71 protein-coding genes and 1 tRNA gene are annotated in these 83,223 nt (G+C 68.1%); 39 read left to right on the forward strand and 33 right to left on the reverse strand.

The window, feature by feature from the left end; genetic code table 11:
• Window positions 1-242: 242 nt before the first annotated feature.
• The 4 genes from ACM14_RS16255 (at window position 243) to nadB (ending at window position 5,747) form a co-directional block, all read left to right on the forward strand.
• Window positions 243-1,190 carry a delta(1)-pyrroline-2-carboxylate reductase family protein gene (locus ACM14_RS16255; protein WP_065346726.1) on the forward strand — a complete coding sequence of 316 codons (948 nt, stop codon included), beginning with the start codon at window positions 243-245 and terminating at the stop codon, window positions 1,188-1,190.
• 15 nt (window positions 1,191-1,205) lie between these two features.
• The gene (locus ACM14_RS16260; RefSeq protein WP_065346727.1) at window positions 1,206-2,957 is read left to right on the forward strand and encodes a sensor domain-containing diguanylate cyclase; all 1,752 of its coding nucleotides are present in this window, start codon (window positions 1,206-1,208) and stop codon (window positions 2,955-2,957) included.
• A 143-nt stretch (window positions 2,958-3,100) separates the two neighbouring features.
• A complete protein-coding gene (gene nadA / locus ACM14_RS16265; protein WP_065346728.1) occupies window positions 3,101-4,234 on the forward strand; it encodes a quinolinate synthase NadA in 1,134 nt (377 codons plus the stop codon).
• A gap of 10 nt (window positions 4,235-4,244) precedes the next feature.
• Window positions 4,245-5,747 carry an L-aspartate oxidase gene (gene nadB, locus ACM14_RS16270; RefSeq protein WP_065346765.1) on the forward strand — a complete coding sequence of 501 codons (1,503 nt, stop codon included), beginning with the start codon at window positions 4,245-4,247 and terminating at the stop codon, window positions 5,745-5,747.
• Window positions 5,748-5,968: 221 nt separating this feature from the next.
• Here the strand turns inward: nadB and dcd are convergent, their stop codons facing one another.
• The 3 genes from dcd to ACM14_RS16285 form a co-directional block, all read right to left on the reverse strand.
• Window positions 5,969-6,541 (reverse strand): dCTP deaminase, encoded by a 573-nt coding sequence (gene dcd, locus ACM14_RS16275; RefSeq protein ID WP_013803686.1) that lies wholly within the window; start codon window positions 6,539-6,541, stop codon window positions 5,969-5,971.
• 68 nt (window positions 6,542-6,609) lie between these two features.
• The gene (gene guaD / locus ACM14_RS16280) at window positions 6,610-7,902 is read right to left on the reverse strand and encodes a guanine deaminase (RefSeq protein WP_065346729.1); all 1,293 of its coding nucleotides are present in this window, start codon (window positions 7,900-7,902) and stop codon (window positions 6,610-6,612) included.
• Window positions 7,903-8,014: 112 nt separating this feature from the next.
• Window positions 8,015-9,121 (reverse strand): BMP family ABC transporter substrate-binding protein, encoded by a 1,107-nt coding sequence (locus tag ACM14_RS16285; protein WP_065346730.1) that lies wholly within the window; start codon window positions 9,119-9,121, stop codon window positions 8,015-8,017.
• Window positions 9,122-9,582: 461 nt separating this feature from the next.
• Between ACM14_RS16285 and ACM14_RS16290 the strand changes: the two genes are divergently transcribed.
• On the forward strand, window positions 9,583-10,023 hold the full coding sequence (locus ACM14_RS16290) for an HIT family protein (protein ID WP_012204068.1): 441 nt from the start codon (window positions 9,583-9,585) through the stop codon (window positions 10,021-10,023).
• A 6-nt stretch (window positions 10,024-10,029) separates the two neighbouring features.
• Here ACM14_RS16290 and ACM14_RS16295 read toward each other — a convergent pair whose 3' ends face one another.
• The 4 genes from ACM14_RS16295 to ACM14_RS16310 all read right to left on the reverse strand — a co-directional run bounded on the left by ACM14_RS16295 (window position 10,030) and on the right by ACM14_RS16310 (window position 15,104).
• Window positions 10,030-11,079: an adenosine deaminase gene (locus ACM14_RS16295; protein ID WP_065346731.1), complete on the reverse strand. Its 1,050-nt coding sequence runs from the start codon at window positions 11,077-11,079 to the stop codon at window positions 10,030-10,032.
• Window positions 11,079-12,086, reverse strand: a complete 1,008-nt coding sequence (locus ACM14_RS16300; protein WP_065346732.1) for an aromatic ring-hydroxylating dioxygenase subunit alpha — start codon at window positions 12,084-12,086, stop codon at window positions 11,079-11,081. The genes ACM14_RS16295 and ACM14_RS16300 overlap by 1 nt, the downstream gene beginning before the upstream one ends.
• 198 nt (window positions 12,087-12,284) lie before the next feature.
• Window positions 12,285-13,442, reverse strand: coding sequence for a BMP family ABC transporter substrate-binding protein (locus ACM14_RS16305; RefSeq protein ID WP_012204065.1), 1,158 nt, complete (start codon window positions 13,440-13,442; stop codon window positions 12,285-12,287).
• A 192-nt stretch (window positions 13,443-13,634) separates the two neighbouring features.
• Complete coding sequence (locus ACM14_RS16310) at window positions 13,635-15,104, reverse strand: S41 family peptidase (protein WP_065346733.1); 1,470 nt, start codon at window positions 15,102-15,104, stop codon at window positions 13,635-13,637.
• 141 nt (window positions 15,105-15,245) lie between these two features.
• On the opposite strand from ACM14_RS16310, the gene ACM14_RS16315 reads away from it, so the two are divergent.
• Entirely contained in the window at window positions 15,246-15,926 is a 681-nt protein-coding gene (locus ACM14_RS16315) for a response regulator (protein WP_012204063.1), read from the forward strand.
• On the forward strand, window positions 15,923-17,353 hold the full coding sequence (locus ACM14_RS16320) for a cell wall metabolism sensor histidine kinase WalK (protein WP_065346734.1): 1,431 nt from the start codon (window positions 15,923-15,925) through the stop codon (window positions 17,351-17,353). The genes ACM14_RS16315 and ACM14_RS16320 overlap by 4 nt, the downstream gene beginning before the upstream one ends.
• Window positions 17,354-17,382: 29 nt before the next feature.
• On the opposite strand, the gene ACM14_RS16325 is transcribed toward ACM14_RS16320, so the two are convergent.
• From ACM14_RS16325 to ACM14_RS16345, 5 genes are all read right to left on the reverse strand, one after another.
• A complete protein-coding gene (locus ACM14_RS16325; protein WP_012204061.1) occupies window positions 17,383-18,555 on the reverse strand; it encodes a BMP family ABC transporter substrate-binding protein in 1,173 nt (390 codons plus the stop codon).
• A gap of 46 nt (window positions 18,556-18,601) precedes the next feature.
• The gene (locus tag ACM14_RS16330) at window positions 18,602-19,522 is read right to left on the reverse strand and encodes an ABC transporter permease (protein WP_013803692.1); all 921 of its coding nucleotides are present in this window, start codon (window positions 19,520-19,522) and stop codon (window positions 18,602-18,604) included.
• Window positions 19,522-20,628 carry an ABC transporter permease gene (locus tag ACM14_RS16335; RefSeq protein WP_012204059.1) on the reverse strand — a complete coding sequence of 369 codons (1,107 nt, stop codon included), beginning with the start codon at window positions 20,626-20,628 and terminating at the stop codon, window positions 19,522-19,524. Before ACM14_RS16335 ends, ACM14_RS16330 begins: the two co-directional genes overlap by 1 nt.
• On the reverse strand, window positions 20,615-22,204 hold the full coding sequence (locus tag ACM14_RS16340; RefSeq protein WP_065346735.1) for an ABC transporter ATP-binding protein: 1,590 nt from the start codon (window positions 22,202-22,204) through the stop codon (window positions 20,615-20,617). Before ACM14_RS16340 ends, ACM14_RS16335 begins: the two co-directional genes overlap by 14 nt.
• A 120-nt stretch (window positions 22,205-22,324) precedes the next feature.
• The gene (locus ACM14_RS16345; protein ID WP_012204057.1) at window positions 22,325-23,257 is read right to left on the reverse strand and encodes a LysR family transcriptional regulator; all 933 of its coding nucleotides are present in this window, start codon (window positions 23,255-23,257) and stop codon (window positions 22,325-22,327) included.
• A 276-nt stretch (window positions 23,258-23,533) separates the two neighbouring features.
• On the opposite strand from ACM14_RS16345, the gene ACM14_RS16350 reads away from it, so the two are divergent.
• Together ACM14_RS16350 and ACM14_RS16355 are read left to right on the forward strand one after the other, a co-directional pair.
• A complete protein-coding gene (locus ACM14_RS16350; protein WP_065346736.1) occupies window positions 23,534-25,858 on the forward strand; it encodes a DUF6351 family protein in 2,325 nt (774 codons plus the stop codon).
• 113 nt (window positions 25,859-25,971) lie between these two features.
• Window positions 25,972-26,664 (forward strand): Crp/Fnr family transcriptional regulator, encoded by a 693-nt coding sequence (locus ACM14_RS16355; RefSeq protein WP_065346737.1) that lies wholly within the window; start codon window positions 25,972-25,974, stop codon window positions 26,662-26,664.
• A gap of 16 nt (window positions 26,665-26,680) precedes the next feature.
• Here ACM14_RS16355 and ACM14_RS16360 read toward each other — a convergent pair whose 3' ends face one another.
• Window positions 26,681-28,960 carry a diguanylate cyclase gene (locus ACM14_RS16360; RefSeq protein ID WP_065346738.1) on the reverse strand — a complete coding sequence of 760 codons (2,280 nt, stop codon included), beginning with the start codon at window positions 28,958-28,960 and terminating at the stop codon, window positions 26,681-26,683.
• A 120-nt stretch (window positions 28,961-29,080) separates the two neighbouring features.
• Window positions 29,081-29,716 (reverse strand): Crp/Fnr family transcriptional regulator, encoded by a 636-nt coding sequence (locus ACM14_RS16365; RefSeq protein WP_013803698.1) that lies wholly within the window; start codon window positions 29,714-29,716, stop codon window positions 29,081-29,083.
• 140 nt (window positions 29,717-29,856) lie between these two features.
• Here ACM14_RS16365 and ACM14_RS16370 point away from each other — a divergent pair, with 140 nt between their 5' ends.
• Window positions 29,857-31,740: a phosphodiesterase gene (locus tag ACM14_RS16370; RefSeq protein WP_065346739.1), complete on the forward strand. Its 1,884-nt coding sequence runs from the start codon at window positions 29,857-29,859 to the stop codon at window positions 31,738-31,740.
• An 84-nt stretch (window positions 31,741-31,824) separates the two neighbouring features.
• On the opposite strand, the gene ACM14_RS16375 is transcribed toward ACM14_RS16370, so the two are convergent.
• Window positions 31,825-33,156 (reverse strand): urate hydroxylase PuuD, encoded by a 1,332-nt coding sequence (locus ACM14_RS16375; protein ID WP_065346740.1) that lies wholly within the window; start codon window positions 33,154-33,156, stop codon window positions 31,825-31,827.
• A 186-nt stretch (window positions 33,157-33,342) separates the two neighbouring features.
• Window positions 33,343-34,227 carry a xanthine dehydrogenase accessory protein XdhC gene (xdhC, locus tag ACM14_RS16380; protein ID WP_034391120.1) on the reverse strand — a complete coding sequence of 295 codons (885 nt, stop codon included), beginning with the start codon at window positions 34,225-34,227 and terminating at the stop codon, window positions 33,343-33,345.
• Window positions 34,228-34,357: 130 nt separating this feature from the next.
• Here xdhC and ACM14_RS16385 point away from each other — a divergent pair, with 130 nt between their 5' ends.
• On the forward strand, window positions 34,358-34,846 hold the full coding sequence (locus ACM14_RS16385) for a hypothetical protein (RefSeq protein WP_065346741.1): 489 nt from the start codon (window positions 34,358-34,360) through the stop codon (window positions 34,844-34,846).
• Between the two features lie 13 nt (window positions 34,847-34,859).
• Here ACM14_RS16385 and ACM14_RS16390 read toward each other — a convergent pair whose 3' ends face one another.
• Window positions 34,860-35,249, reverse strand: a complete 390-nt coding sequence (locus ACM14_RS16390; protein WP_065346742.1) for a hypothetical protein — start codon at window positions 35,247-35,249, stop codon at window positions 34,860-34,862.
• Window positions 35,250-35,342: 93 nt separating this feature from the next.
• On the opposite strand from ACM14_RS16390, the gene ACM14_RS16395 reads away from it, so the two are divergent.
• Complete coding sequence (locus ACM14_RS16395) at window positions 35,343-35,672, forward strand: Arc family DNA-binding protein (protein ID WP_065346743.1); 330 nt, start codon at window positions 35,343-35,345, stop codon at window positions 35,670-35,672.
• 65 nt (window positions 35,673-35,737) lie between these two features.
• Here ACM14_RS16395 and ACM14_RS16400 read toward each other — a convergent pair whose 3' ends face one another.
• Window positions 35,738-36,322, reverse strand: coding sequence for a YSC84-related protein (locus ACM14_RS16400; RefSeq protein ID WP_013803704.1), 585 nt, complete (start codon window positions 36,320-36,322; stop codon window positions 35,738-35,740).
• Window positions 36,323-36,640: 318 nt separating this feature from the next.
• Here ACM14_RS16400 and ACM14_RS16405 point away from each other — a divergent pair, with 318 nt between their 5' ends.
• On the forward strand, window positions 36,641-37,030 hold the full coding sequence (locus ACM14_RS16405; RefSeq protein ID WP_034391114.1) for a DoxX family protein: 390 nt from the start codon (window positions 36,641-36,643) through the stop codon (window positions 37,028-37,030).
• A gap of 110 nt (window positions 37,031-37,140) precedes the next feature.
• Here ACM14_RS16405 and uraH read toward each other — a convergent pair whose 3' ends face one another.
• Window positions 37,141-37,491, reverse strand: a complete 351-nt coding sequence (gene uraH, locus ACM14_RS16410; RefSeq protein WP_012204044.1) for a hydroxyisourate hydrolase — start codon at window positions 37,489-37,491, stop codon at window positions 37,141-37,143.
• A gap of 339 nt (window positions 37,492-37,830) precedes the next feature.
• On the opposite strand from uraH, the gene ggt reads away from it, so the two are divergent.
• The gene (ggt, locus tag ACM14_RS16415; protein WP_012204043.1) at window positions 37,831-39,651 is read left to right on the forward strand and encodes a gamma-glutamyltransferase; all 1,821 of its coding nucleotides are present in this window, start codon (window positions 37,831-37,833) and stop codon (window positions 39,649-39,651) included.
• Between the two features lie 96 nt (window positions 39,652-39,747).
• Here ggt and glxR read toward each other — a convergent pair whose 3' ends face one another.
• From glxR to gcl, 3 genes are all read right to left on the reverse strand, one after another.
• Window positions 39,748-40,662: a 2-hydroxy-3-oxopropionate reductase gene (glxR, locus tag ACM14_RS16420; RefSeq protein ID WP_043824000.1), complete on the reverse strand. Its 915-nt coding sequence runs from the start codon at window positions 40,660-40,662 to the stop codon at window positions 39,748-39,750.
• Between the two features lie 60 nt (window positions 40,663-40,722).
• Window positions 40,723-41,511, reverse strand: coding sequence for a hydroxypyruvate isomerase (gene hyi, locus ACM14_RS16425; RefSeq protein WP_065346744.1), 789 nt, complete (start codon window positions 41,509-41,511; stop codon window positions 40,723-40,725).
• Window positions 41,512-41,626: 115 nt separating this feature from the next.
• Window positions 41,627-43,417 (reverse strand): glyoxylate carboligase, encoded by a 1,791-nt coding sequence (gcl, locus tag ACM14_RS16430; RefSeq protein WP_012204040.1) that lies wholly within the window; start codon window positions 43,415-43,417, stop codon window positions 41,627-41,629.
• Window positions 43,418-43,538: 121 nt separating this feature from the next.
• Between gcl and ACM14_RS16435 the strand changes: the two genes are divergently transcribed.
• The 3 genes from ACM14_RS16435 (at window position 43,539) to ACM14_RS16445 (ending at window position 45,803) form a co-directional block, all read left to right on the forward strand.
• Window positions 43,539-44,456 (forward strand): LysR family transcriptional regulator, encoded by a 918-nt coding sequence (locus ACM14_RS16435; RefSeq protein WP_065346745.1) that lies wholly within the window; start codon window positions 43,539-43,541, stop codon window positions 44,454-44,456.
• A 95-nt stretch (window positions 44,457-44,551) separates the two neighbouring features.
• Window positions 44,552-44,890: an antitoxin VbhA family protein gene (locus tag ACM14_RS16440; protein ID WP_227740815.1), complete on the forward strand. Its 339-nt coding sequence runs from the start codon at window positions 44,552-44,554 to the stop codon at window positions 44,888-44,890.
• Window positions 44,880-45,803, forward strand: a complete 924-nt coding sequence (locus ACM14_RS16445; RefSeq protein ID WP_065346746.1) for a Fic family protein — start codon at window positions 44,880-44,882, stop codon at window positions 45,801-45,803. The genes ACM14_RS16440 and ACM14_RS16445 overlap by 11 nt, the downstream gene beginning before the upstream one ends.
• Window positions 45,804-45,845: 42 nt before the next feature.
• Here ACM14_RS16445 and ACM14_RS16450 read toward each other — a convergent pair whose 3' ends face one another.
• The 3 genes from ACM14_RS16450 to ACM14_RS16460 form a co-directional block, all read right to left on the reverse strand.
• The gene (locus tag ACM14_RS16450; RefSeq protein WP_046240325.1) at window positions 45,846-47,168 is read right to left on the reverse strand and encodes a glycerate kinase; all 1,323 of its coding nucleotides are present in this window, start codon (window positions 47,166-47,168) and stop codon (window positions 45,846-45,848) included.
• A gap of 104 nt (window positions 47,169-47,272) precedes the next feature.
• On the reverse strand, window positions 47,273-48,253 hold the full coding sequence (locus ACM14_RS16455; protein ID WP_013803711.1) for a tripartite tricarboxylate transporter substrate binding protein: 981 nt from the start codon (window positions 48,251-48,253) through the stop codon (window positions 47,273-47,275).
• A gap of 52 nt (window positions 48,254-48,305) precedes the next feature.
• Entirely contained in the window at window positions 48,306-49,412 is a 1,107-nt protein-coding gene (locus ACM14_RS16460) for a tartrate dehydrogenase (protein ID WP_065346747.1), read from the reverse strand.
• Window positions 49,413-49,536: 124 nt separating this feature from the next.
• On the opposite strand from ACM14_RS16460, the gene ACM14_RS16465 reads away from it, so the two are divergent.
• The 8 genes from ACM14_RS16465 to ACM14_RS16500 all read left to right on the forward strand — a co-directional run bounded on the left by ACM14_RS16465 (window position 49,537) and on the right by ACM14_RS16500 (window position 59,811).
• Window positions 49,537-50,460: a LysR family transcriptional regulator gene (locus tag ACM14_RS16465; protein ID WP_065346748.1), complete on the forward strand. Its 924-nt coding sequence runs from the start codon at window positions 49,537-49,539 to the stop codon at window positions 50,458-50,460.
• An 86-nt stretch (window positions 50,461-50,546) separates the two neighbouring features.
• Window positions 50,547-51,224 carry a GntR family transcriptional regulator gene (locus ACM14_RS16470; protein ID WP_012204034.1) on the forward strand — a complete coding sequence of 226 codons (678 nt, stop codon included), beginning with the start codon at window positions 50,547-50,549 and terminating at the stop codon, window positions 51,222-51,224.
• Window positions 51,221-52,177 (forward strand): allantoinase PuuE, encoded by a 957-nt coding sequence (puuE, locus tag ACM14_RS16475; protein WP_065346749.1) that lies wholly within the window; start codon window positions 51,221-51,223, stop codon window positions 52,175-52,177. The genes ACM14_RS16470 and puuE overlap by 4 nt, the downstream gene beginning before the upstream one ends.
• 6 nt (window positions 52,178-52,183) lie before the next feature.
• On the forward strand, window positions 52,184-53,959 hold the full coding sequence (gene uraD / locus ACM14_RS16480) for a 2-oxo-4-hydroxy-4-carboxy-5-ureidoimidazoline decarboxylase (RefSeq protein ID WP_065346750.1): 1,776 nt from the start codon (window positions 52,184-52,186) through the stop codon (window positions 53,957-53,959).
• Entirely contained in the window at window positions 53,956-55,248 is a 1,293-nt protein-coding gene (locus ACM14_RS16485) for a M20/M25/M40 family metallo-hydrolase (RefSeq protein WP_012204031.1), read from the forward strand. The genes uraD and ACM14_RS16485 overlap by 4 nt, the downstream gene beginning before the upstream one ends.
• 403 nt (window positions 55,249-55,651) lie before the next feature.
• A complete protein-coding gene (locus ACM14_RS16490) occupies window positions 55,652-57,139 on the forward strand; it encodes a nucleobase:cation symporter-2 family protein (protein WP_013803717.1) in 1,488 nt (495 codons plus the stop codon).
• A 185-nt stretch (window positions 57,140-57,324) separates the two neighbouring features.
• Window positions 57,325-59,622, forward strand: a complete 2,298-nt coding sequence (locus tag ACM14_RS16495; protein ID WP_012204029.1) for an NADP-dependent malic enzyme — start codon at window positions 57,325-57,327, stop codon at window positions 59,620-59,622.
• Between the two features lie 101 nt (window positions 59,623-59,723).
• Window positions 59,724-59,811, forward strand: a tRNA-Ser gene (locus ACM14_RS16500).
• 107 nt (window positions 59,812-59,918) lie between these two features.
• On the opposite strand, the gene ACM14_RS16505 is transcribed toward ACM14_RS16500, so the two are convergent.
• From ACM14_RS16505 to ACM14_RS16525, 5 genes are all read right to left on the reverse strand, one after another.
• On the reverse strand, window positions 59,919-60,896 hold the full coding sequence (locus ACM14_RS16505; protein ID WP_065346751.1) for a VOC family protein: 978 nt from the start codon (window positions 60,894-60,896) through the stop codon (window positions 59,919-59,921).
• Between the two features lie 76 nt (window positions 60,897-60,972).
• Window positions 60,973-61,809, reverse strand: a complete 837-nt coding sequence (locus tag ACM14_RS16510) for a fumarylacetoacetate hydrolase family protein (RefSeq protein WP_017405613.1) — start codon at window positions 61,807-61,809, stop codon at window positions 60,973-60,975.
• A 90-nt stretch (window positions 61,810-61,899) separates the two neighbouring features.
• Window positions 61,900-63,015, reverse strand: coding sequence for a porin (locus ACM14_RS16515; protein ID WP_084027394.1), 1,116 nt, complete (start codon window positions 63,013-63,015; stop codon window positions 61,900-61,902).
• Window positions 63,016-63,160: 145 nt separating this feature from the next.
• The gene (locus tag ACM14_RS16520; RefSeq protein WP_065346752.1) at window positions 63,161-64,840 is read right to left on the reverse strand and encodes an FAD-dependent monooxygenase; all 1,680 of its coding nucleotides are present in this window, start codon (window positions 64,838-64,840) and stop codon (window positions 63,161-63,163) included.
• 16 nt (window positions 64,841-64,856) lie between these two features.
• Entirely contained in the window at window positions 64,857-65,825 is a 969-nt protein-coding gene (locus ACM14_RS16525) for a tripartite tricarboxylate transporter substrate binding protein (RefSeq protein ID WP_065346753.1), read from the reverse strand.
• A 227-nt stretch (window positions 65,826-66,052) separates the two neighbouring features.
• On the opposite strand from ACM14_RS16525, the gene ACM14_RS16530 reads away from it, so the two are divergent.
• Both ACM14_RS16530 and ACM14_RS16535 read left to right on the forward strand, forming a co-directional pair.
• The gene (locus ACM14_RS16530; RefSeq protein ID WP_065346754.1) at window positions 66,053-66,970 is read left to right on the forward strand and encodes a LysR substrate-binding domain-containing protein; all 918 of its coding nucleotides are present in this window, start codon (window positions 66,053-66,055) and stop codon (window positions 66,968-66,970) included.
• 251 nt (window positions 66,971-67,221) lie between these two features.
• On the forward strand, window positions 67,222-68,694 hold the full coding sequence (locus ACM14_RS16535; protein ID WP_065346755.1) for a glycosyltransferase family 39 protein: 1,473 nt from the start codon (window positions 67,222-67,224) through the stop codon (window positions 68,692-68,694).
• Between the two features lie 24 nt (window positions 68,695-68,718).
• On the opposite strand, the gene ACM14_RS16540 is transcribed toward ACM14_RS16535, so the two are convergent.
• Complete coding sequence (locus ACM14_RS16540; RefSeq protein WP_065346756.1) at window positions 68,719-69,237, reverse strand: hypothetical protein; 519 nt, start codon at window positions 69,235-69,237, stop codon at window positions 68,719-68,721.
• A gap of 197 nt (window positions 69,238-69,434) precedes the next feature.
• Window positions 69,435-70,094 carry a TetR/AcrR family transcriptional regulator gene (locus ACM14_RS16545; protein ID WP_013803729.1) on the reverse strand — a complete coding sequence of 220 codons (660 nt, stop codon included), beginning with the start codon at window positions 70,092-70,094 and terminating at the stop codon, window positions 69,435-69,437.
• Window positions 70,095-70,154: 60 nt separating this feature from the next.
• Here ACM14_RS16545 and ACM14_RS16550 point away from each other — a divergent pair, with 60 nt between their 5' ends.
• The 12 genes from ACM14_RS16550 (at window position 70,155) to ACM14_RS16605 (ending at window position 81,912) form a co-directional block, all read left to right on the forward strand.
• The gene (locus ACM14_RS16550) at window positions 70,155-71,363 is read left to right on the forward strand and encodes an arabinose transporter (RefSeq protein ID WP_065346757.1); all 1,209 of its coding nucleotides are present in this window, start codon (window positions 70,155-70,157) and stop codon (window positions 71,361-71,363) included.
• Window positions 71,356-72,129, forward strand: a complete 774-nt coding sequence (locus ACM14_RS16555; RefSeq protein ID WP_065346758.1) for a siderophore-interacting protein — start codon at window positions 71,356-71,358, stop codon at window positions 72,127-72,129. The genes ACM14_RS16550 and ACM14_RS16555 overlap by 8 nt, the downstream gene beginning before the upstream one ends.
• A 132-nt stretch (window positions 72,130-72,261) precedes the next feature.
• The gene (locus ACM14_RS16560) at window positions 72,262-73,695 is read left to right on the forward strand and encodes an amidase (protein WP_065346759.1); all 1,434 of its coding nucleotides are present in this window, start codon (window positions 72,262-72,264) and stop codon (window positions 73,693-73,695) included.
• 1 nt (window position 73,696) lies between these two features.
• Window positions 73,697-74,572, forward strand: coding sequence for a polysaccharide deacetylase (locus ACM14_RS16565; protein ID WP_013803733.1), 876 nt, complete (start codon window positions 73,697-73,699; stop codon window positions 74,570-74,572).
• A gap of 28 nt (window positions 74,573-74,600) precedes the next feature.
• Window positions 74,601-76,046 (forward strand): MFS transporter, encoded by a 1,446-nt coding sequence (locus ACM14_RS16570; RefSeq protein WP_043823934.1) that lies wholly within the window; start codon window positions 74,601-74,603, stop codon window positions 76,044-76,046.
• Window positions 76,047-76,053: 7 nt separating this feature from the next.
• Entirely contained in the window at window positions 76,054-76,830 is a 777-nt protein-coding gene (locus ACM14_RS16575) for an SDR family NAD(P)-dependent oxidoreductase (RefSeq protein WP_065346760.1), read from the forward strand.
• An 11-nt stretch (window positions 76,831-76,841) separates the two neighbouring features.
• Window positions 76,842-77,600 (forward strand): SDR family NAD(P)-dependent oxidoreductase, encoded by a 759-nt coding sequence (locus tag ACM14_RS16580; protein ID WP_065346761.1) that lies wholly within the window; start codon window positions 76,842-76,844, stop codon window positions 77,598-77,600.
• Between the two features lie 13 nt (window positions 77,601-77,613).
• Complete coding sequence (locus tag ACM14_RS16585; RefSeq protein WP_065346762.1) at window positions 77,614-77,943, forward strand: hypothetical protein; 330 nt, start codon at window positions 77,614-77,616, stop codon at window positions 77,941-77,943.
• Window positions 77,940-79,040 (forward strand): GTP-binding protein, encoded by a 1,101-nt coding sequence (locus ACM14_RS16590; protein ID WP_065346763.1) that lies wholly within the window; start codon window positions 77,940-77,942, stop codon window positions 79,038-79,040. Before ACM14_RS16585 ends, ACM14_RS16590 begins: the two co-directional genes overlap by 4 nt.
• A 23-nt stretch (window positions 79,041-79,063) precedes the next feature.
• Window positions 79,064-80,254, forward strand: a complete 1,191-nt coding sequence (locus tag ACM14_RS16595) for a PotD/PotF family extracellular solute-binding protein (RefSeq protein ID WP_065346768.1) — start codon at window positions 79,064-79,066, stop codon at window positions 80,252-80,254.
• Window positions 80,255-80,317: 63 nt separating this feature from the next.
• Window positions 80,318-81,394: a GntR family transcriptional regulator gene (locus tag ACM14_RS16600; protein WP_065346764.1), complete on the forward strand. Its 1,077-nt coding sequence runs from the start codon at window positions 80,318-80,320 to the stop codon at window positions 81,392-81,394.
• A 128-nt stretch (window positions 81,395-81,522) separates the two neighbouring features.
• Window positions 81,523-81,912, forward strand: coding sequence for a hypothetical protein (locus ACM14_RS16605; RefSeq protein WP_013803741.1), 390 nt, complete (start codon window positions 81,523-81,525; stop codon window positions 81,910-81,912).
• Window positions 81,913-81,973: 61 nt separating this feature from the next.
• Here the strand turns inward: ACM14_RS16605 and ACM14_RS16610 are convergent.
• Window positions 81,974-83,223, reverse strand: a 1,250-nt coding sequence (locus tag ACM14_RS16610) for a murein L,D-transpeptidase family protein (RefSeq protein WP_065346769.1), incomplete at its 5' end; no start/stop codon positions are given.

Consider the following 83,223-nt stretch of genomic DNA (forward strand, 5'->3'; position numbering starts at 1 on the left):
CTGCTCGCGCTGCCACGGCTCGGGCGCGGGTCCGCGCCGCTGCTGCTCATAGCGCGGGGCCGATTCCTTGCGCGGAGCTTCGGGCCGCGCCGAACCGTCCCAGCGGGGCTCTTCGCGCGGATAAGAAGGCTTTTGTGACATAGGCGACATCGTAGTGCCTGCGCAGGCCCTCACGGGCCTGTGCGCAGCACTGGACACATCGCGAATTGGTCGATCCAAGCCTACTGTGTACAGTCGCGGCCATGAGCCATTCCAGCATGCCCTCCTCCACCGCCCTTGACGCACAGGCCACGGCCGGGCTGTTGCCCTGGAACGAACTGGCCGAAGAGATCGCCGCCCTGCTGCTGCAGCCCCAGGCAGCGCAGGTGCCGGCGCGCATCGTGATGCCCCTGCCGGCCGGTGGCAGCCTGTTTTGCATGCCCGCCACCGACGGCCAGGTGGCCATGACCAAGCTGATCAGCTTCACGCCCGGCAACGCCGGCACGCCGCGCGCCACCATCCAGGGGGATGTGGTGGTCTTCGACGTGGCCACGGGCGAGCGCCGCCTGATCCTGGACGGCCCGACGGTCACGGCGCGGCGCACGGCCGCCGTATCGCTGCTGGCCGCGCAAAGGCTGGCGCCGAATCCGCAGGGTCCGTTGCTGATCGTGGGCGCCGGCGTGCAGGGCCTGGCCCATTTGCAGGCCTTTGCCGCAGGCCTGGGCGTGCGCGAGGTTCAGGTGGCATCGCGCAGCGCGCAGAGCGCCCAGGCGCTGGTCGACCAGGCCCGGGCCATGGGACTGCAGGCCACCGCCGTGGAGGATGTGGAGGCGGCGGCGCGCCACTGCCCGCTGATCGTGACCTGCACGCCCGCCCGGGCCGTGGTGCTGCGCGAGGCGCCGCGCAGCGATGCCTTCATCTCGGCCGTGGGCGCCTTCACGCCGCAGATGGTGGAGCTGGCACCCGGCCTGTGCCAGGGCTTGCTGCAGTCGGGCCGCGTGGTGGTCGATACCGGGGATGCGCTGCATGAGGCCGGTGACCTGCTGCAGGCCGGCATCGATGTCGCCGCCCTGCCCACGCTGGAGCAGGTGGTGCGCGAGCAATGGCCGCGCTCGGATTCGCCCGTGCTGTTCAAATGCTGCGGCTGGGGTGGCTGGGATCTTGCAGCCACCCGCCTGGCCATGCGCCGGGCCGCACTCCAGAACAGTTGAAAGCGGATTTCTGCGTTGAACGAGCTTTTCCCCCCGGATTCCCCCGCCCCGGCTTCCAGCGCCGCGCCCAGTCGCTGGCAGCGCCTGGGCCTGCGCACGCAACTGGCCCTGGTCTTCGGCTCGCTGCTGGTGGGCGTGACGGTGCTGATGTCGCTGGCATTCGGCGAGCTGCTGCGCTGGCGCATGGAGCGCGAGGTCAGCGCCTCGCTGCATGCCATGGCCTCCAACGCCGCCCGGCAGCTGTCCGATGGCCTGTTCAGCCGCGCCCATACCGTGGAAGTGCTGGCCGCCTCGCCGGAGCTCTGGATCCAGGGGCTGGAGGCCCCGGGCGTGGGCGCACTGCTCAACCGCGCCCGTTCGCTGACGCCCACCAGCCTCTGGATCGGCGTGGCCGACGCCGAGGGCACGGTGCGCAGCGCGACCGACCAGGTGCTGGTGGGCCTCGATGTCAGCGACCGGCCCTGGTTCGAGCCGGGCCTGCAGCGCGTCCATGTGGGCGATGTGCGCGCCTCCTCGCCTGTGATGTCCGCCTTGCTGCCGCCTGCGGCCGACGGCGCGCCGCGCCGGTTCATGGACTTCGCGGCGCCCATTCGCGTGGGCGATCTCACCCAGGGCGTGCTGTGCATGCACAGCAGCTGGGAATGGGTGCGCGAAACCATGCAGACCCTGCAGCAGGCCGACAGCGCCGACCGGCAGATCGGCCTGTTCATCTTCGACCGGCGTGGACGGCTCATCCACGCGCCGGGCGACAGCCTGGAGCCGTTGCTGGCCCTGGACCAGCGCCTGCCGGTGGCCCATACCGTGTCTGCCGATACGGCCGATGCCACGCTGCAGCCCGTACAGGTGGCGCGCTGGCAGGACAGCCCGCAGAGCTTTCTGACGGCCACCGTGCCGCTGCAGGCCCACAACCGGGCAACGGCCATGGGCTGGCACATCGTGGCCCGCCAGCCGCATGACAGCGCCTACGCGCCCGCGCGCCAGGCCATGCACCAGGTGCTGGCCGGCGGCCTGGCGGCCGCGCTGGTGGCCGCCGTCATCGCCTGGCTGGTGGCGCGCAGGCTGAGCCAGGATCTCAAGCGCCTGGCCCGTGCCGCCAATGGCATCGACGGCAGCGGTGCGGCCTCCGACATCCCGCAGTTGCACAGCAGCCGCGAAGTGCATCGCCTTTCGCAGGCGCTGCGCGGCAGCATTGCCCAGTTGCGCTCGGCCAACGAGGCCATGGAGCGCCAGGTGCGCGAGCGCACGCTGCAGCTGCAGCAGGCCAATGCCGAACTGGAGCACCAGGCGCGCAGCGATCCGCTCACGGGCCTGCTCAACCGCCGGGGCTTCGACTTCCAGCTGGACTTCGCCATGGCGCTGGCGCGCCGCAGCGGCCGCCCCTTGAGCGTTCTCGTCATCGACGTGGACTACTTCAAGCGCATCAACGACCAGCACGGCCACGACATGGGCGACGCCGTGCTACGCACCCTGGCGCGCGCCTTCCGCATGCGGCTGCGCGAGTCCGACGTGCTGGCCCGCATGGGGGGCGAGGAATTCCTGGCGCTGCTGCCCGACACCACGGCCGATGCCGCCGTGGTCATTGCCGAGCAACTGCGCGAACTGCTGGCGGCCACGCCGATGGCCCACGGCGAGCCAGTCACCGCCAGCGTGGGCGTGGCCACGCTGCGCGGCACCACGGACACTGCCACCGCCATGCTGCGCCGTGGCGACGAAGCGCTGTACGAGGCCAAGGGCGCAGGCCGCAACAACGTGCAGCTGCAGCGCTGAGGCGGCCCCGCGCCGCTTTTCCCGCCCTCGATTTCCTGACTGCCGCAAAACACCTGTGCGGCAAAAAACACCACACTAATACTCAAATTGAGCATATTATTCGCAGCCACTATCAGCCCTTTCCACAGTCCCGGACGGCCACCATGCAGCTCAAATCCGTGCAGTACGACAAGCCCCATTTCTCCCTCGCCGGCCAGTGCGGCATCGGCGAGGCCTGGGCCCGCATTCCTCCCGAACTTGACCGCGCCCAGCGCCTTCGGACCGCCGAGCGCATACGCGCCCTGCTGCACGAGCGCGATGCCGTGCTCGTGGCCCATTACTACGTGGACGGCGAACTGCAGGACCTGGCGCGCGAGACCGGCGGCTGCGTGGGCGATTCGCTGGAGATGGCGCGCTTCGGCGCCCAGCACCAGGCCAGCACCCTGGTCGTGGCCGGCGTGCGCTTCATGGGAGAGACCGCCAAGATCCTCAGCCCGGAAAAGCGGGTGCTCATGCCCGACGACGACGCCAGCTGCTCGCTGGACCTGGGCTGCCCGGCAGACGAGTTCAGCGCCTTTTGCGACGCCCACCCGGACCGTACGGTCGTGGTCTACGCCAACACCAGCGCGGCGGTGAAGGCGCGCGCCGACTGGGTGGTCACATCGTCGGTGGGACAGGACATCGTGGCCCACCTGCACGCCTGCGGCGAGAAAATCCTCTGGGCTCCCGACCGCCACCTGGGCGCCCACATCCAGCGCCAGACCGGCGCCGACATGCTGCTGTGGCATGGCTCCTGCCTGGTCCATGACGAGTTCAAGGCTGACGAACTGGCCGCCATGGCGCTGGAGCACCCGCAGGCCACCATCCTCGTTCACCCCGAGTCGCCGGCCGCCGTGGCCGCCCAGGCCGACGTGGTGGGCTCCACCACCCAGCTCATCAACGCGGCTGGCCGGCTGCCCACCGACACCTTCATCGTCGCCACCGACCAGGGCATCCTGCACGACATGCGCATGCGCTACCCGGGCAAGACCTTCCTGCCCGCGCCCACGGCCGGCCAGGGCGCCACCTGCAAGAGCTGCGCAATGTGTCCCTGGATGGCGATGAACAGCCTGCAGGGCGTGGAGCTGGCCCTGGAGCAGGGCCTGTGCGCCATCGAGGTGGACCCCGCCATTGCCCAGGCCGCGCGCCGCCCCATCGAACGCATGCTGGCTTTCGCGGCCGGCCACCGCCAGCCCGTGCGCGCCAGCGGAGACCTTGCGCGCGATGGAGCGCTTTTCCAGCATTTCGGTCCCGCCTGAGGACAGCGCCATGACACAGCCTTGCACAGACGTACTCATCATCGGCGCCGGCCTGGCCGGCATGGCCGCCGCCCTGTCGCTGCCGCCGCATCTGCGCGTGGCCCTGCTCAGCAAGGGCGCGGCCGAGGAATGCGCCAGCGCCTGGGCCCAGGGCGGCATTGCCGCCGTGCTGGATGCACAGGACAGCATCGACGAACACGCGGCAGACACCCTGGTCGCGGGCGCAGGCCAGTGCGATACGCAGGCCGTGCGCGCCATCCTCGAGCAGGCGCCTGCCGCCATCGATTGGCTGGTGGCCCACGGCGTGCCTTTCACGCGCGACGACAGCGGTGGCCTGCACCTCACGCGCGAGGGCGGCCATGGCCGCCGCCGCATCGTGCATGCCGCCGACTGCACCGGCCAGGCCGTGCACGCCGCCCTGCTGCGCGCCTGCCGGGAGCGCGCGAACATCGATTTGCATGAGCACACCAGCGCGCTGGACCTGCTGACGGAAGGACAGCCTGCGCACTGCACAGGCGCGCTGGTGTGCCTGCCCGATGGCCGCCTGCAGCGCTGGCATGCCGCGCATACCGTGCTGGCCACGGGCGGGCTGGGGCAGGTCTATCCCGCCACCACCAACCCGGCCACCGCCACGGGCGACGGCGTGGCCATGGCCTGGCGCGCAGGCTGCCGCGTGGGCGACCTGGAGTTCATGCAGTTCCATCCCACGGCCCTGCAGGTGGGCGGCCGTGCGGCCGGCCTGGTCTCCGAGGCATTGCGCGGCGAAGGCGCCCTGCTGCGCCTGCCGGACGGCACGCGCTTCATGCCTGCCCATGACGAGCGGGCCGAACTGGCGCCGCGCGACATCGTGGCCCGGGCCATCCGGCACGAGATGGACCGCCATGGCCTGGCCTTCGTGCACCTGGACATCACCCACCGGCCACGTGCCTGGCTGCAGTCGCATTTCCCCGGCGTGATGGCCCTGTGCGCCAGCCATGGCATCGACATTGCCACGCAGCCGATTCCCGTCGCCCCTTGCGCCCACTACGCCTGCGGCGGCGTGCTGGCCGGCATCGACGGGCGCACGGATGTCGATGGCCTGCACGCCATTGGCGAGGTGGCGCGCACCGGCCTGCACGGCGCCAACCGGCTGGCCAGCAATTCGCTGCTCGAATGCGTGGTGATGGGGCGCGCGGCCGCCCGGGCCATCGCGCAGCAACCGGCTGCCGCCCCTGCGCCGGCCCGGCCGACCGAAACCCTGCAGGCCGGCGCACAGGAGCAGGACACGGCCGCCATCGCGCAGGAGTTGCGCCAGCTCATGCAGGACTGCGTGGGCATACAGCGCAGCGACCAGGGCCTGGCGCAGGCCGTGCAGCGCATTGCGGCATGGCGTGAAAGGCTGGCACCTGCCGCAGGCCATGCGCTGTGCAATCAGCTCGATGTCTGCTGGCTCATGGCCACGGCCGCCGCCGCACGGCGCGAGAGCTGCGGCGCACATTCGCGCATCGACGCCGCCCTGGCGCTGGTGGAATGAAAAATGGCCCCCACGCTCCCCTTGCTGCGCAAGGTCCGCTGCCCCCCGAGGGGGCTGCTTTTCATCTTGGGGCGGCCCGGCGATGAAAAATGGCCCCCACGCTTCCCTTGCTGCGCAAGGTCCGCTGCCCCCCGAGGGGGCTGCTTTTCATCTTGGGGCGGCCCGGCGATGAAAAAGGCCCGCAGCTTTCGCTGCGGGCCTTGTCTTCCGGGCCAAAGCCGTCAGGCCTTGGGAAGCGTCACGCCCACCTGGCCCTGGTACTTGCCGCCACGGTCGCGGTAGCTCACCTCGCAGACATCGTCGGGATCGCTCTCGAAGAACAGCACCTGGGCGCAGCCCTCGCCGGCATAGATGCGGGCGGGCAGCGGCGTGGTGTTGGAGAACTCCAGCGTCACATAGCCTTCCCATTCGGGCTCGAAGGGCGTGACGTTGACGATGATGCCGCAGCGCGCGTAGGTGCTCTTGCCCAGGCAGATGGTCAGCACGTTGCGCGGGATGCGGAAGTACTCGACCGTGCGCGCCAGCGCGAAGCTGTTGGGCGGGATGATGCAGCTGTCGCCCTCGAAATCGACGAAGCTTTTCTCATCGAAGTTCTTGGGGTCCACCACGGTGCTGTGGATGTTGGTGAACACCTTGAATTCGGGTGCGCAGCGGATGTCGTAGCCATAGCTGCTGGTGCCGTAGCTGATGATCTTGCGGCCATCGACGTTGCGAACCTGGGCCGGCTCGAAAGGCTCGATCATGCCGTGATCCTCGGCCATGCGACGGATCCACTTGTCGCTCTTGATGCTCATGGCAATTCCTCGTTCCCTAGCTGCACTTGTCAGGCGCCAGCACCCGGCCGGGCACTGGCGCAAAAGCGCTATTTTGCTTGAGAAACGACGGTGCGCTCGATCAGGCGGTCATCGCCCAGGATGATCATGGCGAACAGCAGCTCGTCCAGGCTCTCGGCCTGGCGGGTCTTGCGCTCGAGCAGCGGCGTGCAGGCCGGGTTGATGACCACGAAGTCGGCCTCGCAGCCCGGCTGCAGGTTGCCCACCTGCCCCGCCAGGCCCAGGGCGCGCGCCGCGCCCGCCGTGTGCTGCCACCACAGGTTGCCCGGCGACAGGCTCAGGCCCTGCTTGGTCTGGCCCTCGCGGCCCGCCACATAGGCGGCCTGCATGGTGCGGAAGGGGCTGAAGCTCATGCCGCCGCCCACGTCGCTGGCCAGGCCGTAGAGGAACTGCGCGGCATCGGCCCGCGCAAAGTCGAAGAAGCCGCTGCCCAGGAACAGGTTGCTGGTGGGGCTGACGGCCGCAGCGGTGCTGCGTTCACGCATCAGTGCGCGGTCCTCGTCGTCCAGGTGGATGCAGTGCGCGTAGACAGCACGCTCGCGCATCAGGCCGAAGTCGTCGTAGACCGACAGATAGCTGCGGGCCTTCGGAAAGAGTTCGGCAACCCAGCGCACTTCGTCCAGGTTCTCGGCCACGTGCGACTGGATCCAGACATCGGCGTAGCGTGCGGCCAGCTCGCCTGCGCCGCGCAGTTGCTCGTGCGTGCTGGTGGGCGCAAAGCGCGGCGTGATCGCGTAGCCCAGGCGGTCCACGCCATGCCAGCGCTGGATCAGGGTTTCGGTATCGATCAGGCTTTGCTCGGTCTGGTCGCGCACGCCGTCGGGGCTGTGGCGGTCCTGCAGCACCTTGCCCGTGATCATGCGCATGCCGCGGGCCTGCGACGCGCCCATGAGCGCATCGACCGACCCGGGGTGCGAGGTGGCAAAGGCCAGCGCCGTGGTCACGCCGTTGCGCTGCAGCTCGTCCAGGAAGAACTCGGCCACGCTGTCGGCATGGGCGCGTTCGCAAAAGGCCGACTCGTGCGGAAAGGTGTATTTCTCCAGCCAGGGCAGCAGGCCGGCGGCGGGCGCGCCGATCACATCGGTCTGCGGGTAGTGGATGTGCAGGTCGATGAAGCCTGGCGCCAGGATGCGGCCCGGCAGATCGGTGACTTCGGCGCCCGGCTGTCTGGTGAACTGCGCCTGCAGCGCCTGCCAGCTGCCGGCGGCGACGACGCGCTGCTGCCCCCTGTCATCCGGGGCGACGGCCAGCAGGCCGTCTTCGTCGTAGAGCGCCTGGCCATCGTCGGCAAAACGCAGCAATGAGGAACGGTAGATTTGCATGCCGCCAAGCTTAGCGGGCGGACAGGCAGATGCCATATCCGCAGCGCTATAGGCGCCATCGGCAGGCGCCATCCTAGGGTTTACGCCAGGACCGGACGCCCCGCAGGCCGCATCACTTGGGCAGGGTGGCCTGCACGCCTTCCACCAGCCAGTTCATCTGCAGGATCTGCGCATCGTCCAGCTGCTTGCCGGCAGGAATGCGCACCTGGCCCTGGTTGTCGCGCACCGGCTGGTCGCCGGCCTTGAAGGGCTGCAGGCGGCCCTGGGCCATGTCCTTTTGGCGCTTCAGCACTTCCTCGCGCACGGCGGGCGGCAGCTTGGGGCCGAAGCCCTCCACGCGGATCATGCCCTCGCGCACGCCGCCCCAGGTGTCCTGGCTCTTCCAGCTGCCGTCCAGCACCGCTTTGGCGCGCGCCGTGTAGTAGTCGCCCCACTGGTGGGTGACGGCCAGCAACTGGGCGTCGGGCCCGTCCTTGCGCATGTCGGAGTGGTAGGCAATCGCCATGCGGCCGCGCTCCTGGGCTGCCTGCATCACGGCGGTGGATGCGACCTGGAAGGACACCACGTCCACGCCGCCGTTGAACAGCGCCATGGCCGCATCGCGCTCGCGCGGCGGGTCAAACCAGGTATCCAGCCAGACCACCTTGACCGTGGCCTTGGGATTGACCGAACGCATGCCCAGCGTGAAGGCGTTGATGCCCTGCAGCACCTCGGGAATCGGAAAGCCGACCACGAAGCCGGCCACGCCCGTCTTGCTGGCACGGCCTGCGGCAATGCCCGACAGATAGCGGCCCTCGTAGTAGCGAGCGTTCGAGGTGGCCACGTTGTCGGCGCGCTTGAAGCCCGTGACCGACTCGAACTTCACCTGCGGGAAGTCGCGCGCCACGCGCATCACGGACTCGGTGTAGCCGAAGCTGGTGGTGAAGATCAGCTGGTTGCCGGAGGCGGCCAGGTCGCGCAGCACGCGCTCGGCGTCGGGGCCCTCGGGCACGCTGTCCACCGCACGCGTCTGCACGCGCGGGCCCAGCGCCGCCTGCAAGGCGCGCCGGCCCTCGTCGTGCTGGCGCGTCCAGCCGGCGTCGAGCACGGGCGTCAGATAGACGAAGGCGGCCTTGAGGGGCGCGGAACCTGCGGGGGATGAAGGGGCGGGATGGCCTTGGGACAAGGCCGTGGATACAAGACTTGCGGCCGCGACTGCGGCTGCGAGGTTTTTGTACATGGTGTTCCTCTACATGGCCCGGAAATGAAAACGCACCTGCCGTGGGCAGCGGCCGGTGCGGGGCGCGATTATAGGCAGCGGCCCCGAGGGCTGCCGGGGCCTGCGCTTATGGCCTCCATAAGGGACGGCAGATACCGTCCACTAGAGCGTGTTATGCACTTTTAAGTGCCCGCGAAAGCCGGGAAATGGGCCCGGAACGAGGCGCAGCGCGCGCCGCGGTTGCCATACCGCAAGTGTGCTGCAACGAAGGGCCGGGCCCATTTCCCGGCTTTCCCCATGGGTTGGCTCTGCGCGCAGGCGCTCGCGGCGTTGCAGCGCTTGCCAAGGCTCCAGCCTTGGCGGCGCACTGCGCCTTGCGATCACCAGCGCGCAGAACCAACGCGGGTACTTAAAAGTGCATAACACGCTCTAAGATCGTCGGCAAATTCCAACCCCAAGCAACCACCAAGGAGCACAAGACCATGCCGATGTTCGTCGATACCTCGCCCCCGGGGCAGTGCCTTTTTTGCCGCCTCGTGGCGGGCGAGATCCCGTCCGCCAAGGTGTTCGAGGACGAGCAGACCATCGCCTTCATGGACATCGGCCAGGTCAATCCCGGCCATGTGCTGGTGGCCAGCAAGCGCCATGCCGTGACCCTGCTGGACCTCACGCCCGACGAGGCCGGCGCCGTGATGCGCACGGCCCAGCGCGTGGCGCAGGCCGTGCAGGCAGCGTTCGACCCCGATGGCATCAGCCTGTTCCAGGCCAATGGCGCGGCGGGCGGGCAGACCGTCTTCCACTTCCACCTGCATGTGCTGCCGCGCCACGAGGGCGACGGCGTGGGCCTGGGCTGGCCGCGCAAGGAGCCCGGCATGCAGGCGCTGCAGGACTATGCCGAGCGCCTCAGGCAGGCGCTGGCCTGAACGGACTCAGGCCAGGGCGGCGTAGCGGGCGAACACGGCCTCCAGCTGGCGCATCCAGTGGGCGCGCTGCTGGGGCGTGACGAAGCTGGCGTCAAAACTGTTGACCGCCAGTTGCCAGGCCTGCTGCGAGTTCATGCCCGTGGCGGCGAACAGCTGCAGGTAGTTCTCGTTCACATAGCCGCCAAAATAGGCCGGATCATCGGAGTTGACCGTGACCTTGAGCCCTGCCTCCAAAAGCTGGGGCAGGTTGTGCTGGGCCAGGTCGGACACCACGCACAGCTTGAGGTTGGACAGCGGGCACACGGTCAACGGCACGCCGTCGCGCACCAGGCGCTGCATCAGGGCCTCGTCGCGCGCGGCCTGCACGCCGTGGTCTATGCGCTCGGAATGCAGCACGTCCAGCGCGCCCCAGATGTAGGCGGGAGGTCCCTCCTCGCCCGCATGCGCGACCAGGTGCAGGCCCAGCTCGCGGCAGCGCGCGAACACGCGGGCGAACTTCTCGGGTGGGTTGCCGACCTCGCTGCTGTCCAGCCCCACGCCGATGAAGCGGTCGCGCAGCGGCAGCGCGGCCTCCAGCGTGGCGAAGGCGTCCTCTTCGCTGAGGTGGCGCAGAAAGCTCAGGATCAGCGCCGACGAGATGCCCTGCTCTATCTCCGCATCGCGGCAGGCGCGGTACAGGCCGTTGATCACGGTCTCCATGCCCACGCCGCGCTGGGTGTGGGTCTGGGGGTCGAAGAAGATCTCGGCATGGACCACGTTGTCCTGCGCGGCGCGCGTCAGGTAGGCGCGGCCCATGTCGTAGAAATCCTGCTCGTACAGCAGCACGCTGGCGCCGGCGTAGTAGATGTCCAGAAAGCTTTGCAGGTCGGTGAAGGCATAGGCGCGGCGCAGGTCTTCCACGCTGGCGTAAGGCAGCTTCACGCCGTTGCGCTGGGCCAGCGCGAAGATCAGCTCGGGCTCCAGCGAGCCTTCGATGTGCATGTGCAACTCGGCCTTGGGCATGGCCTTGAGCAATTGGGGCAGATGCGCGGCATCCACGGCGGCTACGGTGTGCATCAGCAGACTCCGAAGGTGATGCCGCTGGCCCGGAGGTAGCGGCGGTAGGCGGACGACATGCGGTCGGCCGCAGAGTGCATTTCGGCGCGCGGGTCCAGCGGCAGGCACTTGGGCTGCTGCGACTCCAGCACAGGCTGGTCCTGGCAGAAGATGGTGTGCTGGAATTCCTGCAGCTGGGCGTCGGGCGAATCGAAGTCTGCCACGGCAAGGCGGAACCAGACGCGGCTGGTCTCGGGCGTGACGGGGCAGATGAACAGGGCGATGGACTCGCGCCAGCCTGCCTTGGTGGTGCCGGACTCGGGCAGCTTGGTCAGCACGGCGGCATAGGGCGCCGTGACTTCGTAGGTGTATTCGACCTCGGCCGCGCTGGTGGAGTGCAGGTTGGACTGCGGCTGCACGGCCTTGCAGCCCGTGGCCAGCACGCCCGTGGCCGTGGTCTCCACGGCATAGGCTTCGATGGCCGTGGCATCGCGGCTGCCCAGCCAGCCTTCGTGGACAAAGCCGAAGTGCGACATGTCCAGGAAGTTCTCGATGATGCGCGGCGCGCTGGCGGCCACGTCGTAGGGGCCGCAGTTGAGCTTGCGCAGGTGCGCGTCCGCCTCGGCTTCAAAGGCTGGAAGTGCCGCCAGGGCCGCCAGGGCCGGAGCCGCCGAGAGCTCCTCGCCCGTGGCCAGCCGCACCCAGACCAGGCCGTAGGCTTCCTGTGCCTCGAAGGCCTTCACGCATTGCGAGGGCGGGGGCGTGAAGCTGGGCAGGGCCGGCACCTTGACGCACTGGCCGCTGTCGGCGAACTGCCAGCCGTGGTAGGGGCATTCAAGGTGGCCGTTTTCGACACGGCCCATGGACAGGCGTGCGCCACGGTGCGGGCAGCGGTCCACGAAGACGCGGACCAGGCCTTGCGGATCGCGCCACAGCACCAGGGGCTGGTCCAGCAGTTGCACGCCCAGCGGCGCATCGACAACTTCGTGGGCCTGGGCCACGGGATGCCATAGGGAGTTTTCGATCATGGGGGGAATCTCTTGCTGTCTGTCTGTGCCGCGGCGGCGGGCAGGCCGCGGCTGGGAGCGAGCATAAACCCACTCGATGCGCAGCACAGGTACGGCACCTGTTCAGCACCTGTGCGGCGCATGAACGCCAAGGCCGCCCGAAGGCGGCCCTGGCGGCAGCCGGCAGCCCGGCCTGCGCCGGGCGGCCTGGCGTCTGTCTTACTTGCTGTCCTGGCCCGGCACCTTGCCTTCCACGCCCTTGACGTAGAAGTTGATGCCCGTGAGGAACTTGTCCTCGGCCACGGCGTCGGCGGCCAGCAGTTCCTTGCCGTCCTGGCCTGCGATCGGGCCCTTCCAGATGTGGAAGGTGCCGTCCTTCAGGCCCTTCTTGACCTCTTCGATCTTCGCCTTGGCTTCGGCGGGCACGTCATCGGCCAGCGAGACGATGTCGATCGCGCCTTCCTTCACGCCCCACCAGGTCTGCTGGCTGCTCCACTTGCCGTCCAGCATCTCGCGCACGGTCTTGGTGTAGTAGGGCGTCCAGTTGATGATGGCCGAGCCCAGGTGGGCTTTGGGGCCGTAGGCCGTCATGTCGGAGTCCCAGCCGAAGGCGCGCTTGCCCTTTTCCTCGGCCGTCTTGAGCACGGCGGCGGAGTCGGTGTTCTGGAACAGGATGTCGGCGCCGCCGTTGATCAGCGAAGTCGCAGCCTCGGTTTCCTTCGGGGGTGCGAACCACTCGTTGACCCAGACCACCTTGGTCTTGATCTTGGGGTTCATGGACTGCGCGCCCAGCGTGAAGCTGTTGATGTTGCGCAGCACTTCGGGAATCGGCACGGAGCCGACCACGCCCAGCACATTGGACTTGGTCATGGAGCCCGCGATGATGCCGGCCAGGTAGGCGCCTTCGTAGGTGCGGCTGTCGTAGGTGCTGACGTTGGCGGCGGTCTTGTAGCCGGTGGCGTGCTCGAACTTCACATCGGGGAAGTCGGGAGCGATCTTCTGGATGGGCTCCATGTAGCCGAAGGTGGTGCCGAAGACCAGCTTGTTGCCGTTGGCGGCCATGTCGCGCAGCACGCGCTCGGCGTCGGCGCCCTCGGGCACGCTCTCCACATAGGAGGTCTTGATCTTGTCGCCGAATTCCTTCTCCAGCGCCAGGCGGCCCTGGTCGTGGGCAAAGGTGTAGCCGCCGTCACCGACGGGGCCCACGTAGGCGAAGGCGATCTTCAAAGGCTCGGTTGCAGCGGCAGCAGGGGCCTCGGCAACGGGAGCGGGCGCAGGCGCGGCCTCCTCCTTCTTGCCACAGCCGGCCAGCGCGGCGGCGGCCACGGCCGACAGCGCTGCCACCTTGATCAGGGAGCGTTTGTGAAGATCAGTCATCGAAGTTTCCTCAAGTGGTCCTGCGGCAGGCAGGAAGAAGGCAGGTCTGCAGGGCGCAGGCCCGCCGCGATGGGTCCAGAGAATAAAGCAAGAATGACGCCAGCCGGCCTGTTCATGGGCTGCGTGCTCCTGGAAAACGACATTTTCCGGGGTGCGCACGGAATCGGTGCATGAACAGGACGGCGCCAGCCCTCAGGAACTGCCCAGCATCGCCACCAGGCGTTCCACCGCACGGCGGTGCCCGGTCTGCAGCGCGGCAGGATCGGCGGGATCGAACACCGCGAGGCCGATGCGCGGGGGAATGCCGGTGACCTCGAAGGCCACGCCGGCACCATCGCGGTAGATCTCGTTGGACAGGGACACGAAGAAGTTGCCCGGCAAGGGCTTGACCAGGGAGTTGGACAGTGAGCCTGCCGTTGGCTGGCCCACCTGGGTCACCTGGGGCAGCGCCCGCATCATCAGCGTGAAGGTCTCGGCGGCGCTGACGGTCAGATCGCTGGTCAGCACATGCACGGGCCTGGCATAGGTCTGGCTGCCCCTGGGCTCGACATACCAGCTTTGTTCGCTGCGGCCCTGCGGGCGATGCGCCTGCTTGGTGAAGCCCAGCACGCGCTGCCGCGTAAAACTGCCCGCCATCTCGGCGCTGACCTGGTCGAGTCCGCCCAGGGTGTTGAGCGACACATCGACGATCAGCGCGCGCGTGTCCGCCAGCGCGGCCAGCGCGCGGTCCATCTCTGCCCGCGCCGCGGCCATGTCCTTGTGCGCATCGAAGGGGCTGGAAAACTCGCCCATGCTGCCGATCTCGATGTAGCCCACATTGCCCGGCAACCGGCCCCAGACCATGGTTCCTCCCAGCACGGGGCCGCTGCCACCCTGCAGGCGGGATGCCAGGTCCTCACGGACCCGCGCCTTCCACAGCTCCTGGAAAACCAGGAAGTCCTTGACCTCGGTCTGCGCCTCGAAGGCCTGGCGCAGGCGCTTCGTGGTGGGCTTGTTGCCCCCCAGGAAGGCATAGCTCAGCGCGCCGTCGCGCGAGCGGATCAGGGCGGTATGCACGTCGTTGAAGTCCTTCAGCGCCTCGCTCATCACGGCCTGCAGGGCATCGTCGTTGGCGGCGGCCGCCGCCCGGGGCGCCAGGCGGCTGGTGATCTGCGGCCAGTCGATGTTGCGTTCCTTGAGAAAGGCGTAGTCCAGGGCAATCACATCGCTCAGGGCCTTGAAGGTGGTGGAAGGGTCGGTCGCCGGCGCATTGCGGCAGGCCGAAGGCACGCTGCCCAGGCGCTCCAGGGAGTAGGTGGCAGGAAAGCCCGGCAGCTCGAACAGCTCGGCGCGGATGCCATGCAGATTGGCCGTGGTGCGGTAGCTGTATCCCTTGAACTGCTCCACCGTGCCGCCTGCAGCGCCGGCCTGGGGGTAGCACAGGGCTCCGGCCTCCTGGTAGCGCGCCACGGAATTCGACTTGAACTCCATCAGCGTGCCTTCTCCCAGGATGCGCCATACGCCCTCCAGATCGCCGGACGTGCGGCCATCCACCACGACCTGGCCGCTGCGCTCCGACAGAATCTTGGAGTCGCCGCCGCCGCAGGCCGCCAGCAGCAGGGATGACAGGGCCGCGGCAAGCAGCCAGCGGGGTTGGGTGGGAGCGGGAACTCGAACGTGCATGAAACGCCTCCGTGCAATGAATGAAGAGGTCCGCACTGTCGGCGGCGGGCCTGAAGAAAACCGGACGGCCGCCTGAAGGAATCCTGAAGACCCTGTCTGGGAAAATCCGGCATTGCCCCCACCGGCCCTGCGCCCTGCCCCATGAAGCTATTGCTGGTTGAAGACGATCTGGACCTTGGCAACGGGGTGCGCCTGGCGCTGCAGGACCAGCGCTTCGATGTCACCTGGGTGCGCCGCATCGCCGAGGCCCGCCCCCTGCTGGACCAGGGCGCCTGCGACCTGCTGGTGCTGGATCTGGGCCTTCCCGATGGCGACGGACTGTCGCTGCTGGCACGCGTGCGGCGTGAACGCAAGGACCTGCCCATCCTGATCCTCACGGCCCGGGACGGGCTGGACGACCGCCTGCGCGGGCTCGACGGCGGAGCCGATGACTACGTGGTCAAGCCCTTTGCGCTGGCCGAACTGCTGTCGCGCATCCGCGCGCTCAGGCGCCGCAGCCTGGGCACGGAAGAGCAGGTCTTCGACGTGCGCGGACTGGTGCTGAACGAACGAAGCCGGCGTGTCAGCGTCTTCGGCCGCGAGATCGATCTGTCGCCCAGCGAATTCGCCCTGCTGGCCGCCCTGATCCGCCGCCCCGACCAGGTGTTCAGCCGCCACATGCTCGAAGAGGAGGTGCTGCCGGGCAGCGGGCGCTATGCGAGCAACAGCCTGGAGGTGCACATCTCCAGCCTGCGGCGGCAGATCGGCGAAGGCTATGTGCGCACGGTGCGCGGCGTCGGCTATGTGCTGGACCGCCAGCCCTATGAAGGCAGGCGGCGATGAAGGCGGCAGCCTGCCTGCGCCGCGCCTGGCGCGCCGGGGCCGAACCCAGCCTGATCCGGCGCCTGGTGCTTGCCCAGGCCGTGGTGCTGGTCGTGGTGTGGATCGCCCTCGGCGCGCTGCTGATGGTGGAGTTCCAGAGCGATGCCTCGGAGCTGGACCCGTTGCGCCACGACGCGGTACTGGCGGTTGCCGGCCCCCTGCTGGACCGCCCTGCCGCGCTGCAGGAAGCCCTCGCCCGCATCGATCTGGCCCGCAGAACCGAAGGGCAGTTGCCCGATCAGCCGCGCTGGCGCGTGAACATGATGGTGTGGCACGGACCGCAGCTGCTGTTTGCCTCGCCCGGCCTTTCCGCCCCCATCGTGCAGACCGTCACGGATCGCATCGAGACAGTCACGGCGGCAGGGGAACGCTGGCGCGCCATGACGCGCTCGGAGGCCTCGGGCCAGTTGCGCGTAACGCTGGCCATCTCCAATGAGCCCGGGCGCGGCATGCTCACGCTGGCCTCCAGCAGCCTGCTGGTGCTGCCCCTGCTGATCAGCGCGCCGCTGCTGGTTTTTCCGGCATGGGCCGCCGTGTGGCTTGCGCTCAGGCCCTGGCGGCGCCTCAGTGCCGAAATCGCGCGCCGTGGCATGGGCGACCTTGCGCCGCTGGGTTTTCAGCCGCGCCACCGCGAGCTCAAGCCCCTGGCCCACTCTGTCAACCGCCTGCTTCAGAGTGTCAGGGACGGGCTGGCCAGGGAGCGCAGCTTCATCGCCGATGCTGCCCATGAACTGCGCACACCCGTGGCGGCCATCCGCGTGCATGCGGAAACCCTGAACAACCTGCCTTTGCCGGCAGGGCTGGCCGACCGCCTGGGCGCACGCCTGGATGCGCTGGTCGGCTGCAGCGCACGCGCGTCCCGCCTGGTGGACCAGATGCTGGCACTGATGCGGGCCGACGCCAGCCCCTCCGCGCCGGGCATGCAATCGCTGGAGATCGACAGGCTGCTGCAGCAGCGCCTGGGTTGTCTGGCGGGCCTGGCCCGCGAGCGAGGCGTGGAACTTGATCTGGACGCCGAAGGCCCGCTGCCGCTGTGGGCCGAACGCCAGGCAATGGAATCCCTGATCGACAACCTGGTGGACAACGCCATCAAGTACAGCCCGCCAGGCGGCCTGGTGCGCGTGCGCGCGCGCCGGGATGCGGCCACGCAGGCAACGGTGCTCGAAGTCATGGATGAGGGACCGGGCATTGCGCCGGCCTGGCGCAGCCGTGTCTTCGACCGCTTTTTCCGCGCGCCCGACCAGGCGGTGGCAGGCAGCGGGCTGGGCTTGGCCATCGTGGCGGCCGTGGTGCGCCAGCATGGGGGGGCCATCGTCTGCGATGACGCGGACGATGGCCCCGGACTGTGCATGCGCGTCAGCTTCCCTGGCGGGGCTGCCCCGCACTAGACAAGCAGCCGCGCATGCGGCGCCTGGGCTTACTTGGCGCCCGGCACCTTGCCTTCGACGCCGTTGACGAAGAAGTTGATGCTGGTCATGAAGCCCAGATCGCCGACCTGGCCTGCCGTCAGCACTTCCTTGCCGGTGTTGTCCTTGATGGGGCCGGTCCAGACGGCGAAGCTGCCGTCCTTCAAGCCGTCGCGTGCCTTGGCGACCTTGTCCTTGATGTCCTGGGGCACGTCGTCGGCGATCTTCACGAGGTCGATGGCGCCTTCCTTCACGCCCCACCAGAACGAGCCGCCCTGCCACTTGCCGTCCAGCGTGTCCTGGGTGACCTTGCTGTAGTAAGGCGTCCAGTCGATCACGGCCGAGCCCAGGTGGGCCTTGGGCGCGAAGGCGCTCATGTCGCCGTCCTTGCCGAAGGCGCGCGCACCGCGTTCCTCGGCCGTCTTGAGCACGGCCGGGGAGTTGGTGTTCTGGTAGAGCACGTCCACGCCGCCGTTGATCAGCGAAGTGGCAGCCTCGGACTCCTTGGGCGGGGCGAACCATTCGTTCACCCAGACCACCTTGGCCTTGATCGAGGGATCGACGCTTTGCGCGCCCAGCACGAAGCTGTTGATGTTGCGCACCACTTCAGGAATCGGCACCGAGGCCACGACGCCGACGGTCTTGGTCTTGGTCATGCCGCCGGCCACGATGCCGGCAAGGTACGCGCCCTCGAAGGTCTTGGTGTCGTAGGTGGCCACGTTGTCGGCGTTCTTGTAGCCGGTGGCGTGCTCGAACTTCACGTCCTTGAGGTCGGCCGCGACCTTCTGCACGAACTCCTGGTAGCCGAAGCTGGTCGCGAAGATCAGCTTGTTGCCCTGGCCGGCCATGTCGCGCATCACGCGCTCGGCATCGGCGCTCTCGGGCACGCTTTCGACAAAGGAGGTTTCCACCTTGTCGCCGAACTTCTCCTGGATGGCCTTGCGGCCCAGCTCGTGCTGGAAGGTCCAGCCGCCATCGCCGATGGGGCTGACGTACATGAAGCCGATCTTGAGCTTCTCGGCCGGCGCCTGGGCGGCAGGCGCGGCAGCGGGAGCGGGCGCTGCGGCCTCTTCCTTCTTGCCGCAGGCGGTCAGGGCCGCCACCGAGATGGCCGACAGGCCGATCATCTTCACAAGCGTGCTTTTCAGGCCAGGTTTCAGGGTGCGTTCGCGCAAAGCGGGCATGCGTTTGTCCTTTTGTGGTTCTGGAGGGAGAGAAAAAATGAAAGCGTCAGGAGCCCGGGTAGAAGGGCTTGCCCAGCGAGGCCGGCATGTTGGCACGGATCCAGGCCGGATTGCGCGAGATCAGCACCAGCACGACGATGGTCGCCAGGTAGGGCAGCATGGACAGCAGCTGGCTGGCCACCTGCACGCCCGTGGCCTGCAGGTGGAACTGCAGCATGGTCACGCCGCCGAACAGGTAGGCGCCCAGCAGCACGCGCGCAGGGCGCCAGGTGGCAAAGGTGGTCAGCGCCAGCGCGATCCAGCCCCGGCCCGACACCATGCCCTCCACCCACAGCGGCGTGTAGACGGTAGAGATGTAGGCACCGGCCAGCCCGCACATGGCGCCGCCGAACACCACGGCCGCCAGGCGGATGCGGCGCACCGGGTAGCCCAGCGCGTGGGCCGACTGGGGCGACTCACCCACGGCGCGCAGCACCAGGCCGGCCCGCGTGCGGTAGAGGAACCAGACCAGGGCCGCCGCAATGACTACGGCCCCATAGACCAGCGGGTGCAGGCGGAACAGCGCCGTGCCGACCACGGGCAGGTCGGACAGCCAGGGCACGGCGAACTTGGGCAGCTCGGGCAGGCGCGCCTGCACATAGCCCAGGCCCAGGAAGGCCGAGAAGCCCGTGCCGAACAGCGACAGGGCCAGCCCCGTCGCGTACTGGTTGGTGTTCAGCCAGATCACCAGCACGCCGAAGATGGCGGCCAGCAGCGCGCCCGCGCCCATGCCGGCCAGAAAGCCCACGGTGGTGCTGCCCGTGTGGACCACGGCGGCAAAGCCCGCAATGGCGGCGCACAACATCATCCCCTCGGCACCCAGGTTGACGATGCCGGCCTTTTCATTGATCAGCAGGCCCAGCGCGGCCAGCGCCAGCACGGTGCCGGCGCTGAGCGTGGAGCCCAGCAGCAGTGCATAGGATTCCATCAGCGGGCCTCCTTGACGGCAGGCGCCGCTGCGGGCGGAACCACGGGCGTGCGGGACACCCAGCGCACGCGGTAGGCCACCAGCGTGTCGCAGGCCAGCAGCGTGAACAGCAGCAGGCCCTGGAACACGCCGGTCAGCGCCTTGGGCAGGCCCAGGCGCGACTGGGCGAGTTCGCCCCCGATATAGAACATGCTCATGAGAATCGCGGAAAAGATCATGCCCACGGGATGCAGGCGGCCGACGAAGGCCACGATGATGGCGGCAAAGCCGTAGCCGGCCGGGACATAGGGCGTGAGCTGGCCCAGCGGGCCGGCCACTTCCAGCGCACCGGCCAGGCCGGCGGCGGCGCCCGAGATCAGCAGCGCCGTCCACAGCGCGCGGCGCGAGGAAAAGCCCGCGTAGCGCGCAGCAGCCGGGGCCAGGCCACCGACCTGCAGCGCAAAGCCGGCGCGGGTGCGGAACAGGAAGACCCACAGCATGGCTGCCGCAGCCAGCGCCAGCAGCAGCCCGATGTTGGTGCGCATGCCCTGCATGAGCTTGGGGATCTGCGTGACGCGCTCGAAGGTCTTGGTCTGCGGGAAGTTGTAGCCCATGGGGTCCTTCCACGGACCGTAGACCAGAAAGCCCAGCACCAGGGTGGCCACGTAGACCAGCATCAGGCTGACCAGGATTTCATTGGCGTTGAAGCGGTCGCGCAGCAGGGCCACGATGCCGGCCCAGACCATGCCGCCCAGCATGCCGGCCACCAGGATGGCGGGCACGATCCACGGGCCCGTGGTCTTGTCCGCCAGCAGCGCCACGCCGCCTGCGGCCACGGCGCCGATCACGAACTGGCCTTCGGCACCGATGTTCCAGACATTGGAGCGAAAGCACACGGCCAGTCCCAGCGCGATCAGCAGCAGCGGCGTGGCCTTGACGGCCAGCTCGCCCAGCGCATAGGTGGACTTGACGGGGTCCCAGAAGAAGGCCTGCAGGCCGCGCACCGGGTCCTTGCCCAGCATCACGAACAGGCACACGCCGATCAGCACGGTGATGGCCAGCGCCAGCACGGGCGAACCGTAGGTCCACAGCTTCGAGGCCTGGGGGCGTTGCTCAAGCTTGAACATGGGCGCCTCCCCTGGCGGCATTCTGGGCGGCGTTAGGGGCGGCAGCACCGTCCCACAGGCCGCTCATCCACTCGCCGATCTGCTGCACGGTGGCATCGGCCCGCGCCACCGAGGGCGACAGCCGGCCCTTGGCCACCACATGCAGGCGGTCACATATTTCGAACAATTCGTCCAACTCCTCGCTGAGCACCAGCACGGCGCAGCCTTCGTCACGCAATTGCAGGATGGCGCCGCGGATCTGCGCGGCCGCCCCCACGTCCACCCCCCAGGTAGGCTGGGAGATGATGAGCAGCTTGGGCCTGGCATCGATCTCGCGGCCCACGATGAATTTCTGCAGGTTGCCGCCCGACAGCGACTGCGCCGCCGCGTTGGGGCCACCGGCCTTGACGTTGAAGCGCGCGATGATGGCGCGCGCCTGCTCCTGCAACTGGCCCATGCGGATCCAGCCGCCCGCGCCCAGCGCGGTCTTGCGCGTCAGCAGCAGGTTGTGCGCCAGGCCCATGCTGGGCACGGCACCGCGGCCAAGACGCTCCTCCGGCACGAAGTGCAGGCCCAGCGCACGGCGCCGGCCGGGGCCCAGGCGCCCCGCCTCCCGGCCGGCAATCTGCACCATTTCGGGCGCTGCGCGCGTGTCCTCGCCGGACAGGGCGTACAGCAATTCCTTCTGGCCATTGCCCGAGACACCGGCGATGCCCACGACTTCGCCCGCGCGCACATCGAGCTGGATGCCATGCAGGTCCACGCCGAAGGGCTCCGAGCGCGCCAGCGCCAGGCCCTGCACGCGCAGCACGCTGGCGCCGACCTGGGATTCGCGGTGCGTGAGCTCGGGCGGCTCCGAGCCGATCATCAGCCGCGACAGCGAGGCATTGCTCTCCACGGCCGGGTTGCACACGCCGGTCACCTGCCCGCCGCGCAGCACGGTACAGGCCGTGCACAGCGAACGGATCTCGTGCAGCTTGTGGCTGATGTAGAGGATGGAGCAGCCCTCGGACGCCAGGCGGCGCAGCACGACGAAGAGCTTCTCCACCGCCTGCGGCGTGAGCACCGAGGTGGGCTCGTCAAGAATGAGCACGCGCGGGTGCGTGAGCAGGGCGCGGATGATTTCCACGCGCTGCATCTCGCCCACGCTCAGCGTGTGCACGGGGCGGTGGGGATCGACCTCCAGCCCGTAGTCATGCGCCGTGGACTCGATGCGCTTCACCACCTCGGCCAGCGGCAGGCTCTTGTCCAGGCCCAGCCAGACGTTCTCGGCCACGGACAGCGTGTCGAACAGGCTGAAATGCTGGAACACCATGGCGATGCCCAGCTGGCGCGCCTCCTGCGGGTTGCGGATGTGGACCGGCTTGCCATCGACCTCGATGCGGCCCTCGTCAGGCTTGACGGCGCCGTAGATGATCTTCATCAGCGTGGACTTGCCGGCACCGTTCTCACCCAGGATGGCATGCACTTCGCCGGCGCCCACGGTCAGCGAAATACCGTTGTTGGCCACCACCGCCGGATAGCGCTTGGTGATGCCTGTCAGCTGCAGCCGGGGCGGTGCGGCGGCTGGCAGGGGGACTGTATCGGGGGGATTCATGGCTGGGATTGTCTTTCAATTTCTGCAACAAACTGGAACACAAGTCCTTGAAACCGCCTCGGCGGCCCTCATATCGACCACCACTTTGTTCACCAAAAAGGCGGTTCCTGCCGCCATCGCCTAGCGGGCACGGGACATCAGGGCCACATGCCGCACGGCGTCGCGCAGCCAGCGCGTGGAGGCGCCCATGTGCGTGCGGGCGTGCCACAACTGGTAGTACACCAGCGGCGCGAACTCCACCGGGCAGGGCAGGATCACCAGGGGCAGGCGCTGGCTGAAGCGCTCGCAGAACAGCCGCCCCGTGGTCAGCACCAGCAAGCTGGTGGCAACGATGTCGGGGATCAGGCTGAAATGCGCGCAGCGCGCCGCCACCTGGCGCTGCAGGCCCATGCGGGACAGCTGGTCGTCGATCACGCCGCGCGCACCCGGGTAGGTGGGCGTGGGCGCGATGTGCTCGGCCTCCAGCCACTGGGCCACGTCCCAGCCGCGGCGCACGGCCGGGTGCTGGGGGCTGACCAGGCAGACCACCTCGTCCTCGAACAGGCTGGCCATGTGCAGGCCCTGCGGCGGCTCGGGCCAGTTGCCGATCACCACGTCCACATCGCCCTGGGCCAGCTGCACCTCGTAGTGCGCGTCGCCGTTGAGGGCCAGGATGTCCACGGGGCAGCCGGGCGCCTCGGTCTTGAGATGGGCCACCAGGCGCGGCAGGAACAGCGGGTCCAGGTAGTCACTGGCGGCGATGCGGAAGGTGCGCGTGGAGGTGCGGGGATCGAAATGGCGCGCATCGCTGAACAGACCCTCGGCCGCGCGCAGGATGTCGGCGGCCGGCTGCACCATGCGCAGCCCGGCCTCGGTGGGCTGCATGTGCGCGCCCGAGCGCACCAGCAGCGAATCGCCGGCCAGGTCACGCAGGCGCTTGAGCGCAGCGGACACCGCCGGCTGGTGCATGCCCAGGCGCAATGCGGCACGCGAGACGCTGCGCTCGGTCAGCACCGTGTGCAGCACCCGTATCAGGTGCAGATCAATCTTGTCGAACAGGGCCTGGTCGCGCATGTAGCGAAGCAATCAGCGAAAAAAAGAGCGGTCGCGCCGGGGACGCGCCGCAGGTCATGGGGAGCCCGCAGCGTAACCCAGCCATGACCCCCGCCAGCTAGATACAAGCACCAAGAATGCCCTGGGCAGGGGCGGTTAAACACTTGTGCACGCAGCGCATGCAATATGCGAGCCAGTCGCCGGCAAACCATTGTCCAAACCTATACAGACTTGCAGACTGTTAGCGTGATTCAATGAAATCGCTTCAAAAGGAAGTGGATTGCAGGAGACAAGACGATGAAACAGCCAACCCCTTTTTCGGGCATGGTGGCCGCAGCCACGCTCGCCAGTGTGCTGACCGCCTGCGGCGGCAGCGGTGACTCAGGCCTGGGTGTCATCGAGATACGCAGCCTGTCCAACCGGGCCGACATGATCAGCGACGGCAATGCCTATATTGAAATTGTGCTGCCCAAGGGCAGCCCGCCCGGTGCACTGAAGGTGGCGCTCAATGGCACGGATGTCACCGCCCGGTTCGCCCAGCGCGCCAGTGGCCGGATTCTGGGCCGGGTCGAGGGATTGAAGGTGGGCGCCAACACCCTCACCGCCACGGCGGCCGGCAGCGCGAGGGCACGGCTGGACATCACCAACCATGGCCGGGGCGATCCCATCTTCGCCGGGCCGCAGACCGCGCCGTGGATCTGCGCCACGCGCAATGGCGCGCAAGCCACCGTTTCCGTGCCCGGCACGGCACTTTCGGCGACCGTGACCACGCGCGTCAGCGGTCTCGATACCGATCCGGTGGATGTCCAGTGCAATACCAGGACCCAGTACACCTACTACTACATGCCCAAGGCCAGGCAAGGCAGTGCCTGCACGATGGGTCCGGCAGGCGCCATGCCCTGCCATGTGGCCTACGACCCATCGCAGCGCCCGGCCGACAGCGAGATCGCCGACTTCACCAACGACCGCGGAGATACGGTCAAGCACCTGCTGCGCATGGAAACTGGCGTCATGGGCCGCGGCACCTTCCAGATCCTGGCCTACCATGACCCCGCGCAGGCCTGGACGCCCTGGGAGCCGCAAAAGGGATGGAACGGCAAGGTGCTGTGGCGATTCGGCGCAGCCGCTTCCGGCAATCGCTTCCAGGAGCCGGCGGTCAACCTCCTCGACCAGTTCAGCGGCAGCCTGCCGTTCGACCCCAACGCGCTCGCGGCAGGACACATGGTCGTGAAAGCCATGCTGACCAACCACCTGCACAACAACAACGAGTTGCTGGCCGCCGAGAACATGATGCGCATCAAGGAGCATCTGATCGAGAACTACGGCGAAGTGCGCTACACCATGGGCGACGGCGACTCGGGTGGCTCCATGATGCAGACAGTGATCGCCTCCGCCATGCCGGGTCTGCTGCAGGGCATACAGACGGGGCTGAGCTATCCCGATGCTGTGTCCACCTGGATGGAAACACGCGACTGCGGCCTGCTGTCCAGCTACTACAGGACGGCCGCAGGACAGGCATTGAGCGACACCGCGAAGGCCGCCATCAATGGCCATCCGGCCAGCTACTGCGACAAATGGGTAGGGAGCTTCATCGCCCCGCAGAACCCCCGGCTGCCCGACAACTGCGGCGTGGGCTTTCCCGCCTCCATCGTCTACGACCCGCGCACACGCGGCCAGGGCGTGCGCTGCTCGATCCACGACATGCTGGTCCCGGTGTTCGGGACGTTCAAGGACACCGACGGCCACACCAAGCCGCAGCTGCCGTATGACAACACGGGCCTGCAGTACGGACTCAAGGCGCTGCAGTCGGGCGCCATCGACGCGGAGGCTTTCGTGCAGCTCAACGAAGGCATCGGCAGCTACACCAACGACATGGACTGGACCGGCGGCACTGCGTCCCGGCCGGCAGCCCGCGAGCGGGCCGTGGCCAGCCTGCTGCCCAGGCTCTACAGCAGTGGCCTCACCAGCAACGGCAGGAACCTGTCCCAGGTGGCCATCATTGACCTGCGGCCCGAGGGCGGCAGCGACATCCACATGACCTGGCGCAGCCTGCAGCAACGCGCGCGGCTGGATGCCGCCAACGGCCACCATGACAACCATGTGATCCGTGCCAGCAAGGGTATGGCCCCGCTGCTGATCGCCCCGGCCATGCGACGCGAGGCCTTTGTCATGATGGACCGCTGGCTGACCGCCGTGGAGCGCGACACCACCGGCGCTGCGCTGGCACAGAAAGTGGTGCGCAACAGGCCTTCGGATGTCAGGGATGGATGCATCGCCGCAACGGGAGCCGCCCCTTCGGATCTCGACAAAGTCCTGGCCCTGGACGACCCAGCCTGTCCCCTCAAGCCGACCCTGTCGCCACGCCAGGTGGCCGGAGGTCCGCTCGCGGAGGACATCTACCAGTGCCAGCTCAAGCCCCTTTCGTTCTCCAGCCCGGAGTACGCCGGCATCACCTTCAGCCCGGCCCAGCAAAAGCGCCTTGCCGCAGTGTTTGCGGCGGGAGTGTGCGACTGGAGCCAGGCCGGAACGGGCCAGAGCCAGGAGGCGGCCTTCCTGACCGATTTCAGTGCCGGCCCGGCGGGCACCAAGGCCGGGCCTGCGCCGGTCTCGCGCAACGATTGAGTTGCACCCTGCGCGAAGTCCCGCAGGCGTCCGGGGCCGGTGATCAGGGTTTGCAGCGTGCCAATTCATGCAATGAAGCAGCAGACTTTCATTGAAGATTTGCATCAAGCACCATGCAGCCGCCCACGATCAACGCCGTCCTCAAGTCCGCGCCCTTTGCGCCCCACCTGAGCAGGGCCCACCTGCTCAGGTTGCGGCGGGAGGTGCTGTTGCGGCACATACCGGCCGGCACCCCGCTTTGCCACAAGACGCACCGGGCCGGCCACTGGGCCGGTGTCGTCCAGGGAGCGGTCAAGATCCATGCGCTGTCGCCTACCGGGCGCAGCACCACGCTGGCCACCTTTACCCCGGGTTGCTGGTTCGGCGAGGGCACACTGCTCAAGCACGAATGCTGGCCGTTCGACGCGACGGCGATCGAGGATACGCTGGTGGCGCTGATGCCGGCCAGCACCTTTCACTGGCTGCTGGAGCGCAGCCTCGGCTTCAACCGTTTCCTGCTGGACCAGCTCAATGCGCGCCTGGGCCAGTTCATCGGCCGCTGCGAGCATGCGCGGCTGCACCATTCCAGCCGCCATGTGGCGCACTGCATCTCGGAGCTGACCGACTCGAGGCTGTATCCAGACAACGGCAACCGGCACCTGGGCATGTCGCAGGAGGAGTTGGCCAGCCTGGCCGGCGTGTCGCGCCAGATCGTCAATCGCACCCTGGGCGAGCTGGAGGACATCGGAGCGGTCCGCGTCTCCTATGGCGCATTGACACTGATCGAACCCGAAGGACTGCGGCGCTTCAGCGAATCCTTCGAGTGAGGCACGGCCCCGGCGCTCAGGCGGCCTCCAGCACCTCGACGCGGTTACGGCCCTTGCGCTTGGCCGCATAGCAGGCCATGTCGGCCGAGCGCAGCGCGCTGCTGACCGTGTGCTGGCGGGCATCGAGCACCACCATGCCGACGCTGGCGCCCATCAGGTAGCGCTGGCCCTCGTGCGCGCCTTCCCAGTCCTGCACGGCCATGCACAGGCTTTGCGCCAGCAGCATGCCCTGCTCCGCCGAGGTGCCCGCCAGCAGCACGGCGAATTCATCACCGCCCAGGCGCGCCACCCAGCCCAGCGGCCGGACCACGCTGTCGATCAGCCGGGCCATGTGGCACAGCACCTCGTCGCCGGCCGCATGGCCGCCCTGCTGGTTGACGTGGGCAAAGTGGTCCAGGTCCAGGAACAGGATCACGCCATGCTGCTGCAGGCCGACGGTCTCCTCCTCCGCCTCTTGCGCCTCTTGCGCCTCCTCGATCGTGGCGACGGCGGTGTTGTCGCTCTGCTGCAAGGCGGATTCACCCTGCTGCAGCGCCTCGGCCGGCAGGCGCTGGGCGGCACTGCATTCCTGCAGCCATTCATGCAGGCGCATGGCAAAGGCCTCGCGGTTGGGCAGCAGGGTCAGCGGATCGTGCATGGCCTTCCAGCCCGGCTGCTCGCGCACCAGTCGCTGCATGGTCACGTCCTCGACCACCCAGACCAGGGTGGGGTCTGCCGGCACCACGGCGCGCGGCTCCAGGCCGCGCTGCAGGCGCTGCAGGCTCTGGCCGTGCAGGCGCACCCAGATGGGGCGGCCGTCCTTGCGGACAAAGCACTGCTCGCTGTCGAACTGGCCGTACATGTCCAGGTCCTTGCGCACGCGCTCCAGCAATTGGATGTGCGCCGCGTCGGAGGCGCACAGCTGGCGTATCGCCTGCCCCTGCAGCTCGCGCGGCGGGTAGCCGAGCATGCGCGCGGCCTGCAGGCCCACCAGCTCCAGATGCGCCGACCGCGTGACCACCAGGCCCACGGGCGCGTAGTCCATCAGCGTCTGCAGCTGCAATTGCAACCGGCCGACCTCGTGCCCCTGCTCCTGCCCCAGCTGCCCCAGGCGATGCAGGGCCTGCCACAGCGTGGAGGCTTCGCCCCAGGCATGGGTCCAGGGCATGCGCCAGCCGCCTTCCTCGGCATGGCCCGGCTCGGGTTCGGGCGCGGGATCGGGCTCCTCGGCCATCAGCCTTCCCTGGCTCGCCAGCCATTGGCGTGCAGTGCGGTGCAGGGCCGCCATGGGTTCGGTGACCAGGATCAGCAGCAGGACCAGCAGGCCAGCGACACCGGCCACGGCGGCCAGCAGCCACCACAGCACGCGCGGCGCCAGGCTGGGTGCGATGGCTTCCTCGGGGGTGATCCTGACCACCAGCCACTGCGGCAGCGGCATGCCTGCCGTCGTCACTAGGTAGCCCGCGCGCCGCTGGGTGTCGGGGCCCACCTGCACTGCGCCGGCCGCGGGGTCCTGCAGCCAGTCCGCGCCCAGGCCGGGCTCGGCCTCGGCGCGCGCCGACCAGCGCGAGGGGTCGGAATGGGCCAGGATCTGCCCGTCGCGCTGCATGACCAGCAGGCGCCCGCCGGAGCGCGAGGGATCGATGCTGGGCGGCAGCAGGGCCTGGGCGGACATGCGCACGCCGGCCGACAGCACGCCGCTGACCGTGCCGTTGCCGGTGCGCAGCGGCACGGCGTACAGCAACTCCATCATTCCGGGATCAGCCCCCTTGCGCACCATGGTGGAGACCACGGGCCGGCCATCGGCCAGACTGCGCCGCATCACGTCGCGCACGCCTTCGTCCAGATCGACCAGGGGCTCTGAACGGCCGCCGCGCAGGCTGAGCTGCAACTGGCCACGCGCGTCGGCCAGTTGCAGGGTGTCGAACAGCCGCACGGATGCGTCTCCGCGCAGCATCTCGCCCATCAGCCGGCTCGGGTCGCTGCCCTGGTCGGCTATGCCCTGGGCCAGCACCCACAGCAGGCGCTGCTGCTGCTCCAGCCGCGCGGCCAGCATGCGCGCCACGGTATCGACCTCGTCGGCCTGCCGGGCCATGGCGCGCTCCAGTGTCTGCTGGCGCATGTTGTGCGAGACCCACCAGGCACTGCCAAGGCCCGCCAGCAGCACGGCCGCAGCGGCCAGCGCCAGCACCGTGCAGCGCATGGCGCCCCAGCCTGTGGCCGCGCGCGGCCGCGAGGGTGAATCCGGCAGCTGCGGAGCATCCTGGGATGCCAGCAGTGCCTGGAAAAAGGGAGATCGGCGGGCGTCCAGTGACATGACGCCATCAATATATGCAGGCCCGAAAGCCGTCCCACTGGGTGGAACCCGCGAACCAGTGGATACCCCGCCCCGCAAGGACCGGCGCTTGCAGGCCGGCACCCGTCAGCGGCGTGGGAATCAGCCTACTGCGAGCACTTCGAGGGCCGCCGGCTTGGGCAGATCGATGACATTGCCCCGGCCCGCGATGAGCCCGTGCTCACGCAACTGGCGCAGCACGCGCGAGAAGGTCTCGGGCGCAATGCCGAGCTGGGCGGCGATCAGCCGCTTGCGCAGGTGCAGCGTCACGCGCAGGCCGCCAGCTTCGTGCGGCATGGCATGGCGCAGCAGCCACTGGGCGCAGCGCGCCTCGGCGTCCTTGGACAGACGGCTCACCGCCAGCTCGGTCTGCGCGCAGTAGGCCTGGGCCATGTCCTGCAGCAGTTGCTGGGCGGGCGAAGGCAGCTGCGAGACGGCCTTCAGGAAGTCGGCCTGGGGAAGTTGCTGCACGCGGACATCGCTGTCGGCCAGCATGTCCAGGCTGCTGCCGCGCCGCTGCAGCACAAAGGCCGCATCCAGCCAGGCTGGCCCCTCCACGACACCGAGCTGGTGGCGCATCTGCCCACCCTGGCCTATGCCCAGGAGCACGCGACCGCGCTCCAGATACATCACCGTATCCGGCGACTGCCGACGCAGCCTGAGCCAGGTACCCGCGGCCAACACCTGGGCGGAACCCGGCGCGAAGGCGAAAGCTTGCAAGGAAGACAGGGCGAACATGCATGCAACTTTGCCGGCTTTGCTCCCGCCGCGTTTTGAGCCATGTCAATCCGCCGCCAGCACACCGGTCCGCAGGCGGCATACTTGTCACAAGAATGTCATCAGTGAAACGTAATGTATCCAACTGAAAAGTTGAGCCCATGATCGATCCCCAGATGCTCGCCAGCCTGCCCGCTGCCGCGGCCGTGCTCTCCGCCGCCGTGCGGTCCGGCGCAGGCCCCGTGGCGCAGCTCATGCGTGCGGGCGGCCTGTACTGCGTCTTCCAGCCGCTGGCCGATCTGCGCAGCGCCAGCATCTACGCGCACGAGGCGCTGATCCGCGGCCCCCATGGAACGCCGCTGCACACGCCCGACGCCCTGCTCAAGGGGGCGGCGGCCGAGGGCATTCTTCGGGAATTCGAGCTGCTGGCGGTCTGCGTGGCACTGCAGGACTGGGGCCGGCAGAGTGCGCCGGGCCGGCTGTTCGTCAACCTCAGCGCCCAGGCGCTGGTGCAGGCCGTGGGGGTCTGCGGCCCCGGCATGGTCGGGGACACGGTGCGCAGCTTCGGCGTGCAAGCCCGCTCCCTGGTGGTGGAGATCACCGAACACGACCATGTGACCGACATGCCCGCCGTCTGCGCCGCCGTGAAGGCCGTGCATGCCACGGGCGCGCGCCTGGCGCTGGATGACTTTGGCGACGGCCGCTCCAGCCTGCGCCTGTGGTCCGAGGCCAAGCCCGACTTCGTCAAGATCGACAAATACTTCATCCACCAGATCGAGCAGCGCCCGGCCACGCTGCAGCTGCTGCAGGCCATCAAGGGCATTGCGGAGGTCTTCGGCACCACGCTGATCGCCGAAGGCATAGAGACCGAGGACGAGCTGCGCACCCTGCGCGACCTGGGCATTCCGTATGGCCAGGGCTGGCTGCTGGGCCGCCCTGCCGAAACCGCCCAGCCCCAGATCAGCACGCAGGCGCGCAGCGTGGCCCAGGACCCGCGCGTGGCCGTGCTGCCCCACCAGGGCCACAGCGCGCGCCCGGGGGTGTTGCGCAATCTGATGGTGATGCAGGCGCCCTGTGTGGTGCCCGCGGCCAGCAACGACGAGGTGGCCGAGCTGTTCCAGGCCGGCCAGCAGCTGCATGCCATTGCCGTCGTGGAGGCCGGCCGGCCGCTGGCGCTCATCAACCGCCAGCAGTTCATGAACCACTACGCCACGCTGTACTTCCGCGAAGTGCACGGGCGCAAGCCCTGCCTGGCCTTTGCCAACGTGCAGCCGCGCATCGTGGAGCTCGATTGCGATGTGGACCAGCTCGTGGGCATCCTGACCTCGCAGGACCAGCGCTACCTGAGCGACGGCTTCATCGTCACCGACAACGGCCGCTATGTGGGCCTGGGCACGGGCGAGCAGCTGGTGCGCCGCGTGACCGAGGCCCGCATCGAGGCCGCGCGCCATGCCAACCCGCTGACCTTCCTGCCCGGCAACATCCCCATCAGCCTGCACATGCAGCGACTGCTGGACAGCGGCGCCGGCTTCGTGGCCTGCTACGCCGACCTCAACCACTTCAAGCCCTTCAACGACCACTACGGCTACTGGCGCGGCGACCAGATGATCCGCCTGGTGGCGCGGCTGGCCGTGGCGCACTGCGATGCGCGGCGCGACTTCGTGGGCCATGTGGGCGGGGACGACTTCATGCTGCTGCTGCAAAGCGAGGACTGGCAGCGGCGCTGCGAAGGCATTGTGGGCGCCTTCGCAGGCGAGGCGCGCCAGCTGTTCGACGACCAGGCGCGCGAGGCCGGAGGCATCTGGGCCGAGGACCGCCACGGCATCCGGCGATTCTTTGCCTGCACCACGCTGTCCATCGGCGTGGTGCGCGTCGCGCCGGGCAGCGTGCTGGCACCCGAGGACATCGCCAACCTCGCGGCCCTGGCCAAGCAGCAGGCCAAGGCGCAAAGCCTGCCGGGGCGCGGCGCCATCGCGCTGCACACGCCGCACGATGAAGCGCGGCGCCCGGCACTGCATGGCACCGCAGCAGCCTGGCCTGCCTGAAACAGAAAGCCCGCAGGCTCTTGCGAGGCTGCGGGCTGGTGGCTGGCCGCCAGACGCTGACAGCGTTTGGGCGCGGCCCAGCGATCAGTTCACCGATGCACCAGACTCGTACCAGCGCTTGACCATGCTGCGCTCGTCATCGTTCAGGGCACCCGGATTGCCAAAGGGCATCTTGCGCAGTTGCACCACCTGCTGGTAGATCTGCTGGGCGTGGGCCTTGACCTGCTCGGGCGAGTCCAGGCGCACATTCTTTTGCTGCAGGGCGGCACCGTGGCAGACCACGCAATGCTGCTGGAAGAAGGGCGCCATCTGGGCGTAGCCCACGGCGCCGTCGGCGGCGGGAGCAGCGGCCGCAACGGGTGCAGCAGCTTCGGCACCGGGCGCCGCCGTCGCAGCGGGCTCGGCACCAGCAGGCGCCTGCACGGCGGCGGGAGCCGCTGCAGGGGCTGCGGCAGGCGCAGACACAGGGGCGGCGGCAGGCGCCGGTGCAGGCTTGAGCCAGACGGCCGTGCCGATCAGCACCAGCACGCCGACCAGGGCGTAGGGCCAGGGATGGGCATTGCGGCCCAGCTTGAAGCCGTGGCGCATCACGAAGAACTGGCGGATGGCAGCGCCCGCGAACATCATCAGGATCAGCACCAGCCAGTTCAGCTCATGGCTGTACAGCCAGCCGTAGTGGTTGGACAGCATGGCGAACAGTACCGGCAGCGTGAAGTACGTGTTGTGCACGCTGCGCTGCTTGCCGCGCTTGCCGTGGATGGGGTCCACGGGCTGGCCTTCCTTCAGGGCCTTCACCACCGTGCGCTGGCCGGGGATGATCCAGAAGAACACGTTGGCGCTCATCGAGGTCGCCAGCATGGCGCCCATCAGCAGGAAGGCGGCCTGGCCCGGGAAGATGTGGCAGGCCAGGAAGGCCGCAATGCACACCAGCACCAGCACCATGGCGCCCACCGTGGCGTCGCCGTTCTTCTTCTGGCCGAAGACGCGGCAGATGCCGTCGTACAGCAGCCAGAACACGACCAGGAAGGCCAGGGCCGAGGCAATGGCCGCAGCCGAGCCCATGGCGTTGGGATCGGCCGGATTGACGAGGTAGATCTTGGCGTTCCACAGATACGACACCGTCAGCAGCGCAAAGCCGCTGAGCCAGGTGGTGTAGCTTTCCCAGTAGAACCAGTGCAGGTGGTCCGGCAGCTTGGGCGGGGAGACATTGAACTTGACGGGGTGGTAGAACCCACCGCCGTGCACGGCCCAGAGTTCGCCGCTGACGCCCTGCTTCTTGAGGTCGTCATCGACAGGCGGCGTCAGGCTGCTGTCGAGGAAGACGAAATAGAAGGAGGAACCGACCCAGGCGATGGCCGTAATGACGTGGAGCCACCGCAACAGCAGGTTGGCCCAGTCGAGAATGTAGCTTTCCATAGCTCTCAACCTTGGCAGCGTGGGGGCCGCCGGTGTTCAACCTGCTCACCACTGCGGGCGCTCTGAGCAGAAGAAAAAGGCCGCGCACCCGGTAGATATACCGCCGGTGCACCGCTGCGACCATTTCGTAGACACAAAGTGTATGCAATTTTTCGACAGCCAGCCGGCTTGCGCGACATCAATTCACTAGAGATTTCCCTGATTCTGCGCGGGCGCGGCGCTGCGCCGCTGCAGCAACTGCGCCGCCACGGCCACCGCGATCACCTCAGGCTCCTTGCCCTTGATGCCGGGCACGCCGATGGGGCAGGTCACATGGTCCAGCTCCGCATCGCTGAAGCCGCGCTCGCGCAGCCTGCGCCGGAAGGTGGCCCATTTGGTGGCGCTGCCGATCAGGCCCACATAGGGCAGGTCGCCGTGCTGGCGCTGGCGGCTCAGGCATTGGGCGACCACCTCCAGGTCCTCGGCATGGCTGAAGCTCATGATCAGCACCTGGGAGCCGGTGGGCAGGTCGGCCACGGCGGACTGCACGGGATCGGAGTATTCACACTGCACGAGCTCGTGCTCCTCCTCGGGGAAGACCGAATCGCGGCTGTCCACCCACATCACGCGGTAGGGAAGATTGCACAGCAGGCGCACCAGCGCATGGCCGACGTGGCCTGCACCGAACAGGGCCACGCAGTCGCGCGGCGGCTGCAGCCGCTCGCGCAGCATGTCCATGCGGCCCTGGGGCACCAGCACGAACCTCAGCATCACCACGCCGCCGCAGCACTGGCCCAGGCTGGGTCCCAGCGGATAGCGGTGCTGGTGCTCGGCAAGGGCGGGACCGGCCTGCCCAGGCTGTCCGGGCAATCCGGCCTGAAGGGCAGCGTCGCGCAGCAGGCTGCGCGCGCGGTCGATGGCGTCGAACTCCAGGTGCCCGCCGCCAATGGTGCCGGCCACGCGGTCGGCAAACACGGCCATCCAGGCGCCGCGCTCGCGCGGCACCGAGCCGCGCGACTCCATCACCTCGACCCAGCACAGCGGCCCCTGCGCAAGGCCCTGCTCGACTTTCTTGAACGTGTCACTCCACATGGGCGCACCTGACAGCCCGTCGTGGCGCCTGCGGGCTTCGTTGGAATTTGTTGCGGGATTTTCCGCTGCGGCACTTGAGTTTTGCGCTCCGACTGCCGGTGCCGCAGCGTTTCAGGATACGCTCGCAATCATGCCCGATTCCCCCGATTCCTCTCAGCACAGTTCCGTGCAAAAACCACGTTCCGGCCGTCCCTGGCTGTGGGCGGGACTGATGGCCGCCATTGCCTCCCTGGTCACGGCCTGCAAGTCGCCACCCGGCCCCGGCCCGCGCCCCGACGAAGCCACCTCCAGCGCACAGCTGCAATACCGCAAGGTGGCGGCCAACCATCTGTACGCGCGCAATGCCGAGCGCATCTACAAGGGCCAGCTGCCGCCCATGCTCTACGCGATCGGCGTGCTGCAGGTGCAGATCGACCGCAACGGCCAGGTCCAGCGCCTGCACTGGATGCGCGCGCCCAGCCATGCCCCCGAAGTGGTGAGCGAGATCGAGCGCCTGGTGCGCGCCGCCGCGCCCTTCCCCGCCCCGGCCGGCGCCGCCCGCATCACCTATACCGATACCTGGCTCTGGGACAAGTCCGGCCGCTTCCAGCTCGACACGCTGACCGAAGGCCAGCTCTGAGCCTCAGCACGGTTCAGGCAGATTCACGCGGCCGGCCGTCGGCAAAGCTCCTGGCGCTTCTGAGCAGGCAGGTCACGGCATAGAGCACCAGGTCGTCCGGTGCATCGTCGTTCACGCGGTCGATGACCTCGATGGCATAGCCCAGGTCCTGCGACAACTGCGGCAGCACGCCTGCCGCACGGTCGCCGGCCTGCAGGCTGGCCACCGCCTGGTCAGCGCTGGCGTGGTAGCCGCGCAGCAAATCACGCGCGGCACACACCATGGCCGAGCCGGCGCGCTCTGCATGCAGCTCCAGCACGCCCAGGGCCGCGCCCATGTGGCACAGCGCATCGACCGCCAGCACCTCCTGGTGCTGTGGTGAGGATTTTTGGTGACTGCGGCCCGATGGGTTGACTGTCTTCATGGCTCCCCTTGCGCGGGACCGTGCTGGTCCCGAAGCAACAATACCTTTCAGGTCCCTTGCAGTCAATACCTTTCCGGTCCATGATTGCCGGCGATGAAACAGACCGATCCTCAGTACAAGCTGCGCCTGCCGCAGGAACTCAAGGACCTCGTCGAGGAGGCAGCCAAGCGCACCGGCCGTTCCATGAACGCCGAAGTCGTGGCCCGGCTGCAGACCACGTTCGAGGCCCCTCTGCTCGGCCGCCTGTCGGCCGCGACGGACCCTTCGCTGGAATGCGAGGAGCCCGTGAGCATCTACGACATCAAGATGAGCGCCGAAGCCGTGGAGCGCATCGAAAAGCGCCTCGAACGCATAGAGCAGGCCGTGCTCCCGCCCGCTGCGCCGGGCAGCGCCAATGAAGACGGCGCCGCTGGCGCCGACTGAGACGACCGCACAAAGAAAAACCGGCCCGCAGGCCGGTTTCGTTCAAAGGCCCCTCAGGGCCGGGATCACTCGACCACCTTGGTGATCTTCGAGCCCTGCAGCGACACACCGGCTTCCAGGCCCGCATTGGTGAGCACATAGCTGGTCACGGGGCCCTGGGCGGTCGTGGTGTCCACGCTGCCATTGGCGCCCACCTTGCCTGCGGCCACCGTGGCATCGGCGCCCACGGACCAGCCCTCGCTGGCCAGGAACTTGTCGAGCGCTTCCTGGGTGTTGAACACATAGATCACAGCCTTGGACTGGCCACCGGCCTGCCAGCCCACCGAGGCGCCGGTCGTGCTGTAGTAGCCCTTGTTCTGGCCGCCGACGCGCAGCACGCCGCGGCCATGCTCGACACCGATGACGAAGCTGCCGCCGATCACCGAGGGGAAGATCAGCACGCCCTTGGAGCGGGCCACCATTTCCTTGGAGCCTGGCGCCGTCTGGTACAGCCGCTCCAGCGCGGCGTTGGCGCGCGCATTGACGGTGGTGGCATCAGCGCGCGGCGCGGACTGGGTTTCCGGCTTGGTGGTGGTGCAGCCGACCATGGCAATGCTGCCGGCCGCCAGTGCAGTGGCCATCACGACGGTACGCAAAGAAAACTGACGCATGGGAAAACCTGCCTTTCTTGATTGGACGTTTTGGGGAGACCCCATCGGTTCATTGGATTGATCACCTTGCCTCCCGGTCCCGGGCACCCCTTCCAGTGCTCGCAAACCGTTTCCGAGACAGGCTGGGGATGATGCTAGGCGGCTTTGCGGTACTTGTGATGAGACATGTCACAAGTTGCGCCATAGGACTACAGGCCCGCAGGAAATGTCTGAAAATCCCGTGCCGGGCTGCCACAGCCGACACCGAAAGCGCGCTGATGCCAGAATGCACGCACAGCAACACCCGGCCCACCGGGCCTATCCACACCGAGGGAGTTCATGAAGTTCTGGAGCCACTTTCACCATCCCCAGGCAGCCATGGTGCTGCTGCGCGTCACGCTCGCGGTCCTGTTGCTTTTTCACGGCTGGGCCAAGCTGCGCTACGGCATAGGCAGCATCGAGCGCATGGTGGAGTCCACGGGCGCACCGGGCTGGCTGGCCTATGCGGTCTATCTGGGTGAGGTGGTGGCGCCGCTGCTGCTGCTGGTCGGCCTGTGGGTGGTGCCTGCGGCGCTGGTGATTGCGATCAACATGGTCGTGGCCTTTGCGCTGGTGCACACGGGCCAGGTGATGCAGCTGCACAGCTCGGGAGGCTGGGCGCTGGAGCTGCAGGCCTTCTTCTTCATCACGGCCCTGGTCGTGGCCATGGGGCACGCCAAGGGCAAGTAGCCCGCACGCTTGCTGGAGCCCCAAAAGCAACGGCCCGCAATGCGGGCCGTTCGTCGTTTCAGGTTTCACTCCAGGCCATCCCCCGACAGCCTGCGCTTGAAGTCCAGGGCTCAGGAGCCCCGGTACGTGGAATAGCTCCAGGGGCTGACCAGCAGGGGCACGTGGTAGTGCTGGTCGGCATGGGCCACGCCGAAGTCCAGGCTCACCTTGTTGAGGAAGTTGGGCTCGGGCAGTTGCACGCCACGGGCCTTGAAGTAGGCCGCCACGTCGAAGGTCAGGCGGTAGGTGCCGGTCCTGAGGCTGTTGTTGTCGAACAGCGGCGCATCGGTGCGGCCGTCGTGGTTGAGCACCAGGCTCTTGATCAGCGTGGCCTGGTCGCCATCGGTGGAATACAGCGCGACAGCCATGCCGGCTGCGGGGCAGCCGTTCATGGTGTCGAGGACGTGGGTGCTCAGGCCCATGGAAATCTCCTGTGCGGCGGGAGCTGGCCCGCCCGGTTGTCATTGGTTGGTCAATGCACGGAGCGCGGCGCGCGACAGCACTCGCGGCCCTGCCCTGCATTCGCAAAGTGTATACAGTTTTTGTACGCCCTTGAAGGGCGTTGCACGGCCGACGCCTAGGCAGATACCCGCACTTTCGGCGCCCGGGCCGGCGCGCGGGAAGGCTGCCGACGCCATGCTTCTACACTGTGGTCCGCCACCGCCCTGGCCGCAGGACCATTCGGCCGGCGCACACAGGGCGGCACAGGACTCGCGCTCTTTTTCCACTGTTCCACTGTTTCATCTGCCAAGGAGATACCGATGCAACTTCGCTCCCCCTTGCTTGCAACCAGCCTGGCGCTGGCCATTGCCAGCCTGGCCGCCTGCAGCAGCACGCAGCCGCCCGCGGCTTCGGCGGCGCCAGCACCCGTGGCCGCAGCGCCTGCCCCGGCAGCGGCGCCCATCACGCAGAGCAGCGCGGCCCAGGCCGCCAGCGCCGCCTATGACTTCGACATGGATGTGTTCCATCCCGTCGTGGGCAGGAGCGGCATGGTGGCCAGCGAGCAGGAGCTGGCCTCGCGCATCGGCCTGCAGATCCTGAAGTCCGGCGGCAATGCGGTGGACGCCGCCGTGGCCATGGGCTTTGCGCTGGCCGTGGCCCTGCCCAACGCAGGCAACATCGGCGGCGGCGGCTTCATGGTGGTGCATGACGCCAAGAGCGGCAAGAACATTGCGCTGGACTTCCGCGAGGTTGCGCCCTCCAAGGCCACGCGCGACATGTACGTGGGTGCGGATGGCAAGGTCATCGACGGCAAATCGCTCTACACCCACTACGCCGTGGGCGTGCCCGGCACCGTGGCCGGCATGGAGCATGCGCTGAAGAAATGGGGATCGCTGCCCTTGTCCACGGTGATTGCGCCGGCCGCAAAGCTGGCCGACAAGGGCTTTACGGTCAGCGAGACCCTGGCCAAGATCCTGGAACAGGAAAAGAAGAACATGGGCCAGTGGCCCGCCACCCAGGCCATCTTCTGGCGCAACGGCGAGCCCCTCAAGCGCGGCGACCGCCTGGTGCAAAAGGACCTGGCGCAGTCGCTGCGCCTGATCGGCCAGCAGGGCTCCAAGGTGTTCTACGAAGGCTCCATCGCCCGCAAGATCGCGGCCGAGATGGCGCCGCATGCAGGCGCCCTCTCGCTGCAGGACCTCAAGAGCTACAAGGTCGCCGAGCGCGAGCCGCTGCGCGGCACCTACCGCGGCTACGAGATCGTGACCATGCCGCCTCCGTCCTCCGGCGGCGCCCACCTGATCCAGATCCTCAACATGATGGAACGCTGGCCCATGAACCAGTGGGGCGTCAACAGCGCGCAGAGCATCCACTACATGGCGGAAAGCATGAAGCTGGCCTATGCCGACCGTGCCGAATACCTGGGTGATCCCGACTTCGTGACCGTGCCGCTCAAGGGCCTGACCTCCAAGCGCTATGCCGAGGCACTGGCCGCCGGCATCGACCCCTACCAGGCGCGCGCCGGCAAGGACATCCGCCCCGGCAAGCCCCAGCCCTACGAGAGCGACCAGACCACGCACTACTCGGTGGTGGACAAGGCGGGCAACGCCGTGGCCGTGACCTATACGCTGAACACCAACTTCGGCAGCGGCATCGTGGCCAAGGGTACGGGCATCCTGCTCAACAACGAGATGGACGATTTCTCGGCCAAGCCCGGCGTGGCCAACGCGTATGGACTGGTCGGCGGCGATGCCAATGCGGTGGCAGCAGGCAAGCGCCCGCTGTCGTCGATGACGCCGACCATGGTGCTCAAGGGCGGCAAGCCTGTGCTGGTCACCGGCAGCCCCGGCGGCGCACGCATCATCACCACCGTGCTGCAGACCGTGGTCAACACCATCGACTTCGGCATGAACCCGGCCGAGGCCGCCGCCACGCCGCGCTTTCACCACCAGTGGACGCCCGATGAGCTGCGCGTGGAAAAGGGCATCAGCCCCGACACCGTGGCCCTGCTCAAGTCGCGCGGCCACAACGTTGCCGTGAAGGCGTCGATGGGCCGCACGCAGACCATCGAGCTGCGCGACGGCATGCTCTACGGCGCCTCCGACCCGCGCAACCCCGACGGGCAGACACTGGGCTATTGAAGCAAGAAAAAGCCGCGCCCGTTGCCGAGCGCGGCTTTTCACAACAGGGCGGCGCAAGGCCGCCCTCCCACCAATCGTTGTCTCAAAGGCCGGCCATCAGTCCTGGACCTTCTGGCCCACTTCGAAGTTGGCCTGGATCTCCAGCGCACGCACCATGCCCGAGTGATCCCAGTTCGCGCCGCCGTGGGCCACGCAGCTGTTGAACAGCTCCTGCGCCTGGGCAGTGTTGGGCAGGGACACGCCGAGCTGGCGCGCGCTGCTCAGGGCCAGGTTCAGGTCCTTTTGGTGCAGCGAGATGCGGAAGCCCGGATCGAACGTGCGCTTGATCATGCGCTCGGCATGCACTTCCAGGATCTTGGACGAGGCAAAGCCGCCCAGCAGCGCCTCGCGCACGCGGGCCGGGTCGGCACCGGCGCGCGACGCGAACAGCAGGGCCTCGGCCACGGCCTCGATGTTCAGCGCCACGATGATCTGGTTGGCCACCTTGGCGGTCTGGCCGTCGCCGTTGCCGCCCACCAGGGTGATGTTCTTGCCCATGCGCTCGAACAGCGGCTTGACGCGCGCGAACACGTCCTCCGGGCCGCCGACCATGATGGACAGGGTGGCGTTCTTGGCGCCCACCTCGCCGCCGGAGACCGGCGCATCCAGGTACTGGGCGCCGATGGCCTCGATGCGGCGAGCGAAGTCCTTGGTGGCCACGGGCGAGATGGAGCTCATGTCCACCACCACCTTGCCGCTGCTGCCCTTGAGGCCGGCGGCCACGCCGTCCTCGCCGAACAGCACCTTCTCGACATCGGGCGTGTCGGGCAGCATCAGGAAGATGATGTCGGCCCGCTCGGCCACGCCGCGCGCGGTGGTGCACTGGGTGGCGCTGCTCTCGGCGATCTGCGCGGGGATCTTGCCCAGGGTGTTCACGAACAGCTGGTGGCCGGCCGTGAGCAGGTGGCCCGCCATGGGCGCGCCCATGATGCCCAGGCCCACGAAACCAAGCTTGAGAGAGGATGCATTCATGCTGTGTACTCCTTGTCGTTTTTGGGAAATTCGGTAAATCCGAAGATGTTCTGCGGCCACTCAGGCCGCCACGGCGGCGTGGGCCTCGAGCCAGCCCAGGCCCGATTCGGTATCGCGCGCAGGCTTGTACTCGCAGCCCACCCAGCCCTGGTAGCCAATGCGGTCCAGGTGCGCGAACAGGAAGGGGTAGTTGATCTCGCCCGTGCCCGGCTCGTTGCGGCCCGGGTTGTCGGCCAGCTGCACGTGGCCGATGCGCGCCAGGTGCTTTTGCAGCGTGGCCGCCAGTTCGCCCTCGGTGCGCTGGGCGTGGTAGATGTCGTACTGCACGAAGGCGTTGGGCGCACCCACCTCATCGAGGATGGACAGGGCCTCGTCAGTGCGGTTCAGGTAGAAGCCGGGAATGTCGAAGGGGTTGATGGGCTCGATCAGCAGGCGCAGATTGGCCGCGCTCAGCGCCGAAGCGGCAAAGCGCAGGTTGTCCACGAAGGTGCGGCGCAGCAGCGCGGCATCGGCACCGGCAGGCGCCTTGCCGGCCAGGCAGTTGAGCTGGGGCACGCCCAGCGCATGGCCATAGGTCACGGCCTTGGCCACGCCGGCGCGGAACTCGTCCACGCGGTCGGGGTGGCAGGCAATGCCGCGCTCGCCCGCATCCCAGTCGCCGGCCGGCAGGTTGTGCAGCACGATCTGCAGGCCGTGGGCGTCCACGCGCTCCTTGATCTCTTCGACCGTATGGGCGTAGGGAAACAGGAATTCCACGGCCTCGAAGCCAGCGCGCGCCGCGCGCTCGAAGCGGTCGAGGAAGGGCACCTCGGTGAACAGCATGCTGAGGTTGGCAGCAAAACGGGGCATGTCAGAAGTCTCCGGTAGTCGTTTGGTGGGTTGGGAGCGGCAGGGCACGCAGGGTGCCCCGCCGATAGAAAAAGCAGTGCAGTGCAATGCCGTGCGATGTGCCGTGGCGGGCCGGTCAATCCAGCAGTGCAAGCGCGCTGGGCACGTCGGCCGGCGCTGCGGCCAGGTCCTCGAACTCGATCACGTTGTCGATCTCGGCGCCCATGGAGATGTTGGTCACGCGCTCCAGGATGACCTCGACGACGACCGGCGTGCGGTGCTCTGCCATCCAGGCCTCGGCCTGTTGCATGGCGGGCGCGAAGTCCTCGGGACGGTGCACGCGGATGGCCTTGCAGCCCAGGCCCTCGACCACCTTGACGTGGTCCACGCCATAGCCCTTGGACTCTTCCTTGTCGTCGACATTGATGTTGTCGAAGGCCAGTTGCACGCAGTAGTCGATGGAGAAGGCGCGCTGCGCCTGGCGGATCAGGCCCAGGTAGCTGTTGTTGACCAGCACATGGATGTAGGGCAGCTTGAACTGCGCGCCCACGGCCAGCTCCTCGATCATGAACTGGAAGTCATAGTCGCCCGACAGCGCCACGATCTTGCGGGCCGGGTCGGCCACGCGCACGCCCAGGGCGGCCGGCACGGTCCAGCCCAGCGGGCCGGCCTGGCCGCAGTTGATCCAGTTGCGCGGCTTGTAGACATGCAGGAACTGCGCGCCGGCAATCTGCGACAGGCCGATGGTGGAGACATAGCAGGTGTCCTTGTCCAGGCTGCGGTTCATGCACTGGTAGACGCGCTGCGGCTTCATGGGCACGTTGTCGAAATTGGTCTTGCGCAGGTACTCCACATTGTTCTTGCGGGCCTGGCATTCGGCCACCCAGCCGCTGCGGTCCTTCAGGCGGCCGGCCGCCTTCCACTCGCGCGCCACCTCGACGAAAAGCTTGAGCGCAGCGCCCGCGTCCGAGACGATGCCGTAGTCGGGCGCGAACACGCGGCCGATCTGCGTGGGCTCGATGTCCACGTGCACGAACTTGCGGCCCTTGGTGTAGACCTCGACCGAGCCCGTGTGGCGGTTGGCCCAGCGGTTGCCGATGCCCAGCACGAAGTCGGAGGCCAGCATGGTGGCATTGCCGTAGCGGTGGCTGGTCTGCAGGCCGCACATGCCGGCCATCAGGCGGTGGTCATCGGGAATGGTGCCCCAGCCCATCAGGGTGGGAATCACGGGCACGTCCAGCAGCTCGGCAAACTCCACCAGCAGCTCGGAGGCATCGGCATTGATCACGCCGCCGCCCGAGACCAGCAGCGGACGCTCGGACTCGTTGAGCATGGCGATGGCCTTTTCCACCTGCTTGCGCGTGGCAGCCGGCTTGTAGACCGGCAGGGGCTCGTAGGTGTCGATGTCGAACTCGATCTCGGCCAGCTGCACGTCGATGGGCAGGTCGATCAGCACGGGGCCGGGGCGGCCCGAGCGCATCAGGTGGAAGGCCTGCTGGAAGGCGCGCGGCACCTGGGCCGGCTCCAGCACCGTGGTGGCCCACTTGGTCACGGTCTTGGCGATGGAGGCAATGTCCACGGCCTGGAAATCTTCCTTGTGCAGACGCGAGCGCGGCGCCTGGCCCGTGATGCAGAGAATCGGAATCGAATCCGCGCTGGCCGAGTACAGGCCCGTGATCATGTCCGTGCCGGCCGGGCCGCTGGTGCCGATGCACACGCCGATGTTGCCGGCCACGGCGCGGGTGTAGCCCTCGGCCATGTGGCTTGCGCCTTCGACGTGGCGCGCCAGGATATGGCCGATGCCGCCATGGTCCTTGAGCGCTGCATACAGCGGGTTGATGGCGGCACCGGGAACGCCGAATGCGACGGTCACGCCTTCTTTTTCCAGCACGCGGACTGCGGCTTCGATTGCTTTCATTTTTGCCATGGGAGGTCTCCTTCAAATTGGAGTCAACTCTAGGCAGACAGGCCGATTGGCGGAACGCCTGCGCAGACCATAAAATTTATTCCGTGCAGGAATAACTACCAATGAAAAAGGAGACAGCGCCATGGACAGACTCGATGCCATGCACATGTTCGTGCGCGTGGTGGAGACCAGCAGCTTCACCAAGGTCGCGCACGAATTCGCCACCACCCAGCCCACGGTCACCAAGCAGATCGCAGCCATGGAAGCGCGCCTGAAAGTGCGCCTGCTCAACCGCAACACGCGCGGCGTGAGCCTGACCGAAGCGGGCGCGCTGTACTACGAGAAATGCAAGGCCATCGTCAACGACGTGGCCGAGGCCGACAAGGTGGTCCAGGTGCGCCAGACCCAGGTGCAGGGCCAGCTGCGCATCGGCAGCTCGGTGGCCTTTGGCCGGCGCGTGCTGATACCGCTGGCGCTGGAATTCATGGCGCACAACCCCCAGGTGCAGATCGACCTGAGCTTCGAGGACCGCTACACCGACCTGGTGGCCAACGGCATTGACGTGGCCCTGCGCCTGGGCAAGCTGGCCGACTCCAGCCTGGGCGCACGCACGCTGGGCGTGAACCCCTGGGTGCTGGTGGCCTCGCCCACCTACCTGCGCAAGCGCGGCACGCCGCGCCGCCCCTCCGACCTCAAGGAACATGCCACGCTGATCTACAGCAGCGTGCAGGGCAACGACATCTGGCGTCTGCGCAACGCCAGCGGAGAACCGGTCTCGGTGGCGGTCACGGGCCGGCTGCGCTCCAACAACCTCTCGGCCCTGCTGGCGGCCTCACGCTCGCACATGGGCATCGCCGCCCTGCCCCGCTACGTGGCCCATGACTCCCTGGAAGCCGGCCGCGTGGTCGAAGTCCTCAAGACCTGCCGCCTGCCCGAGCAGGAAATCCACGCCGTCTACCCCTCGCCGCGCCTGGTGCCGCAGAAGGTGCAGTCCTTCATCGCCTTCCTGCAGGGGCGGTTCGATGCCGAATGGTGGGAGACGCTGCCGCGCGGGGCGTGAGGCCAGGCGCTGCGCATTGGCAATGCAATGTATGTACATTGAGAAGAATGCCGCCCGAACGGCATGTCTGATTTCCGTCTTGCGAGGTGACCGCCATGTCCAAAGAAGTGCAAATGACATTTCGTGTCGAGCCCGAACTGCGCTCGGAGTTTGCCGACGCGGCCTTGCTGGAAAACCGCCCCGCAGCACAGGTGCTGCGCGAGTTGATGCGCGCCTATGTCAACCAGTCGCGTGAGCGCGTCAGCGGCCCTGTGAACGCCGCCATTTCCGCAACGGAGAAACGTCGGCGCGAAGCAGCCGTCAACTTCGCCCGCGCGTCGATCGGACTGGAAGGCTTCACGCCTTCCGAAGCTGCTGAGACCGGCGCACGCCAATTCATCCGGGGTGATATCCAGCTTGCCGATTTCGTCCAGGTGAAGGTCAATGCGCGATGAGTTCCCGCCTGCATCCGCGAGCACGTTGACTGCAGCGCAGCGTCAGCAACTCGAAGCCGATCACACATTCAAACGGCTTGTCGAGCTGGAGCTGGAGCCTGTGCGCGGCAGCTTCGACGCCGCGCACCTGAAGGCAGTCCACCATCGCATCTTCCAGGACTTGCCGGACGCCGGCTTCCACGAGGTCACGCCTGGCGAATTCAGAACACAGGTGCCCCATGGCCAGGACTGGATGAAGCAGCGCGGCCTATCGACCATGGGAGGCACTTTCCATGTCGTCTATTCACGCATGGACGACGCGGCCATGGCCAGACTCGACAAGGCCCTCGAAGAAGCCAGCCCCGACGAGCTGCGCGGCTTGAAGACCGCTGAATTCACGGCACGGCTTGCCAGGATATACATCGAGTTGGACTATGCCCATCCATTCAGCGATGGCAACAGCCGAACGCTTCGCACCTTCACCAGGCAGCTCGCCAGGGAAGCTGGATATGAGGTCGATTGGGCACGATTCGGACACATTGAGACCGGGCGTGATCTTCTCTATATCGCCCGCGACCGCAGCGTGAACGAGCTGGCGAAGCCACACGTGCAGCACGAAAACACCATGCGAAAAATCCTGCGCACGCAGGACAGGCTGAAAGCCCATCCGACCCTGCCCGACTTGCTGCGCGACGCAGTACGTCCGAGCCGCGCAGTGGCCTTTGAGCAACTGAACGAGCGGGAAGCGTTGAGCGAGCATCCCGAGCTGGAAGCGGCATACAAGACCGTGCATGCAGCAGCGACCCACCTGGCCTCGCAGATGCCGGGCCATCCCGAGGCGCAGAAAGTCGGCATTCAGTCAGTCATGAACCATGTTCAGAACTGCCTGAACGCCGGGGAGACCGCCGACTTCGGCCATAGCCAGAAAAGGTAAAAGCGAACGCCAACGCCCCTAATGGCTACGACCCGGACCTTCTCAGAGAACCAGAATCGCCCGGAAGTCATTCACGTTGGTATGCGTGGGCCCGGTCACCACCAGATCCCCCAGCGCATCAAAGAACCCATACGCATCATTGCGATCCAGGTACTCGGCAATCCGCATTCCCTGGGCCTGGGCCCGCGCCAACGTATCCGGTGACACGCGCGCGCCCGCGTTGTCCTCCACGCCATCGATGCCATCGGTATCGGCCGCCAGCGCCCAGACCTTGTCCTGCCCCTGCAGGGCCTGGGCAAGACCCATGCAGAACTCGCCCGCGCGCCCGCCGCGCCCCTTGGGCGTGCCGGCCGGGCGCTGCCGGATGGTGACCGTGGTCTCGCCGCCGGACAGGATCACGCAGGGCTTTGCAAACGGCTGGCCGTGGCGGGCCACGGCGCGCGCCAGGGCGGCGTGGACCTTGGCGACTTCGCGCGATTCGCCCTCGATCTCGTCGGACAGCACATGGGTGCGCAGGCCTGCGGCCTCGGCCACGCGTGCGGCTGCCTCCAGCGAGTGCTGGGGCGTGGCGATCATGTGTACCTCATGGCCGTCGAAGCGCGCGTCGCCGGGCTTGGGTGTTTCCAGCTCGCCCGCCTCCAGCGCGCGGCGCACGGATTCGGGCACGTCGATGCGGTAGCGCGCGAGGATGGCCAGCGCGTCGGCGCAGCTGCTGGCATCGGGCACGGTGGGGCCGCTGGCGATGATGGAGGGATCGTCGCCCGGCACATCGCTGATGGTCAGCGTGACCACGCGCGCAGGCGCGCAGGCCGCGCCCAGGCGCCCGCCCTTGATGCGCGACAGGTGCTTGCGCACGCAGTTCATCTCGCCGATGGCGGCGCCGCTTTCCAGCAGGGCGCGGTTGATGCGCTGCTTTTCCTCCAGGTCGATGCCTTCGGCCGGCAGGGTCAGCAGGGCCGAGCCGCCGCCCGAGATCAGGCACAGCACGAGGTCGTCCTCGGTCAGCCCTTCGGTCAGCGCGAGGATGCGCTCGGCGGCGGCCAGGCCTGCCGCATCGGGCACGGGGTGGGCGGCCTCGACCACCTCGATGCGCTGCGCCAGGCCTTCGGGGCGCGGCGGGATGTGGTGGTAGCGCGTGACCACGAGGCCGGACAGCGGCGCGTCCGCCGGCCACAGCGCCTCCAGCGCCTGGGCCATGGAGCCGCCGGCCTTGCCCGCGCCCAGCACCAGGGTGCGGCCCTTGGGAGGCTTTGGCAGGCATTGGGCCATGCTGTACAAGGGCTGCGCATCCTTGACCGCAGCGCGGTAGAGGTCGAGCAGAAAGGCTTGGGGATCGGTGAGGTGCAGGTCCGTGGTGCTGGTCATGGTGTGTTGTCTCCGCCGGGCATTATGGAATTTCCTGCACCGGCGGTGGCATGCGGTCAAGTCACAACTGATTCGCCCGGCCTCGTTCCTCGTGCCAATTCAACTCAATCCAGGGCCACCTTGGCATCCTTCACCAGCCTGGCGAAGCGGTCGGTGTCGTCGCGGATCTGGCGCGCCATCTGCTCGGGCGATCCGCCGATGGGCTCGGCGCCTATCTCTTCCATCTTTCTGCGGAACTGCGGGGACTCGATGATGCGGTTCATGTCCGCGCCCAGCCGCGCCAGTACCTCGCGGGGCGTGGCGGCCGGTGCCAGCACGCCGAACCAGGTGCCCATGTCGAAGCCCTTGAGGCCGGCCTCGTCCAGCGTGGGCACATCGGGCAGGGCTACCGAGCGCCTGGCCGTGGTCACGGCCAGCGCGCGCAGCTTGCCGGCCTTGATGTGGGGCAGCACGGGCGTGACGGTATCGAAGGACATGGCGATCTGCCCACCCAGCAGATCGGTGGTCAGCGGCCCGCTGCCCTTGTAGGGCACGTGCAGCAGCTCCACGCCGCCCATGGACTCGAACTGCGCGCCGATCAGGTGCTGGCCCGTGCCCGCGCCATTGGAGCCATAGGCCAGCTTGCCGGGCTGGGCCCGGGCCTGGGCCAGCAGCTCCTGCACGGTTTTGGCGGGCACCTGCGGATTGACCACCAGCACATTGGGGACCACGGCCACCACGGTGATGGGCGCCAGGTCCTTCTGGAAGTCATAGCCCAGCCTGCGGTAGACGCTGGTGGCAATGGTGTGGTGCACAGCGCCCATGAGCAGGGTGTAGCCGTCAGGTTTCGCCTTGGCCACATGGTCGGCGCCCAGGGTGGCGCCCGCGCCGGGACGGTTTTCCACGACCACGGGCTGGCCCAGACTCTTGGACAGCTCCTGGCCCAGCGCACGTGCCAGCACATCGGTGGTGCCGCCTGCGGGAAACGGCACGATGAGGTTGACGGGGCGCGCCGGCCAGGCCTGGGCCCAGGCCGAAGACATGGCGGCTGCAATGGTGGCGGCGGCCAGCGCGCACGCGGCGGCAACCCTGGTGATGCGGTTCATGGCTTGTCTCCTGTCTGTTCTTTTGTGGGTTATCGGACCATGCAGCGCACGCTCAGGCAGGCACGGGCTCGGCCTGGGCCTCGGCGGTCTGCGCGCGCAGCCGTGCGCAGATCGCGTCGGTGACCTGGCGCGTGGTGGCCTTGCCGCCCAGGTCGCGCGTGTGCAGCGCGGCATCGGCCGTCACCTGCTCCACGGCCTGCATCAGCCGCTGCGCGGCGCGGTGCTCGCCCAGGTGCTCCAGCAGCATCACGCAGCTCCAGAAGGTGCCCACGGGGTTGGCCAGGCCCTGGCCCATGATGTCGAAGGCCGATCCGTGGATGGGCTCGAACATGCTGGGATAGCGGCGCTCCGGGTCGATGTTGCCCGTGGGCGCAATGCCCAGGCTGCCGGCCAGCGCGGCCGCCAGGTCGCTGAGGATGTCGGCATGCAGGTTGGTGGCGGCCAGGGTGTCCAGCGAGGCGGGGCGGTTGACCATGCGCGCCGTGGCCGCGTCCACCAGCTCCTTGTCCCAGCGCACGTCGGGGAACTCGGCGGCCACCTGCACCGCGATCTCGTCCCACATCACCATGGCGTGGCGCTGGGCGTTGGACTTGGTGATCACCGTCAGCAGCTTGCGCGGCCGCGACTGCGCCAGGCGGAAGGCGAAGCGCATGATGCGCTCCACGCCCGCGCGGGTCATCATGCTCACGTCGGTGGCCACCTCGATGGGATGGCCCTGGTGGGCGCGGCCGCCCACGCCCGCGTATTCGCCTTCGGAGTTCTCGCGCACGATGACCCAGTCCAGATCCTCTCGCGCGCAGCGCTTGAGCGGCGCATCGATGCCGGGCAGGATGCGCGTGGGCCGCACATTGGCGTACTGATCGAACCCCTGGCAGATCTTCAGGCGCAGGCCCCACAGCGTGACATGGTCGGGAATGTGCGGGTCGCCGGCCGAGCCGAACAGGATGGCGTCCTGGCCGCGCAGCGCGTCCAGCCCGTCGGCCGGCATCATCTCGCCGTGCGCGCGGTACCAGTCGCCGCCCCAGCCGAAACTGGTGAAGGCAAAGCCCAGGCCGGGCTGGGTTTCGGCCAGCGCCTGCAGCACCTCCTGCCCTGCCGGCACCACTTCCTTGCCGATGCCATCGCCGGGAATGCAGGCGATGCGGTATGTCATTGTCATGAGGACTCCTTGGATTGCGGTGGATGAAGCGCCATGCGGATGCATGGCCTTGTCCGTGAATCTATCGATGGAACAACGCCGCGCGCGCCTCTAGAGTGATGGCATCGTTCACTTTGATTCAACAATGAGCACACCCGTCTCAGCGCCATCGGAGATGGCCTTCTTCTGCCTGCTGGCCCGCAGCGCCAGCCTGTCGGCCACGGCCCGCGAGCTGGGCATCACCACGCCGGCGGCCAGCAAGCGCCTGTCCCAGATGGAGGCGCGGCTGGGCGTGCAACTGGTCAGCCGCACGACGCGGCGCCTGGGCCTGACCGATGAGGGCCAGACCTACCTGGCCCTTGCGCGGCGCATCCTGGACGACATTGCCGCCATGGAGCAGGCCGTGGCCGGCATGCCCGGGCAGCCGCAGGGCCTGCTGCGCATCAATGCCACGCTGGGATTCGGGCGCAGCCATATCGCGCCGCTGATCGCCAGCTTCGTGCGCAGGCACCCGCAGATCCAGGTGCAGCTGCAGCTGTCGGCCTCGCCGCCGCCCCTGGTCGATGACAGCTTCGACCTGTGCATACGCTTTGGCGAGCCGCCGGACGCGCGCGTCATCGCGCGGCGCCTGGCGCCCAACCGGCGGCTGCTGTGCGCGTCTGCCGCCTACCTGGCGCGGCGCGGCACGCCGGCCACCCCGCGCGAGCTGATGCAGCACGACTGCATCGACATCCGCCAGGGCGACGACACCCACGGCGTCTGGCGCTTCACCCACAACGGCCCCGGCCGCAAGACCGAGGCCATCCGCCTGCGCGACAGCCTGAGCACCAACGATGGCGAGATCGCCGTGGGCTGGGCCCTGGCCGGCCTGGGCATCGTCATGCGCGCCGAATGGGATATCGCCCGCTACCTGCGCAGCGGCCGCCTGGTGCAGGTGCTGGCCGACCATGCCACGGCGCCGGCCGACATCCATGTGGTCTATCCGCAGCGGCATGCGGCAACCCAGCGCGTGCAGCGCTTTGTCGAGCACCTGGCACGGCACTTCGATACGGCCGCGCCCGGTTTCTGAAAAGGGATGCCGTATACGGGGAAACGCCAATAAGCAGTAGACAGAAACTGTATACAACTCTTGTGACCAGCCGCTATGATGGCTGAATGGAGACTTCCACCACCAGTTTCATTGTCGAGAGCCTGACCCGGGCCATCGTCGAACACCGTCTTCTGCCCGGCACCAAGCTGGCCGAGCAGAAATTGGCAGACCATTTCGGCGTCTCGCGCACCCTGGTGCGCCAGGCGCTGTTCCAGCTGTCGCAAAACCGCCTGATCCGGCTCGAACCCGCGCGCGGGGCCTTCGTGGCCACGCCCTCGGTGGACGAGGCGCGCCAGGTCTTCGCCGTGCGCCGCATGCTCGAAGCCGAGATGGTGCGCGCCTTCATCGCCCAGAGCACGCCGGCCAAGATCCGCGCGCTGCGGCAGCACGTGGCGGCCGAGAAAAAGGCCATGGACGGCAACGATGTCGGCCAGCGTACCGAGCTGCTGGGCGACTTCCACGTGCGCATGGCCGAGCTCATGGGCAACGAGGTGCTGGCCCAGCTGCTGGGCGAACTGATCTCGCGCTGCGCGCTGATCACGCTGATGTACCAGTCCAGCACGGCCGCCGAGCACTCCCATGACGAGCATGCCGAAATCGTCACGGCCCTGGCCGGCGGCGACGCCGACCACGCCGTGCAGCTCATGCAGCAGCACCTGGACCACGTGGAAGCCGGCCTGACCTTCGACCGCGACATGCCGACCAGCGATCTTTCGATGGCCCTTTCCTCCGTATCCGCATGACCTACGACGCCACTGCCCCCTATCCCCGCGACCTGATCGGCTACGGCCGCACTCCCCCGCACGCCCGCTGGCCAGGCCAGGCCCGCGTGGCCGTGCAGTTCGTCCTCAATTATGAAGAGGGCGGCGAGAACTGCGTGCTGCACGGCGACGCCGCCAGCGAGCAGTTCCTGTCCGAAATGTTCAACCCGGCCGCCTACCCCGAGCGCCACATGAGCATGGAAGGCATCTATGAATACGGCTCGCGCGCAGGCGTCTGGCGCATCCTGCGCGAGTTCGAGAAGCGCGGCCTGCCGCTGACCGTGTTCGGCGTGGCCACGGCCCTGCAAAAGCACCGCGAGCTGGCCCAGGCCTTCGACGAGCTGGGCCATGAAGTGGCCTGCCACGGCCTCAAGTGGATCCACTACCAGGGCGTGCCCGCCGAGGTGGAACGCGCCCACATGCAGCAGTGCATGGAGATCTTCGGCGAGCTGTACGGCCACGATGGCGACCACGGCCTGGGCTGGTACACGGGCCGCGACAGCCCCAACACCCACCGCCTGGTGGCCGACGACGGCCGCTTCGCCTACGACAGCGACTACTACGGCGACGACCTGCCCTTCTGGATGAAGGTCGGCAAGAGCGACGGCAGCACCCGCAGCCAGCTCATCGTGCCCTACACGCTGGACTGCAACGACATGCGCTTTGCCCTGCCCCAGGGCTACTCGCACGCCGACCCGTTCTTCCAATACCTGAAGGACACGTTCGACGCCCTCTACGCCGAGGGCGATCCGGCCGGCGATGACTCCCCCAAGATGATGAGCATTGGCATGCACTGCCGCCTGCTGGGCCGCCCCGGCCGCATCACGGCACTGCAGCGCTTTCTGGACCACATTCAGCGGCACGACAAGGTCTGGGTCTGCCGCCGCATCGACCTCGCGCGCCACTGGGCGCACCACCATCCCGACAAGGAATAACGCAGCATGGCTCTGACGCTGGAACAACTCAATGCCGCCGACCTGGCCACCGCCGCCAGTCTGCTGGACGGCCTCTACGAACACTCGCCCTGGATTGCCGAGGCCGCGCTGGCCCAGCGCCCCTTCCGCTCGCTGGCACAGATCAAGTACGCCATGGCCCAGGTGCTGGACAAGGCACCCGTGCAGGCCAAGCTCGACCTGATCCGCGCCCACCCGGAGCTGGCCGGCAAGGCCATGGAGACCAACACGCTCACGGCCGAATCCACCAACGAGCAGAACAAGGCGGGCCTGACCCGCTGCACGCCCGAGGAGCTGGAGCACATCCGCAAGCTCAACGCCGAGTACGGCAAGCGCTTCGGCTTTCCCTTCATCCTGGCCGTGCGCGGTCCGCGCGGCGCGGGCCTGGCCAAGGCCGAGATCATCGAGACCTTCGAGCGCCGCCTGCACAACCACCCCGACTTCGAGCTGGGCGAGGCGCTGCGCAACATCCACCGCATTGCCGAGATCCGCCTGAACGACAAGTTCGGCTACACGCCCGAGCTGGGCAACGATGTCTGGGACTGGCAGGAAAAGCTGGCCCAGCACAGCGACCCCGGCTATGCCGAAAAGGGCCAGCTCACCGTCACCTACCTGACCGATGCCCACCGCGCCTGCGCCCAGCGCATCAGCCACTGGATGCGCGACTGCGGCTTCGACGAGGTCGAGATCGACGCCGTGGGCAACGTCGTGGGCCGCTACAAGGCGGCCACCGAGGACGCCAAGACCCTGCTGACCGGCAGCCACTACGACACCGTGCGCAACGGCGGCAAGTACGACGGCCGCCTGGGCATCTTCGTGCCCATGGCCTGCGTGCGCGAGCTGCACCGCCAGGGCAAGCGCCTGCCGTTCCACATCGAGGTCGTGGGCTTTTCCGAAGAGGAAGGCCAGCGCTACAAGGCCACCTTCCTGGGCTCGGGCGCACTGATCGGCGACTTCAGGCAGGAATGGCTGGAGCAAAAGGATGCCGACGGCATCACCCTGCGCGAGGCCATGCAGCACGCCGGCCTGTGCATTGACGACATTCCGAAGCTGCAGCGCGATCCGGCCCGCTACCTGGGCTTCATCGAAGTGCACATCGAACAGGGCCCGGTGCTCAACGAGCTGGACATCCCGCTGGGCATCGTCACCTCCATCAACGGCAGCGCGCGCTACATCTGCGAGATGATCGGCATGGCCAGCCACGCCGGCACCACGCCCATGGACCGCCGCCGCGATGCCGCCTGCGGCGTGGCCGAGCTGGCGCTGTACATCGAAAAGCGCGCCGCGCGCGACGGCACCTCGGTGGCCACCATGGGCCAGCTCAATGTGCCCAGCGGCTCGGTGAACGTGGTTCCCGGCCGCTGCCAGTTCAGCCTGGACCTGCGCGCGCCCACCAACGAGCAGCGCGACGCCATGGTGGCCGACATCCTGGCCGAGATCGAGGCCATCGCCCAGCGCCGTGGCCTGCGCTACAGCACCGAGCTGGCCATGAAGGCCGCCGCCGCCCCCAGCGCCCCCGAATGGCAGCAGCGCTGGGAAGCCGCCGTGGACGCCCTGGGCGTGCCCCTGTACCGCATGCCCAGCGGCGCCGGCCACGACGCCATGAAGCTGCACGAAATCATGCCCCAGGCCATGCTGTTCGTGCGCGGCCTGAACGCCGGCATCAGCCACAACCCGCTGGAAAGCTCCACCGCCGACGACATGCAACTGTCCGTCGATGCCTTCTCCCACGTACTGAACCAGCTGGCCCAAGAGCAGCAATGACCGACATGAACCAAGACAAGCAAGCCACCTACGCCGCCCTGGACGCCTGGATCGACCAGCATTTCGATGAAGAGGTGCAATTCCTGCAGGCCCTGGTCCAGGTTCCGACCGACACCCCGCCCGGCAACAACGCACCCCACGCCGAGCGCACGGCCGAGCTGCTCAAGACCCTGGGCTACGAGGCCGAGAAGCACACCGTGCCCGAGGCCGACGTCAAGGCCTACGGCATGGAGTCCATCACCAACCTGATCGTGCGCCGCCCCTACGGCAGCGCAGGTGACGCCGGCGGCGGCCTGACCATCGCGCTGAACGCCCACGGCGACGTGGTGCCGCCCGGTGAAGGCTGGACCCAGGACCCCTATGGCGCCGCCATCGAAGACGGCAAGCTCTACGGCCGCGCCGCCGCCGTGAGCAAGAGCGACTTCGCCACCTTCACCTACGCCGTGCGTGCGCTCGAAGCCGTGGCCCGGCCCTCCAAGGGCGCGGTGGAACTGCACTTCACCTATGACGAGGAATTCGGCGGCATCCTGGGCCCCGGCTGGCTGCTGGCCAACAACCTCACCCAACCCGACCTGATGGTCGCGGCCGGCTTCAGCTACGAAGTCGTCACCGCCCACAACGGCTGCCTGCAGATGGAAGTGACCGTGCAGGGCAAGATGGCCCACGCCGCCGTGCCCCACACGGGCGTGGACGCGCTGCAGGCCGCCGTGGTGCTGATGAATGCGCTGTACGCCGAGAACACCAAGTACCAGCAGGTGACCTCCAAGGTGCCGGGCATCAAGCACCCCTACCTGAACATCGGCCGCATCGAAGGCGGCACCAACACCAACGTGGTGCCCGGCAAGGTCGTGCTCAAGATCGACCGCCGCATGATCCCCGAGGAGAACCCGGCCGAGGTCGAGGCCAGCATCCGCGCCGTCATCGCCCAGGCCATTGCCGACTTCAACGCCAAGGGCGGCTACACGGGCGAGGATGCCGTGCGCGTGGACATCAAGCGCCTGCTGCTGGCCAATGCCATGACGCCGCTGGCGGGCAACAAGCCCCTGGTGGACGCCATCCAGGCCCATGGCGAAGCCGTGTTCGGCGAAAAGCCCCCGGCCGTGGGCACGCCGCTGTACACCGACGTGCGCCTGTACGTGGAGCGCGGCATTCCCGGCGTGATCTACGGCGCCGGCCCGCGCACCGTGCTGGAGTCCCATGCCAAGCGCGCCGACGAGCGCCTGGTGCTGGAGGACCTGCGCCGCGCCACCAAGGTCATTGCGCGCATGCTGTGCGACCTCACGGCCTGACCGCCTGACGGCCCGCATCAAGGCACGACACCCAAGCCCGGCGCCGCCGGGCTTTTTTGCGCCCGGGCACCGCATCGGGGCACATGCACCGCCGCAGCCCATGCCGTGCGCCAGAGCCGCGCACGAGCCGCGCCCAAGCCGCGCCAAGCCGCGCGGTAGCGGCCGCCAGGCACCAGCACGGTGCCTGGTGCTTGCCAGGCGGCTGGCATCCATCTTGCAATGCACCATGGCACTCCCGCCCTGGCAGGCGATGCGCACCAAAACGGGTTGGCGCGACTGCCGCAACAGGGTTTACCGGGAGCAGAAATTTCCCATGATCTGTATACACTTTTTGTATGGATGTTGGCGCCGAACCCTGCCACGCCGGCGTCCGTTCCCATAAATCCCGAGGAGACAAATCCCCATGCAATCTTCCGTTCATCCCGTCGATGAGATGCTGCCCGCAGGCAAGCTCACGGCGCTGGGCCTGCAGCACGTTCTCGTGATGTATGCGGGCGCCGTGGCTGTGCCCCTGATCGTCGGCCGCGCACTCAACCTGCCGCCCGAGCAGGTGGCCCACCTGATCTCGGCCGACCTGTTTTGCTGCGGCCTGATCACGCTGATCCAGGCCATGGGCGCGACCCAGTGGTTCGGCATCAAGCTGCCCGTGATGATGGGCGTGACCTTCGCCAGCGTGGCGCCCATGGTGTCCATGGCGCAGAGCACGGGCGGCTCGGCGGGGGCGGGGCTGATCTTCGGCTCGGTGATCGGGGCGGGGATCGTGTCCATCCTCATCGCCCCGCTGATCAGCCGCATGCTGCGCTTTTTCCCGCCCGTGGTGACCGGCACCATCATTGCCGTCATCGGCATCAGTCTGATGCGCGTGGGCGTGAACTGGATCTTCGGCAACCCCGTCGGCCCCACCGCTCCCAGCGTGCCCAACCCCGAGCACCTGAAATGGCTGGCCGACGCCCAGGCCACGGCCGGCGCGCCGGGCTCCTCGCTGCCGCCCGTGCCCAAGGGTTTCGCGGTCGTGCCCACCATTCCCAACCCCAAGTACGGCGACCTGACCGGCGTGGGCATCTCGGCCATCGTGCTGCTGTCCATCCTGCTGATCGCGCGCTTTGCCAAGGGCTTCCTGGCCAACGTCTCGGTGCTCATGGGCATCCTGATCGGCGGCGTGCTGTCCGTGGCCATGGGCCTGATGGACTTCAGCAAGGTCGCCAAGGCCGAATGGTTCACGATGGTGCTGCCCTTCGAGATCGCCACGCCGGTGTTCGACCCCATCCTCATCCTCACCATGAGCCTGGTGATGGTGGTGGTGATGATCGAGTCCACCGGCATGTTCCTGGCCCTGGGCGACATGACCGATCGCAAGATCAGCCAGGACGAGCTGACGCGCGGCCTGCGCACCGACGGCCTGGGCACGCTGATCGGCGGCATCTTCAACACCTTCCCCTACACCAGCTTCTCGCAGAACGTGGGCTTGGTCGCCGTCACCGGCGTCAAGAGCCGCTGGGTCTGCGTGGCCGGCGGCGTGATCCTGATCGTGCTGGGCGTGCTGCCCAAGATGGGCGCCCTGGTCGAGTCCCTGCCCACCGTGGTGCTGGGCGGCGCGGGCCTGGTGATGTTCGGCATGGTGGCCTCCACCGGCATCCGCATCCTGAGCAACGTGGATTTCCAGACCAACCGCAACAACGCCATGATCGTCGCCGTGTCCATCGGCGTGGGCATGATTCCGCTGGTGGCGCCGAATTTCCGCCAATGGATGCCCCACGGCATTCATCCGTTGATCGAATCCGGTATCCTGCTGGCCTCGATTACCGCGGTGGCATTGAACATTTTCTTCAACGGAGCCAGCAGCGATACCTCTGCTGCCGTCCGGGCCGCACGCCAGGCAGACGCCCACTGATGAAACAGTGCCCGCCCTGGCGGGCACGCCCAACAATCGCCCGGCCTACCCGCCGGGCTGTGCGCCCCCTGCCGTCCATAGGCGCCAGGGGGCTTGTTGTCGAAATCCCTGAGGCAAAACTGTCCTGACCCTCATAGGCTGTAGCTATCCGGTAAGCTCCGAGAGCATTTGCAGAGAATTCCTGTATGACCCAAAACCTGTCCAACGCCGAACAAGCCCTGCGCGACGCAGCCCGCGAATACCATCGCAGCCCCAACAAGGGCAAGATCTCCGTCACGCCCACCAAGCCCTTGTCCAACCAGCGCGACCTGTCGCTGGCCTATTCGCCCGGCGTGGCCTACCCCTGCCTGGACATCCAGGCCGACCCCTCGCTGGCCGCCGAATACACGGCGCGGGGCAACCTGGTCGGCGTCATCACCAACGGCACGGCCGTGCTGGGCCTGGGTGACATCGGCCCGCTGGCCGGCAAGCCGGTGATGGAAGGCAAGGGCTGCCTGTTCAAGAAGTTCGCCGGCGTCGACGTGTTCGACATCGAACTGGCCGAGCGCGATCCGGACAAGCTGATCGAGATCATCGCCTCGCTCGAGCCCACGCTGGGCGGCATCAACCTTGAGGACATCAAGGCGCCCGAGTGCTTCTACATCGAGCAGGAGCTGTCCAAGCGCATGAACATCCCCGTGTTCCATGACGACCAGCACGGCACGGCCATCATCTCCAGCGCCGCCCTGCTCAACGGGCTGGAGCTGGTGGACAAGCAGATCGGCAACGTCAAGATCGCCGTCTCCGGCGCCGGCGCTGCTGCCATCGCCTGCGTGAACGTGATGGTGGGCCTGGGCGTCAAGCGCGAAAACGTCTTCATGTGCGACTCCAAGGGCGTGATCTACGAAGGCCGCCCCGGTGGCCTGGACGCCTCCAAGGCCCAGTACGCGCAAAAGACGGACGCCCGCACCCTGGCCGATGCCGTCAAGGACGCCGACGTCTTCCTGGGCTGCTCGGCTCCCGGCGTGCTCACTGCCGACATGGTCAAGACCATGGCCGACAAGCCCATCATCCTGGCCCTGGCCAACCCCGAACCCGAGATCCGCCCCGAGCTGGCCAAGGCCGTGCGCCCGGACTGCATCATGGCTACGGGCCGCTCGGACTACCCCAACCAGGTCAACAACGTCCTGTGCTTCCCCTACATCTTCCGTGGCGCGCTGGACTGCGGCGCCACCAAGATCACCGAAGCCATGAAGCTGGCCTGCGTGCGCGAAATCGCCGCACTGGCCAAGCAGGACGTCAGCGATGAAGTCGCCGCCGCCTACCAGGGCAAGGAGCTGAAGTTCGGCCCCGACTACCTGATCCCCACGCCCTTCGACACCCGCCTGATCCTGCGCATCGCGCCGGCCGTGGCCAAGGCTGCCGAAGAGTCCGGCGTCGCCACCCGCCCCATCGCCGACTACGACGCCTACCGCGAGAGCCTGACCCGCTTCGTCTACCAGACCAGCATGTTCATGCGTCCGGTGTTCGCCGCTGCCAAGGCCAACCAGCAGCGCGTGGCCTATGCCGAAGGCGAAGACGAGCGCGTGCTGCGCGCCGCCCAGGTCGCCGTCGATGACGGCCTGGCCAAGCCCATCCTGATCGGCCGCCCCGCCGTGATCGAGGCCCGCATCGCCAAGGCCGGCCTGCGCCTGGTGCTGGGCAAGGACGTGGAGATCTGCAACCCCGAGGACGATCCGCGCTTCCGCCAGTACTGGGAAACCTACCACCGCCTGATGGGCCGCAACGGCGTCACGCCCGAGACCGCCAAGGCCGCCGTGCGCCGCTCCAACACGCTGATCGCCGCGCTCATGGTCCACCTGGGCGATGCCGACGCCATGCTCTGCGGCCTCGTCGGCAAGTTCGACAGCCACCTGGCCCATGTGCGCGACGTGCTCGGCCTCAAGCAAGGCGCTGGCGAATTCGCCACCGTCAACGCCGTGATGCTGGACAGCGGCACGCTGTTCATCGCCGACACCTACATCAACGAGGCGCCCAACGCCACCGAACTGGCCGACATCGCCCGCCTGGCGGCCGAGGAAGTGGCCCGCTTCGGCCTGCCGCCCAAGGTGGCCTTCCTGTCGCACAGCAACTACGGCTCGTCCAGCCGCCCCTCGGCGCTGAAGATGCGCGCCGCGCGCGACCTGTTCGCCGCAGCCAACCCCGACGTGGAATGCGATGGCGAGATGCACGGCGACTCCGCCCTGTCCGAAGCCATCCGCGACCGCGCCCTGCTCGAGTCCTCGCTGCACGGTGAGGCCAACGTGCTGATCTGCCCCAACCTGGACGCCGCGAACATCCTGTTCAACGTGCTCAAGACCACGGGCGGCCACGGCACGACCATCGGCCCCATCCTGCTGGGCGGCGCCGCCGCAGCCCACGTGCTGACCCCCTCCGCCACCGTGCGCCGCGTGGTCAACATGACGGCCCTGGCCGCAGCCCAGGCCATCGCTGCCCGCGGCTGATCCGCGCCGCACCCAAAAAAGGCGCCCCTTCACAGGGGCGCCTTTTTTACGCCCCCTGCCCCGGCAGGAGCGGCATAAGCCCGGCTAGAATACGCAGCTTCGGAGGTTTGGGTGAGTGGTTTAAACCAGCAGTCTTGAAAACTGCCGACGGGCAACCGTCCGTGAGTTCGAATCTCACAGCCTCCGCCAGATCCTTGTATCAACCGACAGGCGGCCAAAGAGCCGGCCATGTTGCACAGCGCCCCGATGCCGCAAGGCAGCGGGGCGTTCCTGCGTCTGGGGCATTGGCTGGCGCCTCAGCGTGGCGGCTCGTGGTTGGTGACGAAGCCGGCGGGCACGTCCGGCCCCCAGACGTAGAGCGAATCCTCGGGAGGATGGTCGGCCGCAGGCCACACCGCGCCCGCCTCGACAAAGTCGATGTCGCAGGAGTACTCGGCAAAGCTGCCCCACGGATCGCGCACATAGCGAAAGAAGTTGGAGCCCAGCACATGCCTGCCCACGCCCCAGCCCTGCGCATAGCCCGCCTCGGCCATCTGCCGGGCGCCGATGCCCACGGCGTCGACAGAAGGCACGCACCAGCTGCTGTGGTGCAGGCCGGGTCCATGCGATGCGGCCAATGCCAGCAGGTGGTGGTCGCTGCCGTGCGGGCTGTGCAGGAAGGCGATGACCGAGCCCGAGCGGTCCGAGAGCCTGAGTCCCAGCACATCGGTGTAGAACGCCAGCGCGGCCTCCACGTCGGCGCAGAACAAAAGCACATGCGACAGGTGCAGCGGCCGGATCTGCGGCATGAGGCTGCGAGCCGGCGCGCGGCCGGCATTGCGGCAGGCCGGCGGCAGCACGTGCGGTGCGGGCGCCGACGGAGAGCTCTTGGCGGCTGCACGCAACTGGATGGGCACCCCGTCGGGGCTGGCGATCCAGATACCGTCGGCCTGGGCACCGGCCGGCGCAGGAATGCGTGCGATCCCCACGCCGTCGATCCGGCGCGAGAAGGCATCGAGATCGGCCGCATGGATGCCCAGGCTCAGCCACTGCAGCCGCTTGTGCGTTGCGGCCTCCAGCACCCGCGCCCAGCGGTGGGGGTGCCCGTAGGTGTGCAGCGCCAGCGCGCCGTCGATGTCGCGCACCTCGAGCCCGAAACTGGCGTAGAAATGCCGCGCCGCTTCGAGATCGGGCACGCTGAAGACAAACTCATCGATCGAATGCACGGCCGGCTGCCCGGCCGCGCCGGACGGCGTTCCAGGTGTCGTTCCAGATGGCGTGGGAAGGCTGCTCATGGTGTCCCCTCCTTTGCATGTTCACTGTGCGAAGACCGGCGGGCAGCGCCACGCGGCCGGTGGGCGGGCGAGGCCATCACCGCACCCGCTGGAGCTGCCGCCCAAGAACCCCGCCGTCCAGCGTCATGACATCGCCGGACTTCAGGAAGCGGGGCGGCTTCATGCCCAGGCCGACACCTGCGGGCGTGCCGGTGATGACAAGGTCGCCGGGCAGCAGCGTCATGAACTGGCTCAGATAGGACACGAGACAGGCCACCGGAAAAATCATGTCTGCCGTGCTGCTGCGCTGCATGACCTCGCCGTTGACGGACAGCGTCAGTTCGATGGCCTGGGGGTCAGGCAGCTCGTCGGCCGTGACCAGCCACGGCCCGACCGGGCCGAAGCCATCGAAGCTCTTGCCCTTGCCCCATTGGCCGTTGCGCTTGATCTGCCAGTCACGCTCGGAGATGTCGTTGGCCAGCAGGTAGCCGGCCACATGCGCGAGCGCACCTTCCACGGGGATGCGGCTTGCGCGCGTGCCGATCACAAAGCCCAGTTCGATCTCCCAGTCGGTGGCAACCGACGCTTCGGGCAGGCGCACCTCGTCGTCCGGCCCGGCCAGCGATGAAAGCGCCTTGTGAAAGACCACGGGCTCCTTCGGAATGTCGAGACCCGACTCCTCGGCATGCCGCCGGTAGTTGAGCCCGATGGCAACGAACTGGCGCGTGCCGGCGACAGGGGCGCCCAGGCGGCTGCCATGCGCCACCAGCGGCAACCGCTGCAGATCGACGGCGGCCAGCGCGGCCAGCCTGCCGGGCGCCATCCACTCGGGCGTGAAATCGGGCACCAGGTCCGACAGGTCGCGCGCCTGGCCTTGGGAATCGATGGCGCCGGGCTTCTCGCAGCCGCTGGCGCCGTGGCGTATCAGTTTCATGGTCTGTCTCCTGGAACGGGAAGTGGAAAGTGGGAAGTGGGAAGGAAATGGATCGGGACGCGGACGCGGGCCCTGCATGCGGGTTGAGCCTCAGAAGCTATGCCGCACGCCGGCAGCGAAGCCGTTCTGCGAACGCCCGGGAGCGGGCGCGGCGCCTGGCGCCGCATTGCTGACCGACAGCGCAAGTGCTCCCTCGTTGGACAGATGCCCTGCGGTCGCATACAGCGTGGTGCGCTTGGACAGCGAATACTGGGCCCGCAGGGCAAAGAGCCGGGCCCCGTCGTCGCTTCGCCTGAAACGCAGATCCAAGGCCTGCGCGTCGAGGGTCAGGGCCGGTGTGGCAGCGAAACTGGCGCCCAGATACCAGAGATCGCTGCGTGGCGCGTCGGGACGGCCGTCGTTGTGGCGGGCAATGACCCCGGCGCCGAGCTTCCATGCTCCCCAGCGCACCCATCCCGCGGCGGTGGAGCGACGGTCCTTGCGCGCGCTGCTGGTCAGGCCTGCGAAGGCGCCGGGGCCTCCACGGATTTCGTCGACGGCCAGCGCGATGCCCCAGGCCCTGGCCTCGTACTTGAGCATTGCCGACCATTGCCGGCAGGCGCTGGAGTCGCCCGGCTGCTCGCCGGGGCAGTTGGTTCCCGCGGGACCGGGGCCCGCATTGACGGCATCACGCCCCAGGCTGTAGGTCGCGCCGACGGTGAAGCCGCCAAGGCCGGCACGCCACGCAAGCGCGTTGTCCGCGCGCGCATTGGGCAGGTAGCTGTCCAGCGAGGCCGCACCGTAGGCATTCGGGCCGAGGATGTCCGCATCGAGCTGGGACCAGTACAGCATGGTGTACTGGCGCCCCAGTGTGAGGCTGCCCCAGTCGCCGGACAGGCCGACGAAGGCCTGGCGCCCCCAGGCGCGCCCGCCCTGGTTCAGCACGCCCGCGTCGAGCGCCAGGCCCTGCTCCATCGTGAACAGGGCACGCAGGCCGCCGCCCAGGTCCTCCGAGCCGCGCAGGCCGATGCGCGACGGCACGCTGCCGGTGAGGCCCGGCATGCGGTTCAGCGAAGCGCCTCCCTGGCCCACATCGGTCAGGTGCTCGACGGATGCATCGAGCAGGCCATAGAGCGTGACGCCCTGGGCCAGGGCGGGTGCCGAGGGCACGGCAGCAGCACCGGCCAGGCATAGCGCGGCGCGAACAGGAAAGGAGGGGTGTGGCATGTTGTCTCCTAAAAGTGATGGATGTCGGCAGGGACGGCGAAAGCGCAGACTCAGGCGCAGGCCGGCGTCCCCCGGCCGGACTGGCCAGGGTCACGAAAGCGCAAGGCCGGACGGCCCGGGGAGCAGGCGGCCGGATGGGCCGGGGCTAGCTGCGCCCCACCGGCGGGGTGCGATGGCCCAGCGCCAGCGCCATGACCTCGGTCGGCGGCGCCGCACCATCGCCGCGCCAGGCGATGTGGTGGTCCGGGCGGATCAGGACGCGGTCGGCGCCATACAGCGCACGCGTCTGCCCGTCTTCGCTCCTCACCACATCCAGCCGGATGCCGTATTGCGCAGCAGCCTGCCTCCAGGGCTCCAGCCCGTCCGGGCCGTCCGGGCCGTCCGGGCCGAATGCAAGCAGTGTGAAATCGCGTCCGAAGTCATCGAGCAGGGACCGGTCCGGCCCCGTTGCCACATGCGGAGCGCGCGTGCCGGGATAACCTCCAGGCAGGTAGCGATTGGGCTCGTCCGGCGGGGGCTCGGCCAGCTCCCGGGCGACGACGGGGCTGTCGGCATAGCGCAGGCCCAGTTGCAGCCCCGGGATGTTGAACTCGCGTGCCACATGCTCCGAAAGTGCCTGCCCGAGCGCATGGCGGGCGCCGTCGCCCGCAGGCCCCTCCTGCTCCACTGCGGCCGTGACCGGCAGGCATCCGATGCTGTCGGCCATGCTGCGTGCAAAACTGGTGTTGCGCTGGGCGATCGGCCGCCGCTCGGCCTCATAGCTGTCCAGCAGCGCCGGGCCGGCCGCCCCCTGGATGGCCGCCGCCAGCTTCCAGCCCAGGTTCACGACGTCGTCCACGCTGGTGTTGTAGCCCATGCCGCCCGTGGGCGTGAACAGGTGCGCCGCATCGCCGGCGATGAACATCCTGCCGTGCCGCAGGCGCTCGGCCACCAGGGCATAGCCCGCGTTCCAGGGGGTCAGCGCGATCAGCTCGTGCGCAAAAGGCCGGCCGACGACGGCCTGCAGCGCCTGCTGCGGATGGAAATCGGCAGGCTGGGTGCCTTGGGGCAGCTGCACGATCAGCACGAACCGGTCCACGCCGTCGATGGCGCACAGCAGGCCGCGCTGCCCGGGACCGACGGCCCAGTACTGCCAGGCCCTGGGCTTGCCGATCAGCCCGTACAGACCGGGAGCGCGGAAGTAGATGGACATCATCTGGCCGCCCAGGAAGTCCCGCCGCTCGCTGCCATGGCCTGCGTAGACGACGCCCATGGCCTGACGGACCAGGCTGCGCGGCCCGTCGCAGCCGACCACATAGGCGGCCTGAAGCAACTCGGTACGGCCCGTGTCCGGCTCGCGGCATTCGATCTGCACTGCGCAACCGGTGTCCTGCACCGCCTCGGCCCTCAGGCCAAAACGCAGCACGGCGCTGGCATGGCGTTCGGCCTGCGCCCTGAGCACGGGCTCGATGAACATCTGCTGCGCCCGATGCGGCAGCTCGGGCGTCGGCCAGGCCTGTTCCCCGTAGTCGCCATAGGCCGTGCCCAAGGCGGCCTCCTCGGCCGAGGGAATGCGAAAGCGCGCCAGCTCGGGCCCCGTGAGCCGCGTGCAATAGACGACGTCCTGGGGGTGAGAGGGCGGCAGCCCCAGCCTGCGCACCTGGTCGGCAAAGCCCCGGCGGCGGTAATGCTCCATGGTCCGGGACGAGGTGGCATTGGCCTTGGGCAGCGTCGGCGGCCCGCTGCGCTCCTCGATCAGCACGCACGGTATGTCCCTGCAGCCCAGCTCGATGGCCAGCATCAGCCCTGCGGGCCCTCCTCCGATGATCGCAACTTCGGTCTTCATGGCGTCTCCCCGGGGCTCAATCGACGGTCACCTTGACGCGGCGCAGCACCTCGGCATAGCGCTCGCGGTCGGCCTGCATGAGGTCGGCGACCTGCCTTGCGGGGCCGATGCTGGTGAAGAAGCCGAAACCTGCCAGGCGATCCCTGACGTCAGTCGCGGACAGGGCCCGGTTCACCGCCTCGTTGATGCGCTCGGCGACGGCCGGCGGCGTGCCCTTGGGCGCCATGAGTGCAACCCAGGTCAGCGCATCGATGCCGGCCGGGCCACCGGCCTCCTGCACGGTCGGCACATCGGGCAGCGCCGGGGAACGCTGGCTGTCCGCCACGGCAAGAAAGCGCAGCTTGCCAGCCTGCTGCAGGGGGCCGGACGTCGCAATGCTGCCGTAAGCCCAGTCCACCTCGCCCGTCGACACGGAGGCGTACAACTGCGAAGTCTCCTTGTAGGGGACATGCATCATTTCGACACCCATGGCGGTCGCGGCCCGGGCCGCGCCCAGATGCAGCGGCCCGCCCACCGCATTGGAGCCATAGGTCATGCCGGGCTTGCGCCGCGCCGCCGCCATCAGTTCGGCCAGGCTGTGGAAGGGGCTTTGCGCGCCGACCACCATAAAGAAAGCGGTCTTGTAGAGCAGCGCCACCGGCGTCAGCTCGCTTTGCGGGTCATAGGCCAGCTTGCGCAAGACCAGCGGATTGATGGACAAGTGGCCTACGTCCACCACCACCAAGTCGTTGCCCGTGGGCGGCGCGTTCTTCATCGCATTGATGGCCACCACGCCGGCCCCACCCGGCCGGGGGTCCACGACGACCGGCTGCCTCCATTGCGCCGAGAGCTTGTCGGCGACCAGCCGGGCCACCACGTCAGGGCCGCTGCCCGCGGGAAAGGCGCTGGTGATGCGCACCGTGCCGCCGGCGGCCGTCTGCGCGGCGACGGAGCCCGCCGCCAGGGTTGCCAGCGCACAGGCGCCGGCCCATTTCCTCATGCTCATGCTGCTTGTCTCCTATGGGGTCGCCGGGCTGTGCCGACGTTATGGAGGGCATGCTAGGTCTGGCAGGCCGACTGCGGCAGAGGGCAGAAACGCCTCAGCGATGCATGGCTGTTATCACTGGAGCGTTCCGCGGCGGCTCAGGCGCGGCGAAGCCCGCGTGCACGGCCTCTGCGGGAAATCCCCTGGCCTTGGCGCGCTCGGAAACGGGCATAAACACGCTCCGACCGATGCCCAAACTTCATCACCTTCGCAATTTCGTCGCCGTTGCCCGGGCACGCAGCCTGCGCAGCGCCGCCCGCAGCCTGGGCCTGACCCAGCCGGCACTGACGCGCAGCGTGCGCGAGCTGGAAGCTGAGCTCGGCGTGGCGCTGTTCCAGCGCCACGCGCGCGGGGTATCGCTGACCGTGGCGGGCGAGCGGTTCCTGCTGCGCGCGCAGGCCGCGCTCGAGGAGCTGCGTCGCGGCAGCGAGGAGGCCGCCCAGGCGCGCGGCGAAATGCAGGGCCATGTCGCCGTCGCTCTGTCCAGCGCGCCCGTGCTGTCGCTGCTGGCCCGCGCCTATGCCCAGTTCCGGCGCGACTGGCCGGATGTGCACCTGCGTTTCGTCGAAGGCCTGTTTCCGGCCGTCGAGCCGGCACTGCGCGACGGCCGGCTGGACTTCTATCTGGGCCCTCGGCCCGAGAGGCAACTGAGCGCCAGCTACCAGGTGGCCCTGGTTCACCGCAACGAGCGTGTCGTGCTGGCCCGCCGCGGCCATCCGCTGCGCACCGCCGGCAGCCTGCAGGCGCTGCTGGAGGCGGACTGGATCGTCACCGGCCTGCGCGAGCGCCGCGAGGAAGAGTTCGAGGAGCAGTTCTCCGCGCTCGGCCTGCGCAGCCCGCGCGTGGTGACGGTCGCCGAATCGTTGATGGCCCTGCTGGCCCTGCTGGCCAGCAGCGACGCCCTCGCCTTCTTGCCGCGCCAGTGGGCCGATACGCCCCTCTTCAACGGTGTACTGGAGCCCATTGCCGTGCGCGAGAGCCTGATGGCGCCCGACATCGTGCAGGTCACGCGTGCTGCGCTGCCTCTGACGCCCGCCGCGGAACGCCTGTCGACGCTGCTGCTGCGCGCGGCAGTCCACGACTTCGGCGAGCCGGCCGGCGCCTGAGCCGCAGCCGGCGTCTCCACAGTATCTTCATACAATCTTTACATTGTATTGACCAGGCAGACATATTCTGCCGGACTCATAGCGCCTCGCGTAAGCCAAGAGTCCGTAGCCAACGCTGAAGCTCCCGTTCGACCGCCTTCCTGGGAATTTCCCCTGTGCCAGCGCACTTGTCATCGCCGCTGGCATTTCCTATGACCCATCCCGTCCCCTCACAAGCAGCGAGCGCGATCACGCGAAGCGCTCCGCTGGCCATGCCCGCACCGTCGCTTTCCCTGGACATCAAGGTCCTCATCGGCCTCTTTCTCTTTTCGGTGGTCTGGCTGCTGCAGATCGACAGCTCCAGCCTCACGGCACCCAAGGACAACCTCGAACAGCTGACCTGGGTGCACAGCCTGGAGTGGGGCTACTACAAGCACCCGCCCCTGCCGACCTGGCTGCTTTCGGTGCCGGTCCATCTGTTCGGCCTGTCTGCGCGCACCAGCTACGCCACCGGCGCGCTTTTCACGCTGGCAGGCCTGTTCCTTTTCTGGAAGCTGCTGAATGACTTGCGCGGCAGCCGCTACGCCACGCTGGCCCTGTTGGCGGCCATGTGCATCACCTACTACAACGAGCGGATGCACTTCTTCAACCATGAAGTCGTGCTGATGCCCTTCTTCGCGGCCAGCGCCCTGCTGGTGTGGCGTGCGGTGGGCAGCAGGCAGCTGCGCTGGTGGGCCGCCCTGGGCTGCTGCCTGGGGCTGGGCGCACTGGCCAAGTACCAGATGATCCTGGCCGCCGTGGCGGTATTCCTGTTCTGGCTGGCGTCAGGCGCCTGGCGCGATCGGGTCCACATGATCGGCCTGGTGCTGGCGGCAGCCATTTCGCTGGCCATCATCTCGCCGCACCTGTACTGGCTTTTCCTGAACGACTTCGGCCCCATCCGCTATGCCACCGAATCCTCGCTGGGCGCCAGCCTGGGCGGTGGCGCCAGGCTGCTCAATACCGTGCACTGGCTGGCAGACCAGTTGCTGAACCGCGCGCTGCTCGCCTGGGTGCTGCTGGGACTGGTGATGGCCCTGCACCGCCGCAGCCGCCTTGCGCCACAGGACACACCGCAGCGTCCCGGGACAGCCGATGCATCGCGCGCGCTGATCCTGTGCTTTGGCCTCACGCCCATCGTGCTGACCTGCGCCATCGGCATCTTTGCGGGCTCGTCGCTGCAGCTGCACTGGGGCACGCCCTTTCTGCTGCTGGCCGTTCCCGTCGCAATGGAGCTGGCCGGTGCCAGGCTGCAGCCGTTGCGCATATCGATCACCACCGCCATCAAGTGCTTCGTGGCGCTTCAACTGGCCTTGCTGCTCGTGGCCCAGATGACCTCGGCGCGCAGTGAACTGCGGCTTAACAGCCGGCACTGGAGAAACTTCGATTCAAAGGCCTTGAGCCAGGCGCTTGCCGAACCCGCGCGCGAAGCGCTGGGCGGCGATATCCGCGTGATCGCAGGCCCCACGGCCGAGGCCAAGGCCCTGGCCCTGAAGCTGCGCGAAAAGCCCCTGGTGCTGATCGATGGCCGCATGGACATCAGCCCCTGGATTTCCCAGCACATGGTGGATGCCTGCGGCGTGCTGCACCTGCAGCTGGCGGCATCGCAGCCGCCCGGACACCAGCCGGTGGGAGAAGGCTTTCCCTCCCTCTTCTGGCGTGTCACCCCGCCGGAGGAAGATGCGGGCAGCTGCGCCCCAAGCTGAACAGGGTGATGGCTGGGCCGGGCACTAGCGAACCAGCATGTGCCGCACATCGATGGCAAAGCCGCTCAAACCCTTGCCCGGGGTTTCGCCGTCTTCGACGTCCACATCGAACAACTGCCAGTGCGCTTGCCTGCCTTGCGGCAAAGGCAGACAGGAGATCTGCGGCCCCATGTCGATCATGGCTGCGATGTTGTTGACCGCCTGCACCTGCGCCGCGCGCACCAGGGGCATCAGCAAGTCATCGGCAATGCCCAACGCGCGCAGGCGGCCCAGCGCCTGCTGCGCATCGCTGAGCAACGGGCCTTCGTTGACGTTCAGATCTCCTTGGTGCAACTGCTCCAGCCAGCGGCTGTCTCCGGCGACCGCCACCTCGCTGCACAACCCGTGAACCAGTGCCGCCATTGCCACGGCGGGCTCTCCGCGGCTTTCGCTCAGAGCCCATAGCACGGGCTCGGCCATACCAAGCGATTCGTAATAAGGGAACAGCCCGTGCAGTTCGGGATGCTGTTCGAGCAGGTACTCGCTGTAGGACTTTTTGGGCATGGGCGTGCAGTGTGTTTTCAGATCAGGGCTTGGGGATTTTCTGAGCAGATGGCGATATCTGGCTCATTGGCTCCGTGCTTTTTCTTGCGCCGGAGGAAGACAGCAGAATCCGGGTCATATTTGCGGGCAGCCTGCCTTCGGGGCTGAAGAGGCTTTCGCACCCTGACGACCTGGCGACCAAATCGCTCCTTGCATCCTCAACCCAGGGCAGGCGCTCGCAGATACCCCATCAGTACCTGCACGATGCCATCCTCCAGGGCCTGGGGGGTGAACATGGCCGGCGGATCGATGACGGCGGCATGCACCAGGGACTCCATGGTCTGCAGCAGCATCCAGGTGGCCAGGTCCAGATCGCGGTGGGCGAGCTGACTGCGGTGCAGTTCCAGGAGCTGGCGCACCTGGCGGAAGATGCCGCCGTCGGCCGCGCTTTGCTCGCGCGGCGCGTCGAAGAAGGGGAATTCCTTTTCCAGCACCCGGTGCAGATCGGGCTCGACCCGGTGCGCCGCCAGCAGCGCGCGGACCATGGCCTGCACATGGCCTTGCAGGCCCTGCGGCCGCTCTGCCGCAAGCACGGCGGCAATGGCCGCGTACATCTGCGCGGCGTGGCGCTCGTGCAAGGCCGTGATCAGCGAGTCCTTGTTGGGAAAGTACTGGTAGAGCGAACCCACGCTCACACCTGCGCGCTCGGCCACCAGATTGGTGTTGGTGGCGGCGTAGCCGCGTTCTGCAAGAACGCGAGCCGCGGCCTCCAGAATGGCCTCGACCGTGGCAAGGGAACGCGCCTGCCGTGGCTGCTTGCGGGGCTGGGGCGGTTGCCGCTGCGCCGCCTGCGAATGCGAGTTTTCAATGCGAGCCATGGCTCATATTCTCCTGGACATGTGACCTGAGTTTTTACTCGTATTTGAAAGGGAATGCACATGTCTTCCGGAATTTCGCCATCCGCGGCCGCGTCGCCGCCGGTGAACGCATTTGCGCGGCTGCTGCCGCTGACGCTGGCGGTCTTCGTCAGCTTTCTCTGCCTGGGCATGCCCATGCCCGTGCTGCCCCTGCACCTGAGCCAGACCCTGGGACTGGGCACGCTGGGCGTGGGCACGGTGATGGGCTGCCAGTTCGCGGCGGCCCTGCTGTCGCGGGCCTGGGCCGGCTCTCTGGCCGACACGCGCGGCGCCAGGCGTGCCGTGGTGCTGGGTATGTTGCTGGCCGCCGCTTCGGGCGTGGCCTACCTGATGTCCCGCGCCTTCGAGGGCGGACAGGCCGCAGTCTGGGTGCTGGCCGCCGGCCGCGTGATGCTGGGCTGCGCCGAGAGCCTGATCATCACCGGCGCCCTGAGCTGGGGCATGGCAATGATCGGCCCGCAACATGCCGGCAAGGTGATGGCCTGGGTGGGCATTGCCATGTACGGCGCCTATGCGGCGGGCGCGCCGGCCGGCGTGGCAGTGCAGGCGGCCTGGGGCTTCTCGGGCATTGCCGTGGCCACCATCGTGCTGCCGCTGGCCGCCCTGGTCATGGTCTGGGGCCTGCGCGCCACGCCGGCTGCGGCCCAGCGCCGCACACCGTTCTACAAGGTGCTGGGCACGGTGTGGCTGCCCGGCCTGGGGCTGGCCCTGTCCAGCGCGGGCTTTGGCGTGATCACCACTTTTGCGGCGCTGCTGTTCGCGTCGCGCGGGTGGGGCGCGGCCTCGCTGGCCTTCACGGCCTTCGGCCTGGCCTTCATAGGGGCGCGCTTGTTCTTCGGCCATCTGCCTGACAAGCTGGGCGGCGTGCGGGTGGCGCTGGCCAGCATTCCGCTGGAGGCGGCGGGCCTGCTGCTGATCTGGGGCGGCGGCGATGCGGCCTGGGCCTATGCGGGAGCCGCACTCACCGGCTTCGGCTATTCGCTGGCCTTCCCGGCCTTCGGCGTGGAGGCCGTCCGCCGTGCGCCACCCCAGGCGCGCGGTGCGGCCATGGGCGCCTATGTGGCCTTCTTCGACCTGTCCATGGGATTGACGGCCCCCGCCGCCGGGCTGCTGGCCAGTGTCACGGGCGTCGGAGACGTGTATTTCGCCGCCGCCGTGAGCGTGGTGCTGTCCATTGCCGTGGCCCTGCTGCTGCGCGTGAACGCAGCCCGGGGAGCCTCCCATGGCTGAGCCGCTTCACACCCCCGCCGGCACGCAGCGCGCCCTGGGCACCGTGGTGAACGTGCAGTCCATCACCCCGCGCATGCGCCGCATCACGCTGGGCGGCGAGCAGATTGCCGCCTTCTCGCGAGCGCCCGCAGCGGATGCGCCCGCTGCCTGGGTCAAGCTGTTCCTGCCGTCCGGCGAAGGCCGGGCCTATACGCTGCGCAGCGTGGACCGCCAGGCCGGCACGCTGGACATTGACCTGGTGCTGCATGGCGATGCATTCAATGCCAAGCATGAGAACAACACCTCCGCTGGCGGCGACGGCCCCGCCTCCCGCTGGGCCGCCCAGGCCCGCGTGGGCGAGCAGGTGGCCATTGCCGGCCCGCGCAGTGGCGGCTTCGCTCCACCAGCCGACACCGATTGGATGATGCTGGCAGGCGATGCCTCGGCCCTGCCGGCCATGCAGTCCATCGCCGCGAGTCTGCCGGGCTCCGCCCGGGTCAAGGCCTATGTGGAAATCGTCGACGATGGCGAATGCCAACCCATGGACAGCGCCGCCAACTGGCGCACCGAGTGGATCACCGCTGCGCCAGGCCAGCCCGGACAGAGGCTGTGCCAGCGGCTCATGTACCGGCCGCTGCCGCTGGGCACCGGCTATCTGTGGATGGCCGGCGAGTCCGGCGCCATGCGGACGTTGAAGATGCACTTCCTGGACCGTGGCATCGCCCGCACCCAGCTGAGCACCAAGGGCTACTGGAAATCCGGCGAGGCGGACCACAAGGATCGCTAGAGCCGCCAGGGCCGCGCAAGCAGCTTTCTCCCCCCATCAACAGCGCCACATCCCCCGGGTAACCACCCGGACGCGGGATGCAGGCGCTCACTAGAATCAAAAAATGAACTTTGACATCAACATTCAAATTCAATGAAAACCAATGGCTGCCAGACGGCGCCTCCCTCGGCCTCCGAACTGCATGCGGCGTATGCAGCCGGCACGCTGACGCCCATGCAAGCCACGGAGCACTGCCTGCGGGTGGCCTGCGCAAGCCAGTCCGTGTTCACGCGCATCACGGCGGACCGCGCGCTCGAAGAGGCCCGGCAGTCCACGGAGCGCTGGCGCGCGGGCCGGCCGCTGGGGCCGCTGGACGGCATCCCCATCAGCTGGAAGGACTTGTTCGACGTGCGCGGCACGCCGACCACGGCGGCCTCGGCCCTGCTGCAGTCGGCCGCGCCAGCCCGGGCCGACGCCACCGTGGTAGCGCGTGCCGCAGCGGCCGGCATGGTCTGCCTGGGCAAGACCAATCTCAGTGAGTTCGCCTACTCGGGCCTGGGGCTCAATCCCTGCTTCGGCACGCCGGTGTTTGCACATGAGGGAGGCCACGACCGAGCGCCCGGGGGCTCGTCCAGCGGCGCTGCGCTGGCCGTGGCCCTGGGGTGCGGGCCGCTGGCCATGGGCACGGACACGGCGGGGTCCGTGCGCATTCCCGCCGCCTTCAACGGGCTGGTGGGCTATCGCGCCAGCAGGGGGCGCTATTGCCTGCAGGGCGTGTTTGCGCTGGCGCCGTCCCTGGACACCCTGGGGCCGCTGGCCCTGAGCGTGGCCGACTGCATGGCGCTGGACCGCGTGCTGCGCGGGCTGACCGACGACGGCCATGTCAACGCATCCCCCGCCGCGGACCTGCGCAATCAGGTGTTCTGCACGGACCTCAGCCTGCTGGATGACGACCGCGTGCAAGCTCCCGTGCGCAACAACCTCCTGTCCTCCCTGGCCTTGCTGGAGACCCGGGGTGCCCGCGTGGAGCGCTGCACGCTGCGCAGCCTGCGCGCCGTACGGACGCTGACCCGGCGCCATGGCTGGCTGGGCGCCCATGAAGCCTTTGCCACCCACCGCGCGCGCCTGGACGATGCCGATCAGGCCGCACGCATGGACCCGCGCGTGCGCCAGCGCCTGGAGGCGGCCAGGCATCTGAGTCCTGACAGCTACCGGACATTGATCGCCCAGCGCGCACCACTGATGGCCTTGTTCGCGCAGGAGCTGGGCGATGCCACCCTGGTGCTGCCCACCACGGGCCACACCGCTCCCCTGCTGCTGCCGCTGCTGGACGACGACAGGCTGTTTGCCGAAACCAACCTCGCCACGCTGCGGCTGACCATGCCCGGCAGCTACCTAGACACGCCGGCCGTGGCGCTGCCCAGCGGCGTGCAGCGCATTCCCGGCCTGGACGGCAGGCCTGCGTTTCTGCCCACGGGCCTGCAGCTCATGCGCCCCCGGGGCGATGACGACCGGCTGCTGCGCATTGCGCTGAGCGTCGAACAGGTTCTTTCTCCCTCCACCGTTCCCATTGATAGGAGTGCATGACATGAGCAAGGAAATCCAGATCACGTTTGGCGTGGACGTCGATGCCGTCGGCGGCTGGCTCGGTTCGTATGGCGGGGAAGACTCGCCCGACGACATCTCGCGCGGCATGTTCGCGGGCGAGGTCGGTTCGCTGCGGCTGCTCAAGCTGTTCCACAAATACGGCCTGAAGACCACCTGGTTCATTCCAGGCCACTCTGCCGAGACCTTTCCCGAGCAGATGAAGGCCGTGGTGGACGCGGGCCACGAAATCGGCATCCACGGCTACAGCCATGAGAACCCGATTGCCATGACGCCCGAGCAGGAAGAGGCCGTGCTGGACCGCAGCATCGAAGTCATCACGCGGCTGGCCGGCCGCGCGCCCACGGGCTACGTCGCTCCGTGGTGGGAATTCAGCCCGGTCACCAACGAGCTGCTGCTCAAGAAAGGCATCAAGTACGACCACAGCCTGATGCACAACGACTTCCACCCGTACTACGTGCGCGTGGGCGACCAGTGGACCCGCATCGACTACAGCAAGCATCCGGACACCTGGATGAAGCCCCTGGTGCGCGGCAAGGAGACACGGCTGGTCGAGATCCCCGCCAACTGGTATCTGGACGACCTGCCGCCCATGATGTTCATCAAGAAGTCGCCCAACAGCCACGGCTTCGTCAACCCGCGCGACATAGAGCAGATGTGGCGCGACCAGTTCGACTGGGTCTACCGCGAGCACGACTACGCGGTCTTCCCCATCACCATCCACCCCGATGTCTCCGGCCGCCCCCAGGTGCTGCTGATGCTGGAGCGCCTGATCGAGCATTTCCAGTCGCATGAGGGCGTGCGCTTCATGACGTGCGACCAGATCGCCGACGACTTCCTGCGCCGCCAGCCGCGTTGATGCCGCATCCCACCTCAGCGAGGACACCATGAATACCTCCGCCATTGCCTCCGACGCCCCAGGCGCCGGCCATCCGGCCCCGGCCGGCATCGATGCCCCCTGGACCGCGCCCACCGTGACGCGCAGGCAGGTCAGCTACGCCACCTGGGTCTGCTTTTTCGCCTGGGTCTTTGCCGTCTACGACTTCATCCTCTTCGGCACCCTGCTGCCGCAACTGGGCGAGCACTTCCAGTGGAGCGCCGAGCAGCAGGCGCGCCTGAACACCTGGGTGACGCTGGGCACGGTGATCGTGGCCTTCGGCATCGGCCCCATTGCGGACCGGCTGGGGCGGCGCAAGGGCATCATCATCGCCGTGGCAGGCGCCGCGCTGTGCTCGGGCCTGACGGCGCTGGCCGGCTGGGTGATCGGCCTGTCGGCGGGCCTGGGCTTCGTGCTGCTGATCGTGGTGCGCTCGTTGGCGGGCCTGGGCTATGCCGAGCAAAGCATCAACGCCACCTACCTGAGCGAGCTGTTCTCCCTGGTCTATACCGACCCGGCCTCGCTGCGCCGGCGTGGCTTCATCTACTCGCTGGTGCAGGGCGGCTGGCCCGTGGGCGCCGTGCTCACGGCCGTGCTGGTGGCCCTGCTGTATCCGCTGGGCGAGCGCTGGTTCGGCCAGGGCGGCGGCTGGGCCCTGTCCTTCGTGTTCGCCATGTTCCCGGCCCTGGTGATTGCCGTGCTGGGCCGCCGGCTGGTGGAAACGCCCCAGTTCCTGACCGCGCGGCGCGTGGCCGACCTGCGCCGCGCCGGGCGCGAGGCAGAGGCCATGCGCCTGGCGCAGGAGCATGGCGCCAGCCCACAGCAGGAGCAGCACACCGGCCTGTCGGCCATGTTCCGCGGTGCCTCGCTGCGACCCACGCTGTCGCTGGCCCTCGGCTTTTTCCTGAACTGGTTCGCCATCGTGATCTTCGCGGTGCTGGGCACCTCGGTGCTGGGCGGCGCGGGCGGCACACCGGGCAAGGGCGTGGATTTCTCCAGCGCGCTGCAGGTGCTCATCATCTCCAATCTCGCGGGCTTTCTGGGCTATGTCTTCCATGGCTGGCTCGGTGACCGCATAGGCCGGCGCAACGCCGTGGCCATCGGCTGGATGCTGGGTGGCCTGGCCTTCGCGCTCATGCTGAACGCGCCCTCGGGCGACTTCTGGCGCATCGTGCCGCTGTACTCGCTGGGGCTGTTCTTCCTGATCGGCCCCTATGCAGCCGCCCTGTTCCTGATCGGCGAGAGCTTTCCCAGCCACATCCGTGCCACGGCCAGCTCCTTCGTCAACGCCATGGGCCAGGTGGGCGCCATCGCGGCAGGCTTTGGCGTGACCTGGACGCTGTCGCAAGGCTCGGACTGGGTGCAGGCGGCGCTGTACTGGGGCGCCATTCCCTGCGCGGCCTCGGGCCTGCTGATGTTTCTGGCGCCCCATGTCGATCCCGAGACCGTGAAGTGAGGCCGACATGAATCCGGACACCCCCAGCAACAAGGTGGCCCTCGTCACGGGCGCCGCCAGCGGCATCGGCCAGGCGCTGGCCCTGGCCTATGCGCAGGCAGGCATTGCCGTGGCCGGCAGCTACTACCCCCGGGATCCGCACGATCCCGGCCAGACCCGGGAACTCGTCGAACGCGCGGGCGGGCGGTGCGTCATGGAGGCGGTCGATGTGGGCGATGCCGAACAGGTCGAGCACCTGGCCCGGGTCGCCGTGGACCGCTTCGGCCGGCTGGACTTCGCCGTCGCCAATGCGGGTTTGCTGCGCCAGGCGGCCCTGGTCGAGATGAGCGATGCGCAGTGGCTGGAGGTCATCAACATCGACCTGGGCGGCGTGATGCGCACCTTCCGGGCCAGTGCGCGCCACATGGCTGCAGGCGGGGCCATGGTGGCCGTCTCCTCCATTGCAGGCGGCGTCTACGGCTGGGAGCAGCATGCCCACTATGCGGCCGCCAAGGCAGGCGTGCCCGGGCTGTGCCGCGCCGTGGCCATGGAGCTGGCACCGCGCGGCATACGCTGCAATGCCGTGATCCCCGGCCTGATCGAGACGCCGCAATCGCTGGACCCGGTCAACTCGCTGGGGCCGGAGGGCCTGGCGCAAGCGGCCAGGGGCATCCCGCTGGGACGCGTGGGGAAGGCCCGCGAAATCGCCGCCCTGATCCGCTTCCTGACCAGCGACGAGGCTTCCTACATCACCGGCCAATCCATCATTGCCGACGGCGGCCTGACCGTGCGCTGGCCCAGTTGAGGACATCCGACATGAACACCTCCAAGCCCCTGGACGGCCGCCGCGCTGTCGTGACAGGCGCCGGCAGCGGCATCGGCGAGGCCATCGCCCTGGCCTATGCGCAGGCCGGCGCGCAGCTGTTGCTGGCCGACATCGATGCCGCCCGCGCCGACAGCGTGGCACAGCGCTGCCGCGCACTGGGCGCGCAGGCCGAGACCGTGATCGGCGACGTGGGCGACGAGTCCACGGCCCACCACATCATCGACCGCTGCGTGCAGGCCTTCGGCGGCATCGACATCTTGGTGAACAACGCCGGCATGCTCACCCAGTCGCGCTGCGCCGACATGTCCACCGCGATGTGGGACGAGATGCTGCGCGTGGACCTGCGCAGCGTCTTCCTGTGCGCGCGGCGCGCGGTGCCGCACATGCAAGCCCAGCGCTGGGGCCGCATCATCAACATCGCCTCGCAACTGGGCATCAAGGGCGGCGTGGAGCTGAGCCACTATGCGGCGGCCAAGGCCGGCGTGATCGGCTTCACCAAGTCGCTGGCGCTGGAAGTGGCACCCGACAACGTCCTGGTCAACGCCATTGCCCCCGGCCCCATCGCCACGCCGCTGGTCGATGGCATCAGCGCGGACTGGAAGCGCGCCAAGGAGGCCAGCCTGCCGCTGGGCCGCTTCGGCCGCGCCGACGAAGTGGCGCCCACGGCGGTGCTGCTGGCCTCCGATCCCGGTGGCAATCTGTATGTGGGACAGACGCTGGGGCCCAACTCCGGCGATGTCATGCCGTGAAAGGACTGCTGTCATGTGCGGAATGTGCGGTTTGCTGCAGGCCTCCGGCCACTGGAGCCAGGCGCCGGCCGGATCGGCCGGGCGCCGCCAGCGGCTGGTTCAGATTGCGCGCGCCAACCGGCTGCTGGCGCTGTGGCGGCTGCGGCTCAGCGATTTCCATGGCCAGTCCTATGTGCTGGCCGGCCCCACGGGGGCCAGCGTGCTGATTGCCGATTTCGGCGCGCTGTGGCCCGCCGCCGAGCAGATGCTGGGCCGAGCCCTGGATCCGCTGGCCATGCCGTGGCAGCCGGCGCAGGCACAAGTACGGGCACCAGCGCAGGAACACAGGGAGCAGGCGCCATGAGCGGCCTGACGGACCACCACGGCGAGCGGCTGCCCGTGGGCGTGCTCACGGGCTTTCTGGGCAGCGGCAAGACCACACTGCTCAGGCAGTGGCTGCAGGACTCGCCCGCGGGCGAGACTGCGGTGCTCATCAACGAATTCGGGGCCGTGGGGCTGGACCATCTTCTGGTGGGCCGCATAGACGCCGACACGGTGCTGCTGGACAACGGCTGCGTCTGCTGCGCCATACGCGGCGAACTCAAGGACGCTTTGTGGCGCCTGCACCAGCGCCGCCTGCGCGGCGAGCTGCCGCCTTTTCAAAGGGTGCTGATGGAGACCACGGGGCTGGCCGCGCCCGGCCCCGTGATCGCCACCCTGATCGGCGATGCGCAGCTGCGCCAGATCTTCAGGCCGGCCTTCATCTCCACCGTGGTCGATGCGCTGCATGCCCCGTGGCAACAGTCCCGGCGCCCCGAATGGCTGGCCCAGGTCGCGGCGGCCGACCGGCTGTACCTGAGCAAGACCGACCTGGCCACGCCACAGCAGGCCGAGGCACAGCGTGCGCAACTGGCGCAGATCAATCCCCTGGCCAGCGTCGTCACCTGCGGCCCTGGCACAGCGGTACCGCCTGCCTGGCAGATGCAGGAATCCCATGCTCTGCAAACCGATTGGCTGGCACGCGCCATTGCCGGCACGCCGCGCGGCCGCACGGGCCAGCGCCAGGGCCAGGGTCAGGGTCTGCACGCAGGCGCCCAGGCGTTCTGCCTGGAACTCGACAGCCCGGTGGACTGGTGCGTGCTCACCCTGTGGCTGACCATGCTGCTGCACCGCCATGGCGACCGGCTGCTGCGCCTGAAGGGACTGGTGGCCGTGGCCGCGGATGGCTGGCCGCAGGGGCAGCCCACGGCGCTGCACGGCATGGGCCATCTCATGCACGCTCCCGAGCATTTGCCCGAGTGGCCGGGCGAGGACAGGCGCTCTCGCCTGGTCTTCATCACGGCCGGGCTCGATGAGCAGCAGATCAGGGCCTCCTGGCAATCGTTCCAATCGTTCTACCGCCTCCACTCGCAGGACAATGGCAGCCAGACCCCGGCAAGCCCCTCACCCCACACTGCGTGAACCTCCACGGCAAGGACCGCAACATGCGCAAGAACGATCCCGAACTGCGTGTCCTCGGCACCTCGGTGACGCTGACCGAAGCCCTGCGCCATCGTGCGCAGCAGGACCTGGGCATACGCATCCATTTCGAGGTACTGGACGGCTTCGACGCCCAGCGCCAGGCCGTGATGCGCCAGGACAGCTTCGACCTGTACGACCAGTGGTTCCACAGCGTGGATTTCCTGTGGCCCACCGGCACCCTGCAGCCCATCGACACGGCGCGCCTGACCTGTTGGGACGAGGTCAACGCCCTGCCCCGCACCGGCCGCATCACGCCGCAGGCGGCCTTTGGCGCGGGCTGCAATCCTGTCACGCGCCTGTATGTGCAGGCCGATGGCAGCGTCAGCGATGTGCCCAGCGCGCATATCTCCATGCTGCCGCTCACGCACAACGTCGACAGCTTTGTCTACCTGCCCGCCGCCCTGCCCGCGCTGTTCGACCAGGCCGAGGAAAGCTGGTCCTGGCTGGTCTCCCCCGCCTGCCGAGGGCGCGCTGCGCTGCAGGCCGATGCCGCCATCGGCGCGCTGGACGCGGCCCTTGCCCTGCAGGCCAGCGGCGACATGCGTTTCGGCGACATCAGCAACCTGGGGCTGGAGGAAATCGACCGGATGATGGCCGTGCTGCTGCAGCGGCAGGAGTCCGAGCAGTTCCGGGGCTTCTGGGGCAACTACGCCGATGCGGCACGGCTGATGATCGATGCAGGCGTTGCCATCCAGAGCCACTGGTCGCCGGCCATGGGCCACTACCGCGCAGCGGGGCTGGACTACCGCCTGGCCTGTCCGCGCGAAGGCTACCGCGCCTGGTACGGCGGCCTGGGCATCTCCAGCCAGGCCAGGGGCGACACGCTGGATGCCGCCTACCGCTACCTGAACTGGTGGCAATCCGGCTGGCCCGGTGCCGCGATGGCGCGGCAGGGCTACTACATCTCCAACCCGCTGCGCACGCGCGAGCACCTGAGCGCCAGCGAATGGGACTACTGGTACGCCGGCCTGCCTGCCGCCGAAGACCTGCAGGGCACCGACGGCCAGCTCGTGATCCCACGCGGCAGCGTGCGCGACGGCGGCTCCTACGAGCAGCGCCTGGGCCGCATCGCCGTCTGGAACACCGTCATGGACGAGCACAACTACCTGGTGCGCCAGTGGGCCACGCTGCTGCGCCGTGCGCGCGCCTTATAGTCCTGCCCGATGACGGCCCCGCCGGCAGCGGCACACGCACACGCACACGCAGATGAAGCAGGAATGAGAAGAGCCATACAAGCATCCACGCAGACTGCGCGGGACGAAGAGACCGGCGAGAGCGGCGAATCTGGCGATTCCGAGCGCCGGCTGCGCTATGAACTGATACGCCAGCGCCTGCGCCAGGCCATCGTCGAGCAGCGGGTGGCGCCCGGCCTGGTGCTGCTGGAGGGGCCGGTGGCCAAGGTCTTCGGCACCAGCCGCATTCCCGTGCGCAAGGCCTTCGAGCTGCTGCATGCCGAAGGGCTGCTGAGCACCTTCGACGGACGTGGCTATCTGGTCGCCCGGCCCGGGCAGGCCGTGCAGCCCCAGCGCCTGACACTGGACGCGCAGGCCCTGGGCCTGGAGGCGGGCCAGGCCACGATCCACATTCCATCGGAGAGCGAGCGCATCCACGACGAGCTGGAGCAGTCCATCTCCATCGCCATGATCTTCGGGCGCTTTCAGATCGATGAGAGCGCCGCCATGGACCACTTCAACGTCAACCGCGTGGCCCTGCGCGAGGTGCTGAGCCGGCTGGTAGATAGAGGGCTGGTGGAGAAAAGCACCTACGCCGCCTGGCGTGTGGCCGCGCTGACGGCACGCGCGGTGAATCAGGACTTCGAGCTGCTCGCCTTGCTGGCGCCCGCAGCGTTGCGCGAAAGCGGGCCGCGCCTGGACAGGGACATGCTCGCCAGCCTGCGCCACGGCCTGCAAGGCGCGACGGCACCAGGTGTTCCGGACACGCAGGAACCATTGCGCCTGGAGCAGCGCCTGGAACAACGAGTCGAGCAGCACCTGCACGGCGACTTCCTGGCCCGGCACCCCAACGACAAGCTGGTGGGCATGCTGCAGCAGTGCCAGATGCCCTGGCTGATCCACAGCACCTTCTGCCGCATGTTTCCGCAATCGCCCAACCCGCCGCTGACGGAGAACTGCCGGCAGATCGTCGATGCCTTGTGGGAGGGGGAGTACGAGCGGGCCGCACAGGCGCTGCAGGACTATCTGGCCCTGGCGCGCAAGCGCGCCCAGCTGCAGCTCAAAGTGCTGGCCGTGCTGCCCGAGACGCAGCTGCCCGCCTACCTGGTGCGGCAGACCTGATCTTGTGATTCCTGCAGTCGGCTCCCGCAGGCCGGCGCGGCTGGTTGCATGTGGAACCGCTGGTTTGCCTGCCGTTCACCGGGCGTTTACGCAAGCCCGGCATATTGGGCGCCCAAAGGACCGCACCGATGAACGCCCTGCGCATCAGCACCACCGTCTTCACCGAAGCCAGATTCTGGAGCCTGGTGGTTTTCTCGGTCGTTCTTCCCTGCGCCATCTACGCGGCCCTGCTGGCCAAGCGCAGCATCTCGCGCACCACGGTGCTGCTGTTCGGGCTGGCCCTGGTGGCCATGGCGGGGGTGGATGTCTACCTGCTGCAAAGCCTGGCATCGGCGGCCCGGCAGACGCCGTCGCTGTCGGACAACGCCATCTTCGTCTCGGAGCTGTCCACAGCGCTGTACCTGCTGCCGGCCATGATTGGCGGGATCGGCGTGAACATGACCTCGCATGTGCTGATACAGCATCTGTTCGATGCGGAGCGGCGGTTCGACAGCAACCGCAAGAATGAGACCACCTGAGCCGGCCGGGCCCCGCCTGGCGCTATCGGACGCTATCGGGAGCAACCGGACTCGGCCCGGTTCAGCCCATCACGTCTTCGGAAAAGAGCTGCCAGCGCCCGCCCGTCTTGCGCCAGTACTGGCGCAGCGGCAGGCCTTCGGCGAAGGCCTTGCTGCTGGCGCGCAGGTTGACCACGCGGATCTCTCCCTTGGCATCTTTCCAGGAATAGATGGACAGGTCCTGCAGCGTCACGCCGGGGCGGTTCAGGTAGGCGGCCAGCCGTTCCTGCGATGCGCGCGAGGCGGGCGACTGCAGCAGGTCCGGCGCGTAGAGCGCGGCCAGCTTGCGCGGGTCGGCCCCGTCCCAGGCGCTCTTCCATTCCTCGACGACACGCACAAAGGCATCTGCCGCCTTCTGCTGGGCCTGGGCCTTGGGGGCCACCCACTGCAGCTTCTCGCGGATCAGCACCGGCGTCTGCCGGTCCACGGTCTGCATGAGCAAGGTGAGGTCGGGGTTGGCCAGCACCAGGCAGCCATCGCTGGCCTCGGGCGCGCGCGAGAACTGGTCGGGCGGCGAGCCATGCAGCCAGATGCCGCTGCCCGATCGGCCCACGGCCTTGTCCCAGTCGTTGGGAAAGTTGACCGTGAGCGCGCCCTTGCCATAGAACTCCGGCAGCCGGGGTCCAGGGATGTGGCGGCCCACGAAGTAGATGCCCAGCGGCGTGCGCTGGTCGCCTTCCTGCCATTTGTCCGTGCCCAGCTTGCCCACGGAGACATAGAAATCCCCCACCAGCCGCAGCCCGCCCGCCTCATGGGCGAACAGATACAGCCGTGACTTGCTGGCGTCGATGGCAATCGCATGCCGCACCGACGCGCCCAGCATCAGGAACTCGCCCGGAACGGAGCCCGCGGGCGGCGCGCCGCTGTCGGCCTGCAGGCGGCGCTTGAGTTCGTTTTGCAGATCCTGCAGCTGGGCCTGCGTGGGACTGGCCGGGCCTTCCAGCCGCGCGACACTGCCCACGGACAGGTTGTGCCGCACCAGCACGCCCTGGCCCGGATGGCCGGGAGCGGAGGAGGCGGCGACGGGCGTGCCCGCCAGCACCTCGCCGGCACGGCCGGTCTTGAAGCGCAGCAGGTCGGCATACACCAGCTGGGCTGCGCGGAAATTGGGAACCTCGGCGGTGAGATCGCCGGCGGCCTTCAGCGCGCCGTCCAGATCCCGCTGCTCCACCTGGCGGATGATGGCCAGCAGGCGCGCCTCCGCCTGGCTTTGCTGTACGGGGGCGGCGGCCTTGGCATGGGTGGCTGCCACGGCAGCGGCACCGCCCGCCG

Origin of the sequence: Delftia sp. JD2 (assembly GCF_001682645.1) — a bacterium.
GTDB classification, from domain to species: Bacteria; Pseudomonadota; Gammaproteobacteria; order Burkholderiales; family Burkholderiaceae_C; genus Comamonas; species Comamonas acidovorans.

Excerpts from the sequence above, each read along its gene's own strand:
- ACM14_RS16405 (WP_034391114.1), top strand. The coding sequence starts at position 36,641 with ATGAAGTTCTGGAGCCACTTTCACCATCCCCAGGCAGCCATGGTGCTG.
- guaD (WP_065346729.1), bottom strand. The coding sequence starts at position 7,902 with ATGCAAATCTACCGTTCCTCATTGCTGCGTTTTGCCGACGATGGCCAG.
- ACM14_RS16605 (WP_013803741.1), top strand. The coding sequence starts at position 81,523 with ATGAACGCCCTGCGCATCAGCACCACCGTCTTCACCGAAGCCAGATTC.
- ACM14_RS16595 (WP_065346768.1), top strand. The coding sequence starts at position 79,064 with ATGCGCAAGAACGATCCCGAACTGCGTGTCCTCGGCACCTCGGTGACG.
- ACM14_RS16510 (WP_017405613.1), bottom strand. The coding sequence starts at position 61,809 with ATGAAACTGATACGCCACGGCGCCAGCGGCTGCGAGAAGCCCGGCGCC.
- xdhC (WP_034391120.1), bottom strand. The coding sequence starts at position 34,227 with ATGTGGAGTGACACGTTCAAGAAAGTCGAGCAGGGCCTTGCGCAGGGG.
- ACM14_RS16450 (WP_046240325.1), bottom strand. The coding sequence starts at position 47,168 with ATGACCAGCACCACGGACCTGCACCTCACCGATCCCCAAGCCTTTCTG.
- ACM14_RS16295 (WP_065346731.1), bottom strand. The coding sequence starts at position 11,079 with ATGCACACCGTAGCCGCCGTGGATGCCGCGCATCTGCCCCAATTGCTC.
- ACM14_RS16550 (WP_065346757.1), top strand. The coding sequence starts at position 70,155 with ATGTCTTCCGGAATTTCGCCATCCGCGGCCGCGTCGCCGCCGGTGAAC.
- uraD (WP_065346750.1), top strand. The coding sequence starts at position 52,184 with ATGGCTCTGACGCTGGAACAACTCAATGCCGCCGACCTGGCCACCGCC.
- ACM14_RS16285 (WP_065346730.1), bottom strand. The coding sequence starts at position 9,121 with ATGTACAAAAACCTCGCAGCCGCAGTCGCGGCCGCAAGTCTTGTATCC.
- puuE (WP_065346749.1), top strand. The coding sequence starts at position 51,221 with ATGACCTACGACGCCACTGCCCCCTATCCCCGCGACCTGATCGGCTAC.
- ACM14_RS16360 (WP_065346738.1), bottom strand. The coding sequence starts at position 28,960 with ATGTCACTGGACGCCCGCCGATCTCCCTTTTTCCAGGCACTGCTGGCA.
- ACM14_RS16455 (WP_013803711.1), bottom strand. The coding sequence starts at position 48,253 with ATGAACCGCATCACCAGGGTTGCCGCCGCGTGCGCGCTGGCCGCCGCC.
- ACM14_RS16325 (WP_012204061.1), bottom strand. The coding sequence starts at position 18,555 with ATGCCCGCTTTGCGCGAACGCACCCTGAAACCTGGCCTGAAAAGCACG.
- ACM14_RS16495 (WP_012204029.1), top strand. The coding sequence starts at position 57,325 with ATGACCCAAAACCTGTCCAACGCCGAACAAGCCCTGCGCGACGCAGCC.
- ACM14_RS16335 (WP_012204059.1), bottom strand. The coding sequence starts at position 20,628 with ATGTTCAAGCTTGAGCAACGCCCCCAGGCCTCGAAGCTGTGGACCTAC.
- ACM14_RS16330 (WP_013803692.1), bottom strand. The coding sequence starts at position 19,522 with ATGGAATCCTATGCACTGCTGCTGGGCTCCACGCTCAGCGCCGGCACC.
- ACM14_RS16570 (WP_043823934.1), top strand. The coding sequence starts at position 74,601 with ATGAATACCTCCGCCATTGCCTCCGACGCCCCAGGCGCCGGCCATCCG.
- hyi (WP_065346744.1), bottom strand. The coding sequence starts at position 41,511 with ATGCCCCGTTTTGCTGCCAACCTCAGCATGCTGTTCACCGAGGTGCCC.
- ACM14_RS16345 (WP_012204057.1), bottom strand. The coding sequence starts at position 23,257 with ATGCGCGACCAGGCCCTGTTCGACAAGATTGATCTGCACCTGATACGG.
- ACM14_RS16370 (WP_065346739.1), top strand. The coding sequence starts at position 29,857 with ATGATCGATCCCCAGATGCTCGCCAGCCTGCCCGCTGCCGCGGCCGTG.
- ACM14_RS16445 (WP_065346746.1), top strand. The coding sequence starts at position 44,880 with ATGCGCGATGAGTTCCCGCCTGCATCCGCGAGCACGTTGACTGCAGCG.
- ACM14_RS16555 (WP_065346758.1), top strand. The coding sequence starts at position 71,356 with ATGGCTGAGCCGCTTCACACCCCCGCCGGCACGCAGCGCGCCCTGGGC.
- ACM14_RS16315 (WP_012204063.1), top strand. The coding sequence starts at position 15,246 with ATGAAGCTATTGCTGGTTGAAGACGATCTGGACCTTGGCAACGGGGTG.
- ACM14_RS16525 (WP_065346753.1), bottom strand. The coding sequence starts at position 65,825 with ATGAGCATGAGGAAATGGGCCGGCGCCTGTGCGCTGGCAACCCTGGCG.
- ACM14_RS16440 (WP_227740815.1), top strand. The coding sequence starts at position 44,552 with ATGTCCAAAGAAGTGCAAATGACATTTCGTGTCGAGCCCGAACTGCGC.
- uraH (WP_012204044.1), bottom strand. The coding sequence starts at position 37,491 with ATGGGCCTGAGCACCCACGTCCTCGACACCATGAACGGCTGCCCCGCA.
- ACM14_RS16520 (WP_065346752.1), bottom strand. The coding sequence starts at position 64,840 with ATGAAGACCGAAGTTGCGATCATCGGAGGAGGGCCCGCAGGGCTGATG.
- ACM14_RS16320 (WP_065346734.1), top strand. The coding sequence starts at position 15,923 with ATGAAGGCGGCAGCCTGCCTGCGCCGCGCCTGGCGCGCCGGGGCCGAA.
- gcl (WP_012204040.1), bottom strand. The coding sequence starts at position 43,417 with ATGGCAAAAATGAAAGCAATCGAAGCCGCAGTCCGCGTGCTGGAAAAA.
- ACM14_RS16600 (WP_065346764.1), top strand. The coding sequence starts at position 80,318 with ATGAGAAGAGCCATACAAGCATCCACGCAGACTGCGCGGGACGAAGAG.
- ACM14_RS16385 (WP_065346741.1), top strand. The coding sequence starts at position 34,358 with ATGCCCGATTCCCCCGATTCCTCTCAGCACAGTTCCGTGCAAAAACCA.
- ACM14_RS16290 (WP_012204068.1), top strand. The coding sequence starts at position 9,583 with ATGCCGATGTTCGTCGATACCTCGCCCCCGGGGCAGTGCCTTTTTTGC.
- ACM14_RS16505 (WP_065346751.1), bottom strand. The coding sequence starts at position 60,896 with ATGAGCAGCCTTCCCACGCCATCTGGAACGACACCTGGAACGCCGTCC.
- nadA (WP_065346728.1), top strand. The coding sequence starts at position 3,101 with ATGCAGCTCAAATCCGTGCAGTACGACAAGCCCCATTTCTCCCTCGCC.
- ACM14_RS16585 (WP_065346762.1), top strand. The coding sequence starts at position 77,614 with ATGTGCGGAATGTGCGGTTTGCTGCAGGCCTCCGGCCACTGGAGCCAG.
- ACM14_RS16310 (WP_065346733.1), bottom strand. The coding sequence starts at position 15,104 with ATGCACGTTCGAGTTCCCGCTCCCACCCAACCCCGCTGGCTGCTTGCC.
- glxR (WP_043824000.1), bottom strand. The coding sequence starts at position 40,662 with ATGAATGCATCCTCTCTCAAGCTTGGTTTCGTGGGCCTGGGCATCATG.
- ACM14_RS16305 (WP_012204065.1), bottom strand. The coding sequence starts at position 13,442 with ATGACTGATCTTCACAAACGCTCCCTGATCAAGGTGGCAGCGCTGTCG.
- ACM14_RS16565 (WP_013803733.1), top strand. The coding sequence starts at position 73,697 with ATGAGCAAGGAAATCCAGATCACGTTTGGCGTGGACGTCGATGCCGTC.
- ACM14_RS16580 (WP_065346761.1), top strand. The coding sequence starts at position 76,842 with ATGAACACCTCCAAGCCCCTGGACGGCCGCCGCGCTGTCGTGACAGGC.
- ACM14_RS16355 (WP_065346737.1), top strand. The coding sequence starts at position 25,972 with ATGCAGCCGCCCACGATCAACGCCGTCCTCAAGTCCGCGCCCTTTGCG.
- ACM14_RS16560 (WP_065346759.1), top strand. The coding sequence starts at position 72,262 with ATGAAAACCAATGGCTGCCAGACGGCGCCTCCCTCGGCCTCCGAACTG.
- ACM14_RS16530 (WP_065346754.1), top strand. The coding sequence starts at position 66,053 with ATGCCCAAACTTCATCACCTTCGCAATTTCGTCGCCGTTGCCCGGGCA.
- ACM14_RS16255 (WP_065346726.1), top strand. The coding sequence starts at position 243 with ATGAGCCATTCCAGCATGCCCTCCTCCACCGCCCTTGACGCACAGGCC.
- ACM14_RS16535 (WP_065346755.1), top strand. The coding sequence starts at position 67,222 with ATGCCCGCACCGTCGCTTTCCCTGGACATCAAGGTCCTCATCGGCCTC.
- ACM14_RS16485 (WP_012204031.1), top strand. The coding sequence starts at position 53,956 with ATGACCGACATGAACCAAGACAAGCAAGCCACCTACGCCGCCCTGGAC.
- ACM14_RS16395 (WP_065346743.1), top strand. The coding sequence starts at position 35,343 with ATGAAACAGACCGATCCTCAGTACAAGCTGCGCCTGCCGCAGGAACTC.
- ACM14_RS16300 (WP_065346732.1), bottom strand. The coding sequence starts at position 12,086 with ATGATCGAAAACTCCCTATGGCATCCCGTGGCCCAGGCCCACGAAGTT.
- ACM14_RS16515 (WP_084027394.1), bottom strand. The coding sequence starts at position 63,015 with ATGCCACACCCCTCCTTTCCTGTTCGCGCCGCGCTATGCCTGGCCGGT.
- ACM14_RS16365 (WP_013803698.1), bottom strand. The coding sequence starts at position 29,716 with ATGTTCGCCCTGTCTTCCTTGCAAGCTTTCGCCTTCGCGCCGGGTTCC.
- dcd (WP_013803686.1), bottom strand. The coding sequence starts at position 6,541 with ATGAGCATCAAGAGCGACAAGTGGATCCGTCGCATGGCCGAGGATCAC.
- ACM14_RS16545 (WP_013803729.1), bottom strand. The coding sequence starts at position 70,094 with ATGGCTCGCATTGAAAACTCGCATTCGCAGGCGGCGCAGCGGCAACCG.
- ACM14_RS16465 (WP_065346748.1), top strand. The coding sequence starts at position 49,537 with ATGAGCACACCCGTCTCAGCGCCATCGGAGATGGCCTTCTTCTGCCTG.
- ACM14_RS16490 (WP_013803717.1), top strand. The coding sequence starts at position 55,652 with ATGCAATCTTCCGTTCATCCCGTCGATGAGATGCTGCCCGCAGGCAAG.
- ACM14_RS16340 (WP_065346735.1), bottom strand. The coding sequence starts at position 22,204 with ATGAATCCCCCCGATACAGTCCCCCTGCCAGCCGCCGCACCGCCCCGG.
- ACM14_RS16540 (WP_065346756.1), bottom strand. The coding sequence starts at position 69,237 with ATGCCCAAAAAGTCCTACAGCGAGTACCTGCTCGAACAGCATCCCGAA.
- nadB (WP_065346765.1), top strand. The coding sequence starts at position 4,245 with ATGACACAGCCTTGCACAGACGTACTCATCATCGGCGCCGGCCTGGCC.
- ACM14_RS16435 (WP_065346745.1), top strand. The coding sequence starts at position 43,539 with ATGGACAGACTCGATGCCATGCACATGTTCGTGCGCGTGGTGGAGACC.
- ACM14_RS16590 (WP_065346763.1), top strand. The coding sequence starts at position 77,940 with ATGAGCGGCCTGACGGACCACCACGGCGAGCGGCTGCCCGTGGGCGTG.
- ACM14_RS16350 (WP_065346736.1), top strand. The coding sequence starts at position 23,534 with ATGAAACAGCCAACCCCTTTTTCGGGCATGGTGGCCGCAGCCACGCTC.
- ACM14_RS16575 (WP_065346760.1), top strand. The coding sequence starts at position 76,054 with ATGAATCCGGACACCCCCAGCAACAAGGTGGCCCTCGTCACGGGCGCC.
- ACM14_RS16400 (WP_013803704.1), bottom strand. The coding sequence starts at position 36,322 with ATGCGTCAGTTTTCTTTGCGTACCGTCGTGATGGCCACTGCACTGGCG.
- ACM14_RS16470 (WP_012204034.1), top strand. The coding sequence starts at position 50,547 with ATGGAGACTTCCACCACCAGTTTCATTGTCGAGAGCCTGACCCGGGCC.
- ACM14_RS16390 (WP_065346742.1), bottom strand. The coding sequence starts at position 35,249 with ATGAAGACAGTCAACCCATCGGGCCGCAGTCACCAAAAATCCTCACCA.
- ACM14_RS16375 (WP_065346740.1), bottom strand. The coding sequence starts at position 33,156 with ATGGAAAGCTACATTCTCGACTGGGCCAACCTGCTGTTGCGGTGGCTC.
- ggt (WP_012204043.1), top strand. The coding sequence starts at position 37,831 with ATGCAACTTCGCTCCCCCTTGCTTGCAACCAGCCTGGCGCTGGCCATT.
- ACM14_RS16460 (WP_065346747.1), bottom strand. The coding sequence starts at position 49,412 with ATGACAATGACATACCGCATCGCCTGCATTCCCGGCGATGGCATCGGC.